Genomic DNA, 92,661 nt, shown 5'->3' with positions numbered 1-92,661 from the left:
GGTGCCGCCGGGCGGCGGCGCCGGCGGGGGCGCCCGCCCCCCCCGCCGCGGGCGCGGCGGGGGGCGGGGGGGGGGGGCCCCGCAAAGCCGGAGAGCCATCCTTTGCCGTTTCGCCGAGCGGCACTGCCCCCCACCCAACCCTCCCCACCGCAAGCGGGGGGAGGGCTAGAGCCTGCCATCATGGCTTCGCCAGCTTTCGGGCGATCGCCCTGGTCTGCGCCGGTCCGCTCTTGCCGGGCCGGCGGGGCTGCCGTAACCCGTTAGACCCCAGCGCCTGCCCGAAGACCGCCGCCGCCATGACAGCCTCGATCACAGACCGCTATGCCGCCCTCGTCGCTTCGGGCGAGATCGAGCGCGACCCGGCCCAGATCGCCGTGGTGAAGCGGCTGGCGGCTCTCGCGGAGACGCTGGCGGCGCGGCGGCTCGCCCATAAGAGCAGTGCGCTGGGCTGGCTCTTCGGCAAGAAGGCCGACAGCAGGGATGTGCCCAAGGGGCTCTACATCTGGGGCTCGGTCGGCCGCGGCAAGACCATGCTGATGGATCTGTTCTACGAATCCGTCGCGGTGCCCAGGCGCCGGCGCGTGCATTTCCACGAATTTCTCGCCGATGTGCATGGCCGCATCCACGCCTATCGCCAGCGGCTCAAGGCGGGTGAGGTCAAGGACCCCGACCCGATCGGGCCGGTCGCGGCGGCGCTGGCGGAGGAGGCCAGCCTGCTCTGCTTCGACGAGTTCACCGTCACCGACATCGCCGATGCGATGATCCTGGGACGGCTGTTCACGGCGCTGTTTGCGGCCGGCGTCATCGTCGTCGCGACCTCGAATGTCGAGCCGTCGCGGCTCTATGAGGGCGGGCTGAACCGGGCGCTGTTTCTGCCCTTCATCGCGCTGCTGGCCGAGAAGGTCGAGGTGGTGAAGCTCGAGGCGCGCACCGATTTCCGGCTGGAGAAGCTCGGCGGCGCCCCGGTCTATCATGTGCCCGCCGATGCGGCGGCTGCGGCCGCGCTCGATGACGCCTTCCGCAAGCTCACCGGCGCAGCGCATGGCCAGAGGCTGGCGCTCGACGTCAAGGGGCATGACCTCGTCATTCCGCAGGCGGCCGGCGGCGTGGCGCGGGCGCGCTTTTCCGACCTCTGCAGCAAGGACTATGGCGCGTCCGACTTCATCGCGCTGGCGCAGCGCTTCCACACGCTGCTGCTCGACGACATTCCGGTGCTGGCCGACGAGCAGCGCAACGAGACCAAGCGCTTCATCATCCTGATCGACACGCTCTACGAGCATCATGTGAAGCTCGTCGCCTCGGCCGGGGCCGAGCCGCACGAGCTCTACCGGGCGACGTCCGGGCGCGAGGCCTTCGAATTCGACCGCACGGTGTCGCGGCTGATCGAGATGCGGTCCGACGATTATCTCGGCCTGCCGCATGGACGGGTGGATTCGGCGGCATCGGGCGACAGCGGCGGGCTGGTGGAGACGTGAGTTGAAACCGTTGCTGTCATTCCTCCGCCGTCATCCCGGACAAGCGGCGAAGCCGCGCCGATCCGGGGTCCATTCCGGAGCCTTTCCGATGAACGTTCCGGAATGGATCCCGGGTCTCCGCTGCGCTGCGCCCGGGATGACGGCGCGTTTCGGACAAGGGGGGCCATTCGCGTCATGACCCTGCGCGAGCCGAGCGAGACGCGGATCCTCACTGTCGCCAGCGAGCATCTGCGCCATCACGGACTCAAGCGCTTCACCGTGGTCGCGGTCGCCGAAGAGGCGGGCATGACCCATGCCAATGTCTACCGCTACTTCCCTTCCCGCGCCGCGCTGGTCGATGCCGTCGTCGATGTCTGGCTGAAGGCGACCGAGCGGCGCCTCGCCGATATCGCCGATGGCCCCGACCCCGCCGACGACAAGCTGGAGCGGCTGATCCTGGCGCTGGCCAAGGCCAATCGCGACCTGCTGACCGAGGAGCCACATCTGTTTGCGGCGCTGTCGCAGGCGGTGGCCAAGCGCCATGCGATCAGCCGGCGCAACCGCGCCCGGGTGCGGGCGCTGTTCGAGCGGGTGATCGACGAGGGCATCGCGTCGGGGACCTTCGAGCCGCGCGACCGCGACCGGGCGCTGGCCTTCATCATCGATGCGACGCACCGCTTCATCCATCCGGCTGCGCTGGAGCTCGATGCGGACGTGCCGCAGGCCTCGATCGACATCCGGCTGGCGACGCTGATCCGGGTGGCGCTGAGGGTGCTGGTCAGCGGCATCATCTGAAAATTCCCGTGACGAATGACATTGATTGTAAATTGTAACTGCGTCAATCCTGTGCAAATATGAGGGCCGCCGCCGGACCGCGCTGCCCAAGCTCTTGAAATCGCTCACGGAGCGGCAGGCCGGGCAAAATCGCGGGCGCTGGCTTCGTCGTTTTACCGACCACCACGCAAGGGTTGCGGCAAAAGGGCCTCTTGGGCCAAAGGAACCGACGGTTTGGCCGGTTTGCCGGCATTTCGCAGCGTCAGGACAAAGGACTAGGCAATGGCCCGCAAGAAGATCGCCCTCATCGGCGCCGGCCAGATCGGCGGCACGCTCGCCCATCTCGCCGGCTTGAAGGAACTCGGCGACATCGTGCTGTTCGACATCGCCGACGGCATCCCGCAGGGCAAGGGCCTCGACATCGCCGAGTCGTCCCCGGTCGACGGCTTCGACGCCGCCTACAAGGGCACCTCGTCCTATGAGGACATCAAGGGCGCCGACGTGATCATCGTCACCGCCGGCGTGCCGCGGAAGCCCGGCATGAGCCGCGACGACCTGATCGGCATCAACCTGAAGGTGATGAAGGCGGTCGGCGAGGGCATCAAGACCTACGCTCCCAAGGCCTTCGTGATCTGCATCACCAACCCGCTCGACGCGATGGTCTGGGCGCTGCAGAAGTTCTCAGGGCTGAAGCCCAACATGATCTGCGGCATGGCCGGCGTGCTGGACTCGGCCCGCTTCCGCCACTTCCTCGCCGATGAGTTCCAGGTCTCGGTCAAGGACGTCTCGGCCTTCGTGCTCGGCGGCCATGGCGACGACATGGTGCCGCTGGTGCGCTATTCGGGCGTGGCCGGCATCCCGCTGCCCGACCTGATCAAGATGAAGTGGACGACGCAGGAGCGCATCGACGCCATCGTCGACCGCACCCGCAAGGGCGGCGGCGAGATCGTCAACCTGCTCAAGACCGGCTCGGCCTTCTATGCCCCGGCCGCGTCCGCCATCGCCATGGCCGAGAGCTATCTCAAGGACCAGAAGCGCGTCCTGCCGGCGGCTGCCGCGCTGAAGGGCCAGTACGGCGTGCGCGACATGTTCCTGGGCGTGCCGGTCGTGATCGGCGCCAAGGGCGTCGAGCGGGTCGTCAAGATCCGCCTCAACAAGGCCGAGCAGGAGATGCTGTCGAAGTCGGTGGCTTCGGTGCAGGGCCTGATCGAAGCCTGCAAGGCCATCGATTCGTCACTGGCGTGAAATAGAGAGTAGGCGATTCAGGAGCGAGCGATGCGCGGTCTGCGGCAGGGATTCGGGATGGCTTTAGCGGCGTGCGTGGTTCTCGGCCATGCCACTGCTGGCGCACCGGCTCGCGCGCAGACCGCAGAAGAAACCGCCGCGCTGCTCTGGCTCGCGATCGAGGATGGCGCCGATGTCAACGGCACCGAGGTCAGCGGCGACAGGGCCAGGCGCGTCTCGCGCAGCCCCGCCATCTACGACACGTTCAATGTTCCCAGAAAGGTGATATCCGGCCGGATCACGGTGACCCGGCGGAGCGCCTGCCAGTATCATTTCCTGCACGCCCCAGCGAAGTGGGTCGGCGACAGGTTCGGCGACGATGCCGGCCGGCGGTCCGAATGGGTGGTGGATTTCGGCCGCGTCACCGGCATCCAAGCCTATACGAGCGAGCCGGACCTGTTCTTCTTCACGGTCGACGGTCCGCCGATGTGCGAAGATCTGGGCGGTGGCAGGATTTGCGCCAGCAGCTATCCGCGCCCCCTCAGCGGTCCGCCGATCGCGCGCGCGCAAGAAATCCTCGCCCAGTTCCAGAAAGACATTTGCAAGCCAGCCAAATGACGCCAGCCATCCCCGTGACGAACGACATCTGAACCGCGAAAGACGCCCCAGCGATGAACATCCACGAATATCAAGGCAAAGCCGTCCTCAAGGAGTTCGGCGCTCCGGTCTCCGCCGGCTTCCCGGCGCTGACGGTGGCGGAAGCCGTCGAGGCCGCCAAGAAGCTGCCCGGCCCGCTCTATGTCGTGAAGTCGCAGATCCATGCGGGCGGCCGCGGCAAGGGCAAGTTCAAGGAGCTCGGCCCCGATGCGAAGGGCGGCGTGCGCCTGGCCAAGTCGGTCGCGGAGGTCGAGAGCCACGCCAAGGAAATGCTCGGCAACACGCTGGTGACCGCGCAGACCGGCGAGGCCGGCAAGCAGGTCAACCGCCTCTATATCGAGGACGGCTCGGACATCGAGAAGGAATTCTATCTCTCGGCGCTGGTCGACCGCGAGACCTCGCGCGTCGCCTTCGTCGTCTCGACCGAGGGCGGCATGGACATCGAGGCGGTCGCCCATGACACGCCGGAGAAGATCGAGACCTTCTCGGTCGATCCCGCGACCGGCATCATGCCTCATCACGGCCGCAGCATGGCCCGCATCCTCGGCCTCTCCGGCGACCAGGCCAAGCAGGCCGGCGCCGTCCTTGCGCAGATCTACACCGCGTTCGTGGCCAAGGACATGGACATGCTGGAGATCAACCCGCTGATCGTGACGACGCAGGGCCAGATCAAGTGCCTCGACGCCAAGATCTCGTTTGATTCCAACTCGCTCTACCGTCACCCTGAGATCGTCGCGCTGCGTGACACGACGGAAGAGGACGAGAAGGAGATCGAGGCCTCCAAGTACGACCTCGCCTATATCGCGCTCGACGGCACGATCGGCTGCATGGTCAACGGCGCGGGCCTGGCGATGGCCACGCTCGACATCATCCAGCTCTATGGCGAGTCCCCTGCGAACTTCCTCGACGTCGGCGGCGGCGCCTCGGAAGAGAAGGTGACGGCGGCGTTCAAGATCATCACCGCCGACCCGAAGGTGAAGGGCATCCTGGTCAACATCTTCGGCGGCATCATGAAGTGCGACGTCATCGCGCGCGGCGTCATCGCCGCGGTGAAGGCCGTCGGCCTGCAGGTCCCGCTGGTGGTGCGCCTCGAAGGCACCAACGTCCAGGAAGGCAAGGACATCATCTCGTCCTCGGGCCTGAACGTCATTTCGGCCGACGACCTCGACGACGCCGCGCAGAAGATCGTCGCCGCGATCAAGAAGGCTTGAGGAGCAACCATGTCCATCCTGATCGACAAGAACACCAAGGTCATCTGCCAGGGCTTCACCGGCAAGAACGGGACCTTCCACTCCGAGCAGGCCATCGCCTATGGCACGCAGATGGTCGGCGGCACCTCGCCGGGGAAGGGCGGTTCGCTCCATCTCGGCCTGCCGGTCTTCGACAGCGTCCATGAGGCCAAGGCCAAGACCGGCGCCACCGCGTCGGTGGTCTATGTGCCGCCTCCGGGCGCGGCCGATGCCATCTGCGAGGCGATCGACGCCGAGATCCCGCTGATCATCTGCATCACCGAGGGCATTCCGGTGCTCGACATGGTGAAGGTCAAGCGCTCGCTGGTCGGCTCCAAGTCGCGGCTGATCGGCCCGAACTGCCCTGGCGTCGTCACGGCGGGCGAGAGCAAGATCGGCATCATGCCGGCCAACATCTTCAAGCCGGGCTCGGTCGGCATCGTCTCGCGCTCGGGCACGCTGACCTATGAGGCGGTGTTCCAGACCACCCGCGAGGGGTTGGGCCAGACCACGGCGGTCGGCATCGGCGGCGACCCGGTCAAGGGCACCGAGTTCATCGACATGCTCGAAATGTTCCTGGCCGACGAGCACACCAAGTCGATTGTGATGATCGGCGAGATCGGCGGCTCGGCCGAGGAAGACGCCGCGCAGTTCATCAAGGACGAGGCCAAGCGCGGGCGCTCCAAGCCGATGGTCGGTTTCATCGCCGGCCGCACGGCCCCTCCGGGCCGTCGCATGGGTCATGCGGGTGCGATCATCTCGGGCGGCAAGGGCGGCGCCGAGGACAAGATCGCGGCCATGGAAGCGGCCGGCATCAAGGTCTCGCCCTCGCCGGCGCGCCTTGGAAAGACCTTGGTCGAGGTGTTGAAGGGCTGAGGGTTTCGCGCGTCATGGTCGGGCCTGACCCGACCATCTCGTGACCAGCGAAACGCCCAAGAGATGGTCGGCTCAAGGCCGACCATGACGGCCAGATCAAGAGATGCTCGGGTCAAGCCCGAGCATGACGGCAAGACGAAGCGGCAGGTAGGAAGGCAGGACGACATCATGGCTCGCCAGGACATCAACGAGGCTCTCGCCCAGACGGGTTTCCTCTATGGCGGCAACGCGGCCTATATCGAGGACCTCTATGCCCGCTACCAGGCCGATCCGAAGTCGGTCGACGAGCAGTGGCAGGGCTTCTTCGCCGGGCTGAAGGATGATGGCGCGTCCATCGTCCAGAACGCCAAGGGCGCGTCCTGGACCAAGCCGAACTGGCCCGTCCATGCCAATGGCGAACTGGTCTCGGCGCTCGACGGCAACTGGGCGGTGGTCGAGAAGGTCGTCTCCGACAAGCTCAAGGGCAAGGCGCAGGCTGCGGGCGCCGCGATCAGCGCGTCCGATGTGCAGCAGGCGACGCGCGATTCCGTGCGCGCGATCATGCTGATCCGCGCCTACCGGATGCGCGGCCATCTCCATGCCAAGCTCGATCCGCTGGGCATCGAGACCGTGGACAATTCCGACGAGCTCTCGCCGGCCGCCTTCGGCTTCACCGAGGCCGATCTCGACCGCAAGATCTTCATCGACAACGTGCTCGGCCTCGAATTCGCGACCATCCGCGAGATGACCGCGATCCTGCAGCGGACCTATTGCAGCACGGTCGGCATCGAGTTCATGCACATCTCCGATCCCGAGCAGAAGGCCTGGCTGCAGGAGCGCATCGAGGGGCCGGACAAGGAGATCGCCTTCACCAAGGAAGGCAAGAAGGCGATCCTCAACAAGCTCGTCGAGGCCGAGGGCTTCGAGAAGTTCATCGACCTGAAATACACCGGCACCAAGCGCTTCGGCCTCGATGGCGGCGAGTCGCTGATCCCGGCGCTGGAGCAGATCATCAAGCGCGGTGGCGCGCTGGGCGTGCGCGACATCGTCTTCGGCATGGCCCATCGCGGCCGCCTGAACGTGCTCACCCAGGTGCTGGGCAAGCCGCATCGCGCGCTGTTCCACGAGTTCAAGGGCGGCTCGTTCGCGCCCGACGACGTCGAGGGCTCGGGCGACGTGAAGTACCATCTCGGTGCCTCCAGCGATCGTGAGTTCGACGGCAACAACGTCCACGTCTCGCTGACCGCCAACCCCTCGCATCTCGAGATCGTCGACCCCGTCGTGCTCGGCAAGGTGCGCGCCAAGCAGGACCAGTTCGGCGACATCGTCGAGCGCTCCAAGGTGCTGCCGCTGCTGCTGCATGGCGACGCGGCTTTCGCCGGCCAGGGCGTGGTGGCGGAGTGCCTGGGCCTCTCGGGCCTGAAGGGACACCGCACCGGCGGCTCGATCCACTTCATCATCAACAACCAGATCGGTTTCACGACCTATCCGCGCTATTCGCGCTCCTCGCCCTATCCGTCCGACGTGGCGAAGATGGTCGAGGCGCCGGTGTTCCATGTGAACGGGGACGATCCGGAGGCGGTGGTCTTCGCCGCGAAGGTGGCGATCGAGTTCCGGCAGAAGTTCCACAAGCCGGTCGTCATCGACATGTTCTGCTATCGCCGCTTCGGCCATAACGAGGGCGACGAGCCGGGCTTCACCCAGCCGCTGATGTACCGCAAGATCCGCGCCCACAAGACGACGCTGGAGCTGTACTCCGCCAAGCTGGAAGCCGAGGGCGTGCTTCAGCCGGGCGAACTCGACGAGGCGCGCGCCGCCTGGAAGGCGAAGCTCGAGGTCGAGTTCGAGGCCGGACAGGCCTTCAAGCCCAACAAGGCCGACTGGCTCGACGGCCGCTGGGCCGGCATGAAGGCGATCCGCGCCGACGAGGACGATCCGCGCCGCGGCGCGACCGGTGTCGATGCGGCCGTGCTCAAGGAGATCACCGAGAAGATCACTTCGGTGCCGCCGGGCTTCAACGTCCACAAGACGATCCAGCGCTTCCTCGACAACCGCCGCAAGGCAGTCGAGACCGGCAAGGGCATCGACTGGGCGACCGCCGAGTCGCTGGCCTTCGGCTCGTTGCTGCTCGACGGCAACCCGGTCCGGCTGTCCGGCCAGGATTGCGAGCGCGGCACCTTCTCGCAGCGCCACTCGGTGCTGATCGACCAGGAAACCGAAGCGCGCCACACCTCGCTGAACCATATCCGCGACGACCAGTCCCGCTACGAGGTCATCAATTCGATGCTCTCGGAGGAGGCGGTGCTCGGCTTCGAATACGGCTATTCGCTGTCGGAGCCGAACGCGCTGACGATGTGGGAAGCCCAGTTCGGCGACTTCGCCAATGGCGCGCAGGTGCTGTTCGACCAGTTCATCTCGTCGGGCGAGCGCAAGTGGCTGCGCATGTCGGGCCTCGTCTGCCTGCTGCCGCATGGCTATGAGGGCCAGGGTCCCGAGCACTCCTCGGCCCGTCTCGAGCGCTTCCTGCAGATGTGCGCCGAGGACAATATGCAGGTGGCCAACTGCTCGACCCCGGCGAGCTACTTCCACATCCTGCGCCGCCAGCTCAAGCGCGACTTCCGCAAGCCGCTGATCCTGATGACGCCGAAGTCGCTGCTGCGCCACAAGCGCTGCGTCTCCGATTTGTCGGAGCTGGCCGAGGGCTCGACCTTCCACCGCGTGCTGCATGACGACGCCGAGCGCGGCAACTCGACGACCAAGCTGGTCAAGGATTCGAAGATCCGCCGCGTCGTGCTCTGCTCGGGTAAGGTCTATTTCGACCTGCTGGAGGAGCGCGAGAAGCGCGAGATCGACGATGTCTATCTGATGCGCGTCGAGCAGCTCTATCCGTTCCCGCTGAAGTCGCTGGCGCAGGAGCTGGCGCGCTTCAAGGGCGCCGACGTCGTCTGGTGCCAGGAAGAGCCGAAGAACATGGGTTCCTGGACCTTCGTTGAGCCCTATCTCGAATGGGTGCTGGGCCATGCGGGATCGAAGTCGAAGCGGCCGCGTTATGTTGGACGTCCGGCCTCGGCTGCGACCGCGACCGGCCTGATGTCGAAGCATCTCGCCCAGCTCAACGCCTTCCTGGACGAGGCCTTCGCGGCCTGACCGTCCAGTCACCTGAACGCCAGACAAAGACACGAAACAGAGGCCTGACATGGCGACCGAAATCCGCGTACCCACCCTCGGCGAATCCGTCTCCGAGGCGACCATCGGCAAGTGGTTCAAGAAGGCGGGCGATGCCGTGAAGGCCGACGAGCCTCTGGTCGAGCTCGAAACCGACAAGGTGACGCTCGAGGTCAACGCGCCGGCCGCCGGCGTGCTCGGCGAGATCGTCGCCAAGGAAGGCGACACCGTCGGCGTCAGCGCGCTTCTCGGCATGATCACGGCCGGCGACGGCAAGGCGGCTGCGGCCGCTCCGAAGGCCGAGGAGAAGAAGGCCGATACCGCCGTGGCGCAGGCCTCCGGCAAAGCCGGCGAGTCGAGCTCGGCCGCGGCCGAGACGAAGGCCGGCGAGGTTGCCGGCGACACCGAAATCAAGCCTGCGACCAAAGCCGCCGATTCCGGCCCGGCCGTGTCGCGGCTGGCGGCCGAAAGCGGCGTCGATCCCGCGACCGCCAACGCCTCGGGCAAGGACGGTCGCGTCACCAAGGGCGACATGCTGGCCGCGATCGCGACCGGCCCTGCCGTGGCAACTGCGGCCCCTGCCGCTCCGGTCCAGGTCCGGGCGCCGTCGGCCCCCGACGACGCCTCGCGCGAAGAGCGCGTCAAGATGACCAAATTGCGCCAGACCATCGCGCGCCGCCTCAAGGAAGCCCAGGCGACGGCGGCGATGCTGACCACCTTCAACGAGGTGGACATGTCGGCGGTGATGGCGCTGCGCAACCAGTACAAGGACGTGTTCGAGAAGAAGCACGGCGTGAAGCTCGGCTTCATGGGCTTCTTCGTGAAGGCCTGCGTGCAGGCGCTGAAGGAGATCCCCTCCGTCAACGCCGAGATCGACGGCACCGACATCGTCTACAAGAACTACTACCATGTCGCGGTCGCCGTCGGCACCGACAAGGGCCTGGTGGTTCCGGTGGTGCGCGATGCCGACCAGCTCTCCATCGCCGGCGTCGAGAAGGCGATCGGCGCGCTCGGCAAGAAGGCCCGCGAGGGCGCCCTCAAGATCGAGGACATGCAGGGCGGCACCTTCACCATCTCGAATGGCGGCGTCTACGGCTCGCTGATGTCGACGCCGATCCTGAACGCGCCGCAATCGGCGATCCTGGGCATGCACAAGATCCAGGAGCGCCCGATGGTGGTCGGCGGCCAGATCGTGATCCGGCCGATGATGTATCTGGCGGTCTCCTACGACCACCGCATCATCGACGGCAAGGAAGCGGTGACCTTCCTCGTCCGCATCAAGGAGGCGCTGGAGGACCCGGCGCGGCTCGTGCTGGATCTTTGATCCCGAAAGCCTCGTGCCGGCGGCGATCAGCCGTCGGTGGCATGCGACCCTTGCGGGCAGAAGTCGGCTCGACCAGCCTGTGATCGACGAAGCGATGGGTCGTCGGTCATGACGGATCCCAGCGCTTCACGGCGTTGAAGGCCCGCCATAGCTCGCGATCGAGCTTGATCCGGGTCTCCTCGTTCAGGCGAGGCTCGAACGAGACGAACCAGCTCGTTCCGCTGGCCCCGACATGGGTCGCGAAGGTGTTGAAGTCGGCCTTCTGGCGCGAGCCTCCGGCTCGCCGATACCAGGTCGACCATTCGCCCCAATGCCAGTGATTGAAGCCGTTGGCGACGCGGCGGACACGCAGGCCCAGGCCATACCAGGAGGTCCGCGCGGCCGGTGCCTGGTCAGCGCCGTTCTCCTGCCAGGATCTGGCGGTGGCTCCGATGATGCGGTCCGACGTCGTGATGGCTTCGAGCGTCGCGAGATAGTCGGCGCCCGTCATCGACCAGCCGCCATAGGCGCCCATGATCGCCCATTCCTTCGCGAGGGAGCCGGCAGCGCCGGCCGGCGCCAGCACGCGCTCGCGACAGGCGGTCTCGTAGGGCTGTCCCGTCGCCTCTTCGACGACCGCGCCGAGCGCCAGATAGCCGTCATTGCTGTATTGATAGGCGCCGGGCGCGCGCTTGAGGCCCTGGCCGAGCGCCAGCCGCAGCAGCGGCCTGGATGCGTCGGCGCCTGCGCCGTCCTTCAGAATGATGTCGAGCAGCTTGCGGCCCGTGGAGGCCTCGCCATCGCCGCGGTTGCCGGCGAGGCCCGAACGATGGGTGAGCAATTGCCTGATCGTCACGTCGAGCAGTCGCGGGTCCGAAACGGCGCCGGTGCCGGCGAAATGCTTCGCCAGGGCCAAGCGCAACGTGGTGTCGAAGGCGAGCTTGCCATCCCTGACGAGCGTCGCGACGCAGGCCGCCGTGATCGACTTGGACAGGCTTGCGAGGTGATGCGGCCGCTTGGGGTCGTCGCCGCCGAAACCATGCTCGTAGACGACCTTGCCGGCACGGCGGACGATGACAAGCCCTCGCCGCAGGCCGTCGCGCGCCGCGAACTCCTCGACGACGACGCCGAACGCGTCCGGCGTCTCGGGCAGGGCGATCGCGGCAGGCGGCGGCCCGCCGGGTTGGACACTGGCGGACGGCGTCGCAGGCAAGGCCTGCGCATGCGCCGATCCGGCTCCGACGAGGCAGAGGAGAACCGCCGCAAACGACGGGCAACCCGACTTCGGTCTCATGCCTCAAGGTCCATTTCGCTTGTCTCGCGGGGGAGTGTGGGGCATGGTCCGGCGCGATTTCAACCGGAAACTCTGGCCCTTCATGTCCTACGATCTCGTCATCATCGGAACCGGCCCCGGCGGCTATGTCGCCGCCATCCGCGCAGCCCAGCTCGGCCTCAAGGTCGCCGTCGTCGAGAAGCGCAAGACCTTCGGCGGCACCTGCCTGAATGTCGGCTGCATTCCCTCGAAGGCTCTGCTGCATGCCTCGGAGATGTTCGAGGAAGCGAGCCACACCTTCCCGAGCCTCGGCGTGATCGTCGGCACGCCCAAGCTCGATCTCAAGCAGATGCTCGTTCACAAGCAGGAGACGGTCGATGCCAACGTCAACGGCGTCGCCTTCCTGCTGAAGAAGAACAAGATCGACCCCTTCATGGGCACGGCCAGCATCCAGGCCGCCGGCAAGGTCGTCGTCACCGGCGATGACGGCAAGACGCAGGAGTTGGAGACGAAGAACATCGTCATCGCCACCGGCTCGGAGGCCACCGGCCTGCCCGGCGTGACGATCGACGAGAAGACCGTCGTGACCTCGACCGGCGCGCTGGAGCTGACCGCGGTTCCCAAGGAGCTGCTGGTCGTCGGCGCCGGCGTGATCGGTCTCGAGATCGGCTCGGTCTGGAGCCGGCTCGGCGCCAAGGTCACCGTCGTCGAATATCTCGACCGCATCCTGCCCGGCATGGACGAGGAGATCGCCAAGCAGTTCAGCCGCATCCTGCAGAAGCAGGGTTTCGAGTTCATCCTCGGTTCGAAGGTGACCAAGGTCGAGACCGGCAAGAAGGGCGGCGCGACCGTCACGGTCGAGCCGGCAGCCGGCGGCGAGGCCAAGACGCTCTCGGCCGATATCGTGCTGGTCGCGATCGGGCGGCGTCCCAACACCGACGGGCTCGGGCTCGACGGCGCCGGTGTCGCGATCGAGCGCGGGCGCGTCGTCATCGACGACCATTTCAAGACCAATGTCGCCGGCATCTATGCGATCGGCGACGTGGTGCGCGGGCCGATGCTGGCGCACAAGGCCGAGGATGAAGGCGTCGCGGTCGCCGAGATCATCGCCGGCAAGGCCGGCCATGTGAACTACGACGCGATCCCGAGCATCATCTATACCGCGCCGGAAGTCGCCGCGATCGGCAAGACCGAGGAGGAGCTCAAGGCCGCGGGCACCGCCTACAAGGTTGGCAAGTTCCCCTTCACCGCCAATGCCCGCTCGCGCGCGATCCGGCACACGGAAGGGTTCGTGAAGTTCCTGGCCGACGCCACGACCGACCGCGTGCTCGGCTGCCACATCATCGGTCCCCATGCCGGCGACCTGATCGCCGAGGTGACCGTGCTGATGGAGTTCGGCGGCTCGTCGGAAGACCTCGCCCGCACCTGCCACGCCCACCCTACCCTGTCGGAGGCGGTCAAGGAAGCCGCGATGGCGGTCGACAAGCGCCAGATCCATATGTGAGGGGCGCCGGGAGGCGGCCCGCAGCTTGGATGTGGGCCGTTTTCGTGGGAGAATGAGGGATGACGAGGGATCAGGCCACTTTCGAGCTCGCGCGGCGGGCTGATGCGCTCCGTGCTCGCGGAGCAGAGGCTGCGTTCCTGTTCGGCTCGACCGCGCGCGACGAGGCGGGTGACGACAGCGATCTCGATGTCTTCATCGATGTCCTGCCGGGGCGAAAGTTCTCTCTGATCGATCTTGCCGGGATGCATGCCTTCCTCGTCGAGGAACTCGGGACCGAGATCGATCTGACAACGCGCAAGAGCCTGCATCCGAAGCTGCGGGATCGGATCGAGAGCGAAGCCGTCCGGATCTTCTGATGGTGCGTGATACCGCCGTCGTCCTGCACGACATTCTGGACGCCATTTCTCTTATCGAGGAGGCGGCTGGCGGGCATGACCTTGCCAGCTTCAGTGCCGACCGCTTTCTTCAATACGGAACCGAGCGCTTGCTGGAGATCATCTCGGAGGCGGTGCGTCATCTCCCCGATGACCTCCTCGCATCGCGCCCGGATATCGCCTGGCACGGCATACGGGCCATCGGAAACCTGATGCGACACGAGTATTTTCGAGTTGATCCCGACATCGTCTGGAACGTCGTCAGTGACGACCTTCCGGCTTTGCGGATGGTGATCGAGGGGTTCCTGCTCGAACAGGGCTGATGGCGGTCCGGACGCTCAGCCGCCCCGCCGCGCCTTGAACGCCGTCAGCGTGTTCCTCAGCAGGCAGGCGATCGTCATCGGGCCGACGCCGCCGGGGACGGGGGTGATCGCGCCGGCTGCCTCCACGGCTTCCGCGAAATCGACGTCGCCGGCGAGCTTTCCGTCGGGCATGCGGTTGATGCCGACATCGATCACGGTCGCGCCGGGCTTGATCCAGTCGCCCTTGACGAAATGGGGCCGGCCGACGGCCGCGACGACGATATCGGCGCGGCGCACCACGTCGGGCAGATCCTTCGTGCGCGAATGCGCGATGGTGACCGTGCAGTCGGCCTGGAGCAGCAATTGCGCGACGGGGCGGCCGACCAGCTCGGAGCGGCCGATGACCACGGCCTCCAGACCCGAGAGCGAGGGCAGGACGCTCCGCAGCAGCAGCATCGAGCCCAGCGGCGTGCAGGGCACGAGCAGATGCTCGGGATCGACCTTGCCGCCGGCGAGGCGGCCGGCATTGAGCGGATGCAGCCCGTCGACATCCTTGGCGGGGTCGATGGCGTCGATCACGGCGGCGGTGTCGAGATGCCTGGGCAGGGGCAGCTGCACCAGGATGCCGTCGACGGCATCGTCGGCGTTGAGGCCCGCCAGCGTGGCGAGCAGGGTTTCCTGGCTCGTATCGGCCGGCAGGCGGTGGGCCACCGAGTTCATGCCGACCTCGACGGCCAGCTTCTCCTTCGAGGCGACATAGACGCGGCTCGCCGGGTCGTCACCGACGAGGACGACATGCAGGCCGGGCACGAGGCCGCTGACAGCCTTGATGCCGGCGATTTCGGTGGCGATCTGCGCGCGCAGGGCGGCGGCGATGGCCTTGCCATCGATCAATGTGGCCTGCGGCATCGGGTCGGTCTCCATCAGCGGGAAGCCGCCCTCATGCGCGATCGTCGCACGCGCGACAAGCCCGGATGCGACGCAAGGATGACGCAGTGCGTCTGCGCCTTGCCCGTGCAGGTGGCGACCGGTATCGATCGTGCATGGCCTTGGCGATTATGCATGGCCTTGGCGATGGAGAACCCGACCCCGTGACGACCGGTTTCGCGACGCTGCCACCATCGCCCGACTACCGGCTGACCCGCGCACGCGCGCCGCTTTGCCTCGTCGAGGCGGGCGGGCTCGCGGCGGATCGCGACGGGCTGACCCTGGTCGACATCGCCGTGGAGGCCGGGCGGATCGCCTCGATCCTGCCGGCCGGGACCGAGGCGATGCCGCGCGGACCGGCCTTCGATTGCGACGGCGGCATCGTCCTGCCGCGGCTCGTCGATTGCCATGTCCATCTCGACAAGGGCCATATCTGGCCGCGCCGGCCCAATCCCGACGGCAGCTTCATGGGGGCGCTCAACAGCGTCATGGCCGACCGCGAGGCAAACTGGTCGGCCGGGGATGTGCGGGCGCGGATGGATTTCGGCCTGCGCTGCGCCTTCGCGCATGGCACGGCGGCACTGCGGACCCATATCGACTCGCTCGGCAAGCAGATCGGCATTTCCTGGCCGGTGCTGGCGGAGCTGCGGGCGGAATGGGCGGGGCGCATCGCCATCCAGGCCTCGCCGCTGTTCGGCATCCAGTTCGCGCTCGACGAGGGCCATGTCCGCGATGTCGTCGCGGCGGTGAAGGCGCATGGCGATCGCCTGTTCGGCTGCGTCACCTACATGATCCCGGAGCTGGACGCCGCGCTCGATATCGTCTTCCGCACCGCGATCGAAAACGGCTTCGATCTCGACTTGCATGTCGACGAGACCAATGATCCCGCTGCGCGTTCGCTTGAGCACATCGCCGATGCGGCGATCCGGCATCGCTTTGCGGGTAAAATCCTCGCCGGACATTGCTGCTCGCTGGCGCTGCAGGAGCCCGAGGTCGAGGCGCGCATCATCGCCAAGGTCCTGGAGGCCGGAATCGCCGTCGTGTCCCTGCCGATGTGCAACATGTATCTGCAGGACCGCGCGCCCGGCCGCACGCCGCGCTGGCGCGGGGTCACGGCGCTGCATGAGCTCAAGGCGGCCGGCGTGCCGGTGATGATCGCATCCGACAACACCCGCGACCCGTTTTACGCCTATGGGGATCTCGACCTGATCGAGGTGCTGCGCGAGGGCACGCGCATCCTCCAGCTCGACCATTCCGGGACCGACTGGGCCAATGCGGTGGCGCGGATGCCGGCTGCGATCATGGGGCTGGAGGGAAAAGCGGGAGAAGGACTGGGTGTGCTGACGGCCGGTGGCCCAGCCGACCTGATCCTGACGCGTGCCCGCGACTGGACCGAGCTCTTCGCCCGCCCGCAGGCCGACCGGAGCGTGCTGGTGGGAGGGCGCGCGATCGACAGCACGCTGCCCGACCATCGCGAGCTCGATCACCTGGCGGGGATGCGTTCCGGCCCCGGAGCGCCCTGATGCGCGTGCTCGTGCTCTATGCCCATCCCAACCCCGAGAGCTATGGCGCGGCGCTGCACCAGGCCGTCGTCGCGAGCCTGCGCGAGGCTGGCCATGAGGTCGATGACTGCGACCTCTATGCCGAGGGCTTCGATCCGGTGCTGAGTCGCGAGGGGCGCGTGGGCTATCATGACCTTGCCGGCAACACACTCCCCGTTGCCGGCTATGTCGCGCGGCTGCAGGCGGCGCAGGCGCTGGTGCTGTGCTTCCCGGTCTGGAATTTCGGCTATCCGGCGATCCTGAAGGGCTTTTTCGACCGCGTCTTCCTGCCCGGTGTCTCGTTCAAGATGGTGGACGGCAAGGTCGCGCCCAATCTCTGGACGATCCGCAAGCTCGTCGCGGTAACGACCTATGGCGGCTCGCGCTGGCGCGCCATGTTGATGGGCGATCCGCCGCGAAAACTGGTCTGCCGGGTGCTGCGCGCTGTCTGCCACCCGACCGCGCGGCCGCTCTATCTCGCCCATTACGACATGAACCGGGCGACGCCGGAAAGCCGCGACAGCTTTCTGGCCACGATCGCGAAAAAGATGCGCGCTCTGTGACAGCAGCGGCCTGCATTGTCATGACGCTGTCATCTTGGCAGGCCAACAGGCAGCCGGCGAAGCGACTTCCTGATCCGCATAAGGATCGGCGCCAGCACCGGGCCAGGGACCAAGCGAGATGACCAAGGCACTCGAGAAGAGCGTTGGCCGGGCCTTGCTGGTCACGGCACGTCTGCATCGCGCACGCATGGGCGAGCGGCTGAACGCACTCGGATTGTTTCCCGGGCAGGAGCAGGCGCTGAAGGCACTGCAACCGGCGCCGATGACAATGGGCGAGCTCGCGACGCTGCTGCGGGTCAAGCCGCCGACCGTGTCCAAGACGATTGGCCGGCTATCGCTGCAAGGGCTGGTGACGCGCGAGGGCGGCGGCCGCGACGGCCGGCTGGTGCAGGTTGCGCTCACCGAAACCGGGCACAAGACGGCCCTGGCTCTCGATGCGGTCTGGACGCAGGTTGAGGAAGAGCTGCTCGACAAGCTCGACGGCAAGGAACGCAAGCAGCTGCGCCGGCTGCTGCGCAAGGCCGCCAAGGGCCTGTCGAAGGCCGGGGTCGAGATCGACGATCCGGAAGCAGACGGCGACGAGGTCGACAGCGACGCCTAGCAATGGCTTGGCCGCGGGCATGTTCTTCTGCTCTGACGGGCGCATGGACCTCATGCGCTCAACCGCTGGTCACGGGAGGCAAATCGTTTAAATCTGCCATTGTCATTCTCCCCGCGCATGACGGGAGCCGCCTTGGCCGCCGCCTCATCCCATCTTCCGGAAACCGGCCGATCGCGCCTGATCGCGATCGGGCTGATCTGCAGCGCGGTGCTGTTCTTCGCCCTCCTGGACACCAGCGCGAAATGGCTCTCGGGCCATATGGACCCGGTGCAGGTGGTGTTCGCGCGCTATGCCGGCAGCATGGGGCTGGTGCTGATGCTGCTCAATCCCTGGAGCCATCCCGGCGTGCTCAGGACGAAGCGGCCCGGGCTCCAGGCCATCCGCTCGCTGCTGCTGCTGGGTGCGACGGCGTTGAACTTCGTCGCGCTCAAATATCTGCAGCTCGCGGAGACGGTCTCGATCATGTTCGCCGGGCCGCTGCTGGTGGCGCTCGTCGCCGGTCCGATGCTCGGCGAATGGCCCGGCCCGCGTCGGCTGGCGGCGATCGGCGTCGGCTTTCTCGGCGTGCTCGTGATCACGCGTCCCGGCCTCGGCGGCATGCATCCGGCGGCGCTGCTCTGCGTCTTCGGGACTGTCTGCTACAGTTTCTATGCGCTGGCGACGCGACGCCTCGCAGCCTTCGACCCGCCTGAAACGACGATGGTCTATTCCGGCCTTGCCGGAACGGTGGCGATGCTGCCGCTGATCCCGTTCTTCTGGACGACGCCGCAGACCCCATTCGTCTGGCTGGTGATGCTGGGCACGGGCGTCTTCGGCGGCTTCGGCCACTGGCTCCTGATCCTGGCGCACCGGCTGGCTCCGGCGACCGTGCTGGCGCCTTTCATCTACTCGCAGATCGTCTGGATGATCCTGCTCGGCTGGTTCGTCTTCGGGCAGTTCCCCGATCGCTGGACCTTCGCGGGCGCCTCAATCGTGATCGCGTCGGGGCTCTACCTGCTCTATCGCGAGCGGGTCCGGAAGGTGCCGGGGGAGGCGACCTCGGCCCGGATCGACTAGCAGCCCGCGTCATTCTCGGGCTTGACCCGAGAATCTCTTGCAGGAGATGCGCTGGTGCAGGAGATGCGCTGGTTTCCGAGATGCTCGGGTCAAGCCCGAGCATGACGTTGGGCCTCAGACCGTGACCTGCGTCCCCACCTCGACGACGCGGCCGGTCGGGATCTGGAAGAAGCTCGTGGCGTCCGTCGCTGACTTGGTCAGCGAGATGTAAAGATTGTCCTGCCACACCGGCATGCCCGATTGCGGCGAGGCCTTGATCGAGCGGCGCGACAGGAAGAACGAGGTCGACATGATGTCGAACTTGAAGCCCTGCTTGCGCAGGATCGCGAGCCCCTTGGGCACGTTGGGGCTCTCCATGTAGCCATAGACCAGATCGACCCGCCAGAAATCGTCGGTGATGCGCGAGAGGCGCACGCGCTCCTCCTCGGCGATGCGCGGCGTGTCGGCCGAGCGCACGGTCAGGATGACGTTGCGCTCGTGCAGCACCTTGTTGTGCTTGAGGTTGTGCAACAGCGAGGCCGGGGCCGTCTCCGGGTCGCTGGTCAGGAAGACCGCCATGCCCTTGACCCGATAGGGCGGGCTCTTGGAGAGCATGCCGACCAGTTCGAGCAGCGGCACGTCGGTCTTGCGGGTCTTGTCGAACAGGATCTTGGTGCCGCGTACCCAGGTCCACATCAGGACGATCAGGACGACCGCCATCATCACCGGGACATAGCCGCCGCTGAAGAGCTTGAGCATGTTGGCCGCGAAGAAGGCGACGTCGATGATCAGGAAGGGCGCGATCACGGCGATCGTTGCCGCCAGCCCCCAGCGCCAGCCCTTCCAGATCACGATGAAGGCGAGCAGCGAATCGACCACCATCGCGCCGAAGACCGAGATGCCGTAGGCGTGCGACAGGTTCGAGGAGGAGCGGAACGTCCAGACCAGCACGAGGACCACGATCAGCAGGATCGCGTTGATGCGCGGGATGAAGATCTGGCCGGAGGTCTGTTCCGAGGTGTGGCGGATTTCGAGGCGCGGCAGCAGGCCGAGCTGCACCGCCTGGCGGGTCAGCGAAAAGGCGCCGGTGATCACGGCCTGGCTGGCGATGATCGTCGCGATCGTCGCCATGATGACGAGCGGCAGGATGAAGCCCTGCGGAGCGAGCTTGTAAAACGGATTGTCGATGGCGGAGGCGTCGGACAGGATCAGCGCGCCCTGGCCGAGATAGTTCAGCCACAGGGCCGGGAAGACCAGCCAGATCCAGGCGCTTCGGATCGGGCCGCGGCCGAAATGGCCCATATCGGCGTAGAGCGCCTCGGCGCCGGTGACCGCCAGACAGACCGAGCCGAGCACGGCCAGCGATACGCCGGGATGGTCGAAGAAAAAGCGCAGGCCCCAATAGGGATTGATCGAGGCGAAGACGCCGAGATCGTCGGAGATATGGTAGATTCCAAGGCCCGCCAGCGTCAGGAACCAGACCATCATGATCGGGCCGAAGAAGTTCGCGACCTTCTCTGTGCCGCGGCTCTGGACCAGGAACAGCGCGATCAGGATGCCCGAGGCGATCGAGACGACGTATTCGTCGAGAGCCGGCGTGACCAGCTTGATGCCTTCGACCGCGGAAAGCACGGAGATCGCCGGCGTGATCACCGCATCGCCATAGAACAGCGCGGCACCAGCCATGCCGAGGAAGAGCACGACGCCGCCGCGCATGCGTCCCAGCGCACGCTGCGCCAGTGCGACCAAGGTCAGCGTCCCGCCCTCGCCGTTGTTGTCGGCGCTGAGCAGCAGCACGACATATTTCAACGTCACCACGACGACGAGCGACCACAGGATCAGCGAGAGCACGCCGATGATGATCCCGCGCGGGATCGGGGCGTTCAGCGCGAGATCGACCGTGCCGCCATGGCCGCCCGCGCCCATTCCGGTCGCAGCCAGGACGGTTTCACGCAAAGCATAGAGCGGGCTGGTGCCGATATCGCCGTAGACGACGCCGAGCGCGCCCAGGGCCAACGTGGCATAGCCGCCATGGCTGTGCTTCGATGCGCCGCCATGGCTCGCCCCATGTCCATCGTCCAGGCCGAAACGGGAATCCTCCGTCCTCTGGGGCGGGGAATTCGTCTGGTCATGCCCCATCGGGGATCTCCGCGCGCGCTGCGGAGCAGCGAAAGGCCGGGGCCTCTAACACAATGCCGCCAGCACGCAAAGGCGCTGCCCTGTGCTGGCTATGTGGCTGCGCCATGCCGAGGCGTGAAAGTCACTCGGCCGCATCGGCACGCCCGCCGTAGCGCTGCGCGACATAGTCGTCGACCATGGCCTTGAATTCGGCGGCAATGCCCGGCCCGCGCAGCGTCTTGACCTTCTTGCCGTCGACGAAGACCGGCGCTGTCGGCTCCTCGCCGGTGCCGGGCAGGGAAATGCCGATGTCGGCGTGCTTGGATTCGCCGGGGCCGTTGACGATGCAGCCCATCACCGCGACGTTCAGGGCCTCGACGCCCGGGTAGCGCGTCTTCCAATCCTGCATCGAGGCGGCGATCCAGTCCTGGATGTCGCGGGCGAGTTCCTGGAAGACGGTCGAGGTGGTGCGGCCGCAGCCGGGGCAGGCGGCGACCTGCGGCACGAAGGCGCGGAAGCCCATGGTCTGGAGCAGCTCCTGCGCCGCCTTGACCTCGAGCGTGCGGTCGCCGCCCGGCTCGGGCGTCAGCGAGAAGCGGATCGTGTCGCCGATGCCCTCCTGCAGCAGGATGCCGAGCGCGGCCGAGGAGGCGACGATGCCCTTGGAGCCCATGCCCGCCTCGGTCAGGCCGAGATGGATGGCATAGTCGGCGCGGCCCGCCATCATCCGGTAGATCGTGATCAAATCCTGCACGCCCGAGACCTTGGCCGAGAGGATGATCTTGTCGCGGCCGAGGCCGATTTCCTCCGCGCGCCCGGCCGAGAGCAGGGCCGACTGCACCATCGCCTCGCGCATGATGGCGCGGGCATCGAGCGGGCGCGGCTGCAGGGCGTTCTCGTCCATCAGCGCGGTCAGCAGCTCCTGGTCGAGCGAACCCCAGTTGGCACCGATGCGCACGGCCTTGCCATGCTTGATGGCGAGTTCGACGATCTGGCCGAATTGGCGGTCCTTCTTGTCCTTGAAGCCGACATTGCCGGGGTTGATGCGGTATTTCGCCAGGGCCTCCGCACAGGCGGGATGATCCGCCAGCAGCTTGTGGCCGATATAGTGGAAATCGCCGATCAGCGGCACGTCCACGCCGATGCGGTCGAGCCGCTCGCGGATCTTCGGCACGGCGGCCGCGGCCTCGTCGCGATCCACCGTGATGCGGACGAGTTCAGAGCCTTGCCGCGCGAGCGCCGCGACCTGCGCGACCGTGCCGGCAATGTCGGCGGTGTCGGTGTTGGTCATCGACTGCACGACGATGGGCGCGCCGCCGCCGACCAGGACATTGCCGACCTTGACGGGAACGGTGAGGTGACGCGCCAGCGGGCCGGAATGTTCGGCGCCCAGGCAGGGGAAAGCCCGCTCGTTCATTGGATAAGGCCCAACTCGTCTCGCGCGATCATGTGCTTGCGTTCCGGCAATGCTCGCAGCGGCCGACGATCTCGACCACCTGATGGACGGGGGAGAATTGCCTGACCTGAGCGATCGCCGCAACGGCCTTCTTCATGGCGGGCGAGGAATCCTCGTCGACGCCGCCGCAGACCTCGCAGATCAGGAAGGCCACGACCTCGTCGGCGCCATGGCCGTGCAGGCAGGCGACATAGGCGTTGCGCGAGGAGAGGCGATGGACGAAGCCCTGCTCGACCAGAAAGTCGAGCGCGCGATAGATCGAGATCGGCGCGAGGCGGCGCCCACCGGCGGGCGAAATCCGGTCGGCGAGATCGTAGGCTCCGACCGGACGATGATCTGCGTGGAGCGCCTCCAGGGCCTTGGCGCGGATCGGCGTCAGGCGCAGGCCGCGCTCCCGGCAGATGCGCTCCGCCCGTGCCAGGGCCTCGGCCGCATGAAGGCGGTGGTCATGCGCATGCCGGCAGCCGGTCTCGCTGCGAGCGTGCTGCACGTCATGCACATGCTCGTCATCGGCGCCATGCGCGTGTAGATCTGGCTGCATTATGGTCATGTTGCGCTGCAATAGGAGATCGGGCAACGTGCCGCCACGACTTCAATGTGGTGGCGGCCTTGCCCCCGTTCGGACCTGAACCTAAGCATTTTCTCTCCGATTGTCAGGAGCCTTCACCGATGTTCCTCAAAGACCGCGCAGCCGCCATTACGGGATCGACCTCGGGCATCGGGCTCGCCTATGCCCGAGCACTCGCCAAGGAAGGTGCCAATCTCGTCATCAACGGCATTATGCCCCCGGCCGACGCCGAAAAGCTGCGCTCCGACCTCGCGAGCGAATTCGGCGTGAAGGTGCTGTTTTCAGCCGCCGACATGACCAAGCCGGCCGAGATCGCAGATTTCATCGCGATGGCCGAAGCCGAATTCGGCGCCGTGGATATCCTCGTCAACAATGCCGGCGTCCAGTTCGTCTCTCCGATCGACGAGTTTCCGATCGAGAAATGGGACCAGATCATCGCGATCAACCTGACCTCGGCCTTCCATACCACCCGCGCGGCGCTGCCGAAGATGAAGGCCAAGGGTTGGGGGCGGATCATCAACACGGCCTCAGCACATGCCTTCGTCGCCTCGCCCTTCAAGAGTGCCTATGTCGCCGCCAAGCACGGCATCGCCGGCCTGACCAAGACGGTGGCGCTCGAGGTCGCGACCCAGGGCATCACCGTCAACGCCATCGCGCCGGGCTATGTCTGGACGCCACTGGTCGAGAAGCAGATCCCCGACACGATGAAGGCGCGCGGCATGACCAAGGAGCAGGTCATGAACGACGTGCTGCTGACGGCTCAGCCGACCAAGGAGTTCGTCACGGTCGAGCAGGTCGCGGCGCTCGCGGTCTTCCTGTGCACCGACGCGGCGAAGTCGATCACCGGCACGACGCTGCCGATGGATGGCGGCTGGACCGCGGCGTGACCGGGCGCAAGACGGCGACGGCTCCCATCGTCGGGCTGGCCGGCCCGAAGGCGGAGAAGTCGGTTTCGCTCGCGCTCCAGGGCGGCGGCGCCCATGGCGCCTTCACCTGGGGCGTGCTCGACGCCATCCTTGAGGACGGACGCCTGGCCATCGAGGCCCTGTCGGGCACCAGCGCCGGCGCGATGAACGCGGTTGTTCTGGCCGAAGGCTGGATCGACGGCGGCGCCGACGGCGCCCGCGCCAAGCTCGAGGCGTTCTGGCGGGCGATCAGCGTCGACGGCAAATATGGCGGCTCCGAGCGCTCGCTGATCGACACGCTGCTGGGCGCCTGGGGCGGCAGCAACGGCGTGCCGCCCGGCATGATCTGGTTCGAGATGTTCTCGAAGGTGGCGAGCCCCTACGACATCAATCCGCTCAACATCAATCCGCTGCGCGGTGTGGTCGCCGACCTGATCGATTTCGACAAGGTGCGGGCCTGCACGGCCGTGAAGCTGTTCATCGCCGCGACCAATGTGCGTTCGGGCAAGATCAAGCTGTTCAACGGCCCGGAGCTGACGGCCGACCATCTGATGGCCTCGGCCTGCCTGCCGATGCTGTTCCAGGCGGTCGAGATCGGCAAGGAGGCCTATTGGGACGGCGGGTATATGGGCAACCCGGCGCTCTTTCCGCTGTTTTACGAGGCGGCGGGCGACGACATCCTTCTGGTCCAGATCAACCCGTTGTTGCGCAAGGACCTGCCGACCAAGGCGCGTGACATCCAGGACCGGCTGAACGAGATCACCTTCAACGGCTCGCTCCTGCGCGAACTGCGCGCGATCGACTTCGTCAACAGGCTGGTTGACGGCGGCAAGCTCGACAAGAACGAGTACAAGCGCGTGCTGATGCACCGCATCGATGGCGGCCCACCCCTGGCGGAGATGACCTCGTCCTCGCGCCTGAATGCCGATTGGGATTTCCTGCTGCAGCTGCGCGATATCGGTCGGGCGGCGGCCAAGCGCTGGCTCAAGCGCAACTACGAGGCGATTGGCAGGGTCGGGACGCTCGACCTGAAGGCGGCGTTCTCGTAGAGAGCGCGGCGATATCTCTCCAGCCCTCATCCTGAGGAGCGCCGCAGGCGCGTCTCGAAGGATGCTCCAGATGGTTCAGGCACCTCCTGAAGCATCCTTCGAGACGCCGCTTCGCGGCTCCTCAGGATGAGGGCTCACGATCACATTCCATTCGCCTGATCCGATCCTGGCGAACGACGCGAAAGGCCCTTTTTCATGTCCCAGCAGCTCATCGTCACCGCCGGCCCGTTCTCTTTCGAGGCCAAGTTTGAACTGGAAGCCGCGCCCAAGACCTGCGCCGCCTTCCTTCGCCACATGCCCTTCGCCAGCAAGATCGTGCATGTGCGCTGGAGCGGCGAGGGCGTCTGGATGCCGCTCGGCGAGCTCGATTTCGGCGTCGGCTACGAGAACCACACGAGCTATCCCGCTCCCGGCCAGATCATCCTCTATCCCGGCGGCATCAGCGAGACCGAGATCCTGCTCGCCTATGGCGGCGTGCATTTCGCCAGCAAGATGGGCCAGCTCGCCGGCAACCACTTCATCACGCTGACCTCGGGGCTGGAGAATCTCTACGCGCTCGGCCGCAAGACCCTCTGGGAAGGCGCGCAGGACGTCCGGTTCGAGCTGGTCTGACAGGCGTTTCAGCGTGTCATGCTCGGGCTAGACCCGAGCATCTCGCAAACCAGCGCCTTCCGGTCATGAGGTTCTCGGGTCTGCGCTTCGCTTCGCCCGAGAATGACGGGTGCTGCCCGCGCGTCTTCAGGCCGGCGGAGGCTCCGGCGCCGACGGCTCGGGAGCCGCGCAGAGCGCCAGCATGGCGCGGGCGATCTCGGCCTCGCCCATGATCGTCAGCGTCGCGCCGCATTTGGTGAGGTGCTCGACCTCGGCATCGGAGTGGGCGCGGGCGACGATCGGCAATGCAGGATTGTCGCGGCGGGCCTGTTCGCAGACCTGCCCGGCCTCGAAGCTCTGGGGTATGGCGACGAAGAGACGCCGCGCGCGGCTCAGGCCCGCGGCGGCCAGCACGGCCGGGTCGGCCGCGTTGCCGAGCAGCAGCTCGGCGCCGTGGCGCTTGGCGGCCGCGACCGCGTCGCCCTGCTCCTCGATGACCAGCACCTTTTCGCCGCGCGCCAGCAGACCCGCGCCGAGCAGGGCGCCGACACGACCGTAGCCGACCACGACCATATGGTCGGACAGCTCCGTCGGCACGATGTCGAGATCGGGCTTGGCTTCGGGCTCGGCCGCGCTCGGTGTCGGACCCGGCTTGGGCTTGGCCATGCTGGGCTCGCCGGTGAAGCGGTCGACCAGTGCAAACAGAACCGGGTTGAGCAGGATCGAGAGGATGGCACCGGCCAGGATCAGGTCGCGGCCCTGTTGCGGCAGGATGCCGAGCGACACGCCCAGGCCCGCCAGGATGAAGGAGAACTCGCCGATCTGCGCCAGCGAAGCCGAGATCGTCAGCGCCACGGCGTTGCTGCGCCCGAAGGCGCGCATGATCAGCCAGGCGGCGAGCGACTTGCCGACGAGGATGATCGCCAGCGTGGCCAGCAGCGGCCCGGGTGCGCGCAGCAGGATCGCGGGGTCGAACAGCATGCCGACCGAAACGAAGAACAGCACCGCGAAGGCGTCGCGCAGCGGCAGGGATTCCTCCGCCGCGCGCTGGCTCAGCGGCGATTCGCTCAGGATCATGCCGGCAAAGAAGGCGCCGAGCGCGAAGGAGACACCAAACAGGCTTGCCGCGATGAAGGCGACGCCGAGCGCGACTGCGAGCACGGCGAGCCGGAACAGCTCGCGCGAGCCGGTATGGGCGACCCAGTGCAGGATCCAGGGGATGACGCGGCGGCCGACGACCAGCATGAAGGCGATGAAGGCCACGACCTTCATCAGGGTCAGGCCCAGCACGCCCCAGAGGCCGAGATCGAACTGCCCCGAGAGCGGAGCGGGAACGCCCGGCCGCGCGCCGTTCAGCGCATCCGCGACGGCCGGGATCATGACCAGGGCCAGCACCATGGCGAGGTCCTCGACGATCAGCCAGCCGACCGCGATCTTGCCCTTGTCGCTCTGGACGAGCCGGCGCTCCTGCAAGGCGCGCAGCAGCACGACGGTGCTCGCCACCGAGAGCGCCAGACCGAAGACCACGCCCGCGACCCAGGTCCAGCCGAGCATCAGGCCCAGGCCCGTGCCCAGCAGCGTCGCGACGCCGATCTGCACCAGCGCGCCGGGCACCGCGATCGTCTTGACCGAGAGCAGATCCTTCAGGGAAAAATGCAGGCCGACGCCGAACATCAGCAGGATGACGCCGATCTCGGCGAGCTCGTTGGCGAGGTTCTGGTCGGCGACGAAGCCCGGCGTGAAGGGGCCGACGGCGACGCCTGCGACGAGGTAGCCGACGAGCGGGGAGATGCGGAGTTTCTGGGCGAGCGCCCCGAAGACGAATGCAAGGCCAAGGCCCGCGACGAGGATGGCGATCAGCGGGCCGTGATGCATGATTCTCCCGGGATGGATTGCGCGCGCGGAATTGCTTGGCTTGAAGCCTGAATGCGGGGCGTGCCCGACAATGCCGGCAGCGCCTCGCGATTTCAACCGAAAGCCTGTCACTGCGGGCAGTTTTCGCCCGCGCCGCCATGCCTGTTCCGGCCTCGCCGAGGCCTATGTGCCCAGGTGCCGCGCGACGTTGCCTGCGCGCGTCACGTCAAAATGTCAGGCCTTGTCAAAATGTCAGGTCTTGGGCTTCTCCAGCAGGATCTGGCCCTGCTTCTCGACGCCGAGCTTGAGCTTCTCGGCGAAGACGGCCAGCACCCAGGGCAGCATCATCTCGACGCGCACCAGAGCCTGTTCGACATCGAGCCGGCCGCGAACGGTGTAGCCCAGCGCGGCGACGCCAAAATGCAGGCTGTCGCCCTCCCAGCGTTCCTCGACGAGTTGCATCTTCACCATGCCGAGCCGGTCGCGGATGCGGTCGATGCCCTCGCGCAGGCGCGCGACGGCGCCCTCGCGGCCGAGATCATGCGAGACGGTGATGCTGACGGGCTTGGCCATGATGCTCCCTGAGCAGGTCGAATTGCGGTCAGCTTCAGAATGGTGGCTTGTGAAGCCGATTTCCAGATCGCAATCGCCAGGAGCGGGTCGCCGAAACGAAACCGGCCGGCGCGATGGAACGCGGCCGGCCGGTCATAATGGAGAATGGCTCGAACCCGTCTCAGCATCTGCGGTCGTGCAGCCTGCGCTGGCCCCGCTCCGTGATGCGCCAGCGCTCACCGGCCGATTCCACGAGGCCGCGGCCCTTGAGAACCTGGAGCATCGAGACGTCGAAAACGAAGTGGTTGGTCTGCTCGTCGATGCTCTCGAGCGCGATCCATTCCGGATCCGACATCACGCAGGGGTGTTCGATCAGGAGTTGCTGGGCTTCCATGAGCGTCTCCTTGGTCTTGCGAATGTGCAAGCCTTCAGTCGCATCCAATCTTGGCCGTGTGATGGCCGTAGGTGCCCCATCGATGGCCGAAAGGTTTCCGGTCTGCGCAAGGCGGCAGCTTTCTCGGGAGGGTGCGGAACTCTCGCGCCGGTGCCTCGTTTCACTGTTCGAGAATTCATTGTCGAAGAGCCCAACGCTCACGACCACGCTCGCAAACGGAGAGTCCGCAATGGCCACCATGAACAGTTTTCCGCCCGACGTTCCCAAGGATATGGACGAGGCGCGCGACGAGATCGAGGGCGCTGCCAACACGGTGCGTGCCAAGGCCTCCAACCTCGCGGAGAAGGCCACCGAGACGGTCCGTGACGGCTATTATCGGGCCAAGGACGCCATCACAGAGACCGATCCGGTCGAGCTTGCCCGCGAGGGCGGCGAGGCGGTCAGGGATGCCGTTGCGCGCCATCCTCTGGCGGCTTTCGGCCTCGGGGCTCTCAGCGTCGGCCTGATCGCCTGGGCCAGCCTGCGCAACTCCTCGACCTCGCGCTTCGAGCGTTACGAGCCGGATTACGGCCGTTTGCGCAGCCTGTTCAACAGCTATCGCAGCGAGGCTGCCGACAGCGGCGAGAGCGCGCTCAAGAGCAGCGAGAAGTGGCTGCGCTCCAACAGCGATACCGCCCGCGACTATGCCGGGCAGGCGCGCGACTACGCCAGCCAGTATGCCGGCCAGGCGCGCGATTATGCCGATTTTGGCGGTCGCCTGCTGGCCAAGCGCGCCGAGCGCGAGCCGATCGCGGCCCTGCTGGGCGTCGGCATCGCGGTGTATTTCATCGGCTCGCTGCTGACCTCGTCGAGCGAGCCGGCACCGGCGCGCAAGCGGTCGACCGCCAAGCGCTGACGCGCAAGACGGTGCATGGGCGGGCGGCACCCGCCGATGCACCTGGCGCAATCCATGGGCCTGGCGCGAGGCAAGCTACCGACGCAAAAAGCCCTGCCGCAGCGATGCGGCAGGGCTTTTCGTTGTCGTCGGAGGCGCCGCGGCAGGCGGCGCGTCGCAATCTCAGTACCAGTAGCCGCGGCGGCCGTAATAGCCACGGCCGTAATAGCCACGATCGGCCGAAGCCGCGATCGCGCCGCCGATGACGCCGGCGGCGACACCAGCGGTCACGGCGCTGGCGGTCTCGTTCGAGGCGCGGCGGTTCTCGACATAATTCGCCGAACGGCACTGCTGATAGGCGCGCGTGCCGGGCCGGAAGCCCTGCGACTCGCAGGTGATCTCAGCATCGGCCAGCGATTCCTGCGCAGTCTGGCAGCCGGCAAGCATGGCCGCCATGGCTCCGACGATCAGAATGGTACGCATGTGTGGTCCTTTTTTGCAGCCTCCCAATGGCTGTCCCGGACTAAAATGCAGGAGCCATGGCAGGTCAAGCAAAACAGCAGCGTTCGGGTTAAATCCGTGTGCGAAGATACTGCAAAATCGTGCCTATCGGCAAAAGCGCGCCCGCCACTCAGCCAAATTTGCGAGCCGGCTTTTCGACCGGCTTCGTGCCGGAACGTTCGAGCGAAACGATCTCGAGCGGCGGCATGCCGGATTTTTCGGCGATCAGGCGATCCTGCTCCATGATGGCGTCGCGCGCCGGCTCGTCGCCATCGAGGCCGCCGAGCAGGGCTGTCGGGACGCGGCGGTTGGAGCGGCGCGAGCCATCGGCATAGACCACGTCGAACATCACGAATTCAGCATCGAGCGGTTTGGATTTCTTGCGGGCCATGATCGGCTCCCTTTCGACGGTGGTAGAACCGGTCTCGCCCGGCAAGGTCGCCACGGCGTCTCGCGGGCAGGCGCGAGGCGGCGGCGAAAAGCGGGCCCGGAGGACGTTGCCGCGACGCCTAGACCATGGGCGCTCGCTGTGCAATGCGGCATGCCGTGTCGAAACCATAGGCTGCCAGGTCTGTTCTGCGCTTGCCGAAGGCGCCGCCAGGCCTTTAGCTCGTGCCGATAGCCGGCCAGACGGCATGCCGTTCCGGTCAGCCCCGTCCTGACATGCGTTTCGAAGGTTTCGCCGTGAAAGTCCTGATCTTCGGTGGCGCAGGCTTCGTCGGTCTCAACATCGCCGAGGCGATGCTGGGCGCGGGACATGACGTCTGCGTGTTCGACCGGGCGCCCGTGCCTGACGCCGCCGCCAGAGCCTTCGCCGCGTTGCCCGGCCGTCTCGAGGCCATCCCGGGCGACGTGACCGATGAGGCGGCCGTGGCAGATGCGATGGGCCCCGGTGCCGATCTCGTCGTGATGGGCGCCGCGATCACCGCCGCCCGCGAGCGCGATGCCAGCGAGCCCGGGCGCATCCTCCAGGTCAATCTGCTGGCCCAGGTGCCGATCCTGACGGCGGCGCGTGCGGCGGGCGTGCGCCGGGTGATCAATCTGAGTTCCGCTGCCGCCTATGGCGCGGCGGGCGAGCGTGTCGACGAACTCGCCGAGGAGACGCCGGGCGACCCCGTCGGGCTTTATGCCATCACCAAATGGGCGAGCGAGCGGGTCGGAGCGCGGCTGGGATCGCTGTGGGGGCTGGATGTCGTCAGCCTGCGGCTCAGCGGCGTCTTCGGGCCGTGGGAGCGGGCGACCGGCGTGCGCGATACGCTCTCGCCGCATTGCCAGATCCTCGCGGCCGCGGTCGCAGGCGAGGCCGCGATCCTGCCGCGGCCGGGTCTGCGCGACTGGATCTATGCGCCCGATGTCGCCGACGCGGTTCTGACCGTGTCGGGTGCGCCGTCGTTGCGGCACGGCGTCTACAATGTCTCGACCGGCCGGCGCTTCACCCTGCTGGACTGGGGGACGCGGCTTTCGGCCCTCTTCCCGGGATTCGTCTGCCGGCTGGCTGAAGCCGGTGAGGCGGCGACGATCGATTTCCACGGACCCTCCGACCGGGCGCCGCTCGCGGTCGGCAGGATCGCCGGCGATCTCGGCTGGTCCGCGAAGACCGACGGGCTGGAGTCCGCCGACAGGCTCGCCGCCTGGTGGCGGGCTGACGGGCAAGGCTGAGGAGATCACGATGAGGCTCGAAGGCAAGGTCGTGCTGGTCACCGGCGCCGGTTCCGGGATCGGGCTAGCGATCTCCGTGCTCTTCGCTCGTGAGGGCGCGCGTCTGGCTCTGGTCGATCGCGACGAGGCGGGACTGGCCGAGACGGCGGCGCTGATCGGGGGCGCGGGCGGTGAGGCGATCATCCAGGCCGGCGATGTCGGTTTGCCGGGTTTCGCCGATGCGGCGGTGGCGGCGTGCTCAGAGCGCTTCGGCGGCATCGACGTTCTGGTGACGGCGGCTGGGTTCTCCTGCGGCGGCACGGTGACGACGACTGCTCCCGAGGATTGGGACGCGGTCTTCCGCGCCAATGTCGGCGGCACCTTCCTGTTCGCGCGGGCTGCGATCCCGCTGATGCAGGCTCGCGGCGGCGGCGCGATCGTGACCTTCGCCTCGCAGCTGGCGCTCGCCGGGGGGCGCGGCAACAGCGCCTATATCGCCGCCAAGGGCGCCATCCTCTCGCTGACGCGGACCATGGCGCTCGACTATGCAGCCGACAGCATCCGCGTGAACGCGATCGCGCCGGGCGCGATCGACACCCCGATGCTGCGCCGCAGCTTCGCAAGGCATGCCGACCCGGAGCCGTTGCGCGAGGCCTCGCGCAACCGCCATGCGCTGAAGCGTTTCGGCCGGGCGCAGGAGGTGGCGCAGGCCGCGCTTTATCTCGCCAGCGATGCCTCCTCTTTCAGCACAGGTACCACGCTGGTGGTCGATGGCGGCTGGCTGGCGGCATGAACGCTGCATCGGGCGGGATCATGAAACACGATGGTCTCTCCGTTCTCGAAGCTCGCGTCGCGGCCGATCTGGCGCGCACCGCGCATCCGCGCGCGCCTTGGCTCAAGCCGGTCATGGCGCCCGACGGCACGCCGGCCCATGACGTCATCATCGTCGGCGGCGGCCAGTCCGGGCTCGCCACCGCCTTCGGGCTCTTGCGCTCGCGGGTCGACAACATCCTGGTGCTCGACAAGGCGCCGGCGGGTCAGGAGGGCCCGTGGCGCTCTTATGCGCGGATGCACACGCTGCGAAGCCCGAAGGACTTCACCGGCCCCGATCTCGACATGCCCTGCCTGACCTACCAGTCCTGGCACGAGGCGAAATACGGGATCGAGAGCTGGGACGAGCTGGCGCTGATCCCGAAGGGGCATTGGGCGGATTATCTCGCCTGGTTCCGGCATGTCATCGGCATCCCCGTGCGCAACGAGGCTGAGGTCGTCGACATCGCCCCGGCCGAGGGGCTGCTGGCTGTCTCCGTCCGAAGCGGTGGCAAGCTTCAGACGCTGCACGCCCGCAAGGTGGTGCTGGCGACCGGCCAGGAGAGCACGGGCGACTGGAGCCTGCCGGCCGCGATCGCGGCGCTCCCGCCCCATCGCCGCGCCCATTGCGCTGAGGACATCGATTTCGCGGCGCTCGCGGGCAAGCGCGTGGCGGTGATCGGCGCTGGTGCCTCGGCCTTCGACAATGCCGCGACGGCCCTCGAGGCCGGGGCTGCGGAGGTTCATCTGCTCTGCCGGCGCAAGGAGATCCAGGTGGTGCAGCCCTATCGCTGGCTGACCTTCCGCGGCTTCCTGCGCCATCTCGGCGATCTCGACGATGCCTGGCGCTGGCGCTTCATGAGCGCGGTGATGGGCCTGCGCGAGGGCTTCCCGCAGGCGACCTATGATCGCTGTGCCCTGCATGACGCCTTCCGCCTGCATCTGGGGGCGCCGGTCCTGAGCGCCGTCGACGGGCCTGGCGGGGTCGAACTGGTCACTCAGGCTGGTCCTGTAGCGGCCGATTTCGTGATCGCGGCGACCGGCATTGACATTGACCTCTCAGCGCGCCCTGAATTGTCGCGCTTCGCCCATAACATCGCCTCCTGGGCGGACCGCTACACGCCGCCAGCAGCCGAACGCGACGATCGGCTCGGCCGCTTCCCCTATCTCGGCGACGACTATGCGCTGACCGAGCGCGTGACTGGCCTGACTCCGTGGATCGCAGACATCCACCTGTTCTCGATAGCCTCGACGATGAGCTTCGGCGCCTCCGGCTCCTCGATCAACGCCATGACGACGGCCGTGCCGAGGCTCGTCTCGGGGCTGACGCGCGGGCTGTTTCGCGCCGATGTCGAGACGCTCTGGGAGGAATTCCAGGCCTATGACGTGCCTCAGGCTGTGGTGCGGTTCCCTCCCCCCGCTTGCGGTGGGGAGGGTTAGGGTGGGGGGCAGTGCCGCTCGGCCAGACCTCAAAGGAGGGAGCTCCGGCTTTGCGGCCCCCCACCCCAGCCCTCCCCACCGCAAGCGGGGGGAGGGAGTAGCCTCCCAGCGGCGCTGTCGAGGATCGGGGGGGCCATGGCACCACGCTTGCATCCTGTCCCGTTCGGAACCAACCTGTCGATCGCGTTCAAAAAACAATGAGGGGACAATCATGAGCATCGTGCGGACGGCCGCCCTGGCGGCGGCGCTCCTGACATCGACGGCGCTGCCCGCGCTGGCGCAGACCCGCGCCGAGACGCTGCGCCACGTCACCGGCGCCGCCATCAACACGCTCGACCCCAACATCCCAGGCTCGACCCGCGAGGCCTTCGGCCTGTCGCTCCTGACCTATGACCGGCTGCTCTCCTTCGGCAAGAAGCAGCTCGACGGCAAATGGGTGTTCGATCTCGACACCTTCAAGCCTGAGCTCGCCGAGAGCTTCACGGTCAGCCCCGACGGGCTGAAGATCACCTTCAAGCTGCGCAAGGACGCCAAGTTCCATGACGGAACGCCGGTGACCGCCGAGGACGTGAAGTGGTCGCTCGACCGCGCCGTCACCGCCAATGTGCTCGGCAAGGGCCAGCTCCTGACGGGATCGCTGACCAGCCCCGACCAGTTCAAGGTCGTCGATGCGCACACCTTCGAGGTAACGCTGCCCAAGCCCGACAAGCTGGCGCTGGCCAATCTCGCCGTGGTCTATCCGGTGATCTTCAACTCCAAGCTCGCCAAGTCGAAGGCGACGCCTGAGGACCCCTGGGCGCTGGCCTGGCTGAAGGAGAACACCGCCGGTTCGGGCGCCTACATCATCGAGAGCTTCAAGCCCGGCGAGACCACGATCCTGCGCCGCAATCCCGACTGGAACCGGGGCTCGGCCGAGAAGCCGGCCGCCTTCAAGCGCATCATCACCCAGACGATTCCCGAGGCGGCGACCCGCGCCAACCTCGTCGAGAAGGGCGATGCCGACATCGTCATCGACCTGCAGGCGACCGACGCGGCCGATCTCGAGAAGAAGGGCAAGCTGAAGGTCATCTCGACGCCTCAGTACAATTCGATCACCTTCGTCTCGTTCAACAACCAGATGCCGCCCTTCGACAAGCTCGAGGTCCGCAAGGCGATCGCCTATGCGCTGCCCTATGAGGACATGTTCAAGGCGGCGCTGTTCGGGCGCGGCGCGCCGCTCTATGGCGCCAACTGGGCCGACGGCAAGGCGCCGACGGGCGCGACCTTCCCGATCCCGCAGCCGCTGAAGACCGATCTGGCGGAAGCCAAGAAGCTGCTGACTGCTGCGGGCTTCCCCGACGGCTTCTCGACGACCTTCTCCTTCAATGTCGGCCAGGCCGGCACGGCCGAGCCGATGGCGGCGCTGCTGAAGGAATCGCTCGCCAAGATCGGCATCAAGGTCGAGATCCAGAAGCTGCCGGATGCGCAGATGTCGACGCTGATCAACGAGAAGAAGGTGCCGTTCTTCACCGAGGGCATCGTCGCCTGGCTGCCGTCGATGGACTATTTCTACCGCAATTTCTACATCGGCCCGATCCGCTGGAACTACTCCTCGATCAACGATCCGCAGATCACCGACTGGGCGCAGACGGCGCGTTTCGAGCCCGACATGGCCAAATATGCCGCGCTGGGCAAGCAGCTCAACACAAGGCATTTCGAGCTGATGCCGCAGATCCCGCTCTGGCAGCCCTCGCAGGACGCGGTGATGGCGGCCAACATCGACGGCTATGTCTATCAGTTCCACCGGCAGATCGACTTCCGGGATCTGAGCCGGAAGTGAAGGGCCTCCGCCACTGACCACAAACCACCGCCGTCATCCCGGGCGTAGCGAAGCGAAGACCCGGGATCCATGCCTGACCATTTCCGGATAGGCTCAGGAATGGATCCCGGATCGGCGCGGCTTCGCCGCTGGTCCGGGATGACGGTGCGGGTTCGGAACAGGGCGAGCGAGACACCACATGTCGCACCTCTCGACCACTGCCAAACGGGCCGGCTGGCGCTTCGCCTCGTCACTGCCGGCGCTGTTTGGCGTGCTGGTCTTCACCTTCCTGCTGATGCGGGTGCTGCCGGGCGATCCGGCTGTGTTCTTCGCGTCTGGCCCGAGCGCCGGGAAGGAGGAGATCGAGATGATCCGCAAGCAGATGGGCCTCGACAAGCCGGTGCCCGAACAGCTCCTGCGCTATCTCGGCGATATCGGCTCGGGCAATCTCGGCCGCTCGCTGACGACCGGGCAGCCGGTGCTGGCGGATCTGAAGTCGCGGCTGCCGGCGTCGCTTGAGCTGACCTTCACGGCGCTGCTGATCGCGCTCCTCACCGCGATCCCGCTCGGCGTCGCGGCGGCGCTGCGGCAGGGCTCGGGAATCGACCATCTCGTACGCTTCATCTGCGCGCTCGGGGTCTGCGTGCCGACCTTCGTCTCCGGCCTGTTGCTGATCTATGCCTTTTACTACCTGCTGGGGATCGCGCCCGACCCGACGGGACGCGTCGACATCTTCACCTCGCCGCCGCCCCTGGTGACCGGCTTCCTGCTGATCGATTTCGCTGTCGCTGGCGACTGGGAGGGCTGGGGGGCGGCGGCCTCGCAGCTGGTGCTGCCGGCCTTCACCATGGCGCTCTTCGTCGTCGCCCCGTTGGCGCGCATCACGCGGGCGGCGATGCTGGCCTCGCTCGGCAGCGATTTCGTCCGCACCGCGCGCTCGCTCGGCCTGCCGCCGGCCAAGGTCGTCGTCACCTACGCGCTGAGGAACGCGCTTTTACCGGTGCTGACCATCGCTGGCATCGTGTTCTCGACCATGCTGGGCGCCAACGTCCTGGTCGAGAAGGTGTTCTCCTGGCCAGGCGTCGCGTCTTACGCGCTCGATGCGCTGCTGGCCTCCGACTACGCGCCGGTGCAGGGCTTCGTCCTGCTGATGGCCTCGATCTTCGTCGTGGTGAACCTGACCGTGGACGTGCTCTACGGCATCGCCGATCCCCGGGTGTCGGTGGAATGAGGGGATTTTCAGCACACGTCATGGTCGGGCTTGACCCGACCATCTCGGAAATGAGTGTCTCCTGCCTGAGATTCTCGGGTCTGCGCTTCGCTTCGCCCGAGAATGACGGGACGGTCTCACCCGGTCGTGGGTTCCGGGTTCGCGCCTTTGGCGCGCCCCGGAATGACGGGGGAGGTTCCATCTCGTGACCTCCGCAACGCTCCGCCACACCGTCTGGATACTGCGCGGCAACCCGGTCACCGCCGTCGCGGCGGCGGGCGCCTTCATCCTGTGCGTGCTCGCCGTCATCGGCCCCTGGATCGTGCCCTTCGACCCGATCGCGTCGGACGTCGCCAATGCGCTGAAGCCGCCGAGCGCCACATACTGGGCCGGCACAGACCAGCTCGGCCGCGACGTGTTCAGCCGGCTGATCGTGGCGGCGCGGCTCGACCTCGCCATCGCGGCCTCGGCGGTGAGCCTGTCCTTCGTGCTCGGTGCGGTGGTCGGTGCGCTCTGCGGCTATACCGGCGGGCGGCTCGACCGCTATGTCGGGCGCTTCGTCGATGTGCTGATGGCCTTCCCGCTCTTCGTCCTGGCGATGGCGATGGTGGCGGCGCTCGGCAACCGGGTCGAGAACATCGTCATCGCGACCGCGATCATCAACCTGCCCTTCTACATCCGCTTCGCGCGGGCCGAGGTGAATGTCCGCCGTAATGCGGGGTGGGTGGAGGCGGCCCGCGCCTGCGGCGACAGCCATGTCTCGGTGGTGCTGCGCTTCCTGCTCCCCAACGTGCTGCCTGCGATGGCGGTGCAGGTCTCGCTCAATCTCGGCTGGGCGATCCTAAATGCGGCGGGCCTCTCCTTCATCGGGCTCGGCGTCTCCGCGCCGACGCCGGAATGGGGCATCATGGTCGCGGAAGGGGCGCGCTTCATCTCCACCGGCAAATGGTGGCTGGTGGCTTTTCCCGGCCTCGCGCTCATGCTGACGGTGTTGTGCTTCAACCTGCTCGGCGATGGCCTGCGCGACATCCTCGACCCGCGGATGCGGACGTGATCGCATGACGATGGCTGAGGGCGAGCCGCTGCTCGCGATCGAGGATCTGCACGTCACCTTCTCGACGCGGCGCGGGCTGGTCGAGGCGGTGCGCGGCGTGTCCTTCTCGGTGGCGGCCGGCGAGACGCTGGGCGTCGTCGGCGAGAGCGGCTCCGGCAAGTCCGTGACGGCGTTTGCGGTGACGCGGCTGCTCGATGCCTCGGGCCGGATCAGCGGGGGGCGCATCCGCTTCGGCGGCGAGGACATCACCAAGGCTTCCTCGAAGCAGCTGCAGCGCTTACATGGCGCGGCGATCTCGATGATCTTCCAGAACCCGCGCGGCGCGCTGAACCCGATCCGCACGGTCGGCCAGCAAATCGCAGACGCGATCATGGCGCATGAGCCGATCTCGGCGGGCGAGGGCCGCGCGCGGGCGCTCGACCTGCTGAAGGCCGTGCTGATCCGCGACCCCGACAAGCGGCTCGACGCCTATCCGCACGAGCTCTCCGGCGGCATGTGCCAGCGCGTCATGATCGCGATGGCGATCGCCTGCGCACCGAAGCTCTTGATCGCCGACGAGCCGACGACGGGGCTCGACGTCACCACGCAGAAGACGGTGATGGACCTGCTCGCGCGCATCACCGCAGAGCGCGGCATGGCGATGATCCTGATCACGCATGATCTGGGCCTCGCCTCGCGCTACTGCCAGCGCGTCTGCGTGATGGAGCAGGGCCAGGTGGTGGAGGAGGCGCAGCCGCTGTCGCTGTTCAGCGCGCCGCAGCACGCCTATACGCGCCGCCTCGTGGCGGCTTCGCCGACGGCGACCTCGACGATCGCGGATCTGGCGCCGGACGCTGGGGACGGGGCGTCCCGTCATTGCGAGCGCAGCGAAGCAATCCAGGGGACGTCGAGCGAGCCCGTCTGGATTGCTTCGTCGGCTGCGCCTCCTCGCAATGACGAGGAGCGCCGCGCCAAGCCCATGCCCGGCACGCCGCTGCTGCTCGAAGTCCAGAACCTGGTGAAGCGCTACGACCGAGGCGTGGTCGCGGTGAACGACGTGTCCTTTTCAATCAAGGCGGGCGAGAGCCTCGGCCTCGTCGGCGAATCCGGCTGCGGCAAGAGCACGATCTCGCGGCTGGTCTGCCGGCTGATCGACGCCAGCGAGGGCGAAATCCTGTTCGACGGTCAGGCGATCGGCACGCTGCCGGCGCGCGATTTTCACCGCTCGCCGCTGCGCAAGGACATCCAGATCGTCTTCCAGGACCCGACCGACAGCCTCAATCCTCGCTTCAACGCCTTCGACTGCATCGCCCATCCGCTGCGACGGCTGTTGAGCATGAAGGACGGCGCGGCGCTGACCGCCCGCGTCAGCGAATGCGCGGAACGGGCCGGGCTGCCGAGCGAACTGCTGGAGCGCTTCCCGCACCAGCTCTCAGGTGGGCAGAAGGCGCGTGTCGGCATCGCGCGCGCCATCGCCTGCCGGCCGCGCCTGCTGATCCTCGACGAGCCGACGGCGGCGCTCGACGTCTCCGTCCAGGCGGTGATCCTGCAACTGCTCGACCGTCTCAGGCGCGAGGACGATCTGGCGCTGCTCTTCGTCAGCCATGACCTCAACGTCGTCCGGATGATGTGCGAGCGCACGGTGGTCATGCAGAACGGCGCGATCGTCGAGCAGGGCGAGAGCCTGGCGCTGTTTGCCGCCCCGCAGACCGATTATGCACGCACGCTGCTCGAGGCCGTGCTGCATCTCGGCGGCCCGACCGCGCGCTGAGCAGACGAACTCATCCGAAGACTTGACGAAACGATGCTTTCTTCTCCCTCCCCCCGCTTGCGGTGGGGAGGGCCAGGGTGGGGGGCAGTTCCGCTCGGCGAGGCGGAAAAGGCTTGAGCACTGGCTTTGCGGCCCCCCATCCCTAACCCTTCCCCACCGCAAGCGGGGGGAAGGGGATGAGCCTCGCTTCCATGCCGAGATTCGGTTGGCACAGCCTTGAATTTGCGACAAAGCGGCCGATCATGGCGCTCACCGCTTTTGCCATGATCCGAGGACAGTTTCCGATGCCGCGACTTATTCCGCTGCTGCCCGCCTTGCTGGTGCTGGCCCCAATGCTCGGCGCCTGCGCGATCGCGACCTCGCGCTCCAACATCGTGGTGTTGACCGACAACAAGGCGGTGATCGAGCCCTGCACCAAGCTCGGCGAGATCGACGGTGCAGCCGAACTCCATTCGGTGCTGGTGCTGGACAAGGCGCGTGACGCGACGATCTCCCGGCTCAAGATCCGGGCGGCGGATCTGGGCGGAACCCATGTCTTCACCACGGTCGCCGACATCAAGTGGAAGGGCCCCTCGACCGCCGGCACCGTCTACAAATGCGGGGCGTGAGGCGCGTGCGCCGTCATGGTCGGGCCTGACCCGACCATCTTTGAAACCAGAGGCATCTGGTCATGAGATTCTCGGGGCCAGCCCGAGAATGACGCGCTGGGCTCAGCGCCTGACCAGTTCGACCCGGCGGTTGAGCGCCCGGCCGGCGTCGTCCGCGTTGGACGCAACCGGCTGGTCCAGCCCTTTGCCGAGCGGGTTGAGTCGGGCGCGGTCGATGTCGTAGCGCAGCGACAATTCGGCGACGACCGAGAAGGCGCGCATATCCGAGAGCTTGAGATTGTAGCCGGCGCCGCCCTGATTGTCGGTATGGCCGACGACATCGAGCTTCAGGTTCGGGCTGCGCTTCATGAGGTCGGCGATCTGCTGGAGCTGCGGCTGCGATTCGGCCTTGATGTCCGCCTTGTCGACATCGAACAGGATTCCGTAGACGGCGACGCGGCCGCGCGCGTCGATCTCGCGGCTCAGCTCGTCGGCCTGCACGACCTTGATCATGCCGGTATCCATCCTGGTGGTCTCGATGACGCGCGCGATGACGACGCGTCCACGGTTGGCGTCGTCCGAAAAGGCGAGGCTGACATGCACCAGGCCGGTGGGGCGGTTCAGCTTCGCATAGAGATAGCGGCCGTTGCCGTTGCCGAAATAATTGCGGACGAAGTCGCCGAGCTGAAGCTTGGGCAGATCGGTGCGCCCGTCCAGCGCCAGGCCCAGGAACAGGCCGGGATAGCCCGTGCCCTCGGTGAAGCAGTTGCCAGCTTCCGTCGAGCAGGTGAAGGCGATGTCGAAGCCCTTGGCCTTGAGGCTCGCCTCGTAGTTGCGCAGTGCCTCCAGGCTCGTGCGGCCGTCCGGGAGGCGGTAATAGAGGGTGAAGACCTTGCCCTCGACCAGCGTCCAGCCGGGGCCCTGCTGAGCCGTCTTGGTCCTCTCGGCGAAAGGCCCGGTGATGATGCGGGCCTCGTCATAGGCATCGACCTTGTATCCGACCTGCTTCGAGTCGGCGTAGCGGCCGAGCAGCGGGTGGTCCTGCGCGAGGACGGCGACCGGCAGGAACCAGGCGGCCAGCAGCATGAGAACGGTCAGCAGTCGCTTCATCGGTTGGTCCTTGGGTCGGTCCTCGCCGCGCCATCGTGGCTGCGCATCAGTCTGCCGGACGATGCCCGGGCCTCCCGCGCAGCGCGTCCTCCGTTTGGATGATTCCCCAGCCGGCGCGGCCCCTGTACGCGCCTGGCGGCGGCGGTGCCTCGGGCTCGTCCCTCAGAGGTGGTCCATCGCCTTGACCGGCGCGCGGCTGGCCTCCTGCGCCTCGAAGAAGGGCGGCAGGGCGCTGACGCCAGCGATGCTGGCGATCAGGCCGCCGGGAAAGATCTCGACGGCGTTGCGCAGGTCGCCGACGGCACTGTTGTAGAAGCGGCGGGCGGCGCTGATATTGGCCTCGACCTCGAAATAGGCCCGCTGCGCCTCGATCATCGGCCCCGACGAGGTCAGTTCGGGATAGCTCTCGGCGATGGCAAAGAGACGGGTGATGTCGGCGCCGAGGCTGGCTTCGGTCTGGAATTTCTCACCGATCTTGCCGAAGTCGCGCTCGCCCAGCCGCGGCAGCGCCTGGGCGCGAAGCTGCGTGATCTCGTCGAGGAGCGTCTTCTCGTGGTCGAGGAAGCGGCGCGCGATGGCCAGCACATTGGGGATCAGGTCATGGCGCTGCTGGAGCTGCGCGTCGATGCCGCCCAGCGTCTCGCCGACCTTGTTGCGGCGGGTGACGATGGTCCCGTACCAGACATAGAGGACGACGCTGGCGGCGAGCACCAGCAGGATCAGGATCAGGGTCATGGCGTCGATGTCCTTGTGGGGAAGCCCGGCTCAACGGCGCGATCCTGGGGCGCGCGAACCGCGACATGCATCTCGATCATCGCATCGGCGAGGCTGAAGACGGTGGCGAGATCGGCTTCCAGGCTGGCGAGCTGCTGGGCCGCGACATGGGTCTCGAGGCCCGGCGGCTCGAAGAGGCTGCCCGGTGTGATGGCGGGCAGGGCGAACACCATCCTGTCGCCGTCGAGCAGAAAGCGCGGCGGCAGGAAGGCGTGGCCGTCCGCCATCACCAGAAGCCGCTCCATCACCGCCGGCGTCAGCACGGCGCGGCCCTCGATCTGGTCGCTCGCCCAGGCGGCGTAGATGTCCTCGAAGACGGGGTCTTCCAGCCGCAACCGCTGGAGGCTGGTGCTGGGCTGCGGCTCGTCCCGGTCGCGCAGGATGGTGGTGCCGCGGAACGGCGTCGATACGGTGATCTCGACATAGAGGCCCGCGAAGAAGGTCTCGTCGTCGGCGTCGCCCTGGCCCTTTCGCTTCACTGTGAGCTCGGTCATGCGGACGGGCCTGCCGCGATAGCTGCCGGCGAAGGCATCATCGGCCTCGATCAGGTCGGCTGCTGGCAGAAATCCGGCGGCGATGGCGCGGCCGAGATCAGGCTTGCCGCCGAGCTCGTGGGTCAGTTCGCCGTAGGACGACAGAAGCCGCGGCAGAAGCTGATCCTTGAAAGCGAGCGCATAGCGCTGTCGCGGTCCCGAAACGGCCCAGAGCCAGGCTCCGCCGCCGCCGATGACGGTCATGATGACGAAGGCCAACGTCGGCGAGCCGCTGGTTTGGCCGCCGCCGCGCGTCATGACGTAGAAGAGCAACACGGCGGCCGCGATGCCGAGCGGGACGAAGATCAGCGTGCGCCGCCTGGCCTCACGGGCGAGTCCGGCGCGCAGCTCATCCAGCAGGGCCAGCTCGGCCGCGTGCGGCGCGGCCAGGGAGGCCAGCCCTGCCGGGGCCCGAACCGCGGGAGCGGGCGCCTGCTCCGGGGTCGTGGGCTTCCTGTAGTACTGCGTGACGATGGCCCAGGCGGCCCAGACGAACAGGGCGACGACGAGCAGCGGCATCGCGACGGAGATGAGCGCGCCCAGCATCATGAACGGGATGCCCAGCAGGGCCCAGCCCGAGCCCGAGCCGATGGCGGCGATCACGAATCCCAGGGCGACCAGGGCGAAAGGCCCGACGATGAAGGTCAGCGCCACGATCGTGACGACGCGCTTGGCCTTGCGCTGTTGTCGCTGGAAGCCGACCGCCGTGGTCGGCCAGCCCTCCGGGGGCGGCTTTGGCGCAGCGCGGGGCCGGGGGCTGTCCATTCCGTCCGCGTCTCCGGCCCTCGATGGACCGGATCAAAGCGGAGGACGCTACGAAAAGCGTCCTCCATATGGAGGATCGGCCGAGCTCACAGCTTCGTCAGCCACTCATGCTCGGGCGCGTTGTGGAACTTCCAGGTCCGCTTCGGGCCGGCCATGACGTTGAGATAATAGAGGTCGTAGCCGTGGCAGGTGGCGCAGGGGTGGTAGCCCTTGGGCACCAGCACGACGTCGCCATCCTCGATCGCCATGGCTTCGTCCAGGCTGCGATCGTGCGTGTAGACGCGCTGGAAGCCGAAGCCCTGCGGCGGGTTCAGCCGGTGGTAGTAGGTCTCCTCCAGATAGCTTTCGCGCGGCAGATCATCCTGGTCGTGCTTGTGCGGCGGGTAGCTCGAGGTGTTGCCCGCCGGCGTGATGACCTCGACCACGAGGAGCGAATCCGCCGACTCGCCCTCGGGCAGGATGTTGGTGACGTGGCGGGTATTGCTGCCCTTGCCGCGCACCTCCTGGCCGAGATCGTCGGGGCCGATGACACGCACCGGCAGCCCGCCGTTCAGGCCGGGCGCCGTGCAGACCGCGAGTTCGAGATCGGTTGTTGCGGTGACCGACCAGTCCGACCCCCGCGGGACATAGACCGACCAGGGCTTGCCCTCGAAGGGCGACATGCGCTCTCCGAGTTCGCCCAGCGGCTCACCGCCGGCCGTCACCGCGCCCTTGCCGGTGACGAAGACCAGGCAGGCCTCGCGCTCGCCGGTCTGTGCGGAAACGGTCTCGCCCGGCTTCAGACGGTGCAGATCGAAGCCGACATAGGTCCAGCCGGCGCTCTCAGGCGTGACATGGCTGACGCGGCCGTGGCTGCCGGAGGGGCGGATCTTGAGGTGGGACATGGGTGGGTTCCTATCCGGGGTTCGTCATGCTCGGGCTCGACCCGAGCATCTCTTGCAAGAGATTCCCGGGTCTGCGCTTCGCTTCGCCCGAGAATGACGCTGGCTTCACGCCAGCCCCGCTTCCTTGATGAAGCGGCTGAGATTGGCGTGGCCGAGCTTGGCATAGGTCGCGGGCTCTGCCTTCTTCGGGTCCTGCTCGGCCTCGACGACGATCCAGCCGGAATAGCCCTGCAATTCCTTGAGCACGCGAACATAGTCGATCAGCCCGTCGCCCGGCACGGTGTAGACGCCGGCCAGGACGGATTCGAGGAAGGACCAGTCCTCCTTGTTGGACTGCCACATCACCGCCTCGCGGATGTCCTTGCAATGGACGTGGTGGATGCGGGGCTTCCAGTGCCTTGCGATGCGGGCGGGGTCGCCGCCGCCCCAGGTGGCGTGGCCGGTGTCGAGCAGGAGCCCGACGGCGTCGCCGGTGACGGCCATGAAGCGGTCGATCTCGGCCTCGGTCTGCACGACCGTGCCCATATGGTGATGATAGACGAGCTGCAGGCCGTATTCGGCTTTCAGGCCTTGCGCGAAGTTCGTGTAGCGCGCGCCGAAATCAGCCCAGCCGTCCTTCGCCAGCACGGGGCGGGCCGAGAGCGGCTTGGCCATGTCGGAATGGATGGCATTGGAGGTCTCGGCGGCGATCAGCACGGTGCAGCCCATGTCGCGCAGCAGGGTGGCGTGTGCTTTCACAGCGCCCATTTCGGCGGCGACGTCGCGGATCAGCAGCTCGGTCGAGTACCAGCCGGAGACGAGCGCATGGCCGTGGGCGTCGAGGATCGGCTTCAACGCGGCGGCGGTGCGCGGGAACTTGTTGCCGAGTTCCATGCCGGTGAAGCCTGCGTCGCGGGCCTCGCTCAGGCAGGTCTCAAGCGGAATGTCGCCGCCGATCTCCAGCATGTCGTCATTCGACCAGCCGATGGGGTTTGCGCCTATGCGGATCATGTGTGGGTCCTTGATGGTCTTCAGGCTCAGGTCGATGGGCTCGGGCGCGGGGAACCCTCTCCCATGGGGAGAGGGCAGGGAGAGGGGTAGGCCGTCGGACGTCTCATTCGAGCTCTGACCGCCGGCTGCGGTGAGGGTGCGCGAACGGGTCCAGGGGCCAGCACCTCACCCCTGCCCCTCTCCTTACAGGAGAGGGGTTCCCCGCGCTTAATCTGCAATGGTCTGCCGCTTGCGGCGCTCGTCATAGCTTGCCCGCGCGGTGCGGACCTCCGCCCGCTCGCTGACCTCCGGCACCGCGACGTCCCACCAGGTGCCGCCGGCGCCGGTCGAGACCAGCGGGTCTGTGTCGATGACGACCACGGTCGTGCGGGTGTTCGTCTTCGCCTGGGCGAGCGCGGCTTCGAGGTCGGCGATCGAGGCTGCCTTGACCGCGATCGCTCCCATGCTGGCGGCATGGGCGACGAAGTCGATCTCGGGCAGGGTCTCGTGCCGGGCGTCCTTCAGCAGATTGTTGAAAGAGGCGCTGCCGGTCGCGTTCTGGAGTCGGTTGATGCAGCCGAAGCCGCGATTGTCGAGCAGGACGATGGTGAGCTTGAGGCCGAGCATCACCGAGGTCGCGATCTCGGAGTTCATCATCAGGTAGGAGCCGTCGCCGACCATGACGACGACCTCCTTGTCCGGCCGCGCCATCTTGGCGCCGAGCCCGCCGGCGATCTCGTAGCCCATGCAGGAGAAGCCGTATTCGGCGTGGTAGGAGCCGGGAGGGCCGGCCTGCCAGAGCTTGTGCAACTCCCCGGGAAGGCCGCCTGCCGCATGCAGCAGGACGATGTCTGAGCCCATCATGCGCTGGACGGCGCCGATGACCTGCGCATCCGAGGGCAGGGCGGCGTTGGTCGCGGCGGTGGCCGCGTCGGCGTCCTTTCGCCAATCCGCCTTGCCGGCCTTGGCGAGGCCGGTCCAGCTCTCGGGGGCCTGCCAGTTGCCGAGCGCGGCGAAGAGCTCGGTCAGCCCCTCGCGGGCGTCGGCGACGAGCGGCAGTGCGCGGTGCTTGCCGGCGTCGAAGGACTGGACGTTGAGGCCGATGATCGTCTTGCCGGCAGCACCGAACAGGGCCCAGGAGCCGGTGGTGAAATCCTGCAGCCGCGTGCCGACGGCCAGGATCAGGTCGGCTTCGGTGGCGAGGCGGTTGGCGGCGCACGTGCCGGTGACGCCGACGGCGGCCATGTTCAGCGGCGTGTCGTCGGGCAGGGAGGACTTGCCGGCTTGCGTCTCGCAGACGGGAATGCCGGTCGCGGCCGAGAAGAGGGCGAGGTCGTCCGAGGCGCCGGAATAGAGCACGCCGCCGCCCGCGACGATCAGCGGCTTCTTCGCCGCCTTCAACGCCTCGCTCGCTGCTTTCAGTTCGTCGCGGTCGGCGCGGGGCCGGCGCTGCGTCCACACGCGTTCTTCGAAAAAGCTCTCCGGATAGTCGTAGGCTTCCGCCTGGACGTCCTGGCAGAGCGCCAGCGTCACCGGCCCGCATTCTGCCGGGTCGGTCAGCACCTGCATGGCGCGGTGCAGGGCCGGGATGATCTGCTCGGGGCGGGTGATGCGGTCGAAATAGCGCGAGACCGGTTTGAAGCAATCATTGGCCGAGACCGTGCCATCACCGAAATCCTCGACCTGCTGGAGGACGGGGTCGGGGATGCGGTTGGCGAAGACGTCGCCCGGCAGCAGCAGCACCGGCAGGCGGTTGACATGGGCGAGCGCGGCGGCGGTGACGAGATTGGTCGCGCCGGGGCCGATCGAGGTCGTGGCCGCCATGAAGCGACGGCGCATGTTCGCCTTGGCATAGGCGATGGCCGCATGGGCCATGGCCTGTTCGTTATGGGCGCGGAAGGTTGGCAGGCGCTCGCGCTCGTGCCAGAGCGCTTCGCCGAGGCCGGCGACATTGCCGTGGCCGAAGATCGCCCAGACGCCGCCGAAGATCGGCAGGCGCTTCCCGTCGATCTGCGTGAACTGGCGGCTGAGGAAGCGCGTCAGCGCCTGCGCCATGGTGAGGCGGATGGTGGCGGTCATGAAACGTCTCCGGGGGCGGACAGCTATGCCGCCTTGCGACCGCGCGTGGCAAGCCAGAGGCCGGTCAGGGCCTCGAAACGCCGGGCCATGTCGGCGATGGCGGCCTCGTCGTCGAGCGTGCCCGCAAGCCAGCCCTCCGCCGCGCTCATGAAGATGGTGCGCCCGACCGCGAAGCCCTTGACGATGGGGGCTGACGCGGTGGCGGCGAAGCCTGCTTCCAGCTCTCCCGCCGGAGCGTCGAGGCCCAGCAGCAGCACACCACGGCACCAGGGATCGTGCTGCGCGATGGTCTGTTCGATCGCGGCCCAGGCGGAGGGTGAGGATTGCGGCTCCAGCTTCCACCAGTCGGGCTTGATGCCGAGCGCGTAGAGTTCCTGCATGGCGCGCGCGACGGTGTCGTCGGCGAGTGGCCCGCTCTTGCCGGCGATGATCTCGACCAGCAATTCGCGGCCGACCTTGCGCGCCGCCTCGAACAGGCTCCGCAGTTTCTCCTGCTGGGCCTGCTTCAGCGCGGGCTCGTCGTCCGGGTGGTAGAAGCACAGCGCCTTGATGCAGTGGTCGACCGGCCATTCCGGCAGCAGCGAACCGATGTCCTGGCTCGTCTCGAAGCGCAGCGGGCGCGAGCCCGGCAGCTCGACCGGGCGGCCGAGCCAGGAGAAGGGATGGCGGGCGAATTCGAACATCGCCTCGCGGCCGTGCTTATCGTCGAGCAGCATGCCGTAGCCGGGCCGGCCCCTGGCGACGCGGGCGGCGGCCTTGACCGCCAGCACCTTGAAGTCGCGGATGCGGGCGGGATCGGCGCCGTGCTTCGTGGCGAGGTCTTCCAGCTGGCTGCGATGGTCGCAGGCCAGCGCCATCAGCGAGGGAATATCGCGGCGGCGCGTCGTCGCCCAATGGATGTGGTTGATCGCCTCGTCCTTGCGCAGGGCGCGATGCGGGCTGCCATTCGCAAGGAAATACTGCAGCTCGGCGAAGGTCGGGCTCTCCGGCGAGCAGAGCAGGCGCGAGACGGCGAAGGCGCCGCAGGCATTGGCCCAGCTCGCGGCCGTCTGCAGGCTCTCCCCGCCGAGCCAGCCGCGCAGGAAGCCGGACATGAAGGCGTCGCCGGCGCCGAGCACGTTGTAGACCTCGATCGGGAAACCCCGGCCGACAATGCCGTCCTCCAGATCGTCGGAGATCGCGCCCTCATAGACGATGCAGCCCATCGGCCCGCGCTTGAGCACGATGGTGGCGGGCGTCAGCGCGCGGATGGTCTTCAGGGCGGCGAGCAATTCGCTCTCTCCCGACGCGATCAGCACCTCCTCCTCCGTGCCGACGACGAGATCGCAGCCGGGCAGGACCGCCTTCATGCGCTCGGAGACGGCGGTCGAGGCGATGTAGCGATTGTCGCCGGCATCATGGCCGGCCAGTCCCCAGAGATTGGGGCGATAGTCGATGTCGAGGATGACCTTGCCGCCCTGCGCCCGCATCAGGCGCATCGCCTTGCGCTGTGCCGCCTCCGGTCCGGGCCGGGCGAAATGGGTGCCGGTGACGACGACGGCGCGCGCGGTGGCGAGGAAGGCCTCGTCGACATCGTCTTCCTCCAGCGCCATGTCGGCGCAGTTCTCGCGGTAGAACAGGAGCGGGAAACTCTTGTCGCTCTCGACCGAGAGGATGGCGAGCGCGGTGAGGCGGGTCGGGTCGGTCTTCAGGCCGTCGAGCGCCACGCCCTCGCGGCCGAGCTGCTCGCGCAGGAAGCGGCCGAAGGGCTCGTCGCCGACGCGCGTCAGCAGGGCCGAGCGCAGGCCCAGCCGCGCCGTGCCGATGGCGATATTGGCCGGGCAACCGCCGACCGATTTGGCGAAGGATCCGACGTCCTCCAGGCGCGAGCCGATCTGCTGGCCGTAGAGATCGACCGAGGCGCGCCCGATGGTGATGACGTCGAGCGCCTGCGATGGTCCGCCCTGCGATCCCGCCATATCTGTCTCCCGGTTTCCCTGCCCACGCCTCGCGACGGCCGCCGGTTGCCTCATGGCTCCGGTGATACCGCATCTATGAAATGATAATTCTATGGAACAGTCAATTCGGAACGTATGTTCCTGATTGTGGACGATCTTCCGGAGGAGGCCGGGCTCAGCTCCGGGGCGATTTGCCTCTGGGGCGATCCTTGCCGGGCTTGCCGTCCCGCCGCGCCTCGCCGATGCCGACGGCCAGAGCCATCGACAGCGCCATCGTCGCCGACAGCGTGCGGAAGCCACCGAAATCGGCTTCCGCGACCTCGAACCAGAGCGTCGCGAACTGGACCAGCGGCGAGAACGCGCTGTCGGTGATGGCGATGACGGGCACGCCGCGGTCGAAGAGCAGCCGCGCCTCGTCAATCGTCTCGGCGGCATAGGGCGAGAAGCTGACCGCCAGCGCCACGTCGCGCTTCGTCGCGAAGGAGAGGATTTCCGGGCTCAGGCCGGCCGCCGATTCGACGAGCTGGTTGCGGACGCCGAGCTTTCCGAGCGCATAGGCCATGTAGCTCGCGATCGGAAAGGAGCGGCGCCGTGCGAGGATATAGATGGTTTCGGCGCCCGCGAGCGCCGCGATGGCACGGTCCAGCGCGGATTCGTCGATCGAGCGCGCCATCAGGTCGAGCGAAGTGCCCGAGGCGGTGAGGAAGCCTTCGAGGATGCGGTGATTGGCGCCGTTGCCGCCGACATCGGCGCGCAGCGCGTTGAGCCGCTCCTCATAGCTCGAATTGCGCTCGCGCAGCCGCTCGCGGAAGACGCTCTGCAGGCTGGTGAACCCGTCGAAGCCGAGATGCTGGGCGAATCGCACCAGAGTCGAGGGCTGGACGCCCGCAGCATCGGCGATGCTGGCCGCCGTGCCGAAGGCGATCTCGTCGGGATTGTCGAGCGCATAGGCGGCGACCTGGGCGATGCGCTTGGGCAGCGACTGGCGGCGGGCGAGGATCAGCGATCTCAGGCCGTCGAAATCGCGGGGGAGCGCGGGGATCGACCCGTCATCCATCGGTCACGCCTCTGCCTCGCTGGAACGATTCTCCATCGTTCTGGCAGCGACAGCGAAATGGAGCAAGTGTTCCATCGCTGGAATATCGCTCGCGTGGTCGTGGCATGGCTGGTCCTGCGGCCGCGAACATGGCACGCGGGCTGCAAGCGCGGCGTGTCTGACGGGGCGCAGGCCCGGTTGCACGTGAAGGCCAGGGATTGCGAAGGCCAGGGATTGCGAAGGCGATAGGGACGGTGACGATGAAGATCCTGCTGCTGAACCCCAACACCAGCGAGAGCCTGACGACCCGGCTCTTTGAGGCGGCCGCGCAGGTCGTGGCGCCGGGAACCGAGATCGTGCCCGCGACCGCGACGCGCGGCGTCCCCTATATCTCGACGCGGGCGGAGGCGCAGATCGGCGGGGCGATCGCGCTCGAGATGCTGGCGGAGAGGGCGGGCACTTACGATGCGGCGGTGATCGCGGCCTTCGGCGACCCCGGCCTGTTTGCGGCGCGCGAATTGTTCGAGGTGCCCGTGGTCGGCATGGCGGAGGCGGCGATGCTGACCGCCTGCATGCTCGGGCGGCGCTTCGCCATCGTCACCTTCGCGAGCGCGCTGGGACCCTGGTACCAGGAATGCGTGGATATGCACGGCATGGCCGATCGCTGCGCCGGCATCCGCATGCTCGACGGCGCCTTCCGCTCGATCTCCGACGTGCAGGAGGAGAAGGAGGAGCTGCTGGTCGCGCTCGCCAACGATGCGGTTGCCAGCACGCAGGCGGATGTCGTGATCCTGGCGGGTGCGCCGCTGGCGGGGCTGGCTTTGAGGGTGCGCGAGCGCATTCCGGTGCCGGTGATCGACCAGGTCCAGGCGGCGGTGAAGCAGGCCGAGACGCTGGCGCTGCTGCGCCCGCTCAAGGCGCGCACCGGCAGCTTCGCGCGCCCGGCGGGGAAAGAGAGCGTGGGGCTGGCGGGACCGCTGGCGGACTGGGTCGCGAGGCGGGGGTGAGGGCGCCGTCATTCCGGGGCGCCCCGCAGGGGCGAGCCCGGAACCCAGAACCGATGCGCGTGACGAGTGAGCGCTGCCATCAGGCGCGCCTGATGTGTGACGTCCATCGGTTCTGGGTTCCGGGCTCTTCGCTGCGCGAAGCCCCGGAATGACGGCAGCGCCTCACCCCACCCCGCTCGCGCCGCAGGTCTGGCCGCCATCGACCGGCAGGCAGATTCCGGTGATGAACTTCGCCTCGTCGGAGGCGAGGAAGACGGCGGCGTTGGCGATGTCCCAGGCGGTGCCCATCTTGCCCATCGGCACGAGCGCGTCGCGGGCGGCGACCATCTCGTCTGCCGAGGCGTATTGCGCTGAGATCTGCTTGTAGATCATCGGCGTGTCGATCAGCCCGGGCATGATGCAGTTCGCCCGGATGCCCTGCCGCGCGTACTGCATGGCGAGCGCCACGGTCGCCTGGTTCACGGCGGCCTTGGTCGCGTAATAGGCGAAATAGGGGTAGCCGACCCAGCGGATCGCCGCGATCGAGGAGATGTTGACGATCGCGCCGCCGCCGCCGGCCAGCATATGAGGGATCACGGCCTTGGAGCAGCGATAGACCGGGCCGAGATTGAGGTCGATCGCCGCCTGGAACTGATCCTCGGAGAGCTCGACCGGGCCGCCCATATGGGTCACGCCGACATTGTTGTGGAGGATGTTGATGCGCCCGAAGCGCGTCATGGTGGCTGCCACCACCGCATCGATCGAGGCCTGCTGGGTGACGTCGGCGGCCAGTGCGATGGCGATGCCACCCTCGCCATTGATGATCGCGGCCGTTTCGTCGGCCGCCGCCTGGCTGATGTCGATGCAGGCGATGCGGGCGCCCTCGCGGGCGAAGGCGACAGCGGCCGCCTTGCCGTTGCCCCAGCCCTCGCCGGAGGAACCGGCGCCGAAGACGATGGCGATCTTGCCCTTGAGCCGGTCGGCCATGGTGGACGCTCTTCGATCAGTTGCGGAAACGGGCCGTCATTGCGAGGAGGCGCAGCCGACGAAGCAATCCAGAGCGGCAGAGCGCTTCAGTCTGGATTGCTTCGCTGCGCTCGCAATGACGGCTGGCGGCTGGTCAGCTCAACGAGCCGCCGACGGCCTTCTCCAGGATGGCCCAGGCTTCGTCGCCATACTTCTTCTTCCACTCGGCGTAGAAGCCGGCCTTGCGCAGGGCGTCGCGGAAGGGATCGGCCTTGGTGTCGTTGACCGTCATGCCCTTGGAGACGAGGTCCTCGCGCAGGCCGGCATTGAGCTTGGCGACGTCGGCGCGCTCCAGCTCGGCGGCGGCGTTGAGGTTTTTGGCGACGATCGCGCGCAGATCCTCCGGCAGGCGCTCCCAGGCGCGCTTGTTGCCGAGGAACCAGAAGCCGTCCCACATGTGGTTGGTCAGCGAGAGGTATTTCTGCACCTCGAACAGCTTCGCGGTCGAGATGATCGCAAGCGGGTTCTCCTGGCCGTCCACGACCTTGGTCTGCAGCGCGGTGTAGACCTCGGCGAAGTTGATGCTCGCCGGCGAGGACTGGAAGGCGGTGAACATCGAGGTCCAGAGCGGCGAGACCGGCACGCGGATCTTGAAGCCCTTGAGGTCGTCGGGGGTGTTGATCGGGCGCGTCGACGAGGTCATCTGGCGGAAGCCGTTGTCCCAGATCTTGTCCATGACGACGAGGTTGGCCTTGCCGATCTGGCCGCGCACATAGGCGCCGAGTTCGCCGTCCATCGCCTTCCAGACGGCGTCATAGTTCGGGAAGGCGAAGCCGATGCCGGAGACCGAGGCGTTGGGCACCAGCGTCGAGAGGATCAGCGGCGAGAGCGTGAAGAACTCGACGCCGCCCGAGCGGACCTGGCTCAGCATGTCGGTGTCGGAGCCGAGCTGGTTGTTGGGGAAGATCTGGATCGCGACGCGGCCCTTGGTCTCCACCTTGATCTTCTCGACCGCCTCGTTGGCGCGGATGTTCATGGGGTGCGCGAGGGGCAGGTTGTTGGCGTATTTGTAGGTGAATTCGGGCGTCTGCGCGGAAGCCGAGCCGATATGGAAGGTGCCGATCGCCGAGGCGGCGGCTGTGCCCTGCAGCAGGGTGCGGCGTGAGATGGTCATGGTCGTTTCTCCCGTGGTGTTTTGTTTTGGTCGTGTCGAGACTGGGTTAGAGGACTGTCATTCCACTATCGGTCGTCATCCCGGACAAGCCGCGATAGCGGCGCCGATCCGGGATCCATGCCTGAACCTTCCGGAAGCCGCGTTCCGGCATGGATTCCGGGTCTGCGCTTCGCTTGCCCGGAATGACGGAGGGGGTGAGCATAAAAAGAAGCGTCCCTTCAAAGCACCCAGGTCGAGATGCCCGGCACGAGCGCGATGATGACGAGGCCGGCGAGCAACGCGATCAGATAGGGCCAGATCGCCCCCATCGCCTCGTCGGGCGAGACATTGCCGATCTTGCAGGCGATGTAGAAGCCGATGCCGATCGGCGGCGTCATCAGGCCGATGTTCATCGCGGTGACCACCACCATCGAATAGTGCACGTCGTTGATGCCGAGATTCTTGGCGATCGGGAACATCAGCGGGGCCATCAGCACGATGGCCGGCAGGCCCTCGAGCACGCAGCCGAGGATCATGAAGACGACGATCGTGACCGCCATGAAGGTGATCCAGCCGCCCGGCAGCCCGGCCATGAAGGTCGCGAGGTCGCGGGCGAAGCCGGTCTGCGTCAGGGCCCAGGCCATCGCGAGCGCGGTGCCCAGAATCATCAGGATCGCGCCCGACAGGGCCGCGGTCTCGACGAACATCGCGTAGAACTTCCTGGGGCTGATGCCGCCATAGAGGATCATGCCGATGACCAGCGCGTAGAGCACGGCGATGGTCGATACTTCGGTGGCGGTGGCGATGCCGCCGCCGACGGCGCCGCGGATGATGAAGGGCAGGACCAGCGCCGGGCCGGCGATCAGCGCGGTCTTGCCGATGACGGCCAGCGAGACGCGGCGCACGCCGGTCATGTCCTCATGGCGCGCCTTCCAGCGGGCGAGGATGGCCAGCGCCAGCAGCAGCACCATGGCGATGGCGAAGCCGGAGTTGAACAGGCCGGCGATCGACACGCCCGCGACCGAGCCGAGCACGATCAGTACGATCGAGGGCGGCACCGTGTCGGCCATGGCCGCGCCGGTCGAGAGCAGGGCGATCAGCTCCTTGGGCTGGTAGCCGCGCCGCTTCATCTCCGGGAAGAGGGCGGGCGCAACCGTCGCCATGTCCGAGACCTTCGAGCCGGAAATGCCGGACACCAGGAAGAGCGAGCCGAGCAGCACATAGGACATGCCGGCGCGGACATGGCCCAGCATCGAGGCGAGGAAATCGACGATCGCCTTGCCCATGCCGGTCGCGTCCAAGACGCAGCCGAGCAGCACGAAGATCGGCACCGAGAGCAGGATGATGCTCGACATGCCCTCGTCCATGCGCCCGACCATGACGATCATCGGCACGCTGGTCGAGAACATCAGAAAGCAGAGCGTGCCCATGCCGAAGCAGAAGGCGATCGGCACGCCGGCGACCAGGCAGAGCGCCACCACGCCGAGCAGGAAGATCAGGATGTTGCCGTAGCCGAGCCCTTTGAAGGTCGGCGTCAGCAGCCAGAACGCGATGCCGATGGCGATGACGAGGGCGCTCGCCAGGATGAAGTCGCGCAGCGTCGCGGTGCGCCAGGCATGGCGCAGCGCCAGCAGCGTCATCAGGACGATGCCGGTGGCGATGGCCGAGACGCGCCAGCTGTTGGGGATGTTCAGCGCGGCTGAGGTGACGAAGCTCTCCTCGATGGCATAGTCGATCGCCGGCCAGACCATCGCCAGCAGGAAGGCCGCGACGACGAGCAGCGCGAAGGTATTGGCGAAGCCGCGCAGGCGCTCCGGCATCATGCCGACGAACAGCGTCAGCCGCAGATGCTCGTTGCGGTCGATGGCGATGGCGGCGCCGAGCATGGCGAGCCAAAGAAACGAGATCGAGGCGACCTCGTCGATCCAGATCACCGGCAGCGAGAAGACATAGCGTGAGGTGACGCCGAGCAGCAGCACGCCAATGATCAGCGCGACCAGCGCGGCCGCGACGAGCTCGACGGGGCGCATGAACGGGGAGCCCGGGCGGACGTCCTCGAGCTCCGTGAGCGCTTCGGGAAGGGCGATCCTGTCGGCGACGTCGACCATCGTCGCGCTCAACCGCGCGCGATGGCGCAGGGCATGGCGACCATCAGGTCAGCCAGCGGCGCCATGATGGCGGGCACGGAGCCTTCGCCCTTGCGGGTTGCCTGCGTCGACATCGGTTCTTCCTCCCATGCGCGCCGATCTTGTTGGCTTGTCGAGCAGCCGTCGGCGCGGTCCATACTGTGATCGAAATCACATCAGGTTGGCCGGGAGATTACACGACAAGCCCTGCATTGCAATCCGCAAAGGGTCGATCTAGGCTTCATGAACAAAAATAAGGTCCATATCGTGGATCGGCTTGAGGAAGCCAAGGTGAAGCCCATCAGCCAGACGAGCGCGGGACTGTCCGGTTCGCAGAGCGTCGACCGCGCCCTGCGGCTGCTGGCGCTGATCGGCCGCGAGCCGGCCGGCGGGCTGCCGCTCGCCGAGATCGTCGCGGGCAGCGGCCTCAACAAGCCGACGGCGCGGCGGTTGCTGCTGGCGCTGATGCGCGCCGGACTCGTCGAGCAGGAGGCGCAGACGCGGCATTACTGCCTGGGCGAGGAGGCTTTCGTGCTGGGCGTGCTGGCGGCGCGCCGCCACGGGCTGCTCGACCTGGCGATGGAGAGTCTGCGGCGCCTCGCGGCCGTCACCATGGATACGAGCTTCCTTTCGGTCAGGCGCGACAATTACTGCGTCTGCCTGCATCGCGAGGAGGGCACCTATCCGGTGCGCACGCATGCCCTGCAGACGGGAGATCAGCATCCGCTCGGCGTCGGTGCCGGTTCGCTCGCGCTTCTCGCCGCGATGCCGGACGACGATGTGGACCGCCTGATGGCAGCCAACGGGTCCGTCCTGACGACGCGCTATCCCGGCTTTGCGCCCGACGTGATCCGCGCCGACCTGGCCGCGGCGCGGGAGCGTGGCTTCGCCCTGAATCCCGGCCGGCTCGTCGCGAGTTCCTGGGGGCTCGGCATGGCGTTCCGCTATCCGGACGGGCGCGTCGCCGGGGCGCTCAGCCTGGCGGCGATCGACAGCCGCATGCAGCCTGCGCGACAGGACGAACTGGCCGGTCACCTCGCGCAGGAGGTTGCCCGAATGGAGCGGCTGCTGGCCGAGATGTTCGTGCCGGGGCGCAAGGCGACGAGCGAAGCGGGCCGGCCGGCCGCTGTGCCTCTCGAGGCAAGGCGGGCGTGATGGGGTCATACGGCAGCTCATTCGCCCGCATCGTCCGATTTCATCGTGCGCCGTCATCCCGGGTCTCCCTGCGGTCGCCCGGGATGACGGCGCGTTCTCGTCGAGGAAGACTGACATGACCGAAACGAAAGCCCCCGGCCCCCCAGGCGGCGTCGTGCCGATGACGCGGCAGGTGATGAATCTCGGCCATATCGCCGCGCAGAACGGGCGGCGGCTGGCCGACCATCCGGCCTTCATCTGGGGCGGGCTGACGCTGAGCTGGGCGCAGCTTGACGCGCAGGTCTCGGCGCTGGCAGCGGGGTTGAGGGCACGCGGCATCGGCAAGGGCGACCGTGTCCTGGTTCATTCCAAGAACTGCGACGCGATGTTTACCTCGATGTTCGCGACCTTCCGGCTCGGCGCGGTCTGGGTGCCCACCAATTTCCGCCTGCTGCCGGACGAGGTCGCCTATCTCTCGACCTCCTCGGGGGCGAAGGCCTTCCTCTGCCATGGCGATTTTCCCGACCATGCGGCGGCGGTCGCGGCGGCTTCGCCTGCACCGGAGTTCACCTGGCGGATCGGCCCGGGCAGCTTCGGGAGCGACGAGGTCGGCGCGGTGATCGCGCGCCATCTCGGCGAGCGCGTCGCGGATGTCGCCGTCGAGCATGACGACCCCTGCTGGTTCTTCTTCACCTCGGGCACCACCGGGCGCTCCAAGGCCGCGGTGCTGACCCATGGCCAGATGGGCTTCGTCATCACCAACCATCTCTGCGACCTCGTGCCGGGCACGACCGAAGCCGATTCCTCGCTGGTGGTGGCACCGCTCTCGCATGGCGCCGGCGTGCATCAGCTGATGCTGGCGGCGCGCGGGGCGGCCTCGATCCTGCTGCCGACCGAGCGCTTCGACATCGACGAGGCCTGGCGGCTGATCGCCCGCCACCGCGTCACCAGCCTGTTCACGGTGCCGACGATCCTGAAGATGCTGGTCGAGCATCCAGCCGTCGAGCAGCACGATCACTCCTGCCTGCGCTACGTCATCTATGCGGGCGCGCCGATGTATCGCGAGGACCAGAAGCGCGCTCTGGCCACGCTCGGGCCGGTACTGGTGCAGTATTTCGGGCTGGGCGAAGTCACCGGCAACATCACCGTGCTGCCGCCCTCGCTGCATGTCGCCGAGGACGGGCCGCACGCGCGGATCGGGACCTGCGGCTATGCCCGCACGGCGATGCAGGTGCAGATCCAGGACGACGAGGGCCGCGAGGTCGAGACCGGCGTCCAGGGCGAGATCTGCGTCATCGGCCCTGCCGTCTTCGCCGGTTATTACGACAACCCCGAGGCCAATGCGAAGTCGTTCCGGAACGGCTGGTTCCGCACCGGCGATCTCGGGCACATGGACGAGCAGGGCTTCGTCTACATCACCGGCCGCGCGTCCGACATGTACATCTCCGGCGGTTCGAACATCTATCCGCGCGAGATCGAGGAGAAGATCCTGACCCATCCCGCCATCGCCGAGGTCGCGGTGCTCGGCCTGCCCGATCCGGTCTGGGGCGAGATCGGCGTCGCGGTCTGCGTCTGCCGCGGCGGGACCCGGGCCGACGAGGCGGAGATCGCCGGGTTCCTGTCGGAGAAGATCGCCCGCTACAAGATGCCCAAGCGCTTCTTCTTCTGGGAGGCGCTGCCGAAATCCGGATACGGCAAGGTGCCCAAACGCCTCGTGCGCGATGAGTTGGAAGCGCGCGGACAGCTGGACTGGCTGAGGGGGCAGGGCTCGTGAGGCGCATCCAGCAGCCCGGGCCGGAGACGCCCGGCCGCATCCAGTGGGCGGAGTGCCACGGCCTGCGCTTCCCGATGACGCTGGAAGCCGGCTTGCCGCTGCTGGAGGCGGTCAGGCGCAGCTTCGCGGCGGCCGGCTTCGTTAGCGGGACGGTGAAGCTCGACGGGCTGGCGCTCTCGCCCTTCGCCTATGTCATGCCGGCGCTGTCGCAGACGCCCGAGCATGCCGCCTTCTACACCGACACGTTCCGGCCGGCTGGCGTCGCCCGCATCGAGCTGGGCGCGATGACCTTCGGCCTGCGCGACGGCGCGCCTTTCTTCCACGCCCATGCGCTCTGGGTCGAGTGCGACGGGCGGCGCGGTGGCGGCCATATCCTGCCCGACGAGACGATCGTCTCCGAGGCGATCACGCTGCAGGCCGTCGGGCTCGATGGCGCCGCCTTCCTGGCCGAGCCCGATCCCGAGACGCATTTCAAGCTGTTCGGGCCGAAGCCGTCCGAGCTGCTGGGCGCGACGCGCGAAGGGCGCTTCTTCGCGCTGAGGGTGAAGCCGAACGTCGATTTCTGCGGCGCGCTGGAAGCGTTCTGTGCCGAGCGCGGCATTGCTCGGGCGACGATCCATGGCGGCGTCGGCTCGACCATCGGCGCGCGCTTCGAGGATGGCGGGGTGGTCGAGAACTTCGCCACCGAGGTTGCGATCACGACTGGGCTGATCGTGGATGACGGAGCGGGACCGGAGGCGCAGGTCGATGTCGCGCTGGTCGACTACACCGGCGCGATGGCCAAGGGGCGCTATCGGCGTGGCGACAACCCGGTGCTGATGACCTTCGAGCTGGTGCTGGAGGTCGGATAGGCGCGCGCGCTGGGGCCCGTCATTCTCGGGCGAAGCGAAGCGCAGACCCGAGAATCTCAGGCCGTTAGCGCCGCAGGCCTCCTCCGGCCAGAGCTGCTCGGGGCAAGCCCGAGCATGACGCCTTTCACCCCGCTTGCCCTTGCCGCCTCCGCGCGGCCTCCATGTCCCTCAAATCCTTCCGCCGGATCTTTCCCGTCGCGGTCATCGGCAGTTCCGTCACGAACTCGACATGGCGCGGATACTGATAGGCGGCCAGCCTGTCGCGCACGAAGGCCTGGATCTCGGCGGCCAGCGCTTCGTTGGGAACCGCATCCGGCTTCAGCAGCACGAAGGCCTTGACGATCTCGGTGCGGATGGAATCGGGCACGCCGACGACCGCGACCATCAGCACGGCGGGGTGGCGGATGATGCAGTCCTCGATGTCGCCGGGGCCGATGCGATAGGAGCCCGAGGAAATGATGTCGTCGTCGCGGCCCTGGAACCAGAGATAGCCGTCCTCGTCGCAGGTGCCTGTGTCGCCGGTGACGAGCCAGTCGCCGGCGAACTTGGCTGCCGTCGCCCCGGGATCGTTCCAGTAGCCGAGCATCATCACCGGATCGGGCCGCGCCACCGCGATCAGTCCGGTTTCGCCGGGCGGGAGTTCGCTGCCCTCGGGCGAGATCACCGCGACGCGGTGGCCCGGCACGGCGCGCCCCATCGAGCCCGGCCTGATCGGGAACAGGCTCTCGCAATTGGCGACCAGCAGGTTGGCCTCCGTCTGGCCGTAGAACTCGTTGACGGCGAAGCCGAAGGTCTCGCGGCTCCAGTCCAGCATGTCGGCGCCGAGCGTCTCGCCGCCGCTGCCGATCGAGCGCAGGCCATGGCCGAAGCGGCGGGGATCGCGGACCTGGCGCATCAGTTTCAGCGCGGTGGGTGGCAGGAAGGCGTTGCGCACCCGATGCCGCGCGATCAGCGCGAAGGCGGCCTCCGGATCGAACTTGCGGGCCCGCGAGGCGAGCACCGGCACGCCGAAAAAGAGGCTCGGCAGCAGCACGTCGAGCAGCCCGCCGATCCAGGCCCAGTCGGCCGGGGTCCAGAACAGGTCGCTCGGTTGCGGGAAGAAGTCCTGCGGCATCTGGACGCCGGGCAGATGGCCGAGCAGGACGCGGTGGGCATGGAGCGCGCCCTTCGGTTTCCCGGTGGTGCCGGAGGTGTAGATGATCACGGCGGGATCGTCGGCGCGGGTGTCGATGGCTGCGAAATCGTCGGAGGCCTTCGCCATCTCGGCCGCGAGATCGAGAGTGCCGCCCGCGCCATCGACGACGAAGATGCGCCTGAGATCTGGCAGGGCATGGCGGATCGCCTCGATCTTGGGGAGGTTCTCGGCATCCGTGATCAGCGCCGCCGCGCCGCTGTGCTGGAGCCGGTGTTCCAGCGCCTCGGGGCCGAACTGGATGAAGAGCGGCAGCGCGATGGCGCCGAGCTTGTAGGCGGCAAGATGCGCCATGGCCGTCTCGGGCCGCTGCGGCAGCAGGATGCCGACGCGTTCGCCCGCCCCGATGCCATGGCCGCGGAGCATGTTGGCGATGCGGTTCGAGGCCCGCTTGAGGTCGTCGAAGCTGAGGGTGGCGACGCCGGTCGCCTCGTCCTCATAGATCAGCGCCGGCTTGGCCGTGCCATTGGCATGGCGGTCGCAGCAGGCGACGCCGATGTTGAAGCGCTCGGGGATTGCCCAGCGGAAGCTGTCGAAGGTCTCGGCGTAGGTCGCGTGGCGCTGAAGCATCTGTAACCTTATCCATCAAGGGCTTGATTAGACGGACCACGACATGGATTGGCAACGAGGAACAAGGATACGGCGATGATCGTAGCCACCATCCTCGTTTCGCGTTATACATTCTGTATAACGCGGTTGGAGATATGCCATGAACGAGACCGTCAAGCCGGCCACCGACAGTGCGGCCGTTCTGCAGCTTCGCAAAATCGGGAACTCGGTTGGCCTCATCCTGCCCAAGGAGTTGCTCGCACAGCTTGGTTTCGCGGAAGGCGACCGGCTGGAGTTCGTGCGGCAGCCGGAAGGCGGAGTCCGTTTGCAGCGCCACGACGACACACATGCCCGGGCCATGGCGATCGCACGTCAGGTGATGAAGGACTACGCCGATACAATGCGTGAGCTGGCCAAATGACGGAGCCGCTCTGGCTGAGCGTCGAGACGATCCAGGATATGCACGCTGAGCAACTGGCGATCTATGGCGGACCCGAGGGCATACGCGATCAGGGGTTGCTCGAATCCGCGGTCGCCAGACCGATCAACCGCTTCGCCTATGGCGAGACCGATCTCGCGGCCTTGGCCGCGGCCTATGCGTTCGGGCTCGCGCGAAACCATCCTTTCATCGACGGCAACAAGCGGGCTGCCTTCCTCGCGATGATGACCTTTCTGCGGTTCAACGGCATTCCGTTCGCGCCGTCCCAGGCCATGGCCGCCGCCGCCATCCTCGCGCTCGCTGCCGGCGAGGTCGATGAGGACGGGCTGACGCGCTGGATTCGCGACAACTGGCCCAAGGATGCGCCGGCATGAGGAGCGTGCGATGACCAAGCCCATCTGGATCGAGGCCGCGATCAACGGCCCCTGGGGCAAAGAGCGCCAGCCGGGCATCCCGATCACGATTCCCGACATCGTCGCGGACGGGATCGCGGCGGTCGAGGCGGGCGCTGCGATCGTTCATCTGCATGTCTACGACGTCGAGACCGGCCGGCAGCGCGACGATTGGGAGCTCTACGCCCAGGCGATCGAGGGCATCCGCGCGAAGGTCGACGCCATCGTCTATCCGACGATCCCGATCCTCGGCTCGGGCTATGCGGGGGACATGATCGGCTCGGGTCGTTACACCCATCTGGAGGAACTGGCCAAGCGCGGGCTCGCCGAATGGGGCGTGCTCGATCCCGGCTCCTGCAACTGGACGACCTTCGCCGGCATCCCCGAGGGCGAGCCCGGCTTCATCTACCAGAACCCCGGCGAGCATATCCGCGAGGGCATGGCGGTGGCGCAGGCCCACAAGATCCATCCGAGCTATGCGATCTACGAGCCCGGCTTCACGCGGCTGGGGGCAGCGCTGGCCAAGGCCTATCCCGGACTGCCGACGCCGATCTACCGGCTGATGTTCTCGGACGCCTTCGCCTGGGGCTTCCCGCCGCGCGACTGGGCGCTCGACGCGCATCTCAGGTTGCTGGCGGAGGACGCGCCCGATGCGCCGGTGATGATCGCGGGGCTGGGCGTCGATCTCACCGGGCTGATCCCGGCGGCGGTCGCGCGCGGGGTGCATGTGCGGGCCGGGCTGGAGGATGCGCCGTTCGGCTGCGAGCGGAGCAATGCGGCGCTGGTGGCGGAGACGGCGAGGCTGGTCGAGGCGGCGGGCGGGCGCGTGGCCAGCTTGGCTGAGGTGAGGGCGGAGTTGGCGGCTCAGGATAAACAGCTTTCGATCTAAAATCCCGTTGTGCTGTGGAAAGTCCGTCAACATAGGAGTGACAGCGGTGATTACGGATATTTTTGCCCGTAGATATTCCAATGTGCAGATACGAAACCAATACTTTGAGGAGGATAGGCGCTTTATGAACCAAGCGGCCGTCATGATGATGGACCCGCTGTGGCTTGGCCAATCATCAGATACGGCTTCGGAGAGGAGCGAAGAATATCTCAAGATAGTGCACGATAAGATGGCATTGGAGGTTGGGCGAGATTATCTAAGCGATCGATTTTGGTGGCAAAAAACTAAATGGAATGGCAACGAAAATACTATCGCGCATACTTTTAATTATTCCAATATCTGCAAAAACTATCTTATCAAGATGCCTCCTGACCTGAGCCAGGGTGACGCTTGGGTGAAAGAGCGGCTCAGCCTCGTCGAGATTGGATTCCAACTCCGTTGGCAGCAAATTAAATCTGCTAACGCAGATTTGCCTGCTGCCATTGCAAAGGCCAAATCTAACGATGAGTTTCATAGATTGGCTAGATCATTGAAGATTCCGGGCCTTCAGGTGGACGGAATAATAGCGCATAATGCTCGTATTAACGCCGCATTTCAGGAGTTGGTAAAAGATTTAAATGAGCGTCTTAGGCTTGCTCGATATAAATTGAATTTCCACAATGGATTGCTGCAATTGTCTGATGACGAATTGATCGGGACATTTGTCGAGAAACCTTTTTGGGAATTGGTCAATGATCCGCGATGGAAGAATGTGGACATTCAAATAAAAGAATCCATTGACCGACGTGATAAGGGAGATCGAACCGCCGCGTTTCATGCTGTCAGCGCGGTCGAAAGCTGCATAAAAATTATCAGCGACGTAAAAGGTTGGACAAAGGGCACCGAGAAAGGCGCGGCCAATTACGTTGATAATCTGATGAGCAAAGCAAATGGGCGTTTTATTGACGTTTGGGAGGGAGAGCTTCTTACCAAAATGTTCAGCGACGTAAGAAACCCATTTGCGCACGGACCCGGGCAGGCCGAGATGCCAACGCTGACGCCCCAGCAAACTAACTGGGCAATAGAGACGGCCATGATATGGTGCAAGAGCCTGATAAGGCGCATGTAAGGTCCGGCCCGTGGGTTCAAAGACCAATTTCAAGCATGCTCCCTTCACATTCGACGTGTTTGCCGCACTGGTGTTGGCGACAGCGCGTCTTACATCGTTAAAAGTTCTTGGTCTCTAACACCCGAGCCCCATGTCCGAGCACGACTCCGAAGCCAATCGCTTTTCCGCCCGTGCGGCGCGCTATGCGCGTGTCGGGGCCAATGTCGGCGGGGTGGCGGCGCGGATTGCGGGCGCCCGGCTGTTCGGGATGGAGGGGCGCAACGCCTCCAATGCCGAGGCGCTGGCCAAGGCGCTGGGCGGGCTGAAGGGCCCGATCATGAAGGTGGCGCAGCTCGTCGCCACGATTCCCGATGTCGTGCCGCCGGAATATGCCGCCGAGCTGCAGAAGCTGCAGTCGCAGGCGCCGCCGATGGGCGCGGCCTTCGTCAAGCGCCGGATGATGGCGGAACTCGGCGCCAACTGGCGCGAGCGCTTCGGCTCGTTCGAGCTGCAGCCTTCGGCGGCGGCGTCGCTGGGACAGGTGCATCGGGCGACGACGCTGGAGGGCGTCGCGCTCGCCTGCAAGCTGCAATATCCGGACATGGAATCGGCCGTCGAGGCCGACATCTCCCAGCTCGACATCCTGTTTGCGCTGCACCGGCGCATGGACCCGGTGATCGACACCAGCGAGATCGCCAAGGAGATCGGCGCGCGCGTCCGCGAGGAGCTCGACTATCAGCGCGAGGGCCGGCACATCGCGCTGTATCAGGAGATGCTGGCGGCGACGCCGGAGGTTCGCGTGCCGGCACTCGAAGTCTCGCTCTCGACGCGGCGGCTCCTGACCATGCGCTGGCTCGAGGGCGACGGCATCCTGACCCACAAGCAGGACGACCAGCAGGCGCGCGACCGGATTTCGACGGCGATGTTCAAGGCCTGGTGGCGGCCCTTCAGCCATCACGGCGTCATCCATGGCGACCCGCATCTGGGCAACTACACCGTCTTCTCCGAGGACGGTGCGCCCCAGGGCATCAACCTGCTCGACTATGGCTGCATCCGCATCTTCCCGCCGTCCTTCGTCGGCGGCGTCGTCGATCTCTATCGCGGCCTGCTCGAGGGCGACGAGGCGCGCGTCGTCCATGCCTACGAGACCTGGGGCTTCAAGGGGCTGACCAAGGAGCTGGTCGACACGCTCAACATCTGGGCGCGCTTCATCTACGGGCCGCTGCTGGAGGACCGCGTCAGGCGCATCGCCGAGGGCGTCAGCCCGGCGGAATATGGCCGGCGGCAGGCCTTCGAGGTGCATCAGGCGCTGAAGATGCGCGGGCCGGTCAAGGTGCCGCGCGAATTCGTCTTCATGGACCGGGCCGCGATCGGGCTCGGCGGGGTGTTCCTGCATCTCGACGCCGAGCTGAATTTCCACCGGCTGTTCGAGGCGGAAATCGAGGGCTTCAAGATCGAGACCGTTGCGGCCGACCAGGCCTCGGCGATGGCGCGGGCGGGGTTGGCGGCAACGGCTTGAGGCGGTCTCTCCCCCGATTTTCCATCTGCGCCGTCATCCCGGACAAGCCGCGTCGCGGCGCCGATCCGGGATCCATGCCGGAGCCTTTCCGGATCAGCGTTCCGGCATGGATCCCGGGTCTCCGCGGAGTTCATCCTTGGGCCGATCGTAGATCGGACCCGAGGGCTGCGCCCTGGATGACGGCGCGGGGTTGTTTCCGTCCCAATAAGAGCCCTTTCCCGATTCGGCGCTTGCCTGTGCGGCATCGGGCAGTCTAGATCGCGCGCTTCCTCTCCAGCGTTCCGGAAGCGCTCCCTGTCATGGCCACCATATCCGCGCCCGTCGCCATCATCATGGGCAGCCAGTCCGACTGGGCGACGATGCGCCATGCCGCCGAGACGCTGGACGCGCTCGGCATCGCCCATGACGACCGCATCGTCTCGGCGCATCGCACGCCGCAGCGTATGGTCGAATTCGCCACGGGCGCGAAGGCCGCGGGCTTCAAGGTGGTGATCGCCGGTGCGGGTGGGGCCGCCCACCTGCCGGGCATGACGGCGTCGCTGACGCCGCTGCCGGTGTTCGGCGTTCCCGTCGAGTCCAAGGCGCTGTCGGGGCAGGACTCGCTGCTCTCGATCGTCCAGATGCCGGCTGGCATTCCCGTCGGCACGCTGGCCATCGGCCGGGCCGGGGCGGTCAATGCGGCTTTGCTCGCGGCTGCCGTGCTGGCGCTGTCGGACGAGGGCCTGGCGGACCGGCTCGATGCCTATCGTGCCCGCCAGAGCGCCGCGATCGCGGAACGCCCCGCCAAGGACGAGGCGTGAGCATGCCGGCTTTCGCGGGACAGGCGCTGGCGCCCGGCGCCGTGCTCGGCATCATCGGGGGAGGGCAGCTCGCGCGGATGATCGCGCTGGCTGCGGCCGATCTCGGCATCCGCTGCCACATCTTCGCGCCCGAAACCGAGAACCCCGCCTTCGACGTGGCCGCCGCCCGCACGGTGGCTGCCTATGAGGATGAGGCGGCGCTGGCCCGCTTCGCCGATGCCGTCGACGTCGTGACCTACGAGTTCGAGAACGTGCCGGCCGCGACGGCTGCCTTCCTCAGCCAGCGCAAACCGCTGCATCCGGGAGCGCGCGCGCTGGCGGTGACCCAGGACCGGCTCAGCGAGAAAAGCTTCGTCGCCGAACTCGGGCTCGAGGTCGCGCCGTTTCGCGCCGTCGATTCGCTGGGTGACCTCGAGGCTGCGGTCGCCGCGCTCGGCCGCCCGAGCGTGCTGAAGACGCGGCGCTTGGGCTATGACGGCAAGGGCCAGGTCAGGATTCTGGCGGGCACCGATCTCGCGGAGGCCTATGCGGCGATCGGCCGCCAGCCCGCCGTGCTCGAAGGCTTCGTCACCTTCGCCCGCGAGGTCTCGGTCGTCGCCGCGCGGGGGACCGACGGCACCTTCGCCGCCTTCGATCTCTGCGAGAACGAGCACCGCGACCACATCCTCGCCTTCACCCGCGTTCCGGCGCAGGTCTCGGCGCCGACGGAAGCCGCCGCGATCGAGGCGGCGCGACAGATCGCCGCCGCGCTGGGATATGTCGGGGTGTTCGCGGTCGAGCTGTTCGTGGTCGGCGAGGGCGCGAGCGAGCGCGTCGTCGTCAACGAGATCGCGCCGCGCGTGCATAATTCCGGGCACTGGACCTCGGAGGGCGCGCAGACCTCGCAGTTCCACCAGCATGTCCGGGCCGTCTGTGGCTTTCCGCTGGGATCGGCTGCGCGGCGTGGCCGTGTCGAGATGGAAAACCTGATCGGCGACGCCGCCCTGCGCTGGCGCGATCTGCTGGCGGAGCCGGGTGCGCATCTGCATCTCTACGGCAAGCACTCAGCGCGGCCGGGCCGCAAGATGGGCCATGTCACGCGGGTCTGGCCGGAGCGAAGCTGAGGCCATCGGCGAGCCGAGGCGCGTTGCGCGTTATCGTCGATTTTTCGGGCTTTTCGGCGTGGACAGCCAGGCTGAACTCTGATATCCGCACGATCCTTCGGGGCGATCTGCGTCGCAGTGTCGCTCCATCGAAACCCATTAGACCAACCCGCTAAAGACGGACACTCACGGTGCAGGTTCTCGTTCGCGACAACAACGTCGATCAGGCTCTCCGCGCGCTCAAGAAGAAGCTGCAGCGCGAGGGTGTCTTCCGCGAGATGAAGCTTCGCGGCCATTACGAGAAGCCCTCCGAGAAAAAGGCACGCGAAAAGGCGGAAGCCGTCCGCCGCGCCCGCAAGCTGCACCGCAAGAAGCTTCAGCGCGAAGGCCTGCTGCCGGCGCCGGTGAAGCCGAAGCGCCCCTGATTTCGTTCGTCCAGCGGTGGCATTTCAGCCATGCAGGCGACACCATGAGACTTGACCGCGCCTGGAGCCCGCTCCGGGCGCTGTTGCTTTTCCGGCGGCGTTAACCAACTCTTGGCACAAAGCGGGCGTTCTCTGGAGCGGGGCGCTGTCGGTTGGGGAGCGCGATGACGCGGCGACGGTCCGGTTTGGGGCGGCGGCGCAGACGAGGCACGGAACCGGACCGATGGGATACAGCATCATGCATGGCAGGAACTGGCTGGCGGCGGCGGGCATGGCGCTCGTGCTCGCGGGCTGCGACACCGTTTCCAGCTTGTCGGGGCAGTCGGTCGCTGAACTCGACATGGCTTCGGCGGCGGAAGCGAGCGTCAATATCGGATCGCTCTCGGAAGTGATCAGCCGCAATCCCAATGATCCCGGCGCCTACAACACGCGCGGCTCGGCCTATGCCCGCGTCGGCCGCTTCTCGGATGCGATCGCCGATTTCACCAAGGCGGTGCAGCTCGATCCCAATCTGGCCTCGGCCTATACCAATCGCGGCCTCGCCTTGCGCCAGAGCGGCCGCAACGACGCGGCGCTCGCCGATTTCAACAAGGCGACCACCGCCTCGCCGAACTACGCCCCGGCCTTCATCGCGCGCGCCAACCTGCTGCGCGCCCAGGGCAACAGCCAGCAGGCGCTGGCCGATCTCAACACGGCGATCCGGCTGAACCCGGAATCGGCCGAGGCCTTCCATGCGCGCGGGCTGGTCTACCAGAAGGAAGGCCAGCACCAGTATGCGATCTCCGATTTCGATTCGGTGATCGACCGCAACCCCTACAACGCGCCGCCTTACATCGCGCGTGGCCAGAGCCTGAACGCGGTGGGCAAATACGATGCCGCGCTCGAGGATTTCACGGCCGCACTCAATGTCGACAACCGCAGCGCCGATGCCTGGGCCGGTCGCGGCTTCGCCCAGGAGAAGCTCGGCCAGAAATCCGAAGCGACCCAGAGCTACCAGCGCGCGCTCGGGCTGGACGGCAACAACGCCACCGCCCGGGCCGGCCAGGGACGTCTCGGCGGCGGCGGCCTGTTCCGGAGCTGAGGCTGGGCATCTCCGGCAAGAGATTCTCGGGTCTGCGCTTCGCTTCGCCCGAGAATGACGGGGACAGCTCTCACTCCCCGGCGGTCGCGCTCTCGGAGCCGGACATTCCGCCCCGCGCGACTTCGGCCAGGAAGCGCTTGATTTCCGGCAGCGAGCCGTGAGCAGGCAGGTCCTCGTGGCCGCCCTTCGGGAAGCGCAGGAAGCGTTTGGGCGCGTTCGCGAGAGCGTAGAGCGCCTCGCCCTGTGCGAAGGGGATGACCCTGTCGCGCTCGCCATGCAGGACGAGCAGCGGCGCGCGCACGCTGCCGATCACCGCCTCTGAGCGAAACGTATCCTGCATCAGCAGGCCGACCGGCACGAAGGGATAGATGCCCTGCGCCACGGCGACGGTGGACAGATAGGGTGCCTCCAGCACGACACCCGCGAGGGGTACCTCGGCTGCAAGCTTCAGCACGACGCCGGTGCCGAGCGATTCGCCGTAGCCGACGAGCCGGGCCGCGCCGAAGCGTTCGACGGCGGCGCCATAGGCCGCGCGCGCATCGAGGTGCAACCCCTCCTCCGTCGGGCTGCCAGTCGAGCCGCCATAGCCGCGATAGCTGACCGCGAGCAGGCCGGTGCCGTCTTCCGTCAGGGCGCGGAAGCGGGCGACACGGCCTGGGCTGCCGAGATTGCCCGCATTGCCGTGGAAATAGACGATCGCCTGCTGTCCCGTGCGCGGCGGCACCGCCCAGGCGACGAGCCGCTCACCATCGGCTGCGATCAGCGTGACCTCCTCTGCCGCCGGCAGCCCGGCGGCAGCGAGATCGGCCCGCGCGGGATTGCGCGGAAAGACCAGGTCGCGCTGCCGGACGAAGAGCAGTCCAAGCAGGCCGAGATAGACGGCAAGGCCGAACAGCAGGACAGGTTTCAGGATTCTCATGGAGAAGACTGTCTCCGTTCAGCGTGGCGATCGCGCGACGCTCAGTCGAGCACCTTGGCCATCTCCAGAGCGAAGCTGTCGAAGCCGGCACGGCGATAGGCCTTCAGAGCCATCTCGTTGCCCGTCAGCACGCCGAGCTGGATGACCTTGCAACCCGAGGCGCGGGCAAAGCGTTCGGCCTGCGCCAAGAGCGCCTGTCCGACGCCGGTTCCGCGCTGGCTCGCAGCGACGACGATGTTCTCGATATAGACGTGATCACGCAGATGCTCATGCACGAAAGGCCCGGTTCGTTCGAGGCGCAAGGCGAGATAGCCAACGACCTCGCCGGCCTGCTCGGCCACGAACAGCGTCCCTCCATGGGCGGCGGCCTTTTCGCGATCGTCAGCGAGACAGGCTTGCGCCGCCGCGGGCCCTGTCGTGCGGGCCGGGTTCAGGCTCGCCTCATGACCGGTCAGCTCCAGCAGCAGGCCGAGCACGGCCGTCTCGTCGCCTTCCGTCATTTCTCGGATCGTGAGGGTCACTGAAACGAAACTCCGCAAGAAAAAAGGGCCGGCATGGAAGCCGGCCCTTTGCAGCATTGTGATGACGAAGTCAGGCGCGTGGCTTCAGTGCGCCATCGCCTTGACGATGTCGTCGGTGACCTTCTTGGCGTCGCCGAAGAGCATCATCGTGTTGGGGCGGAAGAACAGCTCGTTCTCGACGCCGGCATAGCCTGCCGCCATGCCGCGCTTGATGAAGAGCACGGTCTTGGCCTTCTCGACGTCGAGGATCGGCATGCCGTAGATCGGCGAGGTCTTGTCGGTCTTGGCGGCGGGGTTGGTGACGTCGTTGGCGCCGATGACGAAGGCGACGTCGGCCTGGCCGAATTCCGAGTTGATGTCCTCGAGTTCGAAGACCTCGTCATAGGGCACGTTGGCCTCGGCCAGCAGCACGTTCATGTGTCCGGGCATGCGGCCGGCGACGGGGTGGATGGCGTATTTGACCTCGACGCCTTCCTTCTTGAGCAGGTCGGCCATCTCGCGCAGCGTGTGCTGGGCCTGCGCCACCGCCATGCCGTAGCCCGGCACGATGATGACCTTGCCGGCGTTCTTCATGATGTAGGCGGCATCGTCCGCCGAGCCCTGCTTGACGGGCCGGGCTTCGACCGCGCCGCCCGCGCCGGCTGCGGCATCGTCGCCGCCGAAGCCGCCGAGGATGACGGAGATGAAGCTCCGGTTCATCGCCTTGCACATGATGTAGGACAGGATCGCGCCCGACGAGCCGACCAGCGCGCCGGTGATGATCAGCGCCATGTTGCCGAGCGTGAAGCCGATGCCGGCCGCCGCCCAACCCGAATAGGAGTTGAGCATCGAGACGACGACGGGCATGTCGGCGCCGCCGATCGGGATGATGAGCAGGACGCCCAGCGCAAACGAGACCAGCACGATCAGCCAGAAGACGACATGGCTCTCGGTCTTCAGGAAGATCATGAGCAGCACGACGAGCGCGATGCCGAGCCCGAAATTGATGCCGTGGCGCTGCGGCAGCATGATCGGCTTGCCGCTCATGCGGCCGTCGAGCTTGAGGAAGGCGATGATCGAGCCGGTGAAGGTGATCGCGCCGATGGCGACACCGAGACCCATCTCGAACAGGCTGGCGCCGCTGATGCGGCCGACATTGCCGATGCCGAAGGCGCTCGGCGCATAAAGCGCGGCTGCCGCCACCAGCACGGCCGCGAGGCCGACCAGCGAGTGGAAGAAGGCGACGAGCTGCGGCATCTGCGTCATCTGCACGCGCTTGGCCATATAGGCGCCGATGCCGCCGCCGATGGCGATGCCGCCGACGACCAGGAGCCAGCCCGAGAAGCCGGAGGGCGGGAAGAAGACGATGGTCGTGGCGATGGCGATGCCCATGCCGACCATGCCGTAGAGATTGCCCTGGCGCGACGTCGTGGGATGCGACAGACCCCGCAGGGCCATGATGAACAGGACGCCGGAAACGACGTAGAGAAGGGCGGAGAGATTGGCGGCCATCGGCGCTCAGCCCTTCTTCTTGTACATGGACAGCATCCGCTCGGTGACGAGGAAGCCGCCGAAGATGTTGACCGAGGCGAGGATCAGCGCGACGAAGCCGAAGATCTTGGCCCAGACCGGCCCGTCGCCGAGCGCAGGCGCCGCCTCGACGCCCACCGCCAGCAGCGCGCCGACGACGATGACCGAGGAGATCGCGTTGGTGACCGACATCAGCGGGGTGTGCAGCGCCGGCGTCACCGACCAGACGACGTAGTAGCCGACGAAGACGGCGAGCACGAAGATGGCAAGGCGGAAGACGGTCGGGTCGACGAAGCCGCCGGTCGCGGCGCTGGCGCCGGCGGCAATGCTGTCGGCGTGCTGTGCCGCCAGCTCGGCAGCGTGCCGGGTCGCGGTGGCGACGGAACGCGCCTGCTCGAGCGCCTGATCAGGTGTCGCATTAGCCATTGGTGACGCTCCCCTCGACGACAGGCGCAGGCTCGACCGGCGCAGGCGCGGCCTTGGCCGCGAAATTCGGATGGATCACGGCGCCGTCCCTGGTCAGCGCGGTCGCCTTGACCAGCTCGTCGTCCCAGTTCACGGCCAGCGTCTTGGCCGATTTGTCGATCAGCGTCTCGACGAAGGCGAAGAGGTTCTTGGCGTAGAGCTGCGAGGCGGTGGCCGCGAGACGGCCGGGCACGTTCAGGTGACCGACGATCCTCACGCCGTTTGGCGTTACGAAGACCTCGCCGGGCTTGGCGAGGTCGCAGTTGCCGCCGCGCTCGACCGCGAGATCGACGATGACGGAGCCGGCCTTCATGCTCTCGACCATCGCCGCCGAGATCAGCTTCGGCGCGGGGCGGCCGGGGATCAGCGCGGTGGTGATGACGATGTCCTGCTTGGCGATATGGCTCGCGGTGAGTTCGGCCTGCTTGGCCTGATACTCTTTCGACATTTCCTTGGCATAGCCGCCGGCCGTCTGCGCCTGCTTGAACTCGTCGTCCTCGACGGCGAGGAACTTGGCGCCGAGCGATTCGACCTGCTCCTTGGTGGCGGGGCGCACGTCGGTCGCGGTGACGATCGCGCCCATGCGGCGCGCCGTCGCGATCGCCTGCAGGCCGGCGACGCCGACGCCCATGATGAAGATGCGCGCGGCCGGCACGGTGCCCGCCGCCGTCATCATCATCGGCAAGGCGCGGCCATATTCGGCGGCGCCGTCGATCACGGCGCGGTAGCCGGCGAGGTTGGCCTGCGAGGACAGCACGTCCATGACCTGTGCGCGGGTGATGCGCGGCATGAACTCCATGGCGAAAGCTGCGACGCCGGCCTTCGACAGCGAATCGACGGCGCCCTCGTTGCCATAGGGGTCCATGATGCCGACGACGAGGGCGCCCTTGGGCAGGCCTGCGATCTCGGATTCGGCGGGACGGCGGACCTTGAGCACGATGGCGGCGCCTGCGAGCGCCTCAGCGGCGTTGGCGGCGATCGTCGCACCGGCGGCCTGGTAGTCGGCGTCGCTGATGCCGGAGGCGAGGCCTGCGCCCGTCTCGACGGCGATTTCGGCCCCCAGGCCGATGAACTTGCGGACGGTTTCCGGCGTCACGGCGACGCGGGTTTCCGCCCCTTGCGTTTCGGCTGGCACGGCGATGCGCATGGCGGGGACAGGCCTTTCCGGCATGATGGGCAAGGAAGCCTAGGAGATATCGGTCCTAGAGCAGGATCAGCGAGAGCATCAGCAGCCCGAAGGGGACCGCCGGCGCACGCCAGCCGATCGACTTCGAGGCGATGCCGACACCGGCGCCGACCAGAGCCAGCAGCGTGCCGATGATCGCGATGCCCCAGGCGTGCTTCAGGCCGCCGACGGCCAGCGCGGCGACGAAGGCGAGGCAGGCGATCGTACCGACCTCGGCGAAATGCACGAAGCCCAGATAGGTGCGTTCATGCTCCGCATAATCCATCTGCGGAATGTCGTCGGCGTGGTGTCCGTGGCTGGCCATGGTCTGATCCCAAGAAAGCATCTCGTCCGTTGCCTGTAGCGCACCTGCGGGAGGTCGGCAACGGAGCCCGGCAGGAGCCCTTCCGCAAGGGGATGCCGCGCAGCGGGCAAGCGGGGCTCTACCGCGTGTTTGGAGCCATGTAAATCGATTTAGATGGAGAAAATCCTGATCCGATGCGCAGGATTGAATAGCTGTCACGCTATAATGTCGGGCGTCAGCGCGTCCTCGATCTGGGCGATGCGGTCCTTGAGATAGAGCTTGCGCTTCTTCAACCGCTGCACCTGGATCTGGTTGATCGTGCCGACGCGTTCGAGCGCGTCGATGGCACTGTCGAGGTCGCGGTGCTCCTCGCGCAGGCGCGCCAGTTCGGTGGTGAAGGCCTCGACCTCGTCCAGGCTCAACTCGAATCCCATTGCCATCTCATCATCGCCGCGATTGACCGCGACTATGCGGAGACGCCGGGCGCCCCGCAAGAGCGGGAACGATCGGCGCAAGCGCGACGTGTCGCATTCGTGCCGTCGCGGAAAGGGGTCGGTGAGGATCACAGAATGTCATGTCGCGCTGCGAGACATCCCCGCAGACGTGAAGCCGGCTCTATGTCACACTCGCTTCTGTCAACCGCTCATCAGGAGGATCCAGATGTCGCTGCAGACCCATCTCGTCGAACTCGAACGCAAGCATCGTCAACTCGAGGAAGCCATTGCCCAGGCGGCGTCCCGCCCCTCGTCGGACGATCTCACCGTGGTCGAGATGAAGCGGAAGAAGCTGCTGCTGAAGGAAGAGATCGAGCGGGTGCGGCAGACGATGCCGGACCGAACGCTGCATTGAGGGCGTCAGCGGGCAAGATGCGGCCCGTTTCTGTTGTGTGAGTTCAGCCGGTCCCGAAAGGGGCCGGTTTTTATGTACGGGGCAGGGAAGGCTGCCATCAGACACAGCATGTGGAACTTCTGCCGCGGGGCCTTGTTGGGCCTGCGCAAGGCCAAGGAGATACCATGCAACCTCATATCGTCAGGCGCCCGAGCGGATCCACGGAAGGAGCGGACGCGGTCGCGGACGCCGCGAGGCTCGGCCGTTCGCGCCGTGACGCGCTGGCGCTGCTGCTATCCTCTTGCGCCATGGGTCTGTCTCCGGCCGCCGCACAGACGCCGCCTGCAGGCGTCCCGCAGGCCAAAAGCTTCGGCTATGACGATGTCGTGCGGCAGGCGCGCATTCTCGGCGAGCGCCCTTTCGACGCGGAGAGCGCCACGATTCCCGCCGAATTGTCGAAGCTGACCTATGACAGCTACCGCGAGATCCGGTTTCGCCGCGACAAGGCGATCTGGCAGGAGGGCGGTTCCGATTTCCGGCTGCTGCCGTTCCATCTCGGCTTCCTGCACGACAAGCCGGTGCAGCTACACGTCATCCGTTACGGTGCGCCGATGCCGATCCCGTTCACGACGGGGCTGTACGAATACGGCAAGGTGCCGGTGCCCAAGCAGCTCTCGCCGTCCCTGGGCTTCGCGGGTTTTGCCGTCACGACCAATCTCAACGATCCGAAGGTGCAAGACGAGGTCATCTCCTTCCTTGGCGCAAGCTATTTCCGGCTGATCGGCCGGGGCCAGCGCTACGGGTTGTCGGCTCGTTCGCTGGCGCTCGACGTCGGCGGCGAGCAGACCGAGGAGTTCCCGTTCATGCGGGCCTTATGGGTCGAGGAGCCCTCGCGGGACTCGACCGAACTGGTGATCTACGCGCTGCTGGACTCGCCCTCCGTCGCCGGCGCCTATCGCTATGTCGTCACGCCCGGCCAGGAGACCCATGTCGAGGTCACCGCCACGATCATCCCGCGCAAGAGCATCGCGCGACTGGGTATCGCGCCGCTGACCTCGATGTTCCAGGCCGGCGAGGGCGATCTGGCGCTGCGGACGGATTTTCGGCCGGAGATCCATGATTCCGACGGGCTGATGATGCAGACGGGCGGCGGCGAGTGGATCTGGCGCCCGATCAAGAATCCCAAGGCGCTGCGCGTGTCGAGCTTCGGCGACAGGAATCCTCGGGGCTTCGGCCTGATGCAGCGCGACCGCGAGTTCGGCCACTATCAGGATCTCGAGGCGCACTACCATGCCCGCCCGGGCTACTGGATCGAACCCCAGGGAGACTGGGGCGAGGGGCGCGTCGAGCTGATCGAAATTCCGACCGACAACGAGGCCTTCGACAACATCGTCGCCTGCTGGACGCCGCAGACGCCGCTGGAGGTGGGCAAGCCCACCGCGTTCAGCTACCGCATCACGGCGCTCTCGACGACGGAGCACCTGCACCCTTACGCTCAGACGCAGAACAGCTTCAGCGGCGCGGACGTCGAGGACGCGCAGGCTGAAGGCGTCGGCAAGAAGCGCTTCATCGTCGATTTTTGGGGCGGTGATCTCGCCTATTTCCTGTCAGACCCTGCGCGGGTGGAGATCGCCGCTTCCACGACGCTGGGGACGATCGCGGCCGCCATCCTGGTCGCCAATCCCGACGCGAAGGGCTTCCGCGCCATCGTCGATGCGACGCTGCCCAACGGCCAGACGGCGGAACTGCGCATGTTCCTGAAGGCGCGCGGCCGGACCCTGTCGGAGACCTGGACGAGCACCTGGTCCGTGCCGAGCTCGCCTGCGTCTCCTGCCAAGGCGGTCGAGAACTGACGAGCGCGTGCCCGCTCGGGCCCCGTTGTCGTCGAGGTTTCATGACCCGGCTGCAATCTCGTTTGCGCAGGCCGGGAACCTTGGGGATGGGCCGGCGGTTCAGCGGGCTGGGCACGCCGACGCGGAGGACATCATGGGCATTCTCGGAACAATCATCATCGGCTTCATTGCAGGCGTCATCGCCAAATTCATCACCCCGGGGTCGAACGAGCCGTCGGGTTTCATCCTGACGACGATCCTCGGCATCATCGGCGCCTTCGTGGCCACCTATCTCGGCCAGGCGATGGGGTGGTATGGGCCCGGCGAGGGCGCGGGCCTGATCGGTGCCGTCGTCGGCGCGATCATCGTTCTCGTGGTCTGGGCCGCGCTGTCGAACCGCAAAAGCGCCGTCTGATCCCTCAATCATCAGGAGCCTGATCCATGGCAAACGATTCAAATGGCGGCTTTCCCTCGCTGACGGCGTTGCTCGGCCTGCTGGCCGTGGCCGGCTACCAGAACCGCGACAAGATCGGCGAATGGCTTGGCGGCGTGACGCAGGCCCATAGCGGCGCCCCTGCCGCCCCGGGGCAGACCAGCGCAGCGGGCGGGCAGGGCGGCATTCTCGGCAATCTCGGTGGTATGCTCGGGGCGGGCGGCCTTGGTGGGATGATCGGTGAACTGGTCGATCGGTTCCAGCAGGCGGGCCAGGGCGAGAAGGCCGATTCCTGGGTCCGGCAGGGTCCGAACCAGGAGGTCGAGGCGCCCGATCTGGAACAGGCGCTCGGTCCGCAGATGATCGATGCACTGACCCGGCAGACCGGCCTGTCCCGCGACGAACTGTTGGCGCGCCTGTCGCGCGTCGTCCCGCAGGCGGTCGACAGCGCGACGCCGGACGGGACGATCGCGCGCTCCTGAGCCTGACTCGGGGCCAGATGGCGCGGTGCTACAGCCCCCGCGCCATCTCGCGCAGCCGGAATTTCTGGACCTTGCCCGTCGAGGTCTTCGGCAGCTCAGTGAAGACCACCGTCTTCGGGCATTTGAAGGCGGCGAGCTGCTGCCGGCACCAGGCCATGATCTCGGCTTCGGTCGCCGTCTTGCCCGGCATCAGTTCGACGAAGGCGCAGGGTGTCTCGCCCCATTTCTCGTCGGGCCTGGCGACCACGGCGGCGGCCTGGACGGCCGGGTGCTTGTAGAGCGCGTCCTCGACCTCGATCGAGGAGATGTTCTCGCCGCCGGAAATGATGATGTCCTTGGAACGGTCCTTGAGCTGGATGTATCCGTCGGGGTAGCGCACGCCGAGATCGCCGGTGTGGAACCAGCCGCCCGCGAAGGCGGCTTGCGTCGATTTCGCGTTCTTGAGATAGCCCTTCATCACGACATTGCCGCGCATCATCACTTCGCCCAGCGTGGTGCCGTCGCGCGGGACTGGGACCATGGTGTCGGGGTCGAGCACGTCGAGACCTTCGAGCGCCGGGTAGCGCACGCCCTGGCGGGCCTTGAGCGCGGCCTGTTGCGGGCCGGGCAGGGCGTTCCAGTCATCGTTCCAGTCGTTGACGACGGAGGGGCCATAGCATTCGGTCAGCCCGTAGAGATGGGTGACCTCGAAGCCGGCCTGCTTCATGCCGGCGAGGACAGCCTCGGGCGGCGGGGCCGCTGCGGTGAAGAAGGACACCGTCTGCGGGAAGTCGCGGCGCTCCTCCTCGGGTGCGTTGAGCAGGGCCGACATCACGATCGGTGCGCCGCAGAGATGGGTCACGCCATGGTCGGCGAGCGCGTCATACATCGCCTTGGCGCGGACCTGGCGCAGGCAGACATGGGTGCCGGCGACGATCGAGAGCGACCAGGGGAAGCACCAGCCATTGCAGTGGAACATCGGCAGCGTCCAGAGATAGACGGGGTGCCTGCCCAGATTGCCAGTGATGATGTTCGAGGTCGCCAGCAGATTGGCGCCGCGGTGGTGGTAGACCACGCCCTTGGGGTCGCCGGTCGTCCCCGAGGTGTAGTTCAGCGCGATCGCGTCCCACTCGTCAGCCGGCATCGCCCAGGCGAAATCGGGGTCGCCGCCGGCGATGAAGTCCTCGTATTCGACGCTGCCCAGCCGCTCGCCGGGACCGTCATAGACCGGGTCGTCATAGTCGATGACGAGCGGCTTCGCCTTGCACAGCGTCAGCGCCTCTTTCATCGTCTTCGAGAATTCGCGGTCGGTGATCACCACCTTGGCCTCGCCATGGTCGAGCGAGAACGCGATGATCGCGGCATCGAGGCGGGTGTTCAGGGTGTTGAGCACGGCGCCGCACATCGGCACGCCGTAATGGCATTCGAGCATGGCGGGCGTGTTGGGCAGCATCGCCGCGACGGTGTCGTTCTTGCCGATGCCGTGGCGGGCGAGCGCGGACGCCAGCCTGCGAGACCTCGCGTAGAACTCCGCATAGGAGCGCCGCAGCGGGCCATGAATGATCGCGGTGTGGTTGGGGAAGATGGCGGCTGCGCGCTCGAGAAAGGGCAGGGGCGTCAGCGGCTGGTGATTGGCCGGGTTGCGGTCGAGATCGGTATTGTAGGCTGAGATCGTCATGCGGCTTTCCCCCTCATGCGGCAGGCTTAGCCTCTACGGGCCTTGTCCGTAATCCATCCCTTTGTCCGATGGCGCGCAAGGGGCGGCAGGCGAGGGACGCCTTGCCGGCAGGTCTCAGCCCAGCCAGTGCAGGCCGTTCAGCCCGTCATAGGTCAGCTTCAGTCCGACCAGCAGCAGCAGGCTGTAGATGATCCTGTAGAAGCGCTTCACCGGCACTTTCCGCACCAGCCAGACACCGGCGAGTGTCGAGACGATCGCAACCGGCAGCAGCGCCAGCGAGGCCGTCAGGTTCTGCGTCGTGAACTGGCCCAGCGCGATATAGGGCACGACCTTGATGACGTTGATCATCGCGAAGAACAGTGCGCCCGTGCCGACGAAGACGGACGGGGCCAAGCGCAGCGGCATGGTGTAGATCTGGTAGGGTGGGCCGCCGGCATGGGCGATCATGCTGGTGAAGCCTGCGAGCGCGCCCCAGAAGGTGCCCTGCGGGTAGTTCGGCAGGGTCGGTGGCAACTCCGCCTTGCCGCCGGACACCAGGTTCCGCAGCGCGAAGACGACCGAGATCAGCCCGATCGCCAGCACGACGGCGCCGTCCGCCACCCTGGCCGCGAGCAGATAGCCGGCGACGATGCCGATGACCGCGCCCGGCAGCAGCGTCGCCAGGGTGCGGCGGTCGAAATCGCGCCGATAGGACCAGACGGTCACGACATCCTGCGACATCAGGACGGGCAGCATGATCGCGGCGGCCGTGATGGGCGAGACAACCTGCGCCATCAACGGCAGCGACAGCAGGCCCAGACCCGAGAAGCCGCCTTTCGAGAGACCCATCAGGATGACGGCCGGCACCATGGCGGCGAAGAAGGCGGGGTCGAGAAGCATGGTCGGGAGGGGTCCGAAAGGCGAAGGCGGCGATTGCGCCAGATCAACCGTGGCATCTTCCGAAGCGCGGTAGAAGATCAAGGGCGCAGGGGCGTCATGTGCGAAAGTCGCTCTCGACGGCAGGCGGCGCCTCTGTGAAGGGAAGATCATAAAAACAAGCCGGGGGGAGGATGTGCGATGACCGAGGCGGGCCGTTACAAGCAGGCTTATGCGCGCTGGCAGGCCGATCCCGAGGCGTTCTGGGCGGAAGCCGCGCAAGCGATCGAGTGGATTTCGCCGCCGCAGCGCATCTTCGATGCCTCCCAGGGTGCCTATGGCCGCTGGTTTCCCGACGCGACCTGCAACACCTGCTTCAATGCGCTCGACCGGCATGTGCGCGACGGGCGCAGCGAGCAGCCGGCACTGATCCATGACAGCCCGGTCACGGGCACCAAGGCGGTCTACACCTACGCGCAGATGCTGGACGAGGTCTCGGCGCTGGCTGCAGTGCTGCAGGATCTCGGCGTCGGCAAGGGCGACCGCGTCGTCCTCTACATGCCGATGATCCCCGAGGCCGCCTTCGCGATGCTCGCCTGCGCCCGCATCGGCGCGGTGCATTCGGTGGTGTTCGGCGGCTTCGCGGCCAAGGAACTGGCGACACGGATCGAGGATGCGGCGCCCAAGGTCATCCTGGCCGCGACCTGCGGCATAGAGCCGAGCCGCGTCGTCGAATACAAGCCGCTGCTGGATACGGCGATCGACCTGTCGTCGCACAAGCCGCAGGCCTGCCTGATCCTGCAGCGGCCGCAGGTCGAAGCCTCGATGCATGCGACGCGCGACAAGAACTGGCGCATGCTGGTGGCCGCGGCCAAGGCCAATGGCCGCAAGGCGGACTGCGTCGCGGTCGCGGCGACCGACCCGCTCTATATCCTCTATACCTCGGGCACGACCGGCAGGCCCAAGGGCGTGGTGCGCGACAATGGCGGCCATATGGTCGTGCTGAAGTGGACCATGGACAATCTCTACGGGGTCAAGCCCGGCGAGGTGATAATCACGGCGTCCGATGTCGGCTGGGTCGTGGGCCACAGTTACATCGTCTATGCGCCGCTGCTGCAGGGCGCGACCTCGGTGCTCTACGAGGGCAAGCCGGTCGGCACGCCCGATGCGGGCGCCTTCTGGCGGCTGATCGCCGAGCACAAGGCGGTGGTGCTGTTCACGGCGCCGACCGCCTTCCGCGCCATCCGCAAGGAGGACCCGCAGGCGAGCCTGCTGCCGGCCTACGACCTGTCGCATTTCAGGGCGCTGTTCCTGGCGGGCGAGCGGGCCGATCCCGACACGCTGGTCTGGGCGCAGGACATCCTCAAGGTGCCGGTGATCGACCATTGGTGGCAGACCGAAACCGGCTCCTGCATCGTCGGCAATCCGATCGGCCTCGAACTGCTGCCGGTGAAGCCGGGGTCTCCGACCGTGCCGATGCCGGGTTACGACGTGCAATGCGTCGACGAGGGCGGGCGGCCGGTGCCCGCCGGTACGATGGGCGCCATCGTCATCAAGCTGCCCTTGCCGCCCTGCGCGCTGCCGACGCTGTGGCAGGCCGATGAGCGCTTCGTCGAATCCTATCTCGCGGCCTATCCGGGCTTCTACAACACCTCGGATGCCGGCTTCATCGACGCCGACGGCTATGTCTTCATCATGGGGCGCACCGACGACATCATCAACGTCGCCGGCCACAGGCTCTCCACGGGCGGCATGGAGGAGGTTCTGGCCTCGCATCCCGCGGTCGCCGAATGCGCCGTCGTCGGCGTCAGGGACGCGGTCAAGGGCGAACAGCCCTGCGGTTTCGTCGTGCTCAAATCCGGCATCACCCAGAGCCCGGATGCGATCGAGCGCGAATTGGTGGCGTTGATCCGCGAGAAGATCGGTCCGGTCGCGGCCTTCCGACTGGCGCTGACGGTCGGGCGCCTGCCGAAGACGCGCTCGGGCAAGATCCTGCGCGCGACGATGAAGAAGATTGCCGATGGCGAGGATTACGCCATGCCGGCGACGATCGAGGATGCATCGGTGCTCGACGAGATCGGCGTGGCGGTGAGGGGGCGGGGGCTAGGATAGGAGCGCCGCGAGATCTCTTATGCGTTCTTGTGAGGAATTGTGAGGACTGCTACATTTCGGGCATGAAACACGATGCCATGCGCCCCCTCACCATCTCGCTGTCGCCCAAGCAATTGTCGCGGCTGAGCCAAGCCGTCGAGAGCGGCGCCTACGCCTCCAACAGCGAGGTGGTTCGCGACGCGTTGCGCCTCTGGGAGCAGCGCGAGGAAATCCGCGCGCTGGAGCTGGCGCGGCTGAAGCAGGCTTATGACGAGGGGATCGCGAGCGGGGAGCCGGTCGAAGCCGACCTCGCCTTCGCACGCATTCGCGCCAATGTGTTCGGCGAACAAGATGCGTGACCGACGGTGAGCTTTCGCGTTCTGCCGCAGGCGATCAGCGACATCTCGGCCATCGCGGCCGGCATTCATCTGGATAGCCCTTCAGCGGCACGGCGCTGGATCGACGCGCTCTATCGACGCTTCGGCAATCTGGGCGGCATGCCGGGGATGGGCACGTCGCGCCCGGAACTGGGCCAGCGGGTCAGATTGTTCCCGCTCGGCCACTACGTCATTCTGTATGAGGAAGCCGCGGATGGGGTCGACATCGTCCGCGTCATCCATGGCAAACGCGACCCGGAGACCTGGCTCTAAGCGCCAGGCCTCAGACGCAAAGCCTCTGGAGGCAATCTCAGTCCTCGTCGTCCTCGGCGGGACGCTTCATCTGCTTCAGCTTGGAGAAGACGGAATCGACGTCGATCGCCGCTTCTTCCTCACGCTTGGGCTTGCCCATGTCGGAGAAGGTCTGGTTGAGCGGGGCGGGAGCGGGCGCCGTGGTCTCCTCGGCCGGAAGCAGGGTCGAGCCGGCTTCGACGACCATTGCGGGGCGGTCCTTGGCGGCGCGGCCGACCTCGAAGTCGAGATCGATCTGCGAGCACAGGCCCAGGCTCACCGGGTCGATCGGCGTCAGCGTCTGGGCGTTCCAATGGGTGCGGTCGCGGATCTGCGCGATGGTCGACTTGGTGGTGCCGATCAGGCGGATGACCTGCGCATCTTTCAGCTCGGGATGGTTGCGCAGCAGCCAGAGGATCGCGTTGGGACGGTCCTGGCGCTTCGAGACCGGGGTGTAGCGCGGCCCCTTGGTCTTCTTCATCTCCGGCACCTTGACCTTGCGCTCGGCGAGCTTGAGGTGATGGGCGGGGTTGGCGGCGGCGCGCTCGAGCTCCTCGCGGGTGAGCTGCCCGGAGTTGATCGGGTCCAGGCCCTTGATGCCGGCGGCGACTTCGCCATCGGCGATGCCGCGCACTTCCAGCGGGTGGAGTTTGCAGAACTCGGCGATCTGCTCGAAGGTCAGGGACGTGTTCTCGACCAGCCAGACCGCGGTGGCCTTCGGCATCAGCGGGGGATTCGACACGGACTGTCTCCTGAAGTCGCGGACAATAGCTCTCGGACGCCGACCGGCCTTCCCGGCCGGCCATCCACATCATCGACGATGAACAGGATGGCGCGCCTTATAGGTGAGGCGTGGGCGGCTGTCCAAGAAAAAGCAGTTCGGACCCGCCAAAGGCCGGCAGTGGCGTCTCGCGCCCGTCGGCCCTAGTCTGCGCCTCCCGCGCAGATGGAGGCGACGATGTCGCTGTTTTCCGACGATGACCGTCCGAAGCCCAAATCCGTCCACGAGATCGGGCAGGATCTGTCGATGCTGTCGCTGGCGGAGATCGATCTGCGCGTCGCGGCGCTGCAGGCCGAGATCGAGCGCCTGGCCGAGGCGCGGCTGAAGAAGGCGGCATCGCGCTCGGCCGCCGATTCGTTCTTCCGCAAGCCGGACTGAAAACCGAGATTGATGAAAAATGCGGCCGAGCCGGCCCGCGTTAAGCGGCCATTAACGATTCCAATCTATGAATCGAGACGTCCAGATTGTCTGGATGTGAGTGGCTCCTGCCCGCTCTGTTTGACGCCTCCCTGTTGACCTTCGAGCCGCCTCCGGGCGGCTCTTTTTTATGGTCTGTATCCCCGTTAAGGTTAACCACACCTTACCGGCGCGGGGGCGGCCCATCGGCGCTATCCTTGCGACTTCGGCGGCATGAACCGTGACGCGTGCCATGCGGATACGGGATTGTGCCGAGGGGAGACACCGCGATGAACGACGTGCTGATGCTGGAGCGGAATGCCGATGAGGGCGCGATCTCGTTCGCGCGCGGCTTCGTCAAGTCGGATGCCTTCATGGTGCTGTTTCGCGAGGGGATGGGGCTGGTCGAGCAGACGGCCGCTTATCTCGACGGCGACGGCCGCAAGGACTCGGCGGCACTGCCGCGCGAGGTCGCGCTGTCCTATGCGACCGAGAGCATGCGCCTGACGACGCGGCTGATGCAGATCGCCTCCTGGCTTCTGGTGCAGCGGGCGGTCGCGGAGGGCGAGATGACCGCCGAGCAGGCCCGCGCCGAGAACGACAAGGTCAGGATCCCCGAGCCGATGCTGCCGCCGGCCCAGCCCGATGCGGTGCTGCTGCCGCAGGGCCTGCGCGACCTGATGGACCATTCCTTCCGACTCCAGGGCCGGATTCGCCATCTCGAGGGCCAGATGTCGGGCAAGGTGGCTGCCACCGAGCAAGCCAATCCGGTCCAGGACCAGCTCGCCAGCCTGAAGGCCCGGCTCGGCCTGGCGCTCTGAGCAGGCCGCGACGAAGCACCGTTTTTCCAGAGGACAGGCTCAAACACGAAAGGCCCGGTCGCGAGACCGGGCCTTCTTGATTCAGATCAGCGCGGGCGAGAGCGCCCGCTGCCAGATCACTTCTTGCCGAGCGAGCCGATCGCGGCGAAGCGCGAGTTGAAGCGCGAAACGCGGCCGCCACGGTCCAGCATGTGCTGGGTGCCGCCGGTCCAGGCCGGGTGCGTCGTCGGGTCGATGTCGAGGTTGAGGGTGTCGCCCTCCTTGCCCAGCGTCGAACGGGTGAAGTATTCCGTGCCATTGGTCATGACGACCTTGATGGTGTGGTAGTCGGGGTGGATGCCGGTCTTGGCCATGGCTAAATCCTCAAACGTCGATAAACGGGCGTGGGCGACAAGCAGGCAAGCCTGCCCGGCCCGTCGAATAATTCGTATGAGCCTGTCGTGAAGTCGCGAGCACATATCGCAGCGCGGCCGACAGCGCAAGCAGAACAGGATCAAGACGCGTGGCCGAGCCTGAAAAAGACGACAAGACAGCCCGGCCCGATTTCCGTTTGCTGGCATCCTTCTGGCCCTATGCGCTGAAGCACAGGGGACGCATCGGGCTGGCACTGCTGGCCCTCGTCGTCGCCTCGGTCGCGACGCTGGCGCTGCCTGTGGCGGTGCGCCGGGTCATCGATGTCGGCTTCTCGGGCGGCGAGCAGCAGCTTGCCAACAGCTATTTCATCCTGCTGATCGGCGTTGTTGCCGTGCTGGCGCTGGCGAGTTCGGCCCGGTTCTACCTGGTCATGACTGTCGGCGAGCGCATCGTCGCCGATCTGCGCTCGGATGTGTTTTCGCATCTGACGCGGCTGGAGCCGGCCTTCTTCGATTCGAGCCGGGCCGGCGACCTTGTCTCGCGGCTGACCGCCGACACGACGCAGATCAAATCGACCTTCGGCTCGACGGCCTCGATCGCGCTGCGCAACGCCATCATGACCATCGGCGCGCTGAGCCTGATGATCATTACCAGCCCGCAGCTCTCGGCGATCGTGATCGGGGCGATCCCGCTGATCGTGCTGCCGCTCGTCTTCTCCGGGCGCTCGGTGCGCAAGCGCGCCCGGGCGGCGCAGGACCGGCTGGCGGACGCCTCGGCCTTCGCCGCCGAGGCTGTCGGTGCGATCCGCACGATGCAGTCCTTCGGCGCCTCCCGGCAGACGGCGGCGCGCTTCGCCTCGGCCTCCGACGAGGCCTATGACGCCTCGCGGGCGGCAACCGCCTCGCGGGCGCTTCTGTCGGGCGTCGCGATCTTCCTGGTCAGCGCCAGCGTCGTCTGGGTGCTGTGGACCGGGGCGACCGAGGTGTTCGAGGGCCGGATGTCCGGCGGGCGGCTGTCGCAGTTCCTGCTCTATGCGGTGCTGGCGGCGAGTTCGCTGGGTCAGCTCTCCGAGGTCTATGGCGAGATCTCGGCCGCGGCCGGCGCCGCAGGCCGGCTCGGCGAGATCCTGGCGATGAAGCCGGCCATTGCCGCCCCCGCCCATCCCAGGCCGATGCCGCAGCCGTCTCGCGGTGAACTCTCTTTCGAGGACGTCGCCTTCAGCTATCCCAGCCGTAGCGTCGCGGCGCTGTCCCAGCTCAGCTTCACGGTGCAGCCCGGCGAGCGCGTCGCGCTGGTCGGGCCTTCCGGCGCGGGCAAGAGCACGGTGCTGCAGCTGGCGCTGCGCTTCTTCGATCCGGCGTCTGGCCGTGTCGTCGTCGATGGCGTCGCGGGGCCGGAGGCCGATCCCGAGGCCTGGCGGGAGCGCTTCGCGCTGGTGCCGCAGGAGCCGACGGTGTTTGGCGTCTCGGTGCGCGACAACATCGCCTATGGCCGCCCCGAGGCGACGCTTGCGCAGGTCGAGGAGGCGGCAAGGCTGGCTGCTGCCGACGACTTCATCCGGGCCCTGCCAAAGGGCTACGACACGATCGTCGGAGAGCGCGGCGTGACGCTGTCGGGCGGGCAGCGGCAGCGGCTGGCGATCGCCCGCGCGGTCCTGAAGGACGCGCCGATCCTGCTGCTCGACGAGGCGACGAGCGCGCTCGATTCAGAAAGCGAGCGCGCGGTGCAGGACGCGCTCGACGCGCTGATGAAAGGCCGCACCACGCTGGTGGTCGCGCACCGCCTCGCGACGATCCTCTCGGCCGACCGCATCCTGGTGATGGAGGACGGGCGCGTGGTCGAGGAGGGCACCCATGCCGAGCTCAAGGCGCGCGGCGGGCTCTATGCAAGGCTGGCGGCACTGCAATTCGGGCTGGAGACGGCGTAGCGGCGCGCCGCTCAGGAGTTGAGGTTGATCGTGTACTTGCCGGCATTCGGGACCGTGCCCTTGAAGCCGACATTGCGCTCGCCCGTTGCGCAGGTTCCGCCGACGATCTCGCGGGTGATCGCCCGGCTGGGCACGCAGAAGGTCTTGTCGACGCCTGATGCGGCGGGCCAGTGCAGGGTCCGGCCTTCCTTCTCCGCATAGTAGTAGAACAGCGCGGTGTTCCAGCGGGCGACGCTCTTGCAGCCGCCGGCGGGAATCGTCTGCCAGGCGGTCAGCGTCCATTTCTTGGTCGCCGGGGGGACATGCGCCAGCGCGGTGAAGATCTTCGAGCCGGTCTTGTTGCAGAAAACGATCTCGGTCTGCTGCTGTTGGGCGACGACCGGCGTGCCGATCAACATCACGGCAGCGAACGCCACCAGGCCTGCAATTTTCATTCTGCTTCCCCCCGGAAACTCTCTCGACTGCCCATCAGTCTTCCGCAAGGTCATGCTTGTCAAACGACGCCTGGACTTCGTCAGAGGCCATGCGTGCGCGGATAGGCGCTGCGCTTCGGCGGCGTCCAGCCTGCCAGCAGCTCCGGCTGCGTGCGGAAGATCTCGACCTTGAGCGGATGGCAGGCGGCGACGTCGCTGGAATGGGTCGTGCTGCAATCGCCGCCCGGGCAGGCCGACAGCGCGGCGAGCAGGTCGATCTCGGCGAAGAGTTCCAGATAGTCGCCCGGCCGCACCGGGCTCGCCTTCATGAAGTACTGATGCGTGTCGCGGGTGAAGCCGGTGCACATGAAGACGTTGAGCACGTCGTGGACATGCATTTCCGCATCCTTCACGGCTAGACCCTTCGCCTTTGCCAGAGCCCGCGTCAGGTTGGAATGGCAGCAATGGTGGTAGTCGCCGCCCGATAGCAGGCGGTTGGTGTAGGGGTCGCAGCGCGTGCCGATGACGTCGTGGATGCCGCCGCCATCGGCGTCGAAGCCGTACCAGCCGAGCGTGTCGTGGCTGATCGTCGCCATCGGCCTCAAGGACGGCAGGCTGCTCCAGAGCCGGTCCCCGGTCGAGACATGGGTGGCGTGGAGCTGGCGCGTCTTGCCGCTGAAGAAGCGCTCGGAGAGGTCGTTGCTGTTCCAGAGATTGAGGTCGCCGACCTGCGGGCCGTCGACGCCGACGATGCGGACGAAGTGGCCGGCAGGGACGTGGAAGGCCTCGGCGTCGCGGGGCGCGACGAGAACCTCGTCGATCTTCGTCAGATGGTGCCGGGCGCGTTCGAGCATCGCCATGTCGGGTTTCGGCAAGGCCTCGACGGGGTAGCAGACGGTCAGGGGCCTGGCGCGGCGCTGCGCGGCGTCGGCGGGCTCGGCTGTCGACATGGTTCTCGCTCCTCCCATTCGGCGCGTGGTCAGCGCGGCGGCAGTGCCGCGTAATAGGCGGCGAGCGCCGCGATCTCGTCGACGCTCATGGTCCGCGCCATATAGCGCATCTCCTTGTGGACGCGCTTGCCGGAGCGGAACGCCATCATCTGGTTGAACAAATAGCGCTCGTTCTGGCCGGCGAGATGGGGCACCTCGGTGTCACGCGCGATGCCGTCGAGGCCATGGCAGGCCGCGCAATCCTCGACGGTGGCATGGCGGGGTTCGGCGAGGGCTGAGCCGCCGGCAAGGATGAGCATCAGCGCCAGCGCCTTAAAGGCCGAACGCCGGTGCCGGCGACGAACGTCAGACATGGCGGACCTCACCGCTCGGTGATCTTGAATTCGATGCGGCGGTTGCGGCGCCAGGCCTCGTCATTGTTGGCGACGTCGAGCGGCTGGTTGTCACCAAATCCGGTCGCGGCGATGCGGTCGGCCGGGATGCCCTTGGTGACGAGGTACTCGACGACCGCGATGGCGCGGCCGGCGGAGAGATGCCAGTTGGTGGGGTAGAGCGGGTTGTTTCGGATCGGCCGGTTGTCGGTATGGCCGTCGACGCGCAGGATCCAGGGGATGTCAGGCGGCATCTCGCGGCCGAGATCGGCGATGATGGCGCCGAGCTTGTCGAGTTCGCCGCGCCCTTCCGGCTTGAGCACGGCCTGGCCGGCGTCGAAGAAAACCTCGGACTGGAAGACGAAGCGGTCGCCGACGACGCGGATGTCGGGCCGCGTGCCGAGCACCTGGCGCAGGCGGCCGAAGAAGTCGGAGCGGTAGCGCGCCAGCTCCTGCACGCGCTGGGCCAGTGCCACGTTCAGCCGCGAGCCGAGCTCGGAGATACGGGCCTGCGATTCCTTGTCCCTGGCCTCGGATGCGCCCAGCGCCTCCTCCAGGGCCGCGAGCTGGCGCCGCATCGCGATGATCTGCTGGTTGACCAGGTCGACGGTCGATTGCGCGCGGGCGGAGAGCTGCTTCTCGGCTTCCAGAGCCTTCTGGGCCTCGCCGAGCTGGGCGGCCTGGTTGCCGGGCTGCGCGGCGAGCAAGTCCTGGACGCGGCCGCGCTCGGCCTGCTCGCGGGTCAGTGAGGATTGCAGCAATTGCAGGCTCTCCTGCGCCTGGCGGTTCGAGGACCGCTCCAGCGCCAGCAGGTCGGTCAGCTCCGAGATCTGGCGGTTCAGCCGGTCGAGCGCGGTGTCCTTGCCGGTCAGCTCCTGCGAGAGGAAGAACTGGCCGAGCACGAAGACCGCGAGCAGGAAGACGATGCCGATCAGCATCGTCGAGAGCGCGTCGACGAAGCCCGGCCAGAAATTGACCTCGTCGCGGCGGTGGGAGCGGGAGAGGGCCATGGTGTTTCCGTGTCCCCTAAATCGCCTGTTCGTTCAAACGCACCGTCATCCCGGGCGACCGCAGGGAGACCCGGGATCCATTCCGAAACCTCTCCGGTCGATGCTCCGGAATGGATCCCGGATCTCCGCTTCGCTGCGTCCGGGATGACCGCTCGTCGGTGGGCCGGGCGCTGATGAACGCAAGGGGACGAGCCAGCCGCATCACGGCTCCATCACATTGTCGGCAGTGAGGCGTTCCAGGAGCCGCTTGAGATCCTTCTCGCGCGAGGCCTGCGCCTCGACCCAGTCGCGGATGAGCTGCTGCTCGGAGCGCATGTGCTGGACGAGGCCCTGGATGCCCTCGGCGAGACTGGCCAGCGCCTGCGTCGCGGCGCGGTTGTTGGCGCCGCTTTCCGTCATCGCGGCGCCGAGTCTGTCGAGCCTGTCGGCGAGCGGATCGCCGGTGAGCGGCTGGAGCCCCGGGCCGGCGAGGGGAGCGCTGGCGATGCGGGTGCCGAGCCAGCTCTCGACCTCGTTGCGGAAGCGGCGCTGCGCCTGCGCCACCTGCAATTCGAGGAAGCCGAGGATCAGCGAGCCGGCGATGCCGAAGAGCGAGGAGGAGAAGGACAGGCCCATGCCGGCAAGCGGGGCGGCGAGGCCGGCCTTGAGCTCGTCGAACAGCACGCCGGCCTCGGCGCCGGTGCGCAGCGACTTGATGACGTTGCCGATCGAGGAGACCGTGTCGAGCAGGCCCCAGAAGGTGCCGAGCAGGCCGAGGAAGACCAGGAGCCCGCCGAGGTAGCGCAGCACCTCGCGCCCGTCATCGAGCCTGACCGCGATCGATTCGAGCACGGTCGCGGCCTGGGACGGCGCCAGGCTGCGGGCATCGAGCGCCGACAGCACGGGACCGAGCGGCGAGATGACCTGTCCGCGCCGGATCTCCGCCTCGGCGGGCGCCGCCGCCAGCCGGGTCGCGGCGCGAGCCTCGGAATGGATGCGCCAGAGTTCGCGCAGGGCGATCAGCGTGCCGACCAGCAGCGAGCCGAGGATCAGGCCGTTCAGGCCCGGATTGGTCATGAAGGCCGTGACCAGGCCGGCCTGCAGGATGAAGCCGAGGAAGCCGATCAGCGCGAGAAACAGAACCGAGCGGATGACGTAGCGCAGGGGCCGCGAGAAACGGGTCTCCTCCCGGGCGTGTGCGGCCGTCTCTTGCTCGGCCGCAAAGTCCTCATTCGCCATGCTTCGTCTTCCGTTCGTCTCGATATTCGAGAGCGTGATGTCGCCCGAAAACCGGTTCCCACTTTTCGGCATCATGCTCGGACCGCGACGGGACTGTCGCCTCCCGTGCCGCGATGATCAAGCGCGAAAGATCAAAGACATATGACGGGGTGTCGACGGAAGCCGGGTTTGGCTGCGCCGTTCAGGCCGCCTTGAGCGCGGCCCGCAGCGCCGGCTCGCCGATCTCGTTGCCGCAGATGATGTCGCGCGCCATCGTCGGCTGCTTGCCGTCGAGCGTGCCGAAGGTGCCGCCGGCCTCGCGGATCATCACGGCGCCCGCGGCGAAATCCCAGGTGTTGAGATCGCGCTCCCACCAGGCGTCGAAGCGGCCGGCGGCGACATAGGCGATGTCGAGCGCGGCGCAGCCCATGCGCCGGACATTGGAGAAGCGCGTCATTACGGCGCCGAGCTCGCGCAGGAAGAGCGGGTGGCCGCCCTTGCCGATATGGGGCACGCCCATGCCGATCAGCATCTCGGTCGGCTCGCGGCGGCCGGAGACGCGCATGCGGCGGTTGTTGACATAGGCGCCCTTGCCCTTCTCGGCGATGAAGAGCTCGTCCTTGGCGGCGTCGTAGATCACGCCGGCGATGAACTGGTTGTCGCGCTCCAGCGCCACCGAGATGTTCCAGTGCGGGATGCCGCGCAGGAAGTTGTGGGTGCCGTCGAGCGGGTCGATATGCCAGCGGTTGCTCTCGTCGGTGCCGGCGACGCTGCCGGCCTCCTCCATCACGAAGCCGTAGCCCGGACGGGCCTTTTCCAGCGCCGCGCGGATGATCTCCTCGGCCTTGGTGTCGGCCTTGGAGACGAAATCGCCCGGACCCTTGGCGAGGACCTGCAGATTCTCGACCTCGCCGAAATCGCGCTTCAGCGAGCGGGACGCCTTCATCACGGCGTCGGTCATCACGGTCATCAGGGGGGAGCGGATCATCATAAACCTCGTTCGCGCCGTTCCGGCGCCATCCTGCAGCCCATTCGTAAGGAGCCGCAAAGCGGCCCTCGCTACGGGGGGCTCAACAATCAGTTGAAATTCAACCGGTCACTTGCTCGCCCGTCACGGCGACGTCAAGGCCGCTCCCTCGATACGGCTGGCCGCGAGGCGGGCGGCGCGGCCCTGCTGCTCGGGTGTCAGGCGGTCGAAAAGCTGGTCGAGGGCGGGATCGTCGAGGCCTCGCGCCCGTGCCGCCAGATGCCAGGCTGCCGCCTCGATCGAGTCAGGCGGGATGCCGCGTCCGATCTGGTAGAGCCGCGCGATCCGGTTCTGCGCGATCGGGTTGCCCTTGCCGGCCGCGCGCAGGAACAGCTTGGCGGCGGCGGTCTCGTCGCGGGCGACGCCCGCGCCGTTGAACAGCATGATCGCGTATTCCACCTCTGCGGGGATGTTGCCGGTCTGCACGGCCTTCGCCATCCACTCCGCAGCGACGACGTCGCTCCTGGGCAGGCCGCGGCCCTGCTTGGCGAGCGTGCCGAGGGCGTACATGGCGTCGCCGATGCCGCCCTTCGCCGCGATCTCGAGGCTTGCCACTGCGCGCGCGTCGTCCTCGGGCTGCCCGGTGGCGAGCAGGGCCAAGGCGAGGTTGTAGTTGGCCGCGGCGTTGCCGGCCGCAGCCGCCTGCCGCAGCAATGTGCCGGCGCGGGCCGTATCGCGGCGGCCGCCGGCGTCGTCGAGCAATGCGATCGCCAGGGCATAGGTGGCGTTGATGTCGCCGCGCGCGGCGGCGCGCTCATACCATTCCGTCGCGATCTTCTGGTTGGGCGGCACGCCGAGGCCCTGCCGATAGAGCTCGCCGACCAGCGTCATCGCGGCGGCGTCGCTGCTGTCGGCCTCGATGCGCTTGAGCGCCTCGGTCAGCGCGCGGCGATAATGGCCGGTCTGGTAGGCTGCATAGGCGAGGTCGCGCTCGACGGCCGCGGCCGGGAGCGCCAGCGAGGCCAGGGGCAGAAGCAGCAGGCCGACCGACAGCAGACGGCGCGCAAGGCCGCGGCGCGCGCGCCTCATCTGGCGGCTTTCCGCGCGATGCGGGCGGCGATGGCCTCGTTCGCCTCCGCGACCAAAGCGCGGATGTCGCGGCCCTCCTCGAAGGCCCAGGCCCCCAGCGCGATGAATTCGGCGCCGGTCTCGACCAGGGCAGCCACGGATTCGGGGTCAGGCGCGTAGGCCACGCAAGGCGTCTCGAAGATCTCGGCCCACCA

Annotated in this window: 91 protein-coding genes (1 of these 91 cut by a window edge); 50 read left to right on the top strand and 41 right to left on the bottom strand. The window is 67.0% G+C overall.

The features are described 5' to 3' along the window. Window positions 1–296: 296 nt before the first annotated feature. The 8 genes from zapE to odhB all read left to right on the top strand — a co-directional run bounded on the left by zapE (window position 297) and on the right by odhB (window position 10,682). Window positions 297–1,475, top strand: a complete 1,179-nt coding sequence (gene zapE / locus AE618_RS08435; RefSeq protein ID WP_054208578.1) for a cell division protein ZapE — start codon at window positions 297–299, stop codon at window positions 1,473–1,475. A 174-nt stretch (window positions 1,476–1,649) separates the two neighbouring features. Next, entirely contained in the window at window positions 1,650–2,249 is a 600-nt protein-coding gene (locus tag AE618_RS08430; protein WP_054208577.1) for a TetR/AcrR family transcriptional regulator, read from the top strand. A 261-nt stretch (window positions 2,250–2,510) separates the two neighbouring features. Further along, window positions 2,511–3,473, top strand: coding sequence for a malate dehydrogenase (gene mdh, locus AE618_RS08425; RefSeq protein WP_054208576.1), 963 nt, complete (start codon window positions 2,511–2,513; stop codon window positions 3,471–3,473). 30 nt (window positions 3,474–3,503) lie between these two features. Beyond that, window positions 3,504–4,070 carry a hypothetical protein gene (locus AE618_RS08420; RefSeq protein ID WP_054208575.1) on the top strand — a complete coding sequence of 189 codons (567 nt, stop codon included), beginning with the start codon at window positions 3,504–3,506 and terminating at the stop codon, window positions 4,068–4,070. A 53-nt stretch (window positions 4,071–4,123) separates the two neighbouring features. After that, on the top strand, window positions 4,124–5,320 hold the full coding sequence (gene sucC / locus AE618_RS08415) for an ADP-forming succinate--CoA ligase subunit beta (RefSeq protein WP_054208574.1): 1,197 nt from the start codon (window positions 4,124–4,126) through the stop codon (window positions 5,318–5,320). 9 nt (window positions 5,321–5,329) lie between these two features. Then, on the top strand, window positions 5,330–6,214 hold the full coding sequence (sucD, locus tag AE618_RS08410; RefSeq protein ID WP_054208573.1) for a succinate--CoA ligase subunit alpha: 885 nt from the start codon (window positions 5,330–5,332) through the stop codon (window positions 6,212–6,214). Window positions 6,215–6,382: 168 nt separating this feature from the next. Next, window positions 6,383–9,340 carry a 2-oxoglutarate dehydrogenase E1 component gene (locus tag AE618_RS08405; RefSeq protein ID WP_054208627.1) on the top strand — a complete coding sequence of 986 codons (2,958 nt, stop codon included), beginning with the start codon at window positions 6,383–6,385 and terminating at the stop codon, window positions 9,338–9,340. Between the two features lie 49 nt (window positions 9,341–9,389). Continuing rightward, window positions 9,390–10,682, top strand: coding sequence for a 2-oxoglutarate dehydrogenase complex dihydrolipoyllysine-residue succinyltransferase (gene odhB, locus AE618_RS08400; protein ID WP_054208572.1), 1,293 nt, complete (start codon window positions 9,390–9,392; stop codon window positions 10,680–10,682). Window positions 10,683–10,788: 106 nt separating this feature from the next. On the opposite strand, the gene AE618_RS08395 is transcribed toward odhB, so the two are convergent. Beyond that, complete coding sequence (locus AE618_RS08395) at window positions 10,789–11,955, bottom strand: serine hydrolase domain-containing protein (protein ID WP_054208571.1); 1,167 nt, start codon at window positions 11,953–11,955, stop codon at window positions 10,789–10,791. 43 nt (window positions 11,956–11,998) lie between these two features. Between AE618_RS08395 and lpdA the strand changes: the two genes are divergently transcribed. From lpdA to AE618_RS08380, 3 genes are read left to right on the top strand one after another with little or no spacing between them, the layout of a single operon-like run. Beyond that, window positions 11,999–13,438, top strand: a complete 1,440-nt coding sequence (gene lpdA, locus AE618_RS08390) for a dihydrolipoyl dehydrogenase (RefSeq protein WP_156330168.1) — start codon at window positions 11,999–12,001, stop codon at window positions 13,436–13,438. Between the two features lie 59 nt (window positions 13,439–13,497). Continuing rightward, window positions 13,498–13,794 carry a nucleotidyltransferase family protein gene (locus AE618_RS08385; RefSeq protein ID WP_054208570.1) on the top strand — a complete coding sequence of 99 codons (297 nt, stop codon included), beginning with the start codon at window positions 13,498–13,500 and terminating at the stop codon, window positions 13,792–13,794. Then, on the top strand, window positions 13,794–14,135 hold the full coding sequence (locus AE618_RS08380) for a HepT-like ribonuclease domain-containing protein (RefSeq protein ID WP_054208569.1): 342 nt from the start codon (window positions 13,794–13,796) through the stop codon (window positions 14,133–14,135). The genes AE618_RS08385 and AE618_RS08380 overlap by 1 nt, the downstream gene beginning before the upstream one ends. A gap of 15 nt (window positions 14,136–14,150) precedes the next feature. On the opposite strand, the gene folD is transcribed toward AE618_RS08380, so the two are convergent. Continuing rightward, window positions 14,151–15,023 (bottom strand): bifunctional methylenetetrahydrofolate dehydrogenase/methenyltetrahydrofolate cyclohydrolase FolD, encoded by an 873-nt coding sequence (gene folD / locus AE618_RS08375; RefSeq protein ID WP_054208625.1) that lies wholly within the window; start codon window positions 15,021–15,023, stop codon window positions 14,151–14,153. Between the two features lie 182 nt (window positions 15,024–15,205). Between folD and AE618_RS08370 the strand changes: the two genes are divergently transcribed. From AE618_RS08370 to AE618_RS08355, 4 genes are all read left to right on the top strand, one after another. Beyond that, entirely contained in the window at window positions 15,206–16,564 is a 1,359-nt protein-coding gene (locus AE618_RS08370) for a cytosine deaminase (RefSeq protein ID WP_082365101.1), read from the top strand. After that, window positions 16,564–17,145: an NAD(P)H-dependent oxidoreductase gene (locus AE618_RS08365; RefSeq protein ID WP_054208568.1), complete on the top strand. Its 582-nt coding sequence runs from the start codon at window positions 16,564–16,566 to the stop codon at window positions 17,143–17,145. Before AE618_RS08370 ends, AE618_RS08365 begins: the two co-directional genes overlap by 1 nt. Before the next feature lie 118 nt (window positions 17,146–17,263). Next, window positions 17,264–17,746 (top strand): MarR family winged helix-turn-helix transcriptional regulator, encoded by a 483-nt coding sequence (locus AE618_RS08360; RefSeq protein WP_054208567.1) that lies wholly within the window; start codon window positions 17,264–17,266, stop codon window positions 17,744–17,746. A gap of 132 nt (window positions 17,747–17,878) precedes the next feature. After that, window positions 17,879–18,802: a DMT family transporter gene (locus tag AE618_RS08355; RefSeq protein ID WP_248310788.1), complete on the top strand. Its 924-nt coding sequence runs from the start codon at window positions 17,879–17,881 to the stop codon at window positions 18,800–18,802. Between the two features lie 114 nt (window positions 18,803–18,916). On the opposite strand, the gene AE618_RS08350 is transcribed toward AE618_RS08355, so the two are convergent. From AE618_RS08350 to AE618_RS08340, 3 genes are all read right to left on the bottom strand, one after another. Continuing rightward, the gene (locus tag AE618_RS08350; protein WP_082365090.1) at window positions 18,917–20,920 is read right to left on the bottom strand and encodes a potassium transporter Kup; all 2,004 of its coding nucleotides are present in this window, start codon (window positions 20,918–20,920) and stop codon (window positions 18,917–18,919) included. A gap of 121 nt (window positions 20,921–21,041) precedes the next feature. Then, a complete protein-coding gene (ispG, locus tag AE618_RS08345; RefSeq protein WP_054208565.1) occupies window positions 21,042–22,316 on the bottom strand; it encodes a flavodoxin-dependent (E)-4-hydroxy-3-methylbut-2-enyl-diphosphate synthase in 1,275 nt (424 codons plus the stop codon). A 28-nt stretch (window positions 22,317–22,344) separates the two neighbouring features. Beyond that, complete coding sequence (locus AE618_RS08340) at window positions 22,345–22,905, bottom strand: Fur family transcriptional regulator (RefSeq protein ID WP_248310787.1); 561 nt, start codon at window positions 22,903–22,905, stop codon at window positions 22,345–22,347. A 119-nt stretch (window positions 22,906–23,024) separates the two neighbouring features. On the opposite strand from AE618_RS08340, the gene AE618_RS08335 reads away from it, so the two are divergent. The 3 genes from AE618_RS08335 to AE618_RS08325 all read left to right on the top strand — a co-directional run bounded on the left by AE618_RS08335 (window position 23,025) and on the right by AE618_RS08325 (window position 25,489). Then, on the top strand, window positions 23,025–23,810 hold the full coding sequence (locus AE618_RS08335; protein ID WP_054208564.1) for a 3-hydroxybutyrate dehydrogenase: 786 nt from the start codon (window positions 23,025–23,027) through the stop codon (window positions 23,808–23,810). After that, window positions 23,807–24,877 carry a patatin-like phospholipase family protein gene (locus AE618_RS08330; RefSeq protein WP_082365089.1) on the top strand — a complete coding sequence of 357 codons (1,071 nt, stop codon included), beginning with the start codon at window positions 23,807–23,809 and terminating at the stop codon, window positions 24,875–24,877. Before AE618_RS08335 ends, AE618_RS08330 begins: the two co-directional genes overlap by 4 nt. A 195-nt stretch (window positions 24,878–25,072) precedes the next feature. Next, window positions 25,073–25,489, top strand: coding sequence for a DUF3830 family protein (locus AE618_RS08325; RefSeq protein ID WP_054208563.1), 417 nt, complete (start codon window positions 25,073–25,075; stop codon window positions 25,487–25,489). A 126-nt stretch (window positions 25,490–25,615) separates the two neighbouring features. On the opposite strand, the gene ybaL is transcribed toward AE618_RS08325, so the two are convergent. The 3 genes from ybaL to AE618_RS27895 form a co-directional block, all read right to left on the bottom strand. Beyond that, on the bottom strand, window positions 25,616–27,346 hold the full coding sequence (gene ybaL, locus AE618_RS08320) for a YbaL family putative K(+) efflux transporter (protein ID WP_054208620.1): 1,731 nt from the start codon (window positions 27,344–27,346) through the stop codon (window positions 25,616–25,618). 228 nt (window positions 27,347–27,574) lie between these two features. Continuing rightward, complete coding sequence (locus AE618_RS08315) at window positions 27,575–27,895, bottom strand: polyhydroxyalkanoic acid system family protein (RefSeq protein WP_054208562.1); 321 nt, start codon at window positions 27,893–27,895, stop codon at window positions 27,575–27,577. 160 nt (window positions 27,896–28,055) lie between these two features. Then, complete coding sequence (locus AE618_RS27895; RefSeq protein ID WP_156330167.1) at window positions 28,056–28,508, bottom strand: hypothetical protein; 453 nt, start codon at window positions 28,506–28,508, stop codon at window positions 28,056–28,058. Here AE618_RS27895 and AE618_RS08305 point away from each other — a divergent pair. Further along, on the top strand, window positions 28,498–29,163 hold the full coding sequence (locus AE618_RS08305) for a hypothetical protein (protein WP_054208560.1): 666 nt from the start codon (window positions 28,498–28,500) through the stop codon (window positions 29,161–29,163). The two genes, AE618_RS27895 and AE618_RS08305, sit on opposite strands and share 11 nt — an antisense overlap. Window positions 29,164–29,325: 162 nt before the next feature. Here AE618_RS08305 and AE618_RS08300 read toward each other — a convergent pair whose 3' ends face one another. Next, a complete protein-coding gene (locus AE618_RS08300; protein ID WP_054208559.1) occupies window positions 29,326–29,625 on the bottom strand; it encodes a hypothetical protein in 300 nt (99 codons plus the stop codon). Window positions 29,626–29,773: 148 nt separating this feature from the next. Further along, a complete protein-coding gene (locus tag AE618_RS08295; protein ID WP_054208619.1) occupies window positions 29,774–30,034 on the bottom strand; it encodes a hypothetical protein in 261 nt (86 codons plus the stop codon). 293 nt (window positions 30,035–30,327) lie between these two features. Here AE618_RS08295 and AE618_RS08290 point away from each other — a divergent pair, with 293 nt between their 5' ends. The 8 genes from AE618_RS08290 to AE618_RS08255 all read left to right on the top strand — a co-directional run bounded on the left by AE618_RS08290 (window position 30,328) and on the right by AE618_RS08255 (window position 39,951). After that, entirely contained in the window at window positions 30,328–31,302 is a 975-nt protein-coding gene (locus AE618_RS08290) for an NAD-dependent epimerase/dehydratase family protein (RefSeq protein WP_054208618.1), read from the top strand. A 10-nt stretch (window positions 31,303–31,312) separates the two neighbouring features. Continuing rightward, on the top strand, window positions 31,313–32,074 hold the full coding sequence (locus tag AE618_RS08285) for an SDR family oxidoreductase (RefSeq protein WP_054208558.1): 762 nt from the start codon (window positions 31,313–31,315) through the stop codon (window positions 32,072–32,074). 20 nt (window positions 32,075–32,094) lie between these two features. Beyond that, entirely contained in the window at window positions 32,095–33,531 is a 1,437-nt protein-coding gene (locus AE618_RS08280; protein ID WP_054208617.1) for an FAD-dependent oxidoreductase, read from the top strand. A gap of 211 nt (window positions 33,532–33,742) precedes the next feature. Beyond that, window positions 33,743–35,350, top strand: coding sequence for an ABC transporter substrate-binding protein (locus AE618_RS08275; RefSeq protein ID WP_054208557.1), 1,608 nt, complete (start codon window positions 33,743–33,745; stop codon window positions 35,348–35,350). 178 nt (window positions 35,351–35,528) lie between these two features. Then, entirely contained in the window at window positions 35,529–36,560 is a 1,032-nt protein-coding gene (locus AE618_RS08270; RefSeq protein ID WP_054208556.1) for an ABC transporter permease, read from the top strand. A 184-nt stretch (window positions 36,561–36,744) separates the two neighbouring features. Then, window positions 36,745–37,593, top strand: a complete 849-nt coding sequence (locus AE618_RS08265) for an ABC transporter permease (protein ID WP_054208555.1) — start codon at window positions 36,745–36,747, stop codon at window positions 37,591–37,593. A 4-nt stretch (window positions 37,594–37,597) separates the two neighbouring features. Next, window positions 37,598–39,343, top strand: coding sequence for a nickel ABC transporter ATP-binding protein NikE (gene nikE, locus AE618_RS08260; protein ID WP_054208554.1), 1,746 nt, complete (start codon window positions 37,598–37,600; stop codon window positions 39,341–39,343). 284 nt (window positions 39,344–39,627) lie between these two features. After that, window positions 39,628–39,951, top strand: a complete 324-nt coding sequence (locus tag AE618_RS08255; RefSeq protein WP_156330166.1) for a hypothetical protein — start codon at window positions 39,628–39,630, stop codon at window positions 39,949–39,951. A gap of 102 nt (window positions 39,952–40,053) precedes the next feature. Here the strand turns inward: AE618_RS08255 and AE618_RS08250 are convergent, their stop codons facing one another. From AE618_RS08250 to AE618_RS08215, 8 genes are all read right to left on the bottom strand, one after another. Then, entirely contained in the window at window positions 40,054–41,040 is a 987-nt protein-coding gene (locus AE618_RS08250; RefSeq protein WP_054208552.1) for an OmpA family protein, read from the bottom strand. 162 nt (window positions 41,041–41,202) lie between these two features. Further along, window positions 41,203–41,775, bottom strand: coding sequence for a LemA family protein (locus tag AE618_RS08245; protein WP_054208551.1), 573 nt, complete (start codon window positions 41,773–41,775; stop codon window positions 41,203–41,205). Continuing rightward, entirely contained in the window at window positions 41,772–43,112 is a 1,341-nt protein-coding gene (locus AE618_RS08240; RefSeq protein WP_054208550.1) for a DUF3137 domain-containing protein, read from the bottom strand. Before AE618_RS08240 ends, AE618_RS08245 begins: the two co-directional genes overlap by 4 nt. Before the next feature lie 86 nt (window positions 43,113–43,198). Further along, complete coding sequence (gene iolB / locus AE618_RS08235; RefSeq protein ID WP_054208549.1) at window positions 43,199–43,996, bottom strand: 5-deoxy-glucuronate isomerase; 798 nt, start codon at window positions 43,994–43,996, stop codon at window positions 43,199–43,201. A gap of 105 nt (window positions 43,997–44,101) precedes the next feature. Next, window positions 44,102–44,986, bottom strand: coding sequence for a myo-inosose-2 dehydratase (gene iolE, locus AE618_RS08230; RefSeq protein ID WP_054208548.1), 885 nt, complete (start codon window positions 44,984–44,986; stop codon window positions 44,102–44,104). 207 nt (window positions 44,987–45,193) lie between these two features. Next, entirely contained in the window at window positions 45,194–47,044 is a 1,851-nt protein-coding gene (gene iolD / locus AE618_RS08225) for a 3D-(3,5/4)-trihydroxycyclohexane-1,2-dione acylhydrolase (decyclizing) (protein WP_054208547.1), read from the bottom strand. Window positions 47,045–47,067: 23 nt separating this feature from the next. Beyond that, window positions 47,068–49,002, bottom strand: a complete 1,935-nt coding sequence (locus AE618_RS08220; protein ID WP_054208546.1) for a bifunctional 5-dehydro-2-deoxygluconokinase/5-dehydro-2-deoxyphosphogluconate aldolase — start codon at window positions 49,000–49,002, stop codon at window positions 47,068–47,070. Window positions 49,003–49,156: 154 nt separating this feature from the next. Then, window positions 49,157–50,038 (bottom strand): MurR/RpiR family transcriptional regulator, encoded by an 882-nt coding sequence (locus tag AE618_RS08215; RefSeq protein ID WP_054208545.1) that lies wholly within the window; start codon window positions 50,036–50,038, stop codon window positions 49,157–49,159. Window positions 50,039–50,277: 239 nt separating this feature from the next. Here AE618_RS08215 and AE618_RS08210 point away from each other — a divergent pair, with 239 nt between their 5' ends. Further along, window positions 50,278–51,024, top strand: coding sequence for an aspartate/glutamate racemase family protein (locus AE618_RS08210; RefSeq protein WP_054208544.1), 747 nt, complete (start codon window positions 50,278–50,280; stop codon window positions 51,022–51,024). 162 nt (window positions 51,025–51,186) lie between these two features. Here the strand turns inward: AE618_RS08210 and AE618_RS08205 are convergent, their stop codons facing one another. From AE618_RS08205 to AE618_RS08195, 3 genes are all read right to left on the bottom strand, one after another. After that, on the bottom strand, window positions 51,187–51,990 hold the full coding sequence (locus AE618_RS08205; RefSeq protein ID WP_054208543.1) for an SDR family NAD(P)-dependent oxidoreductase: 804 nt from the start codon (window positions 51,988–51,990) through the stop codon (window positions 51,187–51,189). A gap of 133 nt (window positions 51,991–52,123) precedes the next feature. Beyond that, a complete protein-coding gene (locus AE618_RS08200; protein ID WP_054208542.1) occupies window positions 52,124–53,143 on the bottom strand; it encodes a TRAP transporter substrate-binding protein in 1,020 nt (339 codons plus the stop codon). A 218-nt stretch (window positions 53,144–53,361) separates the two neighbouring features. Then, window positions 53,362–55,242 (bottom strand): TRAP transporter large permease subunit, encoded by a 1,881-nt coding sequence (locus AE618_RS08195; protein ID WP_432704494.1) that lies wholly within the window; start codon window positions 55,240–55,242, stop codon window positions 53,362–53,364. A 249-nt stretch (window positions 55,243–55,491) separates the two neighbouring features. Between AE618_RS08195 and AE618_RS08190 the strand changes: the two genes are divergently transcribed. The 3 genes from AE618_RS08190 (at window position 55,492) to AE618_RS08180 (ending at window position 59,007) form a co-directional block, all read left to right on the top strand. Beyond that, window positions 55,492–56,403: an IclR family transcriptional regulator gene (locus AE618_RS08190; RefSeq protein ID WP_082365087.1), complete on the top strand. Its 912-nt coding sequence runs from the start codon at window positions 55,492–55,494 to the stop codon at window positions 56,401–56,403. Window positions 56,404–56,518: 115 nt separating this feature from the next. Then, window positions 56,519–58,156: an acyl-CoA synthetase gene (locus AE618_RS08185; RefSeq protein ID WP_082365086.1), complete on the top strand. Its 1,638-nt coding sequence runs from the start codon at window positions 56,519–56,521 to the stop codon at window positions 58,154–58,156. After that, a complete protein-coding gene (locus AE618_RS08180) occupies window positions 58,153–59,007 on the top strand; it encodes a PCC domain-containing protein (RefSeq protein WP_054208540.1) in 855 nt (284 codons plus the stop codon). Before AE618_RS08185 ends, AE618_RS08180 begins: the two co-directional genes overlap by 4 nt. A 124-nt stretch (window positions 59,008–59,131) precedes the next feature. On the opposite strand, the gene AE618_RS08175 is transcribed toward AE618_RS08180, so the two are convergent. After that, window positions 59,132–60,769 (bottom strand): acyl-CoA synthetase, encoded by a 1,638-nt coding sequence (locus AE618_RS08175; protein WP_054208539.1) that lies wholly within the window; start codon window positions 60,767–60,769, stop codon window positions 59,132–59,134. Between the two features lie 139 nt (window positions 60,770–60,908). Between AE618_RS08175 and AE618_RS08170 the strand changes: the two genes are divergently transcribed. The 9 genes from AE618_RS08170 to AE618_RS08130 all read left to right on the top strand — a co-directional run bounded on the left by AE618_RS08170 (window position 60,909) and on the right by AE618_RS08130 (window position 68,462). After that, the gene (locus AE618_RS08170; protein ID WP_054208538.1) at window positions 60,909–61,169 is read left to right on the top strand and encodes an AbrB/MazE/SpoVT family DNA-binding domain-containing protein; all 261 of its coding nucleotides are present in this window, start codon (window positions 60,909–60,911) and stop codon (window positions 61,167–61,169) included. Continuing rightward, window positions 61,166–61,561: a type II toxin-antitoxin system death-on-curing family toxin gene (locus tag AE618_RS08165; RefSeq protein ID WP_054208537.1), complete on the top strand. Its 396-nt coding sequence runs from the start codon at window positions 61,166–61,168 to the stop codon at window positions 61,559–61,561. Before AE618_RS08170 ends, AE618_RS08165 begins: the two co-directional genes overlap by 4 nt. Window positions 61,562–61,571: 10 nt before the next feature. Further along, entirely contained in the window at window positions 61,572–62,468 is an 897-nt protein-coding gene (locus tag AE618_RS08160) for a 3-keto-5-aminohexanoate cleavage protein (RefSeq protein WP_054208614.1), read from the top strand. A 46-nt stretch (window positions 62,469–62,514) separates the two neighbouring features. Beyond that, the gene (locus AE618_RS28445) at window positions 62,515–63,576 is read left to right on the top strand and encodes an AbiJ-NTD4 domain-containing protein (protein WP_197280718.1); all 1,062 of its coding nucleotides are present in this window, start codon (window positions 62,515–62,517) and stop codon (window positions 63,574–63,576) included. 130 nt (window positions 63,577–63,706) lie between these two features. Further along, on the top strand, window positions 63,707–65,074 hold the full coding sequence (locus AE618_RS08150) for an ABC1 kinase family protein (RefSeq protein WP_054208536.1): 1,368 nt from the start codon (window positions 63,707–63,709) through the stop codon (window positions 65,072–65,074). A 299-nt stretch (window positions 65,075–65,373) separates the two neighbouring features. Then, a complete protein-coding gene (gene purE, locus AE618_RS08145; protein ID WP_054208535.1) occupies window positions 65,374–65,874 on the top strand; it encodes a 5-(carboxyamino)imidazole ribonucleotide mutase in 501 nt (166 codons plus the stop codon). A gap of 2 nt (window positions 65,875–65,876) precedes the next feature. Beyond that, window positions 65,877–66,977 carry a 5-(carboxyamino)imidazole ribonucleotide synthase gene (locus AE618_RS08140; protein ID WP_197280717.1) on the top strand — a complete coding sequence of 367 codons (1,101 nt, stop codon included), beginning with the start codon at window positions 65,877–65,879 and terminating at the stop codon, window positions 66,975–66,977. Window positions 66,978–67,147: 170 nt separating this feature from the next. Next, entirely contained in the window at window positions 67,148–67,381 is a 234-nt protein-coding gene (gene rpsU / locus AE618_RS08135; protein WP_054208533.1) for a 30S ribosomal protein S21, read from the top strand. 223 nt (window positions 67,382–67,604) lie between these two features. Beyond that, window positions 67,605–68,462 carry a tetratricopeptide repeat protein gene (locus AE618_RS08130; protein ID WP_054208532.1) on the top strand — a complete coding sequence of 286 codons (858 nt, stop codon included), beginning with the start codon at window positions 67,605–67,607 and terminating at the stop codon, window positions 68,460–68,462. A 70-nt stretch (window positions 68,463–68,532) separates the two neighbouring features. On the opposite strand, the gene AE618_RS08125 is transcribed toward AE618_RS08130, so the two are convergent. The 7 genes from AE618_RS08125 to AE618_RS08095 all read right to left on the bottom strand — a co-directional run bounded on the left by AE618_RS08125 (window position 68,533) and on the right by AE618_RS08095 (window position 73,779). Then, window positions 68,533–69,381: an alpha/beta hydrolase gene (locus tag AE618_RS08125; RefSeq protein WP_054208531.1), complete on the bottom strand. Its 849-nt coding sequence runs from the start codon at window positions 69,379–69,381 to the stop codon at window positions 68,533–68,535. Between the two features lie 41 nt (window positions 69,382–69,422). Then, entirely contained in the window at window positions 69,423–69,902 is a 480-nt protein-coding gene (locus AE618_RS08120) for a GNAT family N-acetyltransferase (protein WP_197280716.1), read from the bottom strand. A gap of 84 nt (window positions 69,903–69,986) precedes the next feature. Beyond that, a complete protein-coding gene (locus AE618_RS08115) occupies window positions 69,987–71,393 on the bottom strand; it encodes an NAD(P)(+) transhydrogenase (Re/Si-specific) subunit beta (RefSeq protein WP_054208529.1) in 1,407 nt (468 codons plus the stop codon). A gap of 6 nt (window positions 71,394–71,399) precedes the next feature. After that, window positions 71,400–71,837 (bottom strand): NAD(P) transhydrogenase subunit alpha, encoded by a 438-nt coding sequence (locus AE618_RS08110; protein WP_054208528.1) that lies wholly within the window; start codon window positions 71,835–71,837, stop codon window positions 71,400–71,402. Then, a complete protein-coding gene (locus AE618_RS08105; RefSeq protein WP_054208527.1) occupies window positions 71,830–73,023 on the bottom strand; it encodes a Re/Si-specific NAD(P)(+) transhydrogenase subunit alpha in 1,194 nt (397 codons plus the stop codon). Before AE618_RS08105 ends, AE618_RS08110 begins: the two co-directional genes overlap by 8 nt. A gap of 55 nt (window positions 73,024–73,078) precedes the next feature. After that, window positions 73,079–73,366 carry an aa3-type cytochrome c oxidase subunit IV gene (locus AE618_RS08100; protein WP_054208526.1) on the bottom strand — a complete coding sequence of 96 codons (288 nt, stop codon included), beginning with the start codon at window positions 73,364–73,366 and terminating at the stop codon, window positions 73,079–73,081. Between the two features lie 194 nt (window positions 73,367–73,560). Next, window positions 73,561–73,779, bottom strand: a complete 219-nt coding sequence (locus AE618_RS08095) for a YdcH family protein (RefSeq protein ID WP_054208525.1) — start codon at window positions 73,777–73,779, stop codon at window positions 73,561–73,563. A 226-nt stretch (window positions 73,780–74,005) separates the two neighbouring features. Between AE618_RS08095 and AE618_RS08090 the strand changes: the two genes are divergently transcribed. The 4 genes from AE618_RS08090 (at window position 74,006) to AE618_RS08075 (ending at window position 76,920) form a co-directional block, all read left to right on the top strand. Further along, window positions 74,006–74,194: a YdcH family protein gene (locus AE618_RS08090; RefSeq protein ID WP_054208524.1), complete on the top strand. Its 189-nt coding sequence runs from the start codon at window positions 74,006–74,008 to the stop codon at window positions 74,192–74,194. A 164-nt stretch (window positions 74,195–74,358) separates the two neighbouring features. Then, window positions 74,359–76,026 carry a glucan biosynthesis protein gene (locus AE618_RS08085; RefSeq protein WP_082365084.1) on the top strand — a complete coding sequence of 556 codons (1,668 nt, stop codon included), beginning with the start codon at window positions 74,359–74,361 and terminating at the stop codon, window positions 76,024–76,026. A gap of 133 nt (window positions 76,027–76,159) precedes the next feature. Continuing rightward, a complete protein-coding gene (locus AE618_RS08080) occupies window positions 76,160–76,420 on the top strand; it encodes a GlsB/YeaQ/YmgE family stress response membrane protein (RefSeq protein ID WP_054208523.1) in 261 nt (86 codons plus the stop codon). Between the two features lie 26 nt (window positions 76,421–76,446). Next, window positions 76,447–76,920, top strand: coding sequence for a YidB family protein (locus AE618_RS08075; RefSeq protein WP_054208522.1), 474 nt, complete (start codon window positions 76,447–76,449; stop codon window positions 76,918–76,920). Window positions 76,921–76,948: 28 nt separating this feature from the next. On the opposite strand, the gene AE618_RS08070 is transcribed toward AE618_RS08075, so the two are convergent. Together AE618_RS08070 and AE618_RS08065 are read right to left on the bottom strand one after the other, a co-directional pair. Further along, window positions 76,949–78,577: an acyl-CoA synthetase gene (locus AE618_RS08070; protein ID WP_197280715.1), complete on the bottom strand. Its 1,629-nt coding sequence runs from the start codon at window positions 78,575–78,577 to the stop codon at window positions 76,949–76,951. A 114-nt stretch (window positions 78,578–78,691) separates the two neighbouring features. Continuing rightward, the gene (locus AE618_RS08065) at window positions 78,692–79,456 is read right to left on the bottom strand and encodes a sulfite exporter TauE/SafE family protein (protein ID WP_054208610.1); all 765 of its coding nucleotides are present in this window, start codon (window positions 79,454–79,456) and stop codon (window positions 78,692–78,694) included. A 177-nt stretch (window positions 79,457–79,633) separates the two neighbouring features. On the opposite strand from AE618_RS08065, the gene AE618_RS08060 reads away from it, so the two are divergent. From AE618_RS08060 to AE618_RS08050, 3 genes are all read left to right on the top strand, one after another. Then, window positions 79,634–81,544, top strand: coding sequence for a propionyl-CoA synthetase (locus AE618_RS08060; RefSeq protein ID WP_054208521.1), 1,911 nt, complete (start codon window positions 79,634–79,636; stop codon window positions 81,542–81,544). Between the two features lie 77 nt (window positions 81,545–81,621). Continuing rightward, window positions 81,622–81,882 carry a type II toxin-antitoxin system ParD family antitoxin gene (locus tag AE618_RS08055; RefSeq protein WP_197280714.1) on the top strand — a complete coding sequence of 87 codons (261 nt, stop codon included), beginning with the start codon at window positions 81,622–81,624 and terminating at the stop codon, window positions 81,880–81,882. A gap of 6 nt (window positions 81,883–81,888) precedes the next feature. Beyond that, window positions 81,889–82,173, top strand: a complete 285-nt coding sequence (locus AE618_RS08050) for a type II toxin-antitoxin system RelE/ParE family toxin (RefSeq protein ID WP_054208519.1) — start codon at window positions 81,889–81,891, stop codon at window positions 82,171–82,173. Window positions 82,174–82,210: 37 nt separating this feature from the next. Here AE618_RS08050 and AE618_RS08045 read toward each other — a convergent pair whose 3' ends face one another. Beyond that, entirely contained in the window at window positions 82,211–82,933 is a 723-nt protein-coding gene (locus tag AE618_RS08045; protein ID WP_054208518.1) for a DUF1013 domain-containing protein, read from the bottom strand. A gap of 216 nt (window positions 82,934–83,149) precedes the next feature. Between AE618_RS08045 and AE618_RS08040 the strand changes: the two genes are divergently transcribed. Beyond that, window positions 83,150–83,350 carry a DUF1192 domain-containing protein gene (locus AE618_RS08040; RefSeq protein ID WP_054208517.1) on the top strand — a complete coding sequence of 67 codons (201 nt, stop codon included), beginning with the start codon at window positions 83,150–83,152 and terminating at the stop codon, window positions 83,348–83,350. 308 nt (window positions 83,351–83,658) lie between these two features. After that, window positions 83,659–84,189 carry a DUF1465 family protein gene (locus tag AE618_RS08035; RefSeq protein WP_054208516.1) on the top strand — a complete coding sequence of 177 codons (531 nt, stop codon included), beginning with the start codon at window positions 83,659–83,661 and terminating at the stop codon, window positions 84,187–84,189. Window positions 84,190–84,305: 116 nt separating this feature from the next. Here the strand turns inward: AE618_RS08035 and rpmE are convergent, their stop codons facing one another. Next, window positions 84,306–84,542: a 50S ribosomal protein L31 gene (rpmE, locus tag AE618_RS08030; RefSeq protein ID WP_054208515.1), complete on the bottom strand. Its 237-nt coding sequence runs from the start codon at window positions 84,540–84,542 to the stop codon at window positions 84,306–84,308. Between the two features lie 197 nt (window positions 84,543–84,739). Between rpmE and AE618_RS08025 the strand changes: the two genes are divergently transcribed. Further along, on the top strand, window positions 84,740–86,470 hold the full coding sequence (locus tag AE618_RS08025; protein WP_054208609.1) for an ABC transporter transmembrane domain-containing protein: 1,731 nt from the start codon (window positions 84,740–84,742) through the stop codon (window positions 86,468–86,470). Between the two features lie 11 nt (window positions 86,471–86,481). Here AE618_RS08025 and AE618_RS08020 read toward each other — a convergent pair whose 3' ends face one another. The 8 genes from AE618_RS08020 to AE618_RS07985 all read right to left on the bottom strand — a co-directional run. Then, window positions 86,482–86,904, bottom strand: a complete 423-nt coding sequence (locus AE618_RS08020) for a DUF1036 domain-containing protein (protein WP_054208514.1) — start codon at window positions 86,902–86,904, stop codon at window positions 86,482–86,484. Between the two features lie 80 nt (window positions 86,905–86,984). Next, the gene (locus AE618_RS08015; protein ID WP_054208513.1) at window positions 86,985–87,833 is read right to left on the bottom strand and encodes an urea carboxylase-associated family protein; all 849 of its coding nucleotides are present in this window, start codon (window positions 87,831–87,833) and stop codon (window positions 86,985–86,987) included. Window positions 87,834–87,862: 29 nt separating this feature from the next. Then, complete coding sequence (locus tag AE618_RS08010) at window positions 87,863–88,186, bottom strand: c-type cytochrome (protein WP_054208512.1); 324 nt, start codon at window positions 88,184–88,186, stop codon at window positions 87,863–87,865. Window positions 88,187–88,194: 8 nt separating this feature from the next. Next, window positions 88,195–89,214: a peptidoglycan -binding protein gene (locus AE618_RS08005; protein WP_054208511.1), complete on the bottom strand. Its 1,020-nt coding sequence runs from the start codon at window positions 89,212–89,214 to the stop codon at window positions 88,195–88,197. Window positions 89,215–89,415: 201 nt separating this feature from the next. Continuing rightward, entirely contained in the window at window positions 89,416–90,432 is a 1,017-nt protein-coding gene (locus tag AE618_RS08000) for a hypothetical protein (protein WP_054208510.1), read from the bottom strand. Between the two features lie 181 nt (window positions 90,433–90,613). Beyond that, window positions 90,614–91,399, bottom strand: coding sequence for an inositol monophosphatase family protein (locus AE618_RS07995; RefSeq protein ID WP_054208608.1), 786 nt, complete (start codon window positions 91,397–91,399; stop codon window positions 90,614–90,616). A 123-nt stretch (window positions 91,400–91,522) separates the two neighbouring features. Then, window positions 91,523–92,467, bottom strand: coding sequence for a tetratricopeptide repeat protein (locus AE618_RS07990; protein WP_082365081.1), 945 nt, complete (start codon window positions 92,465–92,467; stop codon window positions 91,523–91,525). Beyond that, window positions 92,464–92,661, bottom strand: partial view of a thiamine phosphate synthase gene (locus AE618_RS07985; RefSeq protein ID WP_054208509.1) — the 3' end only. Its footprint extends 456 nt past the window's final position; only the last 198 of its 654 coding nucleotides appear in the window; its start codon lies off the right edge, out of view — the gene reads right to left on this strand; it ends in the stop codon at window positions 92,464–92,466. The genes AE618_RS07990 and AE618_RS07985 overlap by 4 nt, the downstream gene beginning before the upstream one ends.

This window comes from Allobosea vaviloviae (assembly GCF_001298265.1).
GTDB lineage: Bacteria > Pseudomonadota > Alphaproteobacteria > Rhizobiales > Beijerinckiaceae > Allobosea > Allobosea vaviloviae_B.
Note: the sequence above shows the minus strand (reverse complement) of the source record. Positions and strands in the feature narration are given on the sequence as shown.

What these genes read in the sequence shown, in the direction of transcription:
- AE618_RS07990 (WP_082365081.1), bottom strand. Translation starts at nt 92,467, where the DNA reads ATGAGGCGCGCGCGCCGCGGCCTTGCGCGCCGTCTGCTGTCGGTCGGC.
- AE618_RS08140 (WP_197280717.1), top strand. Translation starts at nt 65,877, where the DNA reads ATGCCGGCTTTCGCGGGACAGGCGCTGGCGCCCGGCGCCGTGCTCGGC.
- rpmE (WP_054208515.1), bottom strand. Translation starts at nt 84,542, where the DNA reads ATGGCCAAGACCGGCATCCACCCCGACTACCACACCATCAAGGTCGTC.
- AE618_RS08340 (WP_248310787.1), bottom strand. Translation starts at nt 22,905, where the DNA reads ATGACCATAATGCAGCCAGATCTACACGCGCATGGCGCCGATGACGAG.
- AE618_RS08070 (WP_197280715.1), bottom strand. Translation starts at nt 78,577, where the DNA reads ATGACGATCTCAGCCTACAATACCGATCTCGACCGCAACCCGGCCAAT.
- AE618_RS08405 (WP_054208627.1), top strand. Translation starts at nt 6,383, where the DNA reads ATGGCTCGCCAGGACATCAACGAGGCTCTCGCCCAGACGGGTTTCCTC.
- iolE (WP_054208548.1), bottom strand. Translation starts at nt 44,986, where the DNA reads ATGATCCGCATAGGCGCAAACCCCATCGGCTGGTCGAATGACGACATG.
- sucD (WP_054208573.1), top strand. Translation starts at nt 5,330, where the DNA reads ATGTCCATCCTGATCGACAAGAACACCAAGGTCATCTGCCAGGGCTTC.
- AE618_RS08430 (WP_054208577.1), top strand. Translation starts at nt 1,650, where the DNA reads ATGACCCTGCGCGAGCCGAGCGAGACGCGGATCCTCACTGTCGCCAGC.
- AE618_RS08305 (WP_054208560.1), top strand. Translation starts at nt 28,498, where the DNA reads ATGGCCACCATGAACAGTTTTCCGCCCGACGTTCCCAAGGATATGGAC.
- mdh (WP_054208576.1), top strand. Translation starts at nt 2,511, where the DNA reads ATGGCCCGCAAGAAGATCGCCCTCATCGGCGCCGGCCAGATCGGCGGC.
- AE618_RS08285 (WP_054208558.1), top strand. Translation starts at nt 31,313, where the DNA reads ATGAGGCTCGAAGGCAAGGTCGTGCTGGTCACCGGCGCCGGTTCCGGG.
- purE (WP_054208535.1), top strand. Translation starts at nt 65,374, where the DNA reads ATGGCCACCATATCCGCGCCCGTCGCCATCATCATGGGCAGCCAGTCC.
- AE618_RS08040 (WP_054208517.1), top strand. Translation starts at nt 83,150, where the DNA reads ATGTCGCTGTTTTCCGACGATGACCGTCCGAAGCCCAAATCCGTCCAC.
- AE618_RS08325 (WP_054208563.1), top strand. Translation starts at nt 25,073, where the DNA reads ATGTCCCAGCAGCTCATCGTCACCGCCGGCCCGTTCTCTTTCGAGGCC.
- AE618_RS08000 (WP_054208510.1), bottom strand. Translation starts at nt 90,432, where the DNA reads ATGGCGAATGAGGACTTTGCGGCCGAGCAAGAGACGGCCGCACACGCC.
- AE618_RS08160 (WP_054208614.1), top strand. Translation starts at nt 61,572, where the DNA reads ATGACCAAGCCCATCTGGATCGAGGCCGCGATCAACGGCCCCTGGGGC.
- sucC (WP_054208574.1), top strand. Translation starts at nt 4,124, where the DNA reads ATGAACATCCACGAATATCAAGGCAAAGCCGTCCTCAAGGAGTTCGGC.
- AE618_RS08130 (WP_054208532.1), top strand. Translation starts at nt 67,605, where the DNA reads ATGGGATACAGCATCATGCATGGCAGGAACTGGCTGGCGGCGGCGGGC.
- AE618_RS08065 (WP_054208610.1), bottom strand. Translation starts at nt 79,456, where the DNA reads ATGCTTCTCGACCCCGCCTTCTTCGCCGCCATGGTGCCGGCCGTCATC.
- AE618_RS08270 (WP_054208556.1), top strand. Translation starts at nt 35,529, where the DNA reads ATGTCGCACCTCTCGACCACTGCCAAACGGGCCGGCTGGCGCTTCGCC.
- AE618_RS08395 (WP_054208571.1), bottom strand. Translation starts at nt 11,955, where the DNA reads ATGAGACCGAAGTCGGGTTGCCCGTCGTTTGCGGCGGTTCTCCTCTGC.
- AE618_RS08275 (WP_054208557.1), top strand. Translation starts at nt 33,743, where the DNA reads ATGAGCATCGTGCGGACGGCCGCCCTGGCGGCGGCGCTCCTGACATCG.
- AE618_RS08090 (WP_054208524.1), top strand. Translation starts at nt 74,006, where the DNA reads ATGTCGCTGCAGACCCATCTCGTCGAACTCGAACGCAAGCATCGTCAA.
- AE618_RS08005 (WP_054208511.1), bottom strand. Translation starts at nt 89,214, where the DNA reads ATGGCCCTCTCCCGCTCCCACCGCCGCGACGAGGTCAATTTCTGGCCG.
- AE618_RS08170 (WP_054208538.1), top strand. Translation starts at nt 60,909, where the DNA reads ATGAACGAGACCGTCAAGCCGGCCACCGACAGTGCGGCCGTTCTGCAG.
- AE618_RS08105 (WP_054208527.1), bottom strand. Translation starts at nt 73,023, where the DNA reads ATGCGCATCGCCGTGCCAGCCGAAACGCAAGGGGCGGAAACCCGCGTC.
- AE618_RS08085 (WP_082365084.1), top strand. Translation starts at nt 74,359, where the DNA reads ATGCAACCTCATATCGTCAGGCGCCCGAGCGGATCCACGGAAGGAGCG.
- AE618_RS08190 (WP_082365087.1), top strand. Translation starts at nt 55,492, where the DNA reads ATGAACAAAAATAAGGTCCATATCGTGGATCGGCTTGAGGAAGCCAAG.
- AE618_RS08010 (WP_054208512.1), bottom strand. Translation starts at nt 88,186, where the DNA reads ATGTCTGACGTTCGTCGCCGGCACCGGCGTTCGGCCTTTAAGGCGCTG.
- zapE (WP_054208578.1), top strand. Translation starts at nt 297, where the DNA reads ATGACAGCCTCGATCACAGACCGCTATGCCGCCCTCGTCGCTTCGGGC.
- AE618_RS08350 (WP_082365090.1), bottom strand. Translation starts at nt 20,920, where the DNA reads ATGGGGCATGACCAGACGAATTCCCCGCCCCAGAGGACGGAGGATTCC.
- AE618_RS08165 (WP_054208537.1), top strand. Translation starts at nt 61,166, where the DNA reads ATGACGGAGCCGCTCTGGCTGAGCGTCGAGACGATCCAGGATATGCAC.
- nikE (WP_054208554.1), top strand. Translation starts at nt 37,598, where the DNA reads ATGACGATGGCTGAGGGCGAGCCGCTGCTCGCGATCGAGGATCTGCAC.
- AE618_RS08205 (WP_054208543.1), bottom strand. Translation starts at nt 51,990, where the DNA reads ATGGCCGACCGGCTCAAGGGCAAGATCGCCATCGTCTTCGGCGCCGGT.
- iolB (WP_054208549.1), bottom strand. Translation starts at nt 43,996, where the DNA reads ATGTCCCACCTCAAGATCCGCCCCTCCGGCAGCCACGGCCGCGTCAGC.
- AE618_RS27895 (WP_156330167.1), bottom strand. Translation starts at nt 28,508, where the DNA reads ATGGTGGCCATTGCGGACTCTCCGTTTGCGAGCGTGGTCGTGAGCGTT.
- AE618_RS08185 (WP_082365086.1), top strand. Translation starts at nt 56,519, where the DNA reads ATGACCGAAACGAAAGCCCCCGGCCCCCCAGGCGGCGTCGTGCCGATG.
- AE618_RS08110 (WP_054208528.1), bottom strand. Translation starts at nt 71,837, where the DNA reads ATGGCTAATGCGACACCTGATCAGGCGCTCGAGCAGGCGCGTTCCGTC.
- lpdA (WP_156330168.1), top strand. Translation starts at nt 11,999, where the DNA reads ATGGTCCGGCGCGATTTCAACCGGAAACTCTGGCCCTTCATGTCCTAC.
- AE618_RS08080 (WP_054208523.1), top strand. Translation starts at nt 76,160, where the DNA reads ATGGGCATTCTCGGAACAATCATCATCGGCTTCATTGCAGGCGTCATC.
- AE618_RS08215 (WP_054208545.1), bottom strand. Translation starts at nt 50,038, where the DNA reads ATGGATGACGGGTCGATCCCCGCGCTCCCCCGCGATTTCGACGGCCTG.
- AE618_RS08125 (WP_054208531.1), bottom strand. Translation starts at nt 69,381, where the DNA reads ATGAGAATCCTGAAACCTGTCCTGCTGTTCGGCCTTGCCGTCTATCTC.
- AE618_RS08295 (WP_054208619.1), bottom strand. Translation starts at nt 30,034, where the DNA reads ATGGCCCGCAAGAAATCCAAACCGCTCGATGCTGAATTCGTGATGTTC.
- AE618_RS08245 (WP_054208551.1), bottom strand. Translation starts at nt 41,775, where the DNA reads ATGACCCTGATCCTGATCCTGCTGGTGCTCGCCGCCAGCGTCGTCCTC.
- AE618_RS08380 (WP_054208569.1), top strand. Translation starts at nt 13,794, where the DNA reads ATGGTGCGTGATACCGCCGTCGTCCTGCACGACATTCTGGACGCCATT.
- AE618_RS08075 (WP_054208522.1), top strand. Translation starts at nt 76,447, where the DNA reads ATGGCAAACGATTCAAATGGCGGCTTTCCCTCGCTGACGGCGTTGCTC.
- AE618_RS08100 (WP_054208526.1), bottom strand. Translation starts at nt 73,366, where the DNA reads ATGGCCAGCCACGGACACCACGCCGACGACATTCCGCAGATGGATTAT.
- AE618_RS08220 (WP_054208546.1), bottom strand. Translation starts at nt 49,002, where the DNA reads ATGGCGGGATCGCAGGGCGGACCATCGCAGGCGCTCGACGTCATCACC.
- AE618_RS08055 (WP_197280714.1), top strand. Translation starts at nt 81,622, where the DNA reads ATGCGCCCCCTCACCATCTCGCTGTCGCCCAAGCAATTGTCGCGGCTG.
- AE618_RS08255 (WP_156330166.1), top strand. Translation starts at nt 39,628, where the DNA reads ATGCCGCGACTTATTCCGCTGCTGCCCGCCTTGCTGGTGCTGGCCCCA.
- AE618_RS08035 (WP_054208516.1), top strand. Translation starts at nt 83,659, where the DNA reads ATGAACGACGTGCTGATGCTGGAGCGGAATGCCGATGAGGGCGCGATC.
- AE618_RS08360 (WP_054208567.1), top strand. Translation starts at nt 17,264, where the DNA reads ATGACCAAGGCACTCGAGAAGAGCGTTGGCCGGGCCTTGCTGGTCACG.
- folD (WP_054208625.1), bottom strand. Translation starts at nt 15,023, where the DNA reads ATGCCGCAGGCCACATTGATCGATGGCAAGGCCATCGCCGCCGCCCTG.
- AE618_RS08095 (WP_054208525.1), bottom strand. Translation starts at nt 73,779, where the DNA reads ATGGGATTCGAGTTGAGCCTGGACGAGGTCGAGGCCTTCACCACCGAA.
- AE618_RS08300 (WP_054208559.1), bottom strand. Translation starts at nt 29,625, where the DNA reads ATGCGTACCATTCTGATCGTCGGAGCCATGGCGGCCATGCTTGCCGGC.
- odhB (WP_054208572.1), top strand. Translation starts at nt 9,390, where the DNA reads ATGGCGACCGAAATCCGCGTACCCACCCTCGGCGAATCCGTCTCCGAG.
- AE618_RS08200 (WP_054208542.1), bottom strand. Translation starts at nt 53,143, where the DNA reads ATGACCATCTCACGCCGCACCCTGCTGCAGGGCACAGCCGCCGCCTCG.
- AE618_RS08020 (WP_054208514.1), bottom strand. Translation starts at nt 86,904, where the DNA reads ATGAAAATTGCAGGCCTGGTGGCGTTCGCTGCCGTGATGTTGATCGGC.
- AE618_RS08315 (WP_054208562.1), bottom strand. Translation starts at nt 27,895, where the DNA reads ATGGCCAAGCCCGTCAGCATCACCGTCTCGCATGATCTCGGCCGCGAG.
- AE618_RS08385 (WP_054208570.1), top strand. Translation starts at nt 13,498, where the DNA reads ATGACGAGGGATCAGGCCACTTTCGAGCTCGCGCGGCGGGCTGATGCG.
- AE618_RS08175 (WP_054208539.1), bottom strand. Translation starts at nt 60,769, where the DNA reads ATGCTTCAGCGCCACGCGACCTACGCCGAGACCTTCGACAGCTTCCGC.
- AE618_RS08280 (WP_054208617.1), top strand. Translation starts at nt 32,095, where the DNA reads ATGAAACACGATGGTCTCTCCGTTCTCGAAGCTCGCGTCGCGGCCGAT.
- AE618_RS08420 (WP_054208575.1), top strand. Translation starts at nt 3,504, where the DNA reads ATGCGCGGTCTGCGGCAGGGATTCGGGATGGCTTTAGCGGCGTGCGTG.
- AE618_RS08115 (WP_054208529.1), bottom strand. Translation starts at nt 71,393, where the DNA reads ATGGCCGCCAATCTCTCCGCCCTTCTCTACGTCGTTTCCGGCGTCCTG.
- iolD (WP_054208547.1), bottom strand. Translation starts at nt 47,044, where the DNA reads ATGACCGCCACCATCCGCCTCACCATGGCGCAGGCGCTGACGCGCTTC.
- AE618_RS08060 (WP_054208521.1), top strand. Translation starts at nt 79,634, where the DNA reads ATGACCGAGGCGGGCCGTTACAAGCAGGCTTATGCGCGCTGGCAGGCC.
- AE618_RS08335 (WP_054208564.1), top strand. Translation starts at nt 23,025, where the DNA reads ATGTTCCTCAAAGACCGCGCAGCCGCCATTACGGGATCGACCTCGGGC.
- AE618_RS08240 (WP_054208550.1), bottom strand. Translation starts at nt 43,112, where the DNA reads ATGGACAGCCCCCGGCCCCGCGCTGCGCCAAAGCCGCCCCCGGAGGGC.
- ispG (WP_054208565.1), bottom strand. Translation starts at nt 22,316, where the DNA reads ATGAACGAGCGGGCTTTCCCCTGCCTGGGCGCCGAACATTCCGGCCCG.
- AE618_RS08250 (WP_054208552.1), bottom strand. Translation starts at nt 41,040, where the DNA reads ATGAAGCGACTGCTGACCGTTCTCATGCTGCTGGCCGCCTGGTTCCTG.
- AE618_RS08150 (WP_054208536.1), top strand. Translation starts at nt 63,707, where the DNA reads ATGTCCGAGCACGACTCCGAAGCCAATCGCTTTTCCGCCCGTGCGGCG.
- AE618_RS07995 (WP_054208608.1), bottom strand. Translation starts at nt 91,399, where the DNA reads ATGATCCGCTCCCCCCTGATGACCGTGATGACCGACGCCGTGATGAAG.
- AE618_RS08210 (WP_054208544.1), top strand. Translation starts at nt 50,278, where the DNA reads ATGAAGATCCTGCTGCTGAACCCCAACACCAGCGAGAGCCTGACGACC.
- AE618_RS08015 (WP_054208513.1), bottom strand. Translation starts at nt 87,833, where the DNA reads ATGTCGACAGCCGAGCCCGCCGACGCCGCGCAGCGCCGCGCCAGGCCC.
- AE618_RS08365 (WP_054208568.1), top strand. Translation starts at nt 16,564, where the DNA reads ATGCGCGTGCTCGTGCTCTATGCCCATCCCAACCCCGAGAGCTATGGC.